Origin of the sequence: Ditibartonella apis, from assembly GCF_001952075.1 — a bacterium.
GTDB classification, from domain to species: domain Bacteria; phylum Pseudomonadota; class Alphaproteobacteria; order Rhizobiales; family Rhizobiaceae; genus Bartonella; species Bartonella apis.
In genome coordinates, this window is record NZ_LXYU01000001.1 from 346,030 (window position 1) to 461,372 (window position 115,343).

Annotated in this window: 105 protein-coding genes (1 of these 105 running past the window's edge); 53 read left to right on the forward strand and 52 right to left on the reverse strand. The window is 45.6% G+C overall.

Annotation, left to right across the window (positions count from 1 at the left end; genetic code table 11):
* Nucleotides 1-53 carry the 5' portion of an ImuA family protein gene (locus tag PEB0122_RS01475; RefSeq protein WP_075915308.1) on the reverse strand. 769 nt of this gene lie to the left of the window's left edge, so only the first 53 of its 822 coding nucleotides appear in the window; its start codon is at nucleotides 51-53; its stop codon lies off the left edge, out of view.
* 247 nt (nucleotides 54-300) lie between these two features.
* On the opposite strand from PEB0122_RS01475, the gene PEB0122_RS01480 reads away from it, so the two are divergent.
* From PEB0122_RS01480 to PEB0122_RS01495, 4 genes are all read left to right on the forward strand, one after another.
* The gene (locus PEB0122_RS01480; protein ID WP_075869595.1) at nucleotides 301-690 is read left to right on the forward strand and encodes a YkvA family protein; all 390 of its coding nucleotides are present in this window, start codon (nucleotides 301-303) and stop codon (nucleotides 688-690) included.
* Between the two features lie 182 nt (nucleotides 691-872).
* Complete coding sequence (locus PEB0122_RS01485; RefSeq protein WP_075869594.1) at nucleotides 873-1,370, forward strand: invasion associated locus B family protein; 498 nt, start codon at nucleotides 873-875, stop codon at nucleotides 1,368-1,370.
* Between the two features lie 151 nt (nucleotides 1,371-1,521).
* Nucleotides 1,522-2,751, forward strand: a complete 1,230-nt coding sequence (rlmN, locus tag PEB0122_RS01490; RefSeq protein ID WP_075869593.1) for a dual-specificity RNA methyltransferase RlmN — start codon at nucleotides 1,522-1,524, stop codon at nucleotides 2,749-2,751.
* Between the two features lie 26 nt (nucleotides 2,752-2,777).
* A complete protein-coding gene (locus tag PEB0122_RS01495) occupies nucleotides 2,778-3,209 on the forward strand; it encodes a hypothetical protein (RefSeq protein ID WP_075869592.1) in 432 nt (143 codons plus the stop codon).
* Nucleotides 3,210-3,574: 365 nt separating this feature from the next.
* Here PEB0122_RS01495 and PEB0122_RS01500 read toward each other — a convergent pair whose 3' ends face one another.
* From PEB0122_RS01500 to lptC, 7 genes are all read right to left on the reverse strand, one after another.
* Nucleotides 3,575-4,075, reverse strand: coding sequence for a hypothetical protein (locus tag PEB0122_RS01500; protein ID WP_075869591.1), 501 nt, complete (start codon nucleotides 4,073-4,075; stop codon nucleotides 3,575-3,577).
* 170 nt (nucleotides 4,076-4,245) lie between these two features.
* On the reverse strand, nucleotides 4,246-4,713 hold the full coding sequence (ptsN, locus tag PEB0122_RS01505; RefSeq protein ID WP_075869930.1) for a PTS IIA-like nitrogen regulatory protein PtsN: 468 nt from the start codon (nucleotides 4,711-4,713) through the stop codon (nucleotides 4,246-4,248).
* A 127-nt stretch (nucleotides 4,714-4,840) separates the two neighbouring features.
* Nucleotides 4,841-5,425 (reverse strand): ribosome hibernation-promoting factor, HPF/YfiA family, encoded by a 585-nt coding sequence (hpf, locus tag PEB0122_RS01510; protein WP_075915310.1) that lies wholly within the window; start codon nucleotides 5,423-5,425, stop codon nucleotides 4,841-4,843.
* Nucleotides 5,426-5,579: 154 nt separating this feature from the next.
* On the reverse strand, nucleotides 5,580-7,142 hold the full coding sequence (gene rpoN, locus PEB0122_RS01515; RefSeq protein WP_075915311.1) for an RNA polymerase factor sigma-54: 1,563 nt from the start codon (nucleotides 7,140-7,142) through the stop codon (nucleotides 5,580-5,582).
* A gap of 819 nt (nucleotides 7,143-7,961) precedes the next feature.
* Nucleotides 7,962-8,744: an LPS export ABC transporter ATP-binding protein gene (gene lptB / locus PEB0122_RS01520; protein WP_143238510.1), complete on the reverse strand. Its 783-nt coding sequence runs from the start codon at nucleotides 8,742-8,744 to the stop codon at nucleotides 7,962-7,964.
* Between the two features lie 28 nt (nucleotides 8,745-8,772).
* The gene (locus PEB0122_RS01525; protein WP_075915312.1) at nucleotides 8,773-9,432 is read right to left on the reverse strand and encodes an LptA/OstA family protein; all 660 of its coding nucleotides are present in this window, start codon (nucleotides 9,430-9,432) and stop codon (nucleotides 8,773-8,775) included.
* 60 nt (nucleotides 9,433-9,492) lie between these two features.
* The gene (lptC, locus tag PEB0122_RS01530) at nucleotides 9,493-10,140 is read right to left on the reverse strand and encodes an LPS export ABC transporter periplasmic protein LptC (RefSeq protein ID WP_075869586.1); all 648 of its coding nucleotides are present in this window, start codon (nucleotides 10,138-10,140) and stop codon (nucleotides 9,493-9,495) included.
* 426 nt (nucleotides 10,141-10,566) lie between these two features.
* Here lptC and PEB0122_RS01535 point away from each other — a divergent pair, with 426 nt between their 5' ends.
* The 6 genes from PEB0122_RS01535 to PEB0122_RS01560 all read left to right on the forward strand — a co-directional run bounded on the left by PEB0122_RS01535 (nucleotide 10,567) and on the right by PEB0122_RS01560 (nucleotide 15,521).
* Entirely contained in the window at nucleotides 10,567-10,848 is a 282-nt protein-coding gene (locus tag PEB0122_RS01535; protein WP_075869929.1) for an integration host factor subunit beta, read from the forward strand.
* A 28-nt stretch (nucleotides 10,849-10,876) separates the two neighbouring features.
* Nucleotides 10,877-11,188: a lipopolysaccharide assembly protein LapA domain-containing protein gene (locus tag PEB0122_RS01540; RefSeq protein WP_225867775.1), complete on the forward strand. Its 312-nt coding sequence runs from the start codon at nucleotides 10,877-10,879 to the stop codon at nucleotides 11,186-11,188.
* 650 nt (nucleotides 11,189-11,838) lie between these two features.
* Nucleotides 11,839-12,768 carry an RsmD family RNA methyltransferase gene (locus PEB0122_RS01545; RefSeq protein WP_075915671.1) on the forward strand — a complete coding sequence of 310 codons (930 nt, stop codon included), beginning with the start codon at nucleotides 11,839-11,841 and terminating at the stop codon, nucleotides 12,766-12,768.
* A 1-nt stretch (nucleotide 12,769) separates the two neighbouring features.
* On the forward strand, nucleotides 12,770-13,621 hold the full coding sequence (locus PEB0122_RS01550; protein WP_075915313.1) for a TrmH family RNA methyltransferase: 852 nt from the start codon (nucleotides 12,770-12,772) through the stop codon (nucleotides 13,619-13,621).
* A complete protein-coding gene (lspA, locus tag PEB0122_RS01555) occupies nucleotides 13,618-14,106 on the forward strand; it encodes a signal peptidase II (RefSeq protein WP_075915314.1) in 489 nt (162 codons plus the stop codon). Before PEB0122_RS01550 ends, lspA begins: the two co-directional genes overlap by 4 nt.
* A gap of 671 nt (nucleotides 14,107-14,777) precedes the next feature.
* Nucleotides 14,778-15,521, forward strand: coding sequence for a hypothetical protein (locus PEB0122_RS01560; RefSeq protein WP_075915315.1), 744 nt, complete (start codon nucleotides 14,778-14,780; stop codon nucleotides 15,519-15,521).
* Nucleotides 15,522-15,780: 259 nt separating this feature from the next.
* Here PEB0122_RS01560 and PEB0122_RS01565 read toward each other — a convergent pair whose 3' ends face one another.
* Both PEB0122_RS01565 and PEB0122_RS01570 read right to left on the reverse strand, forming a co-directional pair.
* Nucleotides 15,781-16,605, reverse strand: a complete 825-nt coding sequence (locus PEB0122_RS01565) for a transporter substrate-binding domain-containing protein (protein ID WP_225867776.1) — start codon at nucleotides 16,603-16,605, stop codon at nucleotides 15,781-15,783.
* Nucleotides 16,606-16,689: 84 nt separating this feature from the next.
* Nucleotides 16,690-17,571 carry a LysR family transcriptional regulator gene (locus tag PEB0122_RS01570; protein WP_083650165.1) on the reverse strand — a complete coding sequence of 294 codons (882 nt, stop codon included), beginning with the start codon at nucleotides 17,569-17,571 and terminating at the stop codon, nucleotides 16,690-16,692.
* 103 nt (nucleotides 17,572-17,674) lie between these two features.
* Here PEB0122_RS01570 and PEB0122_RS01575 point away from each other — a divergent pair, with 103 nt between their 5' ends.
* Nucleotides 17,675-18,691, forward strand: a complete 1,017-nt coding sequence (locus tag PEB0122_RS01575; RefSeq protein WP_075915316.1) for a YeiH family protein — start codon at nucleotides 17,675-17,677, stop codon at nucleotides 18,689-18,691.
* Between the two features lie 94 nt (nucleotides 18,692-18,785).
* On the opposite strand, the gene hslU is transcribed toward PEB0122_RS01575, so the two are convergent.
* Both hslU and hslV read right to left on the reverse strand, forming a co-directional pair.
* Complete coding sequence (gene hslU, locus PEB0122_RS01580; RefSeq protein WP_075915317.1) at nucleotides 18,786-20,096, reverse strand: ATP-dependent protease ATPase subunit HslU; 1,311 nt, start codon at nucleotides 20,094-20,096, stop codon at nucleotides 18,786-18,788.
* Nucleotides 20,097-20,175: 79 nt separating this feature from the next.
* Complete coding sequence (gene hslV, locus PEB0122_RS01585; RefSeq protein ID WP_075869579.1) at nucleotides 20,176-20,733, reverse strand: ATP-dependent protease subunit HslV; 558 nt, start codon at nucleotides 20,731-20,733, stop codon at nucleotides 20,176-20,178.
* Nucleotides 20,734-20,997: 264 nt separating this feature from the next.
* Between hslV and PEB0122_RS01590 the strand changes: the two genes are divergently transcribed.
* The 12 genes from PEB0122_RS01590 to PEB0122_RS01645 all read left to right on the forward strand — a co-directional run bounded on the left by PEB0122_RS01590 (nucleotide 20,998) and on the right by PEB0122_RS01645 (nucleotide 31,983).
* Nucleotides 20,998-21,987 carry an asparaginase gene (locus PEB0122_RS01590; RefSeq protein WP_143238795.1) on the forward strand — a complete coding sequence of 330 codons (990 nt, stop codon included), beginning with the start codon at nucleotides 20,998-21,000 and terminating at the stop codon, nucleotides 21,985-21,987.
* Nucleotides 21,988-22,205: 218 nt separating this feature from the next.
* The gene (hisB, locus tag PEB0122_RS01595) at nucleotides 22,206-22,802 is read left to right on the forward strand and encodes an imidazoleglycerol-phosphate dehydratase HisB (protein ID WP_075869577.1); all 597 of its coding nucleotides are present in this window, start codon (nucleotides 22,206-22,208) and stop codon (nucleotides 22,800-22,802) included.
* A gap of 4 nt (nucleotides 22,803-22,806) precedes the next feature.
* Complete coding sequence (gene hisH / locus PEB0122_RS01600) at nucleotides 22,807-23,457, forward strand: imidazole glycerol phosphate synthase subunit HisH (RefSeq protein WP_075913705.1); 651 nt, start codon at nucleotides 22,807-22,809, stop codon at nucleotides 23,455-23,457.
* Entirely contained in the window at nucleotides 23,454-24,212 is a 759-nt protein-coding gene (gene hisA / locus PEB0122_RS01605) for a 1-(5-phosphoribosyl)-5-[(5-phosphoribosylamino)methylideneamino]imidazole-4-carboxamide isomerase (RefSeq protein WP_075915679.1), read from the forward strand. Before hisH ends, hisA begins: the two co-directional genes overlap by 4 nt.
* The gene (hisF, locus tag PEB0122_RS01610; protein WP_075915319.1) at nucleotides 24,209-25,003 is read left to right on the forward strand and encodes an imidazole glycerol phosphate synthase subunit HisF; all 795 of its coding nucleotides are present in this window, start codon (nucleotides 24,209-24,211) and stop codon (nucleotides 25,001-25,003) included. The genes hisA and hisF overlap by 4 nt, the downstream gene beginning before the upstream one ends.
* Complete coding sequence (locus tag PEB0122_RS01615) at nucleotides 25,000-25,323, forward strand: phosphoribosyl-ATP diphosphatase (protein ID WP_075869574.1); 324 nt, start codon at nucleotides 25,000-25,002, stop codon at nucleotides 25,321-25,323. The genes hisF and PEB0122_RS01615 overlap by 4 nt, the downstream gene beginning before the upstream one ends.
* Nucleotides 25,316-26,311 carry a type I pantothenate kinase gene (gene coaA, locus PEB0122_RS01620; protein ID WP_075913707.1) on the forward strand — a complete coding sequence of 332 codons (996 nt, stop codon included), beginning with the start codon at nucleotides 25,316-25,318 and terminating at the stop codon, nucleotides 26,309-26,311. Before PEB0122_RS01615 ends, coaA begins: the two co-directional genes overlap by 8 nt.
* Nucleotides 26,312-26,318: 7 nt before the next feature.
* Nucleotides 26,319-27,710, forward strand: a complete 1,392-nt coding sequence (locus PEB0122_RS01625) for a leucyl aminopeptidase family protein (protein WP_075915320.1) — start codon at nucleotides 26,319-26,321, stop codon at nucleotides 27,708-27,710.
* On the forward strand, nucleotides 27,710-28,564 hold the full coding sequence (locus PEB0122_RS01630; protein ID WP_075915321.1) for a C40 family peptidase: 855 nt from the start codon (nucleotides 27,710-27,712) through the stop codon (nucleotides 28,562-28,564). The genes PEB0122_RS01625 and PEB0122_RS01630 overlap by 1 nt, the downstream gene beginning before the upstream one ends.
* A 14-nt stretch (nucleotides 28,565-28,578) precedes the next feature.
* Nucleotides 28,579-29,478 (forward strand): LysR family transcriptional regulator, encoded by a 900-nt coding sequence (locus PEB0122_RS01635; RefSeq protein ID WP_075869570.1) that lies wholly within the window; start codon nucleotides 28,579-28,581, stop codon nucleotides 29,476-29,478.
* A 90-nt stretch (nucleotides 29,479-29,568) separates the two neighbouring features.
* A complete protein-coding gene (locus tag PEB0122_RS01640) occupies nucleotides 29,569-31,020 on the forward strand; it encodes an MFS transporter (protein WP_198935980.1) in 1,452 nt (483 codons plus the stop codon).
* Between the two features lie 3 nt (nucleotides 31,021-31,023).
* Nucleotides 31,024-31,983, forward strand: a complete 960-nt coding sequence (locus tag PEB0122_RS01645) for a M14 family metallopeptidase (RefSeq protein ID WP_075915322.1) — start codon at nucleotides 31,024-31,026, stop codon at nucleotides 31,981-31,983.
* Nucleotides 31,984-32,040: 57 nt separating this feature from the next.
* On the opposite strand, the gene PEB0122_RS01650 is transcribed toward PEB0122_RS01645, so the two are convergent.
* Together PEB0122_RS01650 and PEB0122_RS01655 are read right to left on the reverse strand one after the other, a co-directional pair.
* Nucleotides 32,041-33,054: a zinc-binding alcohol dehydrogenase family protein gene (locus PEB0122_RS01650; protein ID WP_075915323.1), complete on the reverse strand. Its 1,014-nt coding sequence runs from the start codon at nucleotides 33,052-33,054 to the stop codon at nucleotides 32,041-32,043.
* Nucleotides 33,055-33,250: 196 nt separating this feature from the next.
* Complete coding sequence (locus PEB0122_RS01655; RefSeq protein ID WP_075869567.1) at nucleotides 33,251-35,074, reverse strand: ABC transporter ATP-binding protein; 1,824 nt, start codon at nucleotides 35,072-35,074, stop codon at nucleotides 33,251-33,253.
* Between the two features lie 308 nt (nucleotides 35,075-35,382).
* On the opposite strand from PEB0122_RS01655, the gene PEB0122_RS01660 reads away from it, so the two are divergent.
* Nucleotides 35,383-37,071, forward strand: coding sequence for a rhamnan synthesis F family protein (locus tag PEB0122_RS01660; RefSeq protein WP_143238780.1), 1,689 nt, complete (start codon nucleotides 35,383-35,385; stop codon nucleotides 37,069-37,071).
* A 106-nt stretch (nucleotides 37,072-37,177) separates the two neighbouring features.
* On the opposite strand, the gene PEB0122_RS01665 is transcribed toward PEB0122_RS01660, so the two are convergent.
* From PEB0122_RS01665 to infC, 3 genes are all read right to left on the reverse strand, one after another.
* Nucleotides 37,178-38,143 (reverse strand): hypothetical protein, encoded by a 966-nt coding sequence (locus PEB0122_RS01665; protein ID WP_075915325.1) that lies wholly within the window; start codon nucleotides 38,141-38,143, stop codon nucleotides 37,178-37,180.
* 111 nt (nucleotides 38,144-38,254) lie between these two features.
* A complete protein-coding gene (locus PEB0122_RS01670) occupies nucleotides 38,255-39,706 on the reverse strand; it encodes an amino acid permease (protein ID WP_075915326.1) in 1,452 nt (483 codons plus the stop codon).
* Between the two features lie 218 nt (nucleotides 39,707-39,924).
* The gene (infC, locus tag PEB0122_RS01675; protein WP_075869563.1) at nucleotides 39,925-40,461 is read right to left on the reverse strand and encodes a translation initiation factor IF-3; all 537 of its coding nucleotides are present in this window, start codon (nucleotides 40,459-40,461) and stop codon (nucleotides 39,925-39,927) included.
* 295 nt (nucleotides 40,462-40,756) lie between these two features.
* Here infC and PEB0122_RS01680 point away from each other — a divergent pair, with 295 nt between their 5' ends.
* Nucleotides 40,757-41,530 carry an alpha/beta hydrolase gene (locus tag PEB0122_RS01680; RefSeq protein WP_075915327.1) on the forward strand — a complete coding sequence of 258 codons (774 nt, stop codon included), beginning with the start codon at nucleotides 40,757-40,759 and terminating at the stop codon, nucleotides 41,528-41,530.
* 317 nt (nucleotides 41,531-41,847) lie between these two features.
* On the forward strand, nucleotides 41,848-42,534 hold the full coding sequence (locus tag PEB0122_RS01685; protein WP_225867777.1) for a M48 family metallopeptidase: 687 nt from the start codon (nucleotides 41,848-41,850) through the stop codon (nucleotides 42,532-42,534).
* 173 nt (nucleotides 42,535-42,707) lie between these two features.
* On the opposite strand, the gene tenA is transcribed toward PEB0122_RS01685, so the two are convergent.
* The 7 genes from tenA to PEB0122_RS01720 all read right to left on the reverse strand — a co-directional run bounded on the left by tenA (nucleotide 42,708) and on the right by PEB0122_RS01720 (nucleotide 50,034).
* Nucleotides 42,708-43,385, reverse strand: a complete 678-nt coding sequence (gene tenA / locus PEB0122_RS01690) for a thiaminase II (RefSeq protein ID WP_075915329.1) — start codon at nucleotides 43,383-43,385, stop codon at nucleotides 42,708-42,710.
* Entirely contained in the window at nucleotides 43,382-43,780 is a 399-nt protein-coding gene (locus PEB0122_RS01695; RefSeq protein WP_075915330.1) for an MliC family protein, read from the reverse strand. Before PEB0122_RS01695 ends, tenA begins: the two co-directional genes overlap by 4 nt.
* A gap of 171 nt (nucleotides 43,781-43,951) precedes the next feature.
* Entirely contained in the window at nucleotides 43,952-44,662 is a 711-nt protein-coding gene (locus PEB0122_RS01700) for a L,D-transpeptidase (protein ID WP_075869558.1), read from the reverse strand.
* Nucleotides 44,663-44,778: 116 nt separating this feature from the next.
* Nucleotides 44,779-45,948, reverse strand: a complete 1,170-nt coding sequence (locus tag PEB0122_RS01705; protein WP_075915331.1) for a M20 aminoacylase family protein — start codon at nucleotides 45,946-45,948, stop codon at nucleotides 44,779-44,781.
* 343 nt (nucleotides 45,949-46,291) lie between these two features.
* On the reverse strand, nucleotides 46,292-47,455 hold the full coding sequence (locus PEB0122_RS01710; protein ID WP_075915332.1) for a M20 aminoacylase family protein: 1,164 nt from the start codon (nucleotides 47,453-47,455) through the stop codon (nucleotides 46,292-46,294).
* Nucleotides 47,456-47,524: 69 nt separating this feature from the next.
* On the reverse strand, nucleotides 47,525-48,709 hold the full coding sequence (locus tag PEB0122_RS01715; protein WP_075913722.1) for a M20 aminoacylase family protein: 1,185 nt from the start codon (nucleotides 48,707-48,709) through the stop codon (nucleotides 47,525-47,527).
* Between the two features lie 20 nt (nucleotides 48,710-48,729).
* Complete coding sequence (locus PEB0122_RS01720; RefSeq protein WP_075915333.1) at nucleotides 48,730-50,034, reverse strand: MFS transporter; 1,305 nt, start codon at nucleotides 50,032-50,034, stop codon at nucleotides 48,730-48,732.
* 172 nt (nucleotides 50,035-50,206) lie between these two features.
* Between PEB0122_RS01720 and dapE the strand changes: the two genes are divergently transcribed.
* Complete coding sequence (gene dapE / locus PEB0122_RS01725) at nucleotides 50,207-51,382, forward strand: succinyl-diaminopimelate desuccinylase (RefSeq protein WP_075869553.1); 1,176 nt, start codon at nucleotides 50,207-50,209, stop codon at nucleotides 51,380-51,382.
* A gap of 235 nt (nucleotides 51,383-51,617) precedes the next feature.
* Here the strand turns inward: dapE and dnaJ are convergent, their stop codons facing one another.
* Entirely contained in the window at nucleotides 51,618-52,778 is a 1,161-nt protein-coding gene (gene dnaJ / locus PEB0122_RS01730; RefSeq protein ID WP_075869552.1) for a molecular chaperone DnaJ, read from the reverse strand.
* Nucleotides 52,779-52,980: 202 nt separating this feature from the next.
* Nucleotides 52,981-54,903, reverse strand: coding sequence for a molecular chaperone DnaK (gene dnaK, locus PEB0122_RS01735; RefSeq protein WP_075869551.1), 1,923 nt, complete (start codon nucleotides 54,901-54,903; stop codon nucleotides 52,981-52,983).
* A 548-nt stretch (nucleotides 54,904-55,451) separates the two neighbouring features.
* On the opposite strand from dnaK, the gene PEB0122_RS01740 reads away from it, so the two are divergent.
* Nucleotides 55,452-55,757 carry a hypothetical protein gene (locus PEB0122_RS01740; RefSeq protein WP_075869923.1) on the forward strand — a complete coding sequence of 102 codons (306 nt, stop codon included), beginning with the start codon at nucleotides 55,452-55,454 and terminating at the stop codon, nucleotides 55,755-55,757.
* A gap of 485 nt (nucleotides 55,758-56,242) precedes the next feature.
* Here PEB0122_RS01740 and PEB0122_RS01745 read toward each other — a convergent pair whose 3' ends face one another.
* On the reverse strand, nucleotides 56,243-57,091 hold the full coding sequence (locus PEB0122_RS01745) for an LOG family protein (protein WP_075913725.1): 849 nt from the start codon (nucleotides 57,089-57,091) through the stop codon (nucleotides 56,243-56,245).
* A gap of 98 nt (nucleotides 57,092-57,189) precedes the next feature.
* Here PEB0122_RS01745 and dapD point away from each other — a divergent pair, with 98 nt between their 5' ends.
* Entirely contained in the window at nucleotides 57,190-58,038 is an 849-nt protein-coding gene (gene dapD / locus PEB0122_RS01750) for a 2,3,4,5-tetrahydropyridine-2,6-dicarboxylate N-succinyltransferase (RefSeq protein ID WP_075915334.1), read from the forward strand.
* A gap of 924 nt (nucleotides 58,039-58,962) precedes the next feature.
* Here the strand turns inward: dapD and lepA are convergent.
* The 4 genes from lepA to argB all read right to left on the reverse strand — a co-directional run bounded on the left by lepA (nucleotide 58,963) and on the right by argB (nucleotide 63,555).
* Nucleotides 58,963-60,768: a translation elongation factor 4 gene (gene lepA / locus PEB0122_RS01755; protein ID WP_075869548.1), complete on the reverse strand. Its 1,806-nt coding sequence runs from the start codon at nucleotides 60,766-60,768 to the stop codon at nucleotides 58,963-58,965.
* A gap of 301 nt (nucleotides 60,769-61,069) precedes the next feature.
* Nucleotides 61,070-61,966, reverse strand: a complete 897-nt coding sequence (locus tag PEB0122_RS01760; RefSeq protein WP_075915335.1) for a DMT family transporter — start codon at nucleotides 61,964-61,966, stop codon at nucleotides 61,070-61,072.
* Nucleotides 61,967-62,653, reverse strand: a complete 687-nt coding sequence (locus PEB0122_RS01765; protein ID WP_143238488.1) for a pyrimidine 5'-nucleotidase — start codon at nucleotides 62,651-62,653, stop codon at nucleotides 61,967-61,969. It lies immediately after the preceding gene.
* The gene (gene argB / locus PEB0122_RS01770) at nucleotides 62,650-63,555 is read right to left on the reverse strand and encodes an acetylglutamate kinase (RefSeq protein WP_075869546.1); all 906 of its coding nucleotides are present in this window, start codon (nucleotides 63,553-63,555) and stop codon (nucleotides 62,650-62,652) included. Before argB ends, PEB0122_RS01765 begins: the two co-directional genes overlap by 4 nt.
* A 200-nt stretch (nucleotides 63,556-63,755) precedes the next feature.
* Here argB and PEB0122_RS01775 point away from each other — a divergent pair, with 200 nt between their 5' ends.
* On the forward strand, nucleotides 63,756-65,669 hold the full coding sequence (locus PEB0122_RS01775) for an AMP-binding protein (protein WP_404801498.1): 1,914 nt from the start codon (nucleotides 63,756-63,758) through the stop codon (nucleotides 65,667-65,669).
* A gap of 387 nt (nucleotides 65,670-66,056) precedes the next feature.
* Here PEB0122_RS01775 and PEB0122_RS01780 read toward each other — a convergent pair whose 3' ends face one another.
* A complete protein-coding gene (locus PEB0122_RS01780; RefSeq protein WP_075915337.1) occupies nucleotides 66,057-66,947 on the reverse strand; it encodes a LysR family transcriptional regulator in 891 nt (296 codons plus the stop codon).
* A gap of 132 nt (nucleotides 66,948-67,079) precedes the next feature.
* On the opposite strand from PEB0122_RS01780, the gene PEB0122_RS01785 reads away from it, so the two are divergent.
* On the forward strand, nucleotides 67,080-68,069 hold the full coding sequence (locus PEB0122_RS01785; RefSeq protein WP_075915338.1) for an aldo/keto reductase: 990 nt from the start codon (nucleotides 67,080-67,082) through the stop codon (nucleotides 68,067-68,069).
* Between the two features lie 547 nt (nucleotides 68,070-68,616).
* Here PEB0122_RS01785 and PEB0122_RS01790 read toward each other — a convergent pair.
* The gene (locus PEB0122_RS01790) at nucleotides 68,617-70,035 is read right to left on the reverse strand and encodes a helix-turn-helix domain-containing protein (RefSeq protein ID WP_075869541.1); all 1,419 of its coding nucleotides are present in this window, start codon (nucleotides 70,033-70,035) and stop codon (nucleotides 68,617-68,619) included.
* A gap of 280 nt (nucleotides 70,036-70,315) precedes the next feature.
* Between PEB0122_RS01790 and PEB0122_RS01795 the strand changes: the two genes are divergently transcribed.
* Genes PEB0122_RS01795 through mce form a run of 4 tightly spaced genes read left to right on the forward strand, consistent with a single transcriptional unit; the run spans nucleotide 70,316 to nucleotide 76,455 of the window.
* Nucleotides 70,316-71,848 (forward strand): acyl-CoA carboxylase subunit beta, encoded by a 1,533-nt coding sequence (locus PEB0122_RS01795; protein ID WP_075915339.1) that lies wholly within the window; start codon nucleotides 70,316-70,318, stop codon nucleotides 71,846-71,848.
* Nucleotides 71,849-71,856: 8 nt separating this feature from the next.
* Nucleotides 71,857-73,863: an acetyl-CoA carboxylase biotin carboxylase subunit gene (locus PEB0122_RS01800; RefSeq protein ID WP_075915340.1), complete on the forward strand. Its 2,007-nt coding sequence runs from the start codon at nucleotides 71,857-71,859 to the stop codon at nucleotides 73,861-73,863.
* Nucleotides 73,864-73,865: 2 nt separating this feature from the next.
* On the forward strand, nucleotides 73,866-76,004 hold the full coding sequence (gene scpA, locus PEB0122_RS01805; RefSeq protein ID WP_075915341.1) for a methylmalonyl-CoA mutase: 2,139 nt from the start codon (nucleotides 73,866-73,868) through the stop codon (nucleotides 76,002-76,004).
* Nucleotides 76,005-76,047: 43 nt separating this feature from the next.
* On the forward strand, nucleotides 76,048-76,455 hold the full coding sequence (gene mce / locus PEB0122_RS01810; protein WP_075869537.1) for a methylmalonyl-CoA epimerase: 408 nt from the start codon (nucleotides 76,048-76,050) through the stop codon (nucleotides 76,453-76,455).
* 119 nt (nucleotides 76,456-76,574) lie between these two features.
* Here mce and hemW read toward each other — a convergent pair whose 3' ends face one another.
* The 3 genes from hemW to rph are packed head-to-tail and all read right to left on the reverse strand — an operon-like array spanning nucleotide 76,575 to nucleotide 79,112.
* Complete coding sequence (gene hemW, locus PEB0122_RS01815; RefSeq protein WP_075915342.1) at nucleotides 76,575-77,735, reverse strand: radical SAM family heme chaperone HemW; 1,161 nt, start codon at nucleotides 77,733-77,735, stop codon at nucleotides 76,575-76,577.
* Nucleotides 77,735-78,379, reverse strand: coding sequence for an RdgB/HAM1 family non-canonical purine NTP pyrophosphatase (gene rdgB, locus PEB0122_RS01820; protein ID WP_075915343.1), 645 nt, complete (start codon nucleotides 78,377-78,379; stop codon nucleotides 77,735-77,737). The genes hemW and rdgB overlap by 1 nt, the downstream gene beginning before the upstream one ends.
* Before the next feature lie 13 nt (nucleotides 78,380-78,392).
* Nucleotides 78,393-79,112, reverse strand: a complete 720-nt coding sequence (gene rph / locus PEB0122_RS01825; protein WP_075915344.1) for a ribonuclease PH — start codon at nucleotides 79,110-79,112, stop codon at nucleotides 78,393-78,395.
* A 107-nt stretch (nucleotides 79,113-79,219) separates the two neighbouring features.
* Between rph and hrcA the strand changes: the two genes are divergently transcribed.
* The 6 genes from hrcA (at nucleotide 79,220) to grpE (ending at nucleotide 85,246) form a co-directional block, all read left to right on the forward strand.
* Nucleotides 79,220-80,290: a heat-inducible transcriptional repressor HrcA gene (gene hrcA, locus PEB0122_RS01830; RefSeq protein ID WP_075913971.1), complete on the forward strand. Its 1,071-nt coding sequence runs from the start codon at nucleotides 79,220-79,222 to the stop codon at nucleotides 80,288-80,290.
* A 162-nt stretch (nucleotides 80,291-80,452) separates the two neighbouring features.
* Nucleotides 80,453-81,523, forward strand: a complete 1,071-nt coding sequence (locus tag PEB0122_RS01835; RefSeq protein ID WP_075915345.1) for an ABC transporter substrate-binding protein — start codon at nucleotides 80,453-80,455, stop codon at nucleotides 81,521-81,523.
* A gap of 47 nt (nucleotides 81,524-81,570) precedes the next feature.
* Nucleotides 81,571-82,356, forward strand: coding sequence for an ABC transporter ATP-binding protein (locus tag PEB0122_RS01840; protein WP_075869532.1), 786 nt, complete (start codon nucleotides 81,571-81,573; stop codon nucleotides 82,354-82,356).
* A 65-nt stretch (nucleotides 82,357-82,421) separates the two neighbouring features.
* Nucleotides 82,422-83,189 (forward strand): ABC transporter permease, encoded by a 768-nt coding sequence (locus PEB0122_RS01845; protein ID WP_075869531.1) that lies wholly within the window; start codon nucleotides 82,422-82,424, stop codon nucleotides 83,187-83,189.
* Between the two features lie 255 nt (nucleotides 83,190-83,444).
* The gene (gene hemC / locus PEB0122_RS01850; protein WP_075915346.1) at nucleotides 83,445-84,398 is read left to right on the forward strand and encodes a hydroxymethylbilane synthase; all 954 of its coding nucleotides are present in this window, start codon (nucleotides 83,445-83,447) and stop codon (nucleotides 84,396-84,398) included.
* A 152-nt stretch (nucleotides 84,399-84,550) separates the two neighbouring features.
* The gene (grpE, locus tag PEB0122_RS01855) at nucleotides 84,551-85,246 is read left to right on the forward strand and encodes a nucleotide exchange factor GrpE (RefSeq protein ID WP_075869529.1); all 696 of its coding nucleotides are present in this window, start codon (nucleotides 84,551-84,553) and stop codon (nucleotides 85,244-85,246) included.
* A gap of 534 nt (nucleotides 85,247-85,780) precedes the next feature.
* Here grpE and PEB0122_RS01865 read toward each other — a convergent pair.
* The 3 genes from PEB0122_RS01865 to PEB0122_RS01875 all read right to left on the reverse strand — a co-directional run bounded on the left by PEB0122_RS01865 (nucleotide 85,781) and on the right by PEB0122_RS01875 (nucleotide 90,029).
* A complete protein-coding gene (locus tag PEB0122_RS01865) occupies nucleotides 85,781-87,148 on the reverse strand; it encodes a serine hydrolase (protein WP_075915348.1) in 1,368 nt (455 codons plus the stop codon).
* A 1,181-nt stretch (nucleotides 87,149-88,329) separates the two neighbouring features.
* Nucleotides 88,330-89,445 carry a 3-dehydroquinate synthase gene (gene aroB, locus PEB0122_RS01870; protein WP_075915349.1) on the reverse strand — a complete coding sequence of 372 codons (1,116 nt, stop codon included), beginning with the start codon at nucleotides 89,443-89,445 and terminating at the stop codon, nucleotides 88,330-88,332.
* A 14-nt stretch (nucleotides 89,446-89,459) separates the two neighbouring features.
* A complete protein-coding gene (locus PEB0122_RS01875; protein ID WP_225867789.1) occupies nucleotides 89,460-90,029 on the reverse strand; it encodes a shikimate kinase in 570 nt (189 codons plus the stop codon).
* A 134-nt stretch (nucleotides 90,030-90,163) separates the two neighbouring features.
* Between PEB0122_RS01875 and PEB0122_RS01880 the strand changes: the two genes are divergently transcribed.
* The 3 genes from PEB0122_RS01880 (at nucleotide 90,164) to PEB0122_RS01890 (ending at nucleotide 92,586) form a co-directional block, all read left to right on the forward strand.
* Complete coding sequence (locus PEB0122_RS01880) at nucleotides 90,164-90,589, forward strand: hypothetical protein (RefSeq protein WP_075915350.1); 426 nt, start codon at nucleotides 90,164-90,166, stop codon at nucleotides 90,587-90,589.
* Nucleotides 90,586-91,524 (forward strand): site-specific tyrosine recombinase XerD, encoded by a 939-nt coding sequence (locus PEB0122_RS01885; RefSeq protein WP_075915351.1) that lies wholly within the window; start codon nucleotides 90,586-90,588, stop codon nucleotides 91,522-91,524. Before PEB0122_RS01880 ends, PEB0122_RS01885 begins: the two co-directional genes overlap by 4 nt.
* 99 nt (nucleotides 91,525-91,623) lie before the next feature.
* Nucleotides 91,624-92,586 carry an acetyl-CoA carboxylase carboxyltransferase subunit alpha gene (locus PEB0122_RS01890; protein ID WP_075869523.1) on the forward strand — a complete coding sequence of 321 codons (963 nt, stop codon included), beginning with the start codon at nucleotides 91,624-91,626 and terminating at the stop codon, nucleotides 92,584-92,586.
* 643 nt (nucleotides 92,587-93,229) lie between these two features.
* On the opposite strand, the gene PEB0122_RS01895 is transcribed toward PEB0122_RS01890, so the two are convergent.
* On the reverse strand, nucleotides 93,230-93,829 hold the full coding sequence (locus tag PEB0122_RS01895) for a L,D-transpeptidase family protein (protein ID WP_075915352.1): 600 nt from the start codon (nucleotides 93,827-93,829) through the stop codon (nucleotides 93,230-93,232).
* 73 nt (nucleotides 93,830-93,902) lie between these two features.
* Here PEB0122_RS01895 and PEB0122_RS01900 point away from each other — a divergent pair, with 73 nt between their 5' ends.
* Both PEB0122_RS01900 and PEB0122_RS01905 read left to right on the forward strand, forming a co-directional pair.
* A complete protein-coding gene (locus PEB0122_RS01900; protein ID WP_075869521.1) occupies nucleotides 93,903-94,586 on the forward strand; it encodes a response regulator transcription factor in 684 nt (227 codons plus the stop codon).
* A gap of 110 nt (nucleotides 94,587-94,696) precedes the next feature.
* Nucleotides 94,697-95,149, forward strand: a complete 453-nt coding sequence (locus tag PEB0122_RS01905; protein ID WP_075869520.1) for a Crp/Fnr family transcriptional regulator — start codon at nucleotides 94,697-94,699, stop codon at nucleotides 95,147-95,149.
* A gap of 307 nt (nucleotides 95,150-95,456) precedes the next feature.
* Here the strand turns inward: PEB0122_RS01905 and PEB0122_RS01910 are convergent, their stop codons facing one another.
* A complete protein-coding gene (locus PEB0122_RS01910) occupies nucleotides 95,457-96,221 on the reverse strand; it encodes a class I SAM-dependent methyltransferase (protein WP_075869519.1) in 765 nt (254 codons plus the stop codon).
* A gap of 34 nt (nucleotides 96,222-96,255) precedes the next feature.
* Nucleotides 96,256-96,612 (reverse strand): hypothetical protein, encoded by a 357-nt coding sequence (locus PEB0122_RS01915; RefSeq protein ID WP_225867778.1) that lies wholly within the window; start codon nucleotides 96,610-96,612, stop codon nucleotides 96,256-96,258.
* Between the two features lie 241 nt (nucleotides 96,613-96,853).
* On the opposite strand from PEB0122_RS01915, the gene PEB0122_RS01920 reads away from it, so the two are divergent.
* The gene (locus PEB0122_RS01920; RefSeq protein ID WP_075915353.1) at nucleotides 96,854-97,810 is read left to right on the forward strand and encodes an aldo/keto reductase; all 957 of its coding nucleotides are present in this window, start codon (nucleotides 96,854-96,856) and stop codon (nucleotides 97,808-97,810) included.
* 251 nt (nucleotides 97,811-98,061) lie between these two features.
* Entirely contained in the window at nucleotides 98,062-99,033 is a 972-nt protein-coding gene (cysK, locus tag PEB0122_RS01925) for a cysteine synthase A (RefSeq protein ID WP_075915354.1), read from the forward strand.
* A gap of 326 nt (nucleotides 99,034-99,359) precedes the next feature.
* Here the strand turns inward: cysK and copM are convergent, their stop codons facing one another.
* From copM to argH, 5 genes are all read right to left on the reverse strand, one after another.
* On the reverse strand, nucleotides 99,360-99,743 hold the full coding sequence (gene copM / locus PEB0122_RS01935) for a CopM family metallochaperone (RefSeq protein ID WP_083639752.1): 384 nt from the start codon (nucleotides 99,741-99,743) through the stop codon (nucleotides 99,360-99,362).
* 577 nt (nucleotides 99,744-100,320) lie between these two features.
* Nucleotides 100,321-102,762 carry a TIGR02302 family protein gene (locus tag PEB0122_RS01940; protein ID WP_225867779.1) on the reverse strand — a complete coding sequence of 814 codons (2,442 nt, stop codon included), beginning with the start codon at nucleotides 102,760-102,762 and terminating at the stop codon, nucleotides 100,321-100,323.
* Nucleotides 102,763-102,878: 116 nt separating this feature from the next.
* Nucleotides 102,879-104,153, reverse strand: coding sequence for a diaminopimelate decarboxylase (gene lysA / locus PEB0122_RS01945; protein WP_075869514.1), 1,275 nt, complete (start codon nucleotides 104,151-104,153; stop codon nucleotides 102,879-102,881).
* Nucleotides 104,154-104,342, reverse strand: coding sequence for an LPS translocon maturation chaperone LptM (lptM, locus tag PEB0122_RS01950; protein ID WP_075869513.1), 189 nt, complete (start codon nucleotides 104,340-104,342; stop codon nucleotides 104,154-104,156).
* Nucleotides 104,343-104,456: 114 nt separating this feature from the next.
* Nucleotides 104,457-105,857 (reverse strand): argininosuccinate lyase, encoded by a 1,401-nt coding sequence (argH, locus tag PEB0122_RS01955; protein ID WP_075869512.1) that lies wholly within the window; start codon nucleotides 105,855-105,857, stop codon nucleotides 104,457-104,459.
* A gap of 31 nt (nucleotides 105,858-105,888) precedes the next feature.
* Here argH and PEB0122_RS01960 point away from each other — a divergent pair, with 31 nt between their 5' ends.
* Nucleotides 105,889-106,593 carry a TlpA disulfide reductase family protein gene (locus tag PEB0122_RS01960; RefSeq protein ID WP_075869511.1) on the forward strand — a complete coding sequence of 235 codons (705 nt, stop codon included), beginning with the start codon at nucleotides 105,889-105,891 and terminating at the stop codon, nucleotides 106,591-106,593.
* Between the two features lie 71 nt (nucleotides 106,594-106,664).
* Here the strand turns inward: PEB0122_RS01960 and PEB0122_RS01965 are convergent, their stop codons facing one another.
* Together PEB0122_RS01965 and PEB0122_RS01970 are read right to left on the reverse strand one after the other, a co-directional pair.
* On the reverse strand, nucleotides 106,665-107,162 hold the full coding sequence (locus tag PEB0122_RS01965; protein ID WP_075869510.1) for a YaiI/YqxD family protein: 498 nt from the start codon (nucleotides 107,160-107,162) through the stop codon (nucleotides 106,665-106,667).
* Nucleotides 107,128-108,075: a YihY/virulence factor BrkB family protein gene (locus PEB0122_RS01970; protein WP_075869918.1), complete on the reverse strand. Its 948-nt coding sequence runs from the start codon at nucleotides 108,073-108,075 to the stop codon at nucleotides 107,128-107,130. The genes PEB0122_RS01965 and PEB0122_RS01970 overlap by 35 nt, the downstream gene beginning before the upstream one ends.
* Before the next feature lie 222 nt (nucleotides 108,076-108,297).
* Here PEB0122_RS01970 and PEB0122_RS01975 point away from each other — a divergent pair, with 222 nt between their 5' ends.
* Both PEB0122_RS01975 and PEB0122_RS01980 read left to right on the forward strand, forming a co-directional pair.
* Nucleotides 108,298-108,858, forward strand: coding sequence for a cob(I)yrinic acid a,c-diamide adenosyltransferase (locus PEB0122_RS01975; protein WP_075869509.1), 561 nt, complete (start codon nucleotides 108,298-108,300; stop codon nucleotides 108,856-108,858).
* Between the two features lie 15 nt (nucleotides 108,859-108,873).
* A complete protein-coding gene (locus PEB0122_RS01980) occupies nucleotides 108,874-109,746 on the forward strand; it encodes a 3-hydroxybutyryl-CoA dehydrogenase (RefSeq protein WP_075915356.1) in 873 nt (290 codons plus the stop codon).
* A gap of 477 nt (nucleotides 109,747-110,223) precedes the next feature.
* Here PEB0122_RS01980 and PEB0122_RS01985 read toward each other — a convergent pair whose 3' ends face one another.
* Nucleotides 110,224-111,231 (reverse strand): 2-hydroxyacid dehydrogenase, encoded by a 1,008-nt coding sequence (locus tag PEB0122_RS01985; RefSeq protein WP_075915357.1) that lies wholly within the window; start codon nucleotides 111,229-111,231, stop codon nucleotides 110,224-110,226.
* A gap of 191 nt (nucleotides 111,232-111,422) precedes the next feature.
* On the opposite strand from PEB0122_RS01985, the gene PEB0122_RS01990 reads away from it, so the two are divergent.
* Nucleotides 111,423-111,971 (forward strand): SH3 domain-containing protein, encoded by a 549-nt coding sequence (locus tag PEB0122_RS01990; RefSeq protein ID WP_075869506.1) that lies wholly within the window; start codon nucleotides 111,423-111,425, stop codon nucleotides 111,969-111,971.
* A gap of 276 nt (nucleotides 111,972-112,247) precedes the next feature.
* Here the strand turns inward: PEB0122_RS01990 and PEB0122_RS01995 are convergent, their stop codons facing one another.
* Both PEB0122_RS01995 and PEB0122_RS02000 read right to left on the reverse strand, forming a co-directional pair.
* Nucleotides 112,248-112,934: a fumarylacetoacetate hydrolase family protein gene (locus tag PEB0122_RS01995; protein ID WP_075869505.1), complete on the reverse strand. Its 687-nt coding sequence runs from the start codon at nucleotides 112,932-112,934 to the stop codon at nucleotides 112,248-112,250.
* A gap of 162 nt (nucleotides 112,935-113,096) precedes the next feature.
* Entirely contained in the window at nucleotides 113,097-113,738 is a 642-nt protein-coding gene (locus tag PEB0122_RS02000) for a LysE family translocator (protein ID WP_075869504.1), read from the reverse strand.
* 184 nt (nucleotides 113,739-113,922) lie between these two features.
* On the opposite strand from PEB0122_RS02000, the gene PEB0122_RS02005 reads away from it, so the two are divergent.
* Nucleotides 113,923-115,143, forward strand: coding sequence for an argininosuccinate synthase (locus PEB0122_RS02005; protein ID WP_075869503.1), 1,221 nt, complete (start codon nucleotides 113,923-113,925; stop codon nucleotides 115,141-115,143).
* The last annotated feature ends 200 nt before the right edge of the window (nucleotides 115,144-115,343 follow it).

The window sequence follows — 115,343 nt, forward strand, 5'->3', positions numbered from 1 at the left end:
GTTTTTCCTTCCATGCGGGCAACAAGGCGACGTAACTGGGTTATATCCGGCATAAAAGACTCGCAACAATGTTCTTGTTTTGTTCTATTATGGAATCGAACATAAATCAGAGTCAAGTGGGAGATTTTGCAAAAGAAACTGCCCGCTTCAATTTTGGAATATCCTTTGAAAAGTCTATTTCGAGATGCCTCATGCAAAGGATTCCTGAAACCGGAAACTTGTAAAATTATACGCACTTCCTACTTCTATCATTGTTAATGAAGCGTGCTTTAAGAACATTTTTCCTGATGGGATTTTAAGATGGATAAAACGACAATCGACAAAATTTTGAAGCCCGAATCAGAAAAGACACAAAAGAGTCGTGCGGCAAAAGTACGTGCGGCTTTCTGGAAAACAGTTCGCAAAGCAGCTGGCCACATTCCTTTTATGGAAGATGTCGTTGCCAGTTATTATTGCGCATTCGACCCTAAAACACCGACACGTGTACGCGGCATTCTTCTTGCAGCACTCGCTTATTTCGTGATGCCTTTCGATCTCATTCCCGATATGTTGGCCGTTATCGGTTTCACGGATGATATCGCTGTTTTAACAATCGCGATTTCGGCAGTGCGTGCCCACATCACCGACGCGCATTATCAGGCAGCCCGCAAAGCATTGGAAAAAACCCCGATTGAAACACCCGAAAAATAGTTTTTTTGGGAGAAATTGTAATTTTTGAACAAAACTTCACCTTTTGGTAACCATAAACTAGTCAAAATTGCATGTAACAACTTTCGGTATATTGTGAGAATGATATGCCGGTTTTTAAAAAATCGCCGGTTTGAAGCCACATGGCTTTGCCAATCGAAAATAAAAAGTGAGCTGAGTATACGATGTTTGGAAAAACTTTTGTTGCTGCGTCTGTCATGATTATGGCTGTTGCCGGAATTGCTTCGGCACAAACTCCGACACGCATCAACCAATTTGATGCATGGGGCGCCTATTCCTATAAATCCGGAAACAACACAGTATGTTACGTGCTTTCCGCGCCAATCACTGCGGAACCCAAATCGGTCAACCATGGCGACAACTATTTCCTCGTCAGCAAACGCGCAGGCAATCCTGTTACTTATGAGCCGCAATTCATGGCAGGCTATGCCCTGAAGGACAAAGTCACTGTTTCCGTCGACGGCAAGAATTTTGAATTTTTCACCAAGGATTCATCTGCCTGGGCGGCTTCACCGGCCACAGAAAGCCAGCTCGTTGCAGCCATGAAAAACGGTTCCAACCTTTCTGTCAAAGCTGTTTCCCAGCGTGGAACAAATACAAGTTACACCTATTCCCTGAAAGGAATTACCGCAGCTCTCAATGCTGCACAGAAATGCAAATAACACAAATTTTATAGTTTTCACCAGTTTCAGGCACTGCATCATGAGATTGTCATGGCGCAGTGCTTGTTTTATGGCGCATAAGTGTGGTGACGTTGGCTTGCTTTTATGCTAAATCCGCCAAGACAGAACTTTATTCAGAGCTTTGGAAAGTATGAGCGTATCCTACGATCTTAGACCTATTGGCGCGACTTCGCTTTTGCGCCCTGCCAAAATGGATGAAACAAAAGCATCCCTTATTGGCTTGTCGCGCGCTGAAATGGCAAGCGCATTACAGGAGATAGGCGTACCGGAACGTCAGACACGCATGCGCGTGAGCCAGCTTTGGCATTGGCTATATGTACGCGGTGTTTCCAATTTTGATGACATGTTCAATATTTCCAAAGACATGCGTGAAAAAATGAAAAAGCATTTTTCCATTGCCCGTCCGGAAATTGTCGAAGAACAGATTTCCCGCGACGGCACGCGTAAATGGCTGTTGCGCTTTCCCGCCCGTGGTGCCGGAAAACCCGTTGAAGTCGAAATGGTTTACATTCCCGAAGAGGGCCGCGGCACTTTGTGCATGTCCTCGCAAGTGGGATGCACTCTCACATGTTCATTCTGTCATACGGGCACTCAAAAACTGGTTCGTAACCTCACAGCCGAAGAAATTCTTGGCCAATTGCTGATAGCCCGCGACCGGCTCGGCGATTTTCCGGATAAGGACACACCGGACGGTGCCATTGTACCGGCAGAGGGGCGCAAAATTACCAACATCGTCATGATGGGAATGGGAGAACCACTTTATAATTTCGAGGCCGTGAAAAAGGCACTGCTTATTGCTTCGGATGGTGAAGGGCTATCGCTTTCAAAACGTCGCATCACATTGTCGACATCCGGTGTCGTACCGGGAATTTTCAAAACCGGTGAAGAAATCGGCGTGATGCTTGCTATATCGCTTCACGCAGTTCGCGACGAATTGCGCGATATACTGGTTCCTATCAATAAAAAATATCCGTTGGCCGAATTGCTTGATGCCTGTCGTGCTTATCCGGGACTATCAAACGCAAAACGGATAACTTTTGAATATGTCATGCTCAAGGATGTCAATGACAGCCTTGATGATGCCAGAGGTCTGATCAAACTTCTGAAAGGCATACCGGCAAAAATCAACCTTATCCCTTTCAATCCCTGGCCGGGAAGCAATTACCAGTGCTCCGATTGGGAACAAATCGAACGGTTTGCCGATTTGATTAATCAGGCCGGTTATGCTTCACCGATAAGGACACCGCGCGGGCGCGATATTCTTGCCGCTTGCGGGCAACTTAAATCACAATCGGAACGTTTAAGAAAATCGGAACGGTTAAAACTTGAAGCCATGATGATTGCCGGACATGGCGACTGAAAATGGTGGCTCGAATAGGAAGTGACATGAAAAGTATTACAGCATTTCACATTACATGGATTTTAGTCGGCTGTATCTTTGCCGAAGCTGCATTCATGATTGTACAAATCGGCTTGACGGTTCTTTTACTCGAGCATGATATAACGTTGCACGATCTGTTATCGCCAAACAATCCTCTCTACGCAGTTCCGCCCCATTTCCTCATTGTGGGTGTTGTCTTCATTTTGGCAATTATCTATGGCGAACACCGCCATTTCTACAAAATGCACTATTATTTATTGTCAGCCCTCGTAGCCGCCATTCTTTATTTCATCTCTCTATGGCTGAGCGGAATGGCACTTTCATTTGGTGAAACTGTCATCAATCTTATAGCTTCTCTGGTTTCTGGCGGTGTTTACTGGTGTATCACACCGCGTCGCTATAATCGCCGCTCATTGGCAAGCCTCAAAAACAACTAGGCTTCGCGACTACGCCGTTCGACCGGGCTTGCAAAACATGCAAACCCGGTTTTTTTAGGCTGAATTTTACTCGTTTATATCGCCGGTTTTTATTTTATCGATTAGCAAATCTTTTTTTAAAGCGCACCCGATATACTTTTCCAAGCTTGAACTATTTTAAGCCTAAAGATCACTCGACATGATGCTTTGTCATGCCCCTATGTTCCAGTCTACAAAGCTGATAAAAGCTATTTCCCATTCTTGTAGAATTGAATCATATCTGGTCGTATCGCCGTTTCAGAATGCCGTTTTCTATCGTCTCTTTTGAGCCCTGTTATTTGGAGCTAGCCAAAAACCGTAAGACCTGCCAAAAGCCTTAAACCGGTTCATGAAAATTGGTATCCGCGAGCCACCAGACGCTGATGGCGTTCGGCCAGCCGGTCTTTCATCTTTCCATCTTTCACCATCTGGCGCAGTTTTTCAATGCGTTTACGACGTAATTTTGGCGAACCGCGACGCACCATTGGCCAAAGAATCCAAGGCAAAGCAAAGATATGAAACATTGCAAGAACAATAATCGTTGCGACTTTCGACGCCATAAGATAGTGCCCGCGCGCGCGCAAAATATAATAGGGAATGCTGGCACAGATGCCCACAATAACTGCCCACAAAACCGGTATGATAATGGCCAGAAGAAATACACCAAATTTTCCGAGATCAATAAAAAATGTCAAATTCCATGCATGAATAATCCAGTTCGAGATCCCGAGCAGACCAACCAGCAATGCACCATAGATGAAAATAACAAACATAATGAGGAAGGTAAGCGGTGCGGCTATACCCGGCTCGCGAAACCGATCATCATTCTGATGAGCCAAAGAGGTCATTATTTTATCCTGCTATTGAAAAACGCCGAACAACTGAATGAAAATCCGACGACAGAAAGCCTATCAGCCGTATCCCCGCCGGTCAACTCAAGATAACCGGCGAAAACCGGTTGAAGTGACAGGAATAGAATACCCGCATTTCAACTTCATGCGGGCACAAGCGGAATAGATTAAGCAGCGTTCGAAGCCGCTGGATGCTGCGTGAGAAAAGTATGGATGGCTGCCGCATCATGGGTGTTGCGCAATTTTTGAACCATATCATTGTCGCGCAAAACGCGGGCAATTCGCGATAGAGCTTTCAAATGGTCGGCACCGGCGCTTTCAGGTGCCAGCAGCAGAAAAACCAGATCGACCGGTTCGTCATCAAGCGCTTCAAAATCAACCGGCGTTTCAAGACGGGCAAAAACCCCGATAATATGATCAACATTGGCTAGTTTGCCGTGAGGGATAGCTATACCGTTTCCCACACCGGTCGAACCAAGTTTTTCTCGCTGAAGAATCGTATCTAGTACTGTGCGCTCGTCAAGACCGGTCAAAGACGCGACCTTTTCCGCCATGATTTGCAAAACCTGCTTTTTCGAGTTTGCTTTGAGGGCGGGAATAACTGCGTCCGGTGCTATCAAATCACTGAGATCCATGTGGTTTCCTTTTTTCCATCCCCAATTCTTTCCCGAGCCTGAGGGCCAAGTCCGGAGCATTAAAGGGCGTGGAGCATTCCCCTTAGCATCAAACTTTATAAAAGTCGAAAAAAAGGGGATGCCTCATTCAAGCTTTATTGGTAATGGATGACGGGTCAATCCAACCGATATTTCCATCAGCCCGCCGGTAAACAATATTGATTTTACCATCAGCAGCATTGCGGAATACCAGAACCGGATTATCCATCAAATCAAGTTCTACAACTGCATTGGCGACAGACATATCGCGCAAAGCCATCGACGTTTCGGCAACGATCGTCGGTGCGTAGTCTTCCGGCAAGCCTTCATCTTCATCCGGCACCGGTTCCATAATATGATAAGCATATTCGGCAAAAGTCGCATTGTCATTTTGCTTGTTGCTGCGTGATTTCAAACGCCGTTTATAACGACGAAGGCGCGTTTCCAATCGTTCTGCTGCGGCATCAAAAGCACCTTGCGGATCCTGTGCCTGACCGGTTGTCTGCAACACGGCACCGGAGCTTAGATGCAATACGCATTCCGCCGAAAAACGCGAACCGGATTTGACAACGGTAACATGTCCGGTCACACCACCGGCAAAATATTTTGAAATCGCATCGTTGATCCGGTCCTCAATCCGCGTACGGAAAGCGTCACCGATATCCATGTGCTTTCCCGAAATGCGCAAGCTCATTATAAACCTCGTTCATAATTCGTGATTTTTGCAGTTTAACGACATCTTCAAGAGGAAGCAACTCAAAGCACGCCCTTTTCTCGAAATGACGGAAAAACCACGTTTTCAAAGGGGGCTTCTATTCAGTTATCAACAATAAGTCAATTGACTTAAATCAATCTATAGTTGTTGCAAGTTTTGCTTTCTTTTCTCTGCGTCGTGTCACTGATGAGGAAATATTCATTACTTCTCTATATTTTGCCACTGTACGACGTGCAATATCTATATTTTCTTTTTTGAGCAATTGAACCAGTGTATCATCGGAGAGAATGTCATCTGCATTTTCGCCATCAATCAGGTCACGGATACGTTGCTTGACCGCATCTGCCGCATATTGCTCGCCGCCATTTGTTGATTGCAATGCCGCCGAAAAGAAACTGCGCATTTCAAAAATACCACGAGGCGTTGCGATATATTTATTTGCGGTTACGCGACTTATGGTTGATTCATGCATGTGAACCGCTTCGGCAACCATCGCAAGTGTCAGGGGTTTGAGAGCTGCAATGCCACGACGCAAAAATTCTTGCTGGTGGCGAACAATTTCTGCGCTTACCGTGATAAGCGTACGTTCCCGCTGATCAAGCGCCTTGATCAGCCAATTTGCATTTTGAACACAATCGCTAATAAAACTGCGACCGATATCGCCTTTACCTATTTTGACTGCATAATCCCGATCAATCACAAGCTTCGGCATTAAAGCGCGGTTAAGCTCGACAACAAATTCGCCATTCCGATCCACAGAAACAATCACATCGGGCGCAACAGGAACCGCCATTGATGTGCTATAGGCCGTTCCCGGTTTGGGATCGAGACTGCGAATTTCTTTCAAGATATCAACAACCTCACTTTCATCAAGACCGGAAAGCCTTGAAAGCATTGTAAAATCACGTTTTGCCAAAAGCGGAAGATTTTCAAGAATAACGCTGATTGCCGGATCAAGGCGGTTTTTTCGTTCAAGCTGCAATGAAAGGCATTCACAAAGCGAGGTCGCAAATATTCCCGGGGGATCGAATTGTTGAAGGTGTTTCAGAACTTTTAAAACCAGTGCTTCAGGCACTGAAAATTCTTCCGCCACTTTTTGGACAGAACCGGCAAAATATCCCGCTTCATCAAGATCACAAGCGAGATAACAGGCAATATCGTGTTCATTTTTATGTTTGAAGGCAAAGGCAATCTGCTCGCTAACGAAATCCTGTAGATTTGTTTTATCTGCAATCGTTTCAACAAAGTTGACATCTCCAATTGCCAAAGCTTTTGTCGCCGGTTTGTCCCAATTGTCCATGCCTATAAAGTCGGATGAATAGTCTCTTCCCGAACTTCTATCAGTCGTTTGGTTATGCAAAGAAACAGCCTCATCGGCGCCGTCAAACATGTTGGAAAGCGTTTCGGAATCAAATGTTTCAAATGTATCCTGATCGTTGGCGGCTTTTTCTTCCGGAATTTGTTCACTTAAATCGAATTTTCCAGTCTCTTGTCCGCTTTCGGCATGGAGATCCGTGTCTCCCTCACAATCGTCTGCATCCGATCGTTCAAGTAACGGATTTTTTTCCAGCGCCTCTTCAATAAATTGCTCGAGTTCACCTGCAGTCATCTGGAGAAGTTTGATTGATTGCATCAGCTGGGGCGTCATCACCAGAGATTGTGATTGACGTAGCTTGAATGACGGTGATAGCGCCATAACCTTACTTCCTCCCCGATGGACCCCTCGCGAAACGGCCAATGAACATCACACACAACCAACCGAAGTTTGAAACTTCGACGTGATATTTTAAAAAAATCTATTCCCTACCGAAACTGGTATGATCCTTGCTTGTCAATAAAAAAATGATAAAAAATCGAAAGCTTCAATCCTTGCTTTCATTTTCAACAATTTTTGTATCTTACCGGTTATCGAATTTAGTTGTCGTCTGCAATAAATGCCTCGACATTATTCCGTATGAACACGTTTTTGTTAAAAGCTGCTTGATACATGAATTGTAATAAAAACGCTCAAGCGCAGTAAATCACCCTTTCAACCCTCATTGTCCCCTTTCTCACTTGTTGCGACACGCAGGGAAAAACGCCAAAAAGAACAAAAATATATTTATACTGGAAAATATTTTAAGAATTTTATATATAATTAAATTAATACAAATTTTGTTTAATAAACTTTATTATTTTATATAATAAAAATTATTTATTTTATATTTTTGTTATAATTTTAATTAAAATTTTAAAACCATAAATATATTCTATATATTTTGATGCAATTTATATTCGACACTCGCGTCTGTATCTTTCAAGCGTGCTAACTATGAAGCACTGTTATTCGATACTACCAACATCGGAAATAAGTTATCAAAACCCCATTCATGATGAATAAAAACATGGACAAGCCGCGCCCACTAAGGCTGTTAATTATCCGACGTTGTTTAGAAAACACGAAGATCAAGCAACAGAAGATGCCTTGATACGTCCGGCGCCGACATCTCGCCTATTTCACATAAATATTGAAAAATCAGAGAGAAAACTGATCGCCGAGATAAAGTCTGCGGACATCCGCATTGGTAACAATATCGTCCGGTTGGCCGTGGGTTAAAACCTGACCATCGTGGATGATATAGGCACGGTCAACAAGCCCCAATGTTTCACGCACATTGTGGTCGGTCACAAGAACACCAATGCCGCGGCTTTTAAGGTGCCGCACCAATTGTTGGATGTCGGCAATCGCAATCGGGTCAATACCGGCAAAAGGTTCATCAAGCAGCATGAAGTTCGGGCGAGAAGCGAGTGCACGGGCAATTTCCAGACGCCGTCTTTCACCACCGGAAAGAGCGAGAGAAGGACTCTTGCGCAAATGCGCAATCTTGAACTCATCAAGAAGCGCATCAAGTTCTTCGGCACGCTTTTTGCGGTCTTTTTCGACGACTTCCAAAACCGCCTTGATATTGTCTTCCACCGAAAGCCCGCGGAAAATGGAAGCTTCCTGAGGCAGATAGCCAATGCCCAAACGTGAACGCCGGTACATCGGCATGTCGGTCACATCAAAACCATCAATTTCAATGCTGCCGCCATCAACTTCGACAAGTCCTGTGACCATATAGAAACATGTTGTCTTACCCGCTCCATTGGGGCCAAGAATGCCGACAATTTCTCCGGCACGCACGCCAAAAGAAACACCTTTGACAACTTTGCGCCCCCGATAGGTTTTTGTCAGATCGCGAGCAACGAGTGTCCCTTTGAGGCGTTCTTTGAGGCTTTTACCCGAACCATCTTCATAGGCTATTTCTTCAAAAGCCATTTGCGAATCACTTTGTGACATAAAACGCTCATTTTCCGTTTTGTTCGTTGCGATTCATAATGATCGATACCCGACCATTTTGACCCGCGGATTTACAGCTTTCGAGAAAAGCTTTGCCTGTATCCATGTGGGCAGTCAATTTACAACCGGTCGCCACATTATCACCATCTGCCAAAATGACGCGTTTTCCTGTCAGAACCATCAATTTCGATTTGCCGTCAAAAACACCTTCATCACCGGTCGCAACCTGTGTTGCCGTTTTGATATAGACTTTGCCGGATGCTTCCATTTTTTCAACACCCGTCGAACCGAGACCACCGGCACCGGCTGCTGCTGTTTTGGTGGCAGCATCCCCTTTTGCCTGATCGGATGAAGTGTTGCTTGATGCATCGGACTTGTCTTTATTGGCGTCTTCAGGTGCCTTGGCGTAATGGACTATCAATTTCGATGTCCGCAAAATCCGGTCGCCCTGAACAACCGAAACGTTACCAGTAAAAATTGCAACGCCGTCTTTGTCACGCATTTCGAGATTATCAGCGTTGAGCTCCACCGGCTCTTTTCCGCCGGAAAGATTGACACCGAAATTCGTCTGTTGAGCCAATGAAGGCGTTTGCCCGAGGCTCATGAAAGCCAATCCTGTTGCCATCACTGCACCAAGGTTAGAAAAATACTGCTTTAAAGGCTTCATTTTACAATCCTCAAATAAACGCGACACTGCTCATTTCAAAAGGCAGGGGTCTTTCGTTCCTTATTGCGCATTTGCGTTGTCAATGACAAGACTGACACCACGATTAAAAAACAACACTTGTCCATTATCACGTATTTGTAAACCGTTTGCCTTCAAATGTTGCCCGCCACGACGAATATCAACCGGTTGATCTGTGCTCAACTGGCTGGTTGACAAGTTGACATCGGCAGCTTCGAGTTTTGCCACCATTCCATCATTTGTTTTAACCTCAAAGGGTTTGTCGAATTGCAGTCGCCCGTTGACATTATCATAAAATGCGCCCACCGCATTGACCGCCGCTTCCCCGCGCTGCCCCAAGGGAAGAGTTGCGGCAATCTGTTGTAATTCGATCATACCGGGGTGATGTGGGTCCTGAATGGCTTTATTGGCTTTCAAAGAATAGGGCTTATTGGCCGATGTGTAACCTTCAAGCTTCGGATCAGTCATCGTCAATTGTCCGCCACTGCCCTGATCGCCATTCAGAACGACAAGATCACTCGTGCTTGGTGTAGCAAAAAACGTAAACCAGGAAAAAATCAGCGCGATAACAATGGCTGCCACCGGCAGCAGAAACTTCAATATATGGACGCGCACTGAATGACGACGTGCAGCATCAAAAACAGCATCAGATTTATAGCTCGGTGAAAATATTTCTGAACTGTCGTCCATTCTACCCCTAACAATCTTTCGAGTTTGATAAAAACAATCGCCTAGACGAAGTTCCCATATACCAGTTCAATATTTAGAGCAATTGTACCCGCCATTCAACTTTTCATTAAACGACCTTATTATTATATAGACCGACAACAAAACGTTTAAATCTGAACAAAACAGGCAAAAACGCTTTTTTTTCAACGGTTTTTAACGGTCTTGAATAATTTTTTGATCAAACAGCGTTGACGAAATGCAATAGACAGACAATAAACTATCACAGCAATTGAATATTATAGTGAATGGCAAAGGACAACTGGCAGAATTTTTGAAACGGAATTCGAAATGCCTGTCAGACATGGGATTATAAAATCAACGAATCGTTATGAGCCTTGATTTTGTAACGGGTCATTGTCACCAAGCCGATCAAAATTGGAGGCTGTTTTGATTAAATCGGAACTTGTGCAAATTATCGCTAACCGTAACCCTCATCTTTTCCAAAGGGATATTGAAAATATTGTCAGCGCTGTATTTGATGAAATATCCACGGCTCTGGCTGAGGGAAATCGCGTAGAATTGCGCGGATTCGGGGCTTTTTCGGTTAAAAACCGGCCTGCGCGCTCCGGTCGCAATCCCCGCACAGGAGAAACGGTTTCGGTTGAAGAAAAATGGGTTCCGTTTTTTAAAACAGGTAAAGAATTGCGTGACCGCTTGAACAACGAGTGAAATCATGAATCTGAAACAGATTGTTAGTTTGATAATACTGATCCCGGTTGGCATCATCCTGATTGCTTTTATCATCGCCAATCGGGCGAGCGTTGCTTTAAGCCTCAATCCTTTTGACACAACGGACACCAGTCTTGTTTATCACGCTCCGTTGTTTGTCTGGCTTTTTCTTGCACTTGCAATCGGTATTATTATCGGCGGAATAACAGTTTGGTTTACCCAACATCGCTTCCGCAAAGCCCTGAAAGACACGCAAACCGAACTGCAAGGGCTTAAAATGGATATGTCTAAGAAACCGGATTTGACGAAAACAGATCTTACAGTCGTTGACCATTCCTGAATATTAAGCCCCGTCGGGCAAAGTAGAATTTTTTCATTCATCTGCTTTTTGTATTCAACAATTTTTTTAAAATTGTAACCAGCGCCCTTGAACAGAATGACCAGGATTATAAGCGTTTGGCTTATCAATAATTTTATGCAAATATTTTATTGTTTTTTGCTCGTTTTTTTGGGTGATCGTTATCGATTGTTTTCGAATATTTGCGACAATAAAAACGGGACTATCAGTTTACGGTCCAATTCTCACTAAACCGCATAAGCAAAATGAAGAGCGATTATTTTGCCGGAATCTTTATTCGTTTTGATAGTGGAATGCGTTGTTCATTAGCCAAAACCGGTTTTGGAGCGTGCAAGAAAAATATACCTTTTTGAAAAAGATGTTTTATAAGCAAAGAACATCCTGAAATTTATGGAAAACGCCCGATTGTGAAAGCACAACACCCAAAAGAAAAGAAGCGCGGATCTAAAATATCACGCAACAGTGCTCCCTATAGTCTTAAAAAGGCCCTCGAAACAGGAGATAAGCCTGAAAGACGGAAAGCTTTGCGCGCCAATCATTCAGGAAAATTTCATAAAGCCCACACACCGGACGCCGCTGTGCAATCAGCTAAAGAGGTGCAACGCGAAGACAAGGGTGGAAACACAGTAGAAGTGAAAAACCGCTTTTTACCTCGCCCGTCGGGGAAAAGACCCGAAGAAAAATTGCCGGTCATTCTCGAAACAACTGCAAGCGAGAATTACGCTTTGATTGACAGCGGTAATGGCTTGAAACTCGAGCGTTACGGAAATTTGCGCATTATTCGTCCCGAAGGACAAGCTTTATGGCAACCCGCGTTAAGTGAAAAAGATTGGCAGGATGTTGATGCGATTTTTACCGGAAATACCGATGAAGAAGGGATGGGGCGCTGGAATTTTCCAAAACAGCCACTTGGCGAAACGTGGCCACTTTCATGGGATGGAATGTCATTTCTTGGCCGCTTTACCTCATTTCGCCATGTCGGGGTTTTTCCCGAGCAGGATGCCCATTGGCGTTTTATGGAAGAACTTATTAAAAAAGCAAACCGTCCGGTTAAGCTATTGAACCTTTTCGGCTATACCGGTCTTGCCTCGCTTATTGCGGCAAGAGCGGGCGCCGAGGTCACCCATGTCGACGCATCCAAAAAAGCTATTTTATGGGCCAAAGAAAATCAGGAAGTTGCACAGTTAACAGATCGCCCCATTCGCTGGATTTGTGATGATGCAATGAAATTTGTCGAACGTGAAGGGCGTCGCGGCAAACATTACGATATTATTTTACTTGATCCGCCGGCTTACGGACGCGGGCCCCATGGCGAGGTGTGGCAACTTTTCGATCATTTGCCCGAAATGGTCAAAGGATGCCGCGCTATTTTATCCGATAATCCGATTGCCGTGATATTGACTGCCTATTCAATTCGCGCTTCATTTTTTGCAATCCATGAATTAATGCGTGATGAATTTACCGGCCTTGGCGGACTTATCGAATCGGGTGAACTTATTTTGCGTGAAGAAAAGGCAAAAAGGGCGCTTTCGACTTCTCTTTTTAGCCGCTGGATTTTTTAAAATGACAACACAAAGACAACACGGTCAGGTTAAAGAAATTACCTCGCTCGCCAATCCGATCATCAAGGATATGAAATCCTTGTCACTTAAAAAAAACCGCGATCGTGAGGGCGTTTTTATGGCCGAAGGGTTGAAGCTCATCATTGATGCTCTCGATCTCGGCTGGACAATACGCACACTTTTGTTTTCCAAGGCGGGTCTCGGCAACCTGCTCATTGAAAAAACGGCAGCCCGCACGAAAGCCGCTGGTGGTCTTATCATCGAAGCAAACCAGAAAGTTATGGAATCCGTAACACGGCGAGACAATCCGCAAATGGTGGTTGGTGTTTTCGAACAACGCTGGCGTGACATGTCTACCTTCAACGCCAAGGGAGAGGATGTCTATGTTGCACTCGACCGCATTCGTGACCCCGGCAATCTCGGAACCATTATCCGCACAGCCGATGCAGTCGGGGCGAAGGGGCTGATACTCGTTGGCGATACAACCGACCCCTATTCGCTTGAAACAGTACGCGCAACTATGGGATCGATTTTTGCCCTTCCGCTTTTTAAAATGAGTGCTGACGAGTTTTTAAAATGGCGCTTGAGCTTTCATGGTCAAATCATCGGGACACACTTAAAAGGTTCCGTTGATTACCGCACAATCGACTATAAAAAGGGACCTATCATTCTTTTTATGGGCAACGAGCAACAAGGCCTTCCGGATAATCTTGCCGATAGTTGCGATCAACTTGCCCGTATTCCGCAAGCGGGACGCGCCGATTCACTCAATCTAGCTGTGGCAACCGGTGTCATGCTTTATGAAATCCGCCGTCATAACCTGACACTTGACCCGCGCGAGGCCCGTTCATGAAGGCAAAATCCCTCATCACACTTATAGTGGGGCTTATCATCACAGTTGGTCTTGACCAATTGATCAAATATTGGGTGGTCAATACGCTCGCTGTCGGGGAAGAAATCGACCTTTTGCCGTTTCTTTCACTTTATCATGCCCGCAATCCGGGAATTGCTTTTTCAATGTTGTCATCAGTCTCCGATTGGGGGCTTATCGCATTGACATTTTGCATCATCTGCTTCGTTATCTGGTTATGGAAAAACGCCGGTCCTGAAAAATCACTGTCGCGATTTGGCTTTCTGCTGGTGATCGGTGGAGCCATCGGCAATCTCATTGACCGCATACGTTTTCACTATGTCATCGATTACATTTCTTTCCATATCGACGATGTTTTCTCGTTTGCCATTTTTAACCTTGCTGACAGTTTCATAACGGTCGGCGCTGTCCTGATCGTACTGGATGAATTGCTGCACTGGAAAAGGGAAAAGCGAAAAGCAAACTAGAATAACCGCAAGCGGCTTGAAACATCCCCATTTATCGGCTCAAAAATTTAGAACGCCCGTCAGCATCTTTTCATCCATATTGTCTAAAGCTGAAAAATATTTTTGATTGCGCATTTATCAAAATCATCCGCTCTCTTGTTTCAACTTCAACGAATAATTCTATATCGAGTCGATATTATCAGCGTCTTTAATCTGCCGAGACTTCCGCCAAAACAAAAATAATTCGAAACGGATGCGCGCACTTTTTTCCAAAGCTTGTTGAAAAACGTCCTTTTCAATAAACCCGTCTTTTTTCAAATTAATCAGCTCCGTCTTTTCCAAAAATGGTTACGACAAAGCTGTTTCGATTGTCATCAGCCTTTACCCATTAACGGTTAAAAGGATAAAAATCATATCCATTTTTGATACATCCGCCCTCTAACATCTGCCTTTGCCATTTTTTTGACAGAAATAAAATTGCGGTTCTTAACCGGCTAAGCCGTTTCAAGCTCTTATAAACACAGAAAAAAGTCTATATTTACCAATTATTAATCCTATTTCAGGGCGATTGTGAATTGTCTTGAAAAAATCACTTTCCCGTCATTGTCATGCACCAAGAAAGTTCTAAATCGACAACAGAACATGATGTTGATTGATTTTAAATCAACAGCGCTTCAATAAGGAGCATTGAAATGACAGCTTGTGCAAGGACAGTTCTGAAAACACCGGATAATAAAAGTTGCGATATGAGCGATTCTCTCTTACTTGCAACATTCAGTTCTTTGGAAGCCCGTCTGCGGAAAGTCTCTGGTGACCTTGAACAAACGGTTCCGGCATCAGCCCAAAAAAATGTAACGGATGATCGCGACGAATGGGTGATGACTGTCAATGATAAAGCACACCCGCAAAATCCTGTTGCAAGTTGCCACATGACACTTACAAATGTTCTAGGTGCCAATCAAAATCTTGACGGGACGAGTCTCGGTGACAGTTTCGAACTCGAAGGCGACCAGACTGCGCCGGTGATTTTGACAATCGCTCCTTTTGAATGCTTTGACAAATCGAAGGCACATCGTGCTCAAGGCCTTTTATGGCAGGCGATTTCGCACTTCTGCCAGCTCCAGAATGTCGATTATGTCATTGGAAGTCTGGCATTCGACAGCCGCTATCCCGCTGCACATGCTCTGGAACTTTCCTATCTCTATCATTTTTGCCGGTCACAATCCGGACTTCATTTGCGTGCTGCCCATGGTGTGACCATGGATATTATGCCGGAAGAGGCAATCAAGCCCGATGAAGCATTTTCTTCGCTTCCGCCCATGCTGCGCTATTGCTTGCGTGTTGGAGCAAAAGTTGCCGATAATGCTGTGGTTGACCGTGCAAGCAACGAAACACGCGTATTTTTATTATTCCCAGCCAAAAAAATTGTGGGCTGAAACAATACCTATAAAAGGCAGAAATGTATTTTGCCCATAAACAAAAGTTCAAGAAACGGAGGCCGTAAAATGCTTCCGTTTTTTGACATTTTAGAGCTATTTAATATTCATCCGCTTGTAGCAACTGAAACCGCCTAACGAACTTACTTGATTTATTGACAGATTTTTTAAAAACGCGCCAAATGATATGAACCCGTTTGGCAAAACAATGGGGCATTGTTTTTGGCGGTTTCACTAATTCCATTCCGGTGCGTTAAAATTAGTGGCTATGTTTGGTTGGAGCATGTTTTTTATCATGATGTTTTACATCATCCGCCTTCAGCCAATGGGCGGAAATTGCATTATATTCGCCATTTTTCTGCATCAAATGCAACCATTGATCGACATAAAGTTTCCAACTGATATCGCCCTTCGGAAGCATGTAGCCCTTCTCGAAAAACTCCAAAGGCTTTTCCGGATTGACGGCGCATAATGTCGGATAGTGACGTTTTTGGTAAAGAGCTTCGGATGCATCAGTAATCATGACATCGGCTTTTTTATCAACAAGATTTTTAAAAATCGTCGTATTGTCATGAAAAAGCTCGAGTTTTGCATTCGGCATATATTTTCTGACAAACGCCTCATTGGTTCCGCCAGCGGGTTCGATCACACGAACATTCTTTTGGTTAAGTGCACTTAACGTATTATATTTTTTAGCGTCTTCACAACGTACAAACGGAATTTTGCCATCCACTCCAAGTGGTTCCGACATATAAACCTGTTGTTGGCGGGCAAGCGAAATGGAAATCCCGCCCATTGCAATATCGCATTTGTCATCAAGGAAATCCGCCATCAGCGTTTTCCAGCTTGTTTGCACAAATTCTACCTCGGCACCAAGCGATTTGGCCAGAGAATGCGCCATGGAAATGTCGATGCCTTCATAGGTACCATCGGTTTTCAAAAAGCTATAAGGTTTATAGTCACCAGTGGTGCAAACACGTAATGTTTTAATGTCAAGGACATCATTGAGTTTCGACGCATCGGCGTGTGTCAGCGTTAAAGCCGAACACCCCCAAACAAGCATCATAAGAATTTTCTTCATCATCGGTCCCATCCGGCAGTTCATTATTCGTCTGACTGTTTTCTTTCCCACATTGTTTTAACCTTATTGCTTGTCGGTTTAACCAAATCAGCCATCAAGCAAATCAATAAAAGCACCAACCGCTTTGGTTTTGAAGCGTTGCGGATTGAGTAACAGTAAAAAATCACGCTTTACGGATAAAAAATTCAACCTTTCAACAAGTCCTGCGGCAAGCAGAGCCGAAACTGCACGTCTTGAAATGGCCGTTAGAGCATTTAATGCCGCTACTGCCGACAGCACCGCTTCATTCGAGGGGAAAGTCTGCATCACTTCAAGATCTGCCAGTTCATAACCTTGGTTTGCAAGTGCCTGCTCGAAAATGGCCCGTGTTCCCGACCCCTTTTCACGCAAAATCCACGGAAAAGCTGAAATATCTTTAAACTTCACTGACGGTTTATTCGTAAGAGGATGGTTTTTTGCGGCAATAATGAACAATTCGTCATCAGCCACTTTTTGACGATGAAGGCTTTCATTTTTTATGGTTCCTTCGGCAAAACCGATATCTGTTATGCCTGATAGAACAGCATTTTCGACCTGTTCGGTATTACCGATCGACATTTTAACCGTTATCGCCGGATATAAATTGCGAAATTTTGCAATGACCGGTGGCAAAAAATAATTTGCGATTGTCTGGCTCGCATAGAGACCGAGCGCGCCCCGTTTAAGCCCGCTAAATTCACGCAAAGTTGTTTCGGCAAGTTTGACTTGCGCCAATGTGTGGCGGCAATCTTCCACAAAGACAGAACCCGCATCACTCAACTGGATACGCCGTCCAATGCGATTGAAAAGACGCACCTGATAATGTTCTTCAATCATATGGATGGCACTGGAAACGGCAGAAGGTGTCAACAAAAGGGCTTTCGCCGCTTCGGTCAAATGTTCGCGTTCGGCGACAGCCAGAAATATCCGCATCTGTTCAAATGTAATCATTGCCGTGCCATTGTTCGATCAAATCGAACAATTCATAACATATTTGAAAATTGATTACATGATTAAACAGCGCTAGCAGATTTTAAAAAAAGGATATTTCAATATGGCTAGCCGAGTTCAGGCAATTTTTTTTCGTTTTGCACCGGGCATCATATTATGCGCGGTTATTTCGGCTGTTGCCATTATTCTGGAAAAGCTTGAAAAACTCATCTTTGGCGAGGCCTGGCTTGAAAGTCTGGTTCTTGCCATACTGATTGGCGCCATCATCCGGACAGTCAAAGGCATTCCATCCCAATATGCGGAAGGAGTCGGATTTTCAGCAAAAATTCTTCTTGAATGCGCGGTTCTACTATTGGGTGCAAGTATCAGTGTGAGCGCGGTCGTCGCTGCCGGTTTCGGATTGCTTGTCGGCATTATCGTCATTGTGGCCTGTGTGATTGCCATAACCTATGCAATTGGCAGGTTTTTGGGCCTTGGCCCCCGTCTCGCCTTGCTTGTGGCCTGTGGCAATTCGATTTGCGGAAATTCTGCCATTGCGGCTGTTGCACCTGTCATCAAGGCAGAAGGCTCGGACGTGGCTTCGTCAATCGCTTTTACAGCCGCGCTCGGTATTGTTGTTATTCTGGTCTTGCCACTTGCTGTCCCCTTAGCGGGCTTAAGCTTTACACAATATGGCGTTCTTGCCGGTATGACTGTTTATGCTGTGCCGCAAGTTTTGGCTGCCGCAGCACCTGTATCACTTATCAGTGTCCAGACAGCCACGCTTGTCAAACTTGTTCGTGTGTTGATGCTTGGGCCGGTGATATTCGTGATTGGCCTCATTTACGGCCTCGGTGCCAACACAAAACTCAAATTCAGCAAAATGGTGCCATGGTTCATTATCGGCTTTGTCATTCTTTTGCTTGCCAATTCCTGCGCTATCGTTCCCCAATTGGCACTCGACGCCATGGCTTTTGTGGCAAAAATCCTGACCGTTATTTCAATGGCCGCTTTAGGATTGGGTGTTGATATAAAGGCTTTGAAAAAATCCGGACCACGAGTTGTCCTGACAGCTTTCATATCCATCATCATTCTGGCGACTGCAAGCCTGACAATGATCTCGCTCCTTCAATTGTCATAAATGGCCGGTAGTGCATTAGACGACGATATATCCAAAATAAAACAGCCCCGAAGGGCTGTTTTAATAGATTATATGCAATCTCTTTGTTTTGAAATTACAGAATAAACCGCGACAAATCGGCATTGGCGGCAAGGTCACCCACTGCTTTTTTGACATAAGCAGCATCAACCTTGAAGGTTGTTCCCGATTTATCCGGTGCTGTGAAGGAAATTTCGTCAAGAACGCGTTCCATCACTGTTTGGAGGCGGCGGGCACCGATATTCTCTACAGTAGAGTTCAAATCTACTGCTATATCGGCGAGAGCATCAATGGCATCATCGGTAATTTCCAGTGTCACATTTTCGGTCGCCATCAAAGCAATATATTGCTTGATCAGGCTGACTTCCGTTTCGGTAAGGATGCGGCGGAAATCTTCCCGTGTGAGCGCATTAAGTTCGACCCTGATTGGCAAACGTCCCTGAAGCTCAGGCAAGAGATCAGAAGGTTTCGAAACGTGAAACGCACCAGACGCGATAAACAGAATATGATCGGTTTTGATTTGACCATATTTGGTAGCAACGGTTGTTCCTTCAATCAAAGGTAACAGATCGCGCTGCACACCTTCACGCGAAACACCGGCACCAAGGCCGCCTTCACGGGCTGCGATCTTGTCGATCTCGTCGATAAAGACAATGCCGTCATTTTCAGTGGAACGAAGCGCTTCCTGAATGATCTGATCCTGATCGAGAAGTTTGTCGGACTCGTCTTCGATCAATGGTTTGAATGCATTTTTGACTGTGGTTTTCCGCGTCTTGGTGCGTCCACCCATCTTACCGAAAATATCGGACAAATTCATAATGCCCATTTGCGCGCCCGGCATACCGGGAATGTCAAATGTAGGGGCACTATTCGGGCTGTTATCGGCAACCTCTATTTCAATTTCGTTGTCATCAAGCTCGCCCTCACGCAATTTTTTGCGGAAACTGTCGCGGGTTGCAGGACTTGCGGTTTTGCCGACCAGCGCATCCAGAACACGTTCTTCTGCGTTGATATGGGCTTTTGCTTTCACCGCTTCACGTTTTTTTTCACGGACAAGATTGATGGCCACTTCAACAAGGTCACGAATAATCTGTTCGACATCACGGCCGACATAGCCGACCTCTGTAAACTTGGTGGCTTCAACCTTGACAAAAGGTGAACCTGCAAGTTTTGCAAGGCGGCGGGCAATTTCGGTTTTGCCAACGCCGGTCGGCCCGATCATCAGAATATTTTTCGGCATTACTTCTTCGCGCATTTCGCCTTGAAGCTGTTGACGACGCCACCGGTTGCGCAATGCTATAGCAACAGCACGCTTGGCATCTTTTTGTCCGATAATAAAGCGATCAAGCTCGGAAACTATTTCGCGGGGGGAAAATACAGAACTCATCTAAAAGTGCTCTCTCTTTCGCACTTCCTGTCAAGTTTAACGCTCAACCGACAAGAAGCGACATGGAAATATTCAATCATTATTCGGCATCAAGCGTTTCAACAATAAAGTTGCTATTGGTGTAAACGCAAATATCGGAAGCAATCTTCATGGCTTTGCGGGCAATTGTTTCGGCATCCATATCGGTGTCAATAAGTGCACGCGCTGCCGAAAGAGCAAAATTACCACCCGAACCGATCGCCATAATGCCGTCTTCAGGTTCAAGCACATCACCAAGGCCTGTCAAAGCCAGCGTCACATTTTTATCGGCCACCAGCATCATCGCTTCCAATTTACGCAAATAACGATCGGTGCGCCAATCCTTGGCAAGTTCGACACAGGCACGCATCAATTGGTCAGGATATTGTTCAAGCTTGGTTTCAAGCCGTTCAAGCAGGGTAAATGCATCGGCTGTTGCACCGGCAAAACCGGCAATAACCGATCCATTCTTGCCGATACGGCGGACTTTTCTTGCATTACCCTTCATGATTGTCTGCCCTAATGTCACCTGTCCATCGCCGGCAATGACAACCTTATTGCCTTTACGAACTGTAATGATGGTCGTGCCATACATTGTATCGGGCTTATGTTCTGTCACAAGTAAACTCCTTTTATCCACACGCTCCATCCTCGTTAAAAGCAATGAAAAGCGGCTATATAGAGTGCATATTTAGGAACTCGCACATTAAAACTCAACCATATTGACGAAGACATTTTAAAAACCTTCCCGATTTTTAAAAAAACATTCATTTTGGCAAAAGTCCGCTCGATTATAACTTGTCATCAAAGCGCATTGTTGACTTGATCAAATGCTGCTAAAGCTTGGCGAATTCAAACTCTCAAGGGAAAACATAAAATGCCATTGCCGACAGTTGCTATTGGTGCATTGGGTGGCACAATTGCCATGGTCGCCGGAACATCTGGCGGTGTGGAGCCGGAACTTTCGGCTGAACAGCTTGCAAAATCAGTTCCCGGCATTTCCGAACTTGCCACAATACATGCCAAAACATTGGCAAAACTGCCAAGCGGTTCCCTTTCCTTCAGAGTGTTATTTGATGCTCTTGATTGGGCAATTAACCAGATTGATGAAGGTGCAAAAGCTGTCATTCTGACACAAGGAACCGATACGCTTGAAGAATCAGCGTTTCTTCTTTCACTTTATTGGCAAAAGCCGCAGCCGCTCATTATAACAGGTGCTATGCGCGCACCTATGGCAGCCGGCGCCGACGGACCAGCAAATCTTTTATCTTCTTTACTCGTGGCAATAGATGAACAAAGCATCGGTCGCAGTGTCATGGTGGTGATGAATGACGAAATCCATTCCCCGTATTTTGTAAGAAAAAGTCATTCTCTCAAAGTTGAAACTTTCAAATCAGGTTTAATCGGCCCGCTTGGTGCGGTTGTCGAGGCAAAACCGGTTTTCTTCCGCTCTACCGATAGGTTACCAAAACCGTTAAGCCAACCGAAAACGCTTGATAAAAAAGTTGCTCTCGTCGAAGCCTGCCTTTCTTCGGGAAGTGACCATCTTGAACTCGTATTTTCAAGCGGCATTTATCAGGGCGTTGTGATTGCCGGTTTCGGATCAGGCCATGTAAGCTTCGAGGAAGCCGATATTATCAAAAATTATGCCCATAAACTTCCGGTTATTATGGCAACACGGGCCTATAGCGGTCCAACGAGTGAGAAAACCTATGGCTATAAAGGATCTGAAATCGATCTGATGAGAGGCGGCGTGCTGATGGGCGGTTGGCTTTCGCCCTTAAAAGCGCGGCTTTTATTATGGGCTCTTCTTTCAGCCGGTCATGATAAAGAGGAAATTGAAAAAGAATGGAAACACTGGCAAATCGGCTAGATGATAAAAAACTGCTTAAAGTCACAAAACCGATTGATTGATGAAAAAGACGTGAAAGCAATTGGATATTTTGCACGAATGATTTAACATTGCTACTTCAAAAGTGACGCTGGCAAAGCTTATAAATAATACTGCTTCATTAAGTCTTGTACTCATCGTCAGGTTTTGAAAATGACAACAAGTGGAGCATCTTTCAAGCTTCTTGGAACGGGAACAAAATGACGCGCTCAGCAACGATAAAACGCAAAACCAACGAGACAGATATTTCGGTTTCGGTCAATCTTGACGGGACAGGAACATTCGAGATCGATACCGGAGTAGGTTTTTTCAATCATATGTTGGAACAACTTTCCCGCCATTCATTGATCGATATGAAAATCAAGGCTGTCGGCGACACCTATATTGACGATCATCACACCGTTGAAGATTGCGGAATTGCGTTGGGCGAAGCCGTCAAACAGGCTTTGGGGGAACGGCGCGGCATTCGCCGTTATGCTTCGCTTGATCTTGCGATGGATGAAACCTGCACGAGAGCGGCCATTGATGTATCCGGACGCCCGTATCTCATTTTCAAGGTTGAATTTCCGACACAAAAAATCGGTTCGTTCGATACCGAATTGGTCAGAGAGTTTTTTCAGGCTTTTTCCCAGCATGCCGGAATTACGCTTCACATTGTCAATCATTACGGTTTGAATAGCCACCATATAGCCGAGACCGCATTCAAATCGGTAGCACGCGTTTTACGTGCTGCAATCGAGGAAGACCCGCGCCAGAAAAACGCTGTGCCCTCGACCAAGGGCACTTTGAAAGGCTAATAAAATGCAGGTCGCAATTATCGACTACGGCTCCGGCAATTTACGCTCGGCCACAAAAGCTTTCGAGCGTGCAAGCCATGACCATGGCATAAACGCGGATATTATCCTCACCAATCGGGCAGAAGATGTTATAAAAGCCGACCGCGTGGTTTTGCCAGGCGTCGGTGCCTATGCGGATTGTCGGGCAGGACTGGATGCCGTTCAGGGAATGGTTGAAGCTTTGAATGAACGGGTGCTCAAAGGTGGTTATCCCTTTATGGGGATTTGCGTCGGTATGCAGCTCATGGCTTCGCGCGGAATGGAAAAAACAGTCACCAACGGGCTTAACTGGATTAAAGGTGACGTTACTTTGATAAAGCCTCAAGACGATGCTTTGAAAGTGCCTCAGATCGGCTGGAACACTCTCGAATTGAAACGGAGCCATCCGCTATTTTCCGGCATCCGCACGGGTGAACACGGGCTTCACGCCTATTTTGTCCATTCCTATCAACTTAATTGTCAAAATCCTGATGAATTATTGGCGGTAACCGATTATGGAGGGCCGGTCACAGCAGCAGTTATCCGCGACAATATGTTCGGGACACAATTTCATCCGGAGAAAAGCCAGCGTCTCGGCCTTCAACTCATTGCCAATTTTCTGGAATGGAAACCATGATTCTTTACCCTGCAATCGATCTCAAAGACGGGTTTTGCGTTCGTTTAAAACTCGGCGATATGAATAAGGCAACTGTTTATAGTGCCGATCCTGCCGCACAAGCCCACCACTTCCAGTCGGAAGGTTTCAAATGGCTTCACGTTGTTGATCTCAACGGTGCATTTGAAGGCGTCACAGTCAACGGTTCGGCCGTTGATGCGATATTGCGCGCAACGACAAACCCAGTCCAGCTTGGTGGTGGTATCAGAACCCTTACCCATATCGAAAACTGGCTGGAAAAGGGTCTCGCCCGCGTAATTCTTGGCACTGTTGCCGTCAGAAATCCGCAACTGGTTCGCGAGGCTTGCAAACTTTTTCCGGGAAAAATTGCTGTCGGCATTGATGCCCGCGGTGGCAAAGTCGCCGTGGAAGGGTGGGCTGAAGAGTCCGAACTTTCCACCCTTGAACTGGCAAAGCGTTTTGAAGGTGCGGGCGTTGCCGCCATTATCTATACCGATATTGATCGCGATGGGATCCTCACCGGTATCAACTGGAATTCGACCCTTGATCTTGCCCGTTCTGTTTCAATTCCGGTTATTGCTTCCGGCGGTCTTGCATCAATGGAGGATATCAAACGGCTTTGTTCACCCGATGCTTCCATATTGAATGGTGCCATTTCCGGACGTGCTCTTTATGATGGGCATATTGATGCAAAAGAAGCATTGGCATTGATTGACGAGGCAAATAAAAATGCCGGAAAGAGTGGGCAATCATGACGCTCAAAGCGCGTATTATTCCTTGTCTTGATGTCAAAGACGGACGTGTGGTCAAAGGGATCAACTTTGTTGATCTCGTTGATGCCGGTGATCCGGTTGAAGTCGCAAAAGCCTATGACAGCGCCGGTGCCGATGAATTGTGTTTTCTTGATATTACAGCAAGCAGCGACAATCGCGAAACATTGTTCGATGTTGTCGCCCGCACGGCTGACCAATGTTTCATGCCTGTCACTGTTGGCGGAGGTGTGCGCACTGTCAATGACATTCGCAAACTTCTGCTTGCCGGTGCCGACAAGGTGTCGATAAACACCGCCGCTGTTAAAAACCCCGATTTTGTAGCCGAAGCGGCCGATAAATTCGGCAACCAATGTATTGTAGTTGCCATTGATGCCAAAGAAGTCGCAAACGATGGCAAAAACCGGCATTGGGAAATTTATACGCACGGAGGGAGGCGCCCGACCGGCATTGATGCAATCGAATTTGCCCGTCTTGTTGAAAAAAAAGGTGCCGGTGAAATTCTGCTTACCTCTATGGATCGTGACGGGACAAAAGAAGGCTATGACATTACTTTGACCCGCACCCTTGCCGATGCAGTGGACGTTCCCGTTATCGCGTCGGGTGGGGTCGGAACACTCGACCATCTTGTGGCCGGTATTCGTGACGGACATGCAACGGCAGTGCTTGCCGCATCGATTTTCCATTTCGGAACCTATAGCATCGGCGAAGCAAAACACTATATGGCAAAAGCCGGCATTCCTGTACGCATGGATGAATTTGGAGAAGGTGAATGACTGATTTTAGCTTGCATAGCCTTGAAAATACCATTGCCAAACGGGCAGTGGTTGACGATGGCAGTTCCTATACGGCAAGCCTCGTAAAAAAGGGAATGGGGCGTGCTGCCAAAAAAATGGGGGAGGAAGCTGTTGAAACTGTTATCGCCTCTCTTGATGAAGACGACAAACATTTCATCAGCGAGAGTGCCGACCTTATCTATCATTTGCTGGTTATGTGGCATATCCGCGGAATAAAGCTTGATGACGTCATCAAAGAGCTTGAAAGACGCACCGCACAATCGGGACTTGAGGAAAAGGCGTCCAGAAAGAATGGGTAACGCGTTGAAGCCTGCCAGTCAGTCCGGCGACCTTGGTGACTTCGTTTTCGGAAGATATTCACCCTACAGTGTTTTCACTGCTTACGAATGGTCTGTCTTTCGTGCCGATACGCCGTTGACCCTGACATTTGACGAGGTCAAACGGTTACGCTCTATCGGCGATCCGATCGACCTTCAGGAAGTTCAACGTATTTATCTTTCTCTATCCCGTTTGCTTTCGACCCATGTCGAAGCAATCCAGACTTTATTCCAGAAAAGAAAGCGGTTTTTGCGCACACAAAACACTGCAAAAACACCTTTTATTATCGGGATTGCCGGTTCGGTTGCAGTTGGTAAATCAACCACCGCGCGCATCCTGCAAGAGCTCCTTAAACGCTGGCCATCAAGCCCCAAGGTAGATTTGATAACAACCGACGGTTTTCTCTATCCCAATGCAGTCCTGAAGGCTGAAAACAGGATGGACAGAAAGGGGTTTCCCGATTCTTATGATGTCGGCAAACTTTTGCGCTTTCTTTCTGCTATCAAAGCAGGTATGGGCGATGTTGTAGCGCCACTTTATTCCCACGCAGCCTATGATGTTTTGCCAAATGAGCAAATTGTTGTCGACCGGCCGGATATTCTCATTGTCGAAGGTATTAACGTGCTTCAGGTCAGAGATTTACCGCGTGACGGAAAAGCTGTGCCTTTTGTTTCCGATTTTTTCGATTTTTCTATCTATATCGATGCAAAAACCGAAATCATCCGTCATTGGTATATGGAGCGGTTTCGCCGTTTCAGACTCACAGCATTCCAGAAGCCCGATTCATATTTCCATCGTTATGCAAAAATGACGGAAAATGAAGCCATGGCCGTTGCCGAAACGCTTTGGAACACAATCAATTTGAAAAATCTTGAAGAAAATATTCTGCCAACAAGACCACGCGCCGATCTTATTTTGCGCAAGGGCAGCGATCATCTGGTGGAATATGTTGCGCTTAGAAAATTATAGGTGAATTATGTCGCGAATATTGGCTCCGATAACGTCTTGTCCGATTGAATTTACAACAGAACAATCCGAACACAGCCACCCGATCATTCTGGTTGCCGAAAATGATGAATCCTTTGCTTCCGAAGACCCCGTTGCAGCCTCGTGGGCAAAAGCCAACCACTTCACCGGAAAAAGCGGTGACATATTGGTGGTTCCTGATAATGACGGGACGGCTTCCAGAGCCTACCTTGGAGCGGGCGACGGCAGCGATGCCTTTATAACCGGAAATTTGTTTAAACAATTGCCGGAAGGTGAATGGTATTTTGCCAATTTGCCGGAAAACCCGCTTAATCTTTTTCTGGGACTTGGGTTAGGAAGCTATAAATTCAGCAGATATCTTCAAACCGAAGGCCACAAAAAACTAAAATTCACCCTTCCGGAAAATATTGACCGCAGTGAACTCAAACGCCTTGTTGAAACAACATTTTTTGTACGCGATCTCATCAATACACCTACCAATGACATGCAGCCCGACACGATCGAGGAGGCAATACGCCAATTGGGAAGAACTTACGGTGCGAATGTTACAAGTATCTGGGGGGATGATCTTCTCAAACAGAATTTCCCGATGGTTCATGCTGTCGGCCGTGCCGGCTCGGTAGCCCCGCGCATTATCGATCTTCGCTGGGGAGAAGTGAACCGCCCGAAAGTGACTTTGGTGGGAAAAGGGGTTGCTTTCGATAGTGGCGGCCTTGATATAAAATCCGCAAACGGCATGTTATTGATGAAAAAAGATATGGGGGGAGCTGCCAATGTTATGGGGCTTGCCAGACTCATCATGGATGCAAAACTCCCTGTCCAGTTACGACTTATCGTTCCCGCTGTTGAAAATTCGATTTCGGGAAATGCCTTTCGCCCCGGTGATGTTTTAAAAAGCAGAAAAGGCTTGACCGTCGAAATCGGCAATACCGATGCAGAAGGGCGGCTTATTCTGGCTGATGCACTTGCCTTTGGCGACGAAGACAAGCCTGATTATCTTTTCGACATGGCAACCTTGACAGGTGCAGCACGTGTTGCATTAGGACCGGACGTTCCGCCATTTTATTGCAATAACGGGGATCTCGGCCGGGAAATTTCGACACTTTCGCTCAATATTCAGGATCCGTTGTGGCAATTGCCGCTCTGGAAACCCTATCAGAAAAAACTTTCCTCCCGCATTGCCGATCTCAATAATGTAACAACCGACGGATTTGCCGGCTCTATTACGGCTGCTTTATTTTTGCAAAAATTCGTCGATCAGGCGGTAAACTGGGCGCATTTTGATATTTATGGCTGGACACCTGCCGAAAAACCGGCATTTCCGATTGGTGGCGAAGCTCAAGGAATTCGTACGCTTTACACATTTCTGAAAGGCCTTTGATGGATAAACTTGATCCGCGTCTTCATGCTTATCGCCCTGACCTTGCCGACGAATGTTTGCGTGGCAAAGTCGAAGCGCGACAATTTGTGGCCGGCTCTTTGAAGCGCATTGTTGCGCCTGTTGCTGCTCTTTACAAAGTTCCGGACGCGCTGTCAGAGCGGCAAAGCGAATGTCTTTTCGGCGAGGATGTAAAAGTATTTGACGAAAAAAACGGGTTTTGCTGGGTTCAAGCTCAACAGGATGGCTATGTCGGCTACATCGAGCAATCAAAAATCGGATCTGCCGCAAATCACCCCACCCATCGGGTGAACGTGCCACGCACCTTCCAATATCGGGATGCGGATTTGCGCAGCCCCATGATAAGTCCTTTATCCATGGGAAGCCGCATCACTGTAGTTCAAGAAGCTGAAACACGCGGTACCCGTTATGCCAAGCTTGATAATGGAAGCTTCGTTGTTGCCAGTCATATTATGCCTGTCACCACTGTGGCAGATGATTATGTGACCATAGCAGAGTCCTTTATGAACACCCCATATCTGTGGGGCGGGAAAAGTGGTTTGGGAATTGATTGTTCAGGCCTCGTACAACTTGCTATGATGATGACGGGACGAACAGTCTTGCGCGATACCGATATGCAGCAAGCGACAATCGGAAAAATGATTGCACCAGAAGAAGGACTGCAACGTGGTGATCTCGTTTTCTGGAAAGGACATGTTGCCATTATGGTTGATTTTCGCACGCTTATTCATGCCAATGGCGCATCAATGAGCGTGAAAACAGAACCACTTGATGAAGCGATTGCACGCATTGCACGAAATCACGCGCAACCGACCTGCTATCGCCGTCCGGATTAAAGGAAGAAATTATCATGTTAGTGGTGTGGCTCAAAGATTTTCTGGAACTCGCCCGCACCCGTAGTTTCACCAAAGCCGCCGAAAATCGCCATGTTACCCATCCGGCTTTCGGAAGACGCATAAAACTTCTGGAAGAATGGGCCGGAGTTCCGCTCGTCGAGCGGAAAAAGCCGGTCGAGCTGACACCTGACGGCGTCATAGTGCTTGAAGCCGCAACCGATATATTGGAGACAATCCGGTTGCTCCATGGCAGGCTTGATGCCCGCAAGGACGATGCGCAACCGGATTTGAGAATAGCAACCGGTGTCGCATTATCGGTAACGTTCTTTCCCCAATGGTACAAGGAGATGAACGAAAAAGTCGGTACTTTCAGAACACGTGTCATCGCGGGAAGTAACGAAAGTGCCATCCAGTCGCTCGCAAATAATGAAGCAGACCTTCTATTGGCTTATTCCAGCTATCATACGAGGCTACGCATCAATCCGGCAAAATTCAACTGGCTGACGATTGCTCATGAAACACTTGTTCCCATTAGTGCCCCTGACAAAGAAGGAAAACCTGTTTTTACAGGAATGACTGAACAGTCCGATCCGTTTTTAGCGTTTTTACCGACAACCGCATTGAAAACAATTATCACCCGTCATCTCGCAAGCCTCGACGACAAGCCGAATTTACATGTTGTTCATGAAACCGACTCTTTCAGCTCGATTGTAGAACTGGTTGCAGCCGGATTGGGGATGGCCTGGCTACCCTATCAACTCTGTAAGCCCGCAATAGAAAGCGGGCGCATTGTGGAAATTGATAATCCCAAATGGCTTATGCCGGTTGACATCGCTCTTTATCGCAAAAAATTTTCGAGCCATCCGATCGTTGACAAGATATGGGCTTATTACGTCGGCAAAAGTTTAAAATAAGCACATACTTGTGCAAAATAAGCACGGGTATTTTGACCCCGCTCTAGTTTAGAATTTACCTAAATCGATTGATTGACATCGATCACATGAATGGATCACTACAATAACAATTCGATCAATCGTATAAAAGTGGTTTCAAAAAATTCGGACAAGTTGAATTTCAAAAACCCGAAAATGACAGAGGGAAAAATGGGGCAAGCCAAAAGCAAAGGAAAACGGTCAATCCGGCAAAGCATAAAAGAACATTGGCGTGAATTTGCTGCCGCAAGTGCCGGTAATGCGTTAGAATTTTATGACATCCTGATTTACGGTTATTTCGCGATTACCATCGGTCATTTGTTTTTTCCGAACAAAGATAGCGCCGTTTCGTTACTGATTGCTGTTGGCACTTTCGGCATATCATTCATTACCAGACCTTTAGGTTCCGTCGTCTTGGGAAGCTATGCCGACAAAGCCGGCCGTAAAGCATCAATGACACTTTCTATCTCGTTGATGGTTGTCGGCACGGCCATGATCACTTTTTGTCCGACCTATGAAACCATCGGGATCTGGGCGCCGCTCATCATCATTATAGCACGCATGTTACAAGGCTTTTCGACCGGAGGGGAATTCGGCTCTTCTGTTGCTTTTCTCGTTGAACACGCAGGCATCGACAAACGCGGATTTTTTGCAAGCTTCCAGATGTCGACACAAGGATTGGCAACCGTTTTTGCAGCCGGATTCAGTGCGCTGCTCTTTGCTCTTCTTACGCCTGAACAACTTAACGCATGGGGTTGGCGGCTCGCCTTTGCATTCGGATTGTTTATCGGCCCGATCGGCTTATACATACGCCGTAGTGTGGCAGAAACAGCCGATTTCGAGAGTGTAAAAACCTCTCGCCCGAAAAATACACCGCTGCACGACCTATTTAAATATAATTGGCGCGATATCCTGTTGTGTATCGGACTTATCGCAGCGGCAACGGCATTCAATTATGTTCATAAAATCTACATGCCGACCTATGCGATCAAGCAACTCCATTTACCGGAAACATTTTCCTTCATCGGTGCAATGATTACCGGCGTTATGTTGTTGATTGTCTCGCCAATGGTGGGTGCCATTTCCGACCGGTTCGGACGTATCCGGATTGTTGGCATATCGCTTATATTTCTCGGCATCACATCATGGCCGTTATTCTATATCCTCAATGCTATGCCGGTGCCTGCCGTGTTGTTTGCCGTACAAGCTTTTGTAGGTTTTCTCCTGGCCTGTAGTCTGGCAGCAATGCCTGCGCTTATTGCCGAAATATTCCCTACCAATGTACGCAGTACAGGTCTTGCCATCAGTTATAATCTGGCTGTTACGATCTTTGGCGGTTTTGCCCCTCTCATTGCAACATGGCTCATTCAAACGACACACAACAACATGTCTCCAAGTTTTTATGTCATGTTTACGGTTCTTCTAAGCCTGATATCGATATCTTTTCTTGCACATCGTCATCAGATTGCCGAGCCAAAAGAAAATTCTCAATCCAAAGCTTTGAAACAAGGAATTCAAGAATAGACTATGATGAATAACCTCAAACAATATCCGATCGAATTGTCCTTTCCGGACTTATCAAAATGGAAGCAGGGTAATTGTGGCGTCGACTACGTTTATCAGTTCAAGTCGGAGAATCCCGGCAAACACGTTATGATTATGTCGCTTATTCATGGCAATGAAATTAGCGGTGCTTTGGTTGTCGACAGGCTTTTGCGAGACAAGTTAAAGCCCGAACGCGGAACTCTCACTTTGGGGTTTGCCAATGTTGCAGCCTATGAAGCGTTCTCACCCGATGCACCTGATGCAACCCGCTTTCTAGAAGAAGATATGAACCGTGTTTGGGACGAGAAAGCCCTTGACGGTCCCCGCGACAGTCAGGAATTGCGCCGCGCACGTGCTTTACGCCCTATCGTTGATCAGGTTGATCTTCTTCTTGATCTCCATTCCATGCATGAATCCGATCCGGCAATTATGATGGGTGGCTATCTTAAAAAAGGTGAAGATCTCGCCCGCAAAATTGGCGTACCCGAGTATATTGTCATGGATAAAGGCCATAAAGCCGGAAGGCGGCTGCGCGATTATGGCGATTTTGGCAATCCGGAAAGCCCGAAAGCAGCTATTTTGTTCGAGTCAGGCCAGCATTTTGAAAAACATGCCTATCCGGCTGCGCTTGATGTTGCTGCCCGCTTTTTGATCGTTGCCGGCGTTGTCGACCGGAAAACAGTTGAAGATTACCTCCTGCCCACAACCGTTCAAAAACAGAAAGTGGTCGATATTACCGAGGCTGTTACAATCAAAACAGACAAATTCCGTTTTGCCGATGATTTCAAAGGTATGCAGCTGATAAAGAAGGCCGGTACAATTATCGCCTATGATGGTGATGAAGAGATAAAGACACCTTATGACAACTGTATTCTTGTTCAACCATCAATGCGCCATGCCCGCAAAGGCAATACAGCAGTGCGCTTAGGACATCTGCTTTAGTCCGAATAAAAATCCGAATACATAAAATGAATGGCGGCAATTTTGCCGCCATTTGATTTAGAAACCTTCAACGACAAGTTTACCGACCGAACGTTGGGTTTCGATCAGGCGGTGCGCTTCACGTAAATTGGCAGCATTGATGGGCGACAACACTTTGGACAATGTTGGTACCAGCTTTTTCTCGTCGATCAATTGCGCAACATGACGCAAAATCTCTCCCTGTCGGGCAATATTATCTGTCGTGAACATAGAACGTGTAAACATCGATTCCCAATGAACCGAAATGCTTTTCATTTTCAATGGATTGATGTTGAACGTCTTTGGGCCGTCAATTAATCCCAGCCGCCCTTCGGGTGCAAGAATATCGACGTATTGCGGCAAATAACCGTCAGAATTTGCTGTCGAGAAGATAAACGCCGGATGAGGAAAACCGATTTTTTCAAGCTGTGGTGCAAAATCTCTCGTGTGGTCGATAACGTGATGAGCTCCCATTTTCAGCGCCCATTCCTGTGACTGTGGACGGGAAGCGGTTGCAATAATTTCCACATCGGAGAGGTGGCGTGCCAATTGAATGGCTATAGAGCCGACACCACCGGCACCGGCAATCATCAATAGTGCATTTTTGCCCTTATGAACCGGCTTTAAAATATCAATCCGGTCAAACAACATCTCGTAAGCAGTAAGCGATGTAAGCGGCATGGCGGCGGCTGTTTTGAAATCAAGACTCTTCGGCTTAATCGCAACCAGACGGCTATCTATCGCTTGAAACTCACTGTTTGAACCTTGCCGGTTAATGGCACCGGCATAGTAAACTTCATCCCCCTCGTGGAAACCGGTAACATTTTTACCTAGTTTTTGCACAATGCCCGCGGCATCAAACCCCAGAATTCGTGGGCTATCCCCAAAAGGTTTTCCGCTTTGCCGTGTTTTCACATCAATCGGATTGACCGAAACAGCTTTTACTGCAACCAACAGGTCGTCGTCGCCGATTTCCGGCATATCAAGATTAAAATCCTGCAATGACCGATCGTCACTAATCGGCAAATTCTCATAATATCCGACGGCTTTCATAATGGCTTTCCTTTGGTGAGAAACATTTAAAACATCTATAAAATGACATAGATAGGAGGCAATCACCTCCTAAACTACCAATTTAGAGTGTTTTTGAAAGAAAGCCAATTGAACCGGACAAATCGGTTATTGCATTATTTTGCATCTGCCAGAGATAGCCCATGCAAAATGTAACCGGAATTACAAAGAACCCGAATTATTTGGCAATTTTTTTCTGATCTTTCGACGATGCTTCAATATGATCAACATCGTCAAAATCGGGGTCCTTAAATTGTAAATCGTGGAGATGCTTATAAAGGCCACCTTCAATCTGCAACAATTGATGTTGGGTTCCTTGTTCGACAATCTTGCCATTTTTCATAACAACGATTTTATCAGCGCGCGAAATTGTCGAAAGCCTATGTGCAATGACGATCGTCGTGCGGTTGGTTGTCAACCGTGCCAAAGCTTCTTTGATCAAGGATTCGGATTCTGAATCAAGAGCACTGGTTGCTTCATCCAAGATCAGAATTTCACTATTGCGCAACATGGCGCGTGCAATAGCAATGCGCTGTTTTTGACCGCCTGAAAGATTGCCACCATTATCACCGACATCGGTATCGTAGCCATTCGGCAGTTCCATAATAAAATCATGCGCATTGGCAAGCTTGGCAACCTGTTCGATTTCTTCTTCGGTTGCCCCTTCGCGCCCGAGCCCGATATTATAGCGGACAGAGCCTTGAAAAAGGAAGGTATCTTGCCCGACATAAGACATCAATTCGCGTAATGATTTGAAGCTCACATCACGGATATCTTGACCATCAATCAGAATACGTCCTTCTTGCGGATCATAAAGACGCATGATCAGATTGATCATTGTCGATTTACCTGAACCGGAAGGCCCGACCAAGGCAGTCATTTTTCCCGCCGGAATATCAAGATTGATATCATGCAGAACCATGTGATCCTTCACATAGGAAAAGCCGACATGTTCAAGCCGGACATCACCCTTCGAGCGGTCAAGATCAACAGGATTTTCTTTTTCCATAAGAGTGAGCGGATGATCAAGAATTTCGAACATCATACGCACACCGATCATGCCTGATTCAATTTTGACACGCACATTGGCAACCCGTTTTGCGGGTTCATAAGCCAGAAGGAGCGCAACAATAAATGACATCAGCTCGCCTTGAACGCCAACTCTTTGGGTTGCCATGTAACCGGAAAAACAAATAACCACGGCTATAGCAACACCGGCAAGCGTTTCCATAATCGGATTAGTTGCCGATTCGAGCATCGCAATACCATTCGAGCGCATTTCCACATCGGTAATAGCCTTTTCCATGCGCCGCTTCATCAACTCTTCCAATGAAAAGGCCTTAATGACGCGAATGCCGATTGTGGTTTCCTGCATAACTTTAATAATTTCGGCAATAGAAGAAAGTTCTTTTTCCATCAGTCCCCGAACGCGTTTGAGAACCTGACGAACACCGATAAAAGCAAGCGGTCCGACAGCCAAGGCAACAATACTCAGCAGAAAGTTCTGATAAAGCATAACTGCAAGAAGACTGACAACCGAAAAAAGATCACGCACAAATGTGGTTACAATCGTATCAATAATGCTGCGAGCGGCATTTGCGTTTTGTGTAACACGCACAAGCAAATCGGAGGAAGAATTATTCTGATAGAATGCAACACCTTGCTGCATCAGTCGCGAATAAATACGGCGCTGTTGTTCAGCAACAATACTATTGCCTGCTTTACTTAAAAAATAGGTCTGGGCAAAAGTGGAAAACCCCTTCAGAATAAAAATTCCCGCAACCGCCGCGGAAACCATTGCAATAATTTTAAAGTCCTTGGCTTCTATGATGTGATTAACTACATCACGCATAATCCACGCGCTAGCGCCGGTCGTAGCAGAAATCACAAGCATTGCGATAATCGCACAGACATACCAGAATGCATGTTTGCGGAAATTATCATGAAGCAAACGCATAATGAGTTTTTTATCAAATGATGATATCTGCTTTTTTTTTGCCATAAACAGCTGAACCTTTTTAAATGACTACCTTTCGTGAATGATAAATCGTTCCTTCACCAACAGCCACTATCACTATCCACGTTCCTATCCTGTTAAATAACTAGATGCAAGAAGTCCGTCCATTTTCAAATATATTATGTAGCCGATTAGCCGACTGTGCTTATATATGAGTGTAATTTTATGTCATCCGGATAAACAGGTTATCCCAAAAACAAACAGGCAAATGCAAACTGTCTTTACCGAAGAGTAAGACTATTCAACAACGCAAAATTTTTGTACATATTTCTGGCAGGTTGGGAAATTTTGAAGTGTCTTTTTATCAAAAAACAATAAACGTTTTTTTGCCAAAAACTGTCAGAAAAATCGTCGATCTAATTAATAGACCGGCGAGTTACCGGCGTTTTGATAAACAGCTTCCTACAGTTACCATCATATATGGTTCTTCAAATTCTACCATTGTTAGCCTGATTGATTATGTAAACGGATTAGCAGGCTGTTATAACCTCGTCCTTTTCTTACCCGAAGGATATACGGGCTTACCAGTTGAAGAACGGAAAAAATGTTGGCAGATTTACTACTATAATCCAGAAGATTTGCTTAAGCGTGTAAAACAGAAATTTGCGTGGTTTTTTCGATCTGTCCCTGACATGCATTTTGTCTTGGTCGACGCCTGTATCGGCCGCTTTCTGATGCGCTATCTGTGGCGTAAAAAAATAGCCAGTATATTGCTTGTTAACAAAAATTATCCTCTCAAAGGAAAGCCTTTAAATAGAGTACTCGCTTACGCAACGAGAGTTATTTACGATTCCTATAATACTTTTATGAAAACTCTCACTAACGAGCTCTGGGCATTTCCTGACAGTATAGACTATCTTTCTTTCGAAAAAGATGAGCGCCCACGAGAAGCCGAGGCTTATGTTCGGGAGATCATCGATATCTGCGAGAGGGCCAATAAGCAACTCGCTCAGGAAGACGAAGATGCGCATTTTTTAAGTAAATCGCCGGAGTTTGATATTCCGTATTGGACCGGAAAAAACAAACATGTCTTAAACCGCTTTCGTTATGCTCGGCGTTATATCCGTGATTATAAAAGCGGCGCCAATGCAGCTCGTCCCAAACCCGGCTTTCATCCGGGAATTTACGCGGAAAATCACGATCTTGGTATAACTCGAATTGATCCATTCGTAGATTATCTAAAGTCGGGTAAACCTCAAGGGCACTGGAATTGGCAAGTACTTACATCGCCAGACATTGTTCATTCTTTCATCGGCAGACAGAAAATTGCATTGCACATACATGCATTTTACCCGGATATGCTGGGGGAAATCTTTCAAAGATTGAAGAGTAATACAATACGTCCGGATATATTTATCAGTGTCAAAAGTGACAGAGATAAATCGGTTATTGAACCGATGCTTAAAGGATATGGTGACAGAATCGAGATCAAGCTTGTTCCTAACCGCGGAAGAGATATCGGTCCACTGTTAACGGAATTCGGACACAAGTTTGTAGAAGACTATGATATCATCGGTCATATCCACACAAAAAAGAGTTTGCACAAAACCAACCGCGAGATGGTCGCTGCGTGGAATAATTTCCTTTTAACAAATCTTTTAGGCGATGGGAAAAAGATACGGATGGCCGATGCCATCCTGAACTATATGCAATCAAATAAAAAAACCGCTCTTATTTTTCCTGATGACAAATATGCCGTTGGCTGGGCCCGCAATTATCAAGCCGCGGTTGATATAGCTCACCGTATAGGGTTAGTGAAATTGCCCAAATATGTTGTATTTCCAACAGGTTCAATGTTTTGGGTTAAAGCAGCTGTGCTAAAGCCATTTGTCGATCTCAACCTCACATGGGAAGACTATCCTGATGAGCCCCTGCCAACCGATGGTACGCATTTACATGCAATTGAACGGATGTTGACGTTAAGCTGCTATCAACAAGGCCTTGATATAGCTACAACCTATCTACCAGACACAATGCGATGAGCCTATTTAAGAAAAGATTGGTTCCAGACAATCCTTTTTTCAAAGGATGAACCGGAACCATATTTTTGTTACGACAAACGACGGAATTTAACGACTTTTGAAAGCCTTACTTTTTTTCGTCATTTCTCAGTTTTATGCTCTCGGCAGTTTTTTCAATCTCGTCACTATAGGCAGCCAATGTACCTTTTTCACCGGTTGCATGCATAAAAATCGGATGACCGTCATTACCAACCGCAGCATAGATAACGAGATCAACAGGATCACCCTTCATAAGGGCAGTTGCCTGTAAACGAAGTCCCGAATGGCCGGCAAATTTTGTCGTCGAGGTCTTGCGATGCTCGACATTTTTGACGGTATTCTGGATAGACTGGAGATAAGTATCAACAACCTTATCAAGGGGTGCATTCGGGGCAGTCTCGAGACCTTTTGTGACGATAATATCGGGCCGTTCGACATCTTCTTTTGTATAAGCCGGAATTGTGAGCATTGCCGAACTGTTCATGATCGATCCGACAAATTCGAATGGCGGTTGAGCGCCAAAGGTAAAGGGCAAAGCACTTAATTGATCAGTTTCGTCATTATGGCTGGCAAGTGAAACAGAATTGAAAATCTTCATGGCATCATCAGCCGAAAATTCTTCGGTTTCCGGTGCTTGCACCGTTATGACATAAGATGCATTCGACGTGAAAAGCATTGATGACCATTTGTCGAAAACATCATTTGCAGCCGCCTGCTTGCCCTTATAGACAATTAAATCATACCCATCGCGCGATTTTGTTTTGAGCTGCGTTGCTATGTCATAGTGCTGAGCACCCATTGCAGCTGTAAATTTGCTCTGATCGTTGAACAGCTCTTTCATCCTGTTACTTGCCGGAGGCATGGTCGCAACAAGAATGGAAGCCCCGGTTTTTTTGTCGACAAAGCCGCTAAAATCGGTTGTCAGAGTAAAGCTGTCAGGAACGCTGATATATACCGCTGTTCCGGGAACTTTCTGGTATACCGCAGCTCGAGTAGCTATCGGTGCCACGCATAAAGCAATAACAGCAGAGATGAGTCGTATTGATTTATACACTGTTCGGACCTCCAGTATTCTAAACCACCCAATGCATCAACGAGTTGAACCGCATATCTAATATAATACCTAGAACGATTATAAGATAGAAATGTTCAACAAAAAACACCCTCATGATGGATCAGTCACGGAAATGTGACGGGCTATGTTACTCTTTCTGTATCCGTAACAAAAATAGAACACGATTCCAATGAGGTTCCACAAGAGAAAATAGAACTGGGTTTTCGAAGGCAGGCTGAAAAACAGATAAATACACCCGATTGCACTCACCGGCCCGACAATCCATACGAAAGGTGTTTTGAATTTTCTGGGAATATCTGCCGCAGTTTTACGCAAGACAACAAGACAAATACCGACAGAGGTAAAGGCGACCAACGTTCCGGCATTGGCCAATGCCGCGATTTCATCAAGACGAAAAAGCCCGGCAATGGCAGCAATGATTATCGCTGTGAAAATTGTTGTCGTAACCGGCGTACCGGTTTTTGCACTGACGCGAGAAAGGAAACCCGGCAAGGTACCATCACGCCCCATAACAAAAAATATGCGCGTCTGACCGTAAAAGAATGCTAATAAAACAGTTGGCAAGGCCACGACAGCAGCAATACCGATGATGCCGGCAATACTATTGGAATTGAGACTACGCAAAATATGTGCAAGTGGCTCCTCGCTATGGGAAAATGCCGTGTAATGAAGTGCTCCCACTGCGCCGAGACCGACGAGAACATAAATAATGATACAGACAATCAGCGAACCGACAATGCCGATAGACAGATCACGACGTGGTTGCTTGGTTTCTTCAGCAGCCGTTGCAATTGTATCAAAACCATAGAAGGCGAAAAATATAATAGCGGCCGCAGCCATCACACCGCGTTCGACGCCATCAGGTGACATGACTTTGGAAAAGCCATTCGGCATGAAAGGATGAAGATTTTCAATATTGAAATGCGGCAGCGTAACAATAATGAAAAGCACAAGAGCTGCTATCTTGATAAGAACAAGGAACAAATTCAACGTTGCACTTGCTTTGGTGCCAATAATCAACATTCCGGCAATAACGAAAACAATAAAAACTGCAGGAAGATTGACAAGCCCATGAAGTTGGGTTGCGGGATCAACAGAATTATAACCGGCTGTCAGCCAGAACGGCAGATGAATGCCGATGCCGTGCAAAAAACCTGTTGCATAGGCCGACCAGCCGACAGCAACAGTACTTACAACCAGCGAATATTCGAGAATAAGACTCCATCCGACAATCCAGGCAATCAGCTCTCCTAACGCAGCATAGGAATAAGTATAGGCACCTCCGGCAAGCGGAATAAGGGTAGCAAGTTCGGCATAGGCAAATGCGGCACATGCACAAATAACACCTGCAATCACAAAGGATAACAGCACTGCCGGCCCTGCTCTATCGGCGCCAATGCCGATCAAAGTATAAATGCCGGTACCGACGATCCCTCCAACTCCCAAGGCAACAAGATGATGCCAACTTAATGTTGGAATGAGCTTACGCTCGTTATCCGAAGTTTGTTGAACAACCGGTTTACGTCTAAGCCATTCTGACACTCTATCTACTCCCTACTCCTACCGCCTTACAATGCTCTCAACAGATTGGAAGCATGTATCCCTTCACGGTATAAAACGCGAAACTCCAACTTTTTTGTTCTATAAATATAAAAATAAAATGCGATGTTTTTACTATTTCATTTATTGGCTAACAATTGCAACAAAAAAAGGTAATAAAAAAGCACCGTTTATAACGGTGCTTTTCAAATTCCATCGCTTTATTTGGGTGCGATGACCATCATCATCTGTCGCCCTTCAAGCTTAGGCTCGGCTTCCACTTTCGAAATACCGGACGTATCTACTTTTAAACGTTCAAGAAGTTGCATACCCAATTCCTGGTGGGCCATTTCACGGCCACGGAACCGAAGGGTAATCTTGACCTTGTCGCCACCTTCAAGAAATTTTGCGATCGCCTTCATCTTTACCCCGTAATCGTGAGTATCGATGTTCGGCCGCATCTTGATTTCTTTAATTTCCACGGTCTTCTGCTTTTTACGAGCTTCAGACGCTTTTTTCTGGTTCTGATATTTCAGTTTGCCAAGATCGATGATTTTACAAACCGGAGGTTCTGCATTGGGAACAATCTCTACAAGATCAAGACCAGCCTCTTCAGCCATTGCCAAAGCATCGTGCGTTGAAATAATCCCGTGATTATGCCCTTCATGATCAATAAGCTGTATACGAGGAATGCGAATATCCTGATTGGAACGCGGCCCATCTTTTGGGGTTGGCGTTGATTTAAACGGTCGGCGAATGGTCGGTTCTCCCTATAATAGTTTCAATTCTTCAGCCTTGACATAAGCTATCCGTTAAAAATAGGCGGGGTGACTTGATAGAACAAAGTTTCCTCGCCGGATATATGTTTTATATCCGGATAAACTTATATCTTCTCTGTCATATACAAATTGACGTTTGAAAACAACCGAAATGCTAGGCTTTTAACGAATATTGCCGTGAAAGAGCTATTAAGGGTTTAAGTTCGCAAATTTCCGGTTAGAATAAAACTGTTCGAAATAAATCCGGGCTTTCAAACTTTGCAGGGAGTTTTTTATGGAAAATGGTGATCTTGAATTTCTGACTGTAGGCCATCAAAAACTCGCTATTCGCGCTTTGAAGGGGAGTAAACATCCCGGCTTGATGTGGTTGCCCGGTTACCGTTCACATATGATGGGTGGCAAAGCTCTTGCATTGAACGAATTTGCAAAAAGCAACGATTATCCTTTTTTACGTTTTGATTATTCGGGAACTGGCGAATCAGAAGGTGATTTCCATCAGGGTAGTATTTCCAAATGGTTGGAAGAAAGCCTGATACTTTTTGAAAAATTTTGCCAAGGACCGCAAATTATTGCCGGCTCGTCAATGGGTGGTTGGATCGCGCTTCGCATGGCACAAATTCTTGCCAAAAAAAACATCCCGCTTGCCGGTTTGTTACTTTTGGCACCTGCACCGGATTTTACGCGCGATCTTGTTCGCCCTCAAATGACAGATGAACAGAAAAAGGAACTTGATAAACAGGGCTTTTTTGAAGTTCCTTACGAAAAAGATATGGATCCCGTACCTTTTACAAAAATTTTCCTTGATGACGGGGATAAAAATCTGGTTATGGAAGGGCTCATTGATATCAACTGTCCCGTTCACATCATACAGGGAATGGCCGATAATGAAGTTCCCTATCAACACACCCTCGAACTTGTCGAACATCTTCCCTTCAATAATGTCACGCTGACGTTGGTTAAAGACGGCGAACATCATCTTTCCAGACCCGAAGATATGGCTATAATTCTGGATGGTTTGAAGATGTTGATAGAAAATCACGACCACTGAAAACAATGTTTTGATGATCAAACGGAAAATCCGGCCGGTTTTCTAATCGGCAAAATCCCGTTAACAACGGAAAAGCAAATTGGCGAGAATTGCCGTGAAAATTGTTTGTCTTCAAAATTAACAAATTGAATGCAAAACAAAAATTCGCCGAATGTTTTTGGAGCGAATTTAAAGCAAATCTTTCCGTGATATTTTTACCTATCTCTTCAAAAAATGCTTTTTGTTATTAAATAAAGGCCATGTTTTTTCCCAAGCCTCGCACTCACTATTTTGAACCAGAAAAATTACAGCTGACGCTGCAATTGTCGGATCGTGCCTTGCCGCTTACGATTGTAACAAGTGCGCGAGCAAAAAGGCTGACATTGCGGATAGAGGCCGGTGGAAAAGGCGTGCGTGCAACTATCCCGCCAAGAACATCTGAAGAAGAGGTCTTAAACTTCGTCGAGCGTTATAAAGGTTGGATAGAAAACCGCATTTCCCGTTTGCCTCCTCCACAGGAGGCCCCGATGTTGAGAGCTGGTGCCGCCATACCTATCCTCGGTTATCCTTATGAAATTATTCATCAAGAAGGGCGCGGCAATGTCACTATTATTCAGAATGATAATGGCAAGGGCGGGAAAATCATTGTTTATGGTGATAGCCGGCATTTGCCGCGACACATCAGTGAAGCACTGAAGAAACAGGCAGCCCGCATTATCGGCCCGCTTGTCGAAAAACATAGTCAAACGGTCGGTCGCAAACCGGTTTCCATTCGCTATAAAGATACCAGAAGCCGCTGGGGGTCTTGCTCGGCCGACGGTCATTTGTCGTTTTCATGGCGCATTGTCATGGCACCCTTGGGTGTCATTGATTATCTCGTTGCTCACGAGACTTCCCATCTTATAGAGATGAACCATGGCCCCAAATTCTGGGCGTTGTGCGAGAAACTGTGCCCTCGCACAAAAGAATATAAGGCATGGCTCAAGCGCAATGGACAGGCACTTCATGCGATCGACTTCAAATAATTGATTGAAAAAACGCGATCATTGTTGCGGCCTTAAAAAAATCACCGTCTTCGCGGAAAGACGATCCTGAATAGATTGAGATTGACGAAATACGCTGTTGATGTCGCCTGCAAAATAACGTTGAAAAGCCGAGGATTCATTAAAACACCAGCACCTTGGGGAATGCAGAAAGGTTAGGCATCAAGCCCCATTTGCCAAAATTCGGTTTCAAGGCGGGTTGCCGTGTTGAAAATTTTTCTCAAGCGCTCAAACCGCACTTTACTGTCTTCTGCCGTGGCAAGTTTGTTAAAACTTTCAAGAAAAGACCGGACACCATTCAGATAGTCTTCGCTCTTATAATTATTGATCCATTCCGAATAGGGATTGCCTTTGAACACTGTTTTATCAGAGTTGACGAGATTAAGACCGATTTCGGCGTAGCCTGCAACACAAGGTATCAAGGCTGTCATTAAATCAAGTCTATCGCCCGAATATCCGACATCCAGAACAAAACGGGTATAGGCAATGGTTTGAATTGCTTCTTCTGCCCGGCTCATCTCCTGTTCCGATAGTCCCCACTTTTTTGCATAGGCGACATGAAGCGGCATTTCCTCTGCAATGGCTTTGAGCCCGTCAAGCGCCTCTCTGACATCGGAAATATTTGTAGATTTTGCTGCAAGAAGCGCATAGCCGCGAGAAAAATGAACAAGAAACAGATAGTCTTGCGTTAAAAACTTCCTGAAACATTTTTCAGGCAGCGTTCCTGCAGCCAATTGGTTGACAAAAGGATGACAAGTATAAGCCTGCCATAATGCGCCCGCGTTTTTTCTCAATTGTCCAAAAGAACCTTGTTCGAAATCGGGGTTTTTCATTCATCCTCCTCTATATCTGACTGACAGGACTGTAATACGACTTTATCTGTTTTTGACTGCTCGTTGTCTTTATAGGTCCCGTTGTCTTTATAGGTAAGGACTGCCTCATTACCTTTTATATGAAGGCGATAATTATCTTGTTCATCAACGGCAATAAAAAGTTTTCCTGGAAAAAGCTTATCCGGATTTTTAGGCTCCTCACGCATTCCGACCAATTTTCCATCAATGGCAACAACTGCATAATCGCGTTCTTTGTCTTTGATAAAGACAACCTGTAACGACACACCGCGCTCGCAAATATAGGTCTCATTATGTACGGACGGGTCTTGTGCATTGGCCGCAATAAAAGGGAATGCCAAAAACAAAGCAACCGTCACGAAAATCGTCTTCAACATTTTTCAGGACCTTTTAAACAGGATAATTTTTTGGAACTTTATGTGAGACCATCCGTTATGAAGGCACCAGGAACGAACCTGGTACCCCTGGGTGCCCGATAGAGTTGCCCCCGCTTGTCTAGGTCGGGCACCCGTTCTTCTCATTATACGCCTCCTCCCATATAATGAGCACTAACCTACTACAATCGGTGTTCCGACAGGAACCCGGTTGTAGAGGTCTATGATATCCTGGTTCATTAATCTGATACAACCTGAAGACATTGATTGTCCGATGGACCACCATTCCGGCGAGCCGTGGATTCTATAGCCGGTATCACGACCATTCTGATAGATATAAAGAGCACGCGCACCAAGCGGATTTGTCGGCCCCGGTTCCATGCCGTTACGATATTCGACAAGCTCGGGTTTTCTTCCGATCATTTCGGCAGGTGGTGTCCAGCGTGGCCATTCACGCTTGAATTGGACATTGGCACGCCCCGACCATTGGAAACCGGCAGCACCAATGCCTACGCCATAACGCAGAGCATCGCCATCCGGCTGGATAAAATAGAGGAAATGATCTTTCAGGCTAACAACAATGGTTCCAGGTGGTTCGCCAGTCGGATTTGGTACAATCTGCCGTAAAAATTGTTTCGGAACCTTGTCATAAGGTATGGCGCTGAGCGTATAAGGGCCTTCGTGAACGGCCGCGTACATAACATCAGGTGATGTAAAGCCTTTATCAATTCCGATCGGCGGGCGAGGAATTGAACCGGTGGTCATATTATTATAACCACTCCCCAAAATTCCGCTGCTGGTGCAGCCACTCAAAACCCCGATAAATGCTGTTCCGCTTCCAACAAGGAAAGTGCGACGAGACAAAGAGGGGCAAGATTTTTTCATAAAGTGCGTGAACTCATCTTCAAAAAGTTGCAATTCCGAACGGATTCAATTTCCGATAATTCCGTTCAATCGATATTCAACTTTTTCGATAATGCATAAGGATGGTTTCCGATTGGTTAATGCTGTTTTAAAACTGCTTCCACAAGTGCACACCAGAAAATTGCTCCGTCTAAAAGATTGCGATCGTCGAAATTATAGTGTGGACTATGTAGACTTGCACTGTCGCCATTACCGAGAAAGAAAAATGCTCCCGGACAGGCTTGCAGCATAAAGGCGAAATCCTCGCTTACAGTGGTTGGTATCTCGTTTTGGACGATTTTATCAGCTCCCAATCTCTGTTTTGCAATATAGAGAGCAAAATCGCTATATTCAGCATGATTGACCAACGCCGGAACCAGCCGGTCATATTGTACATAAGCGCGCGCCCCGAAACTTTGCGCCTGCGCTTCAACGATTTTTTTGATCCGGTCTTCAACAAGATTTTGAATATCTGCTGAAAAACTACGCACCGTTAATGAAATTGTCACACTATCCGGAATGATATTGAATGCTTCACCGCCATGTATCGAGCCGGTTGATATAATCGCCGAATGAAGTGGCGGAACATTCCGCGCGACGATAGTTTGTAATGCTATGACGATCGAAGACGCAACAATAATAGGGTCGATTGCAGTTTCAGGGCGGGCTCCATGACCACCTTTTCCATGAACAACAATTGTTACGGCATCGACAGAAGCCATCATGGCACTTTTGGTAAATTGTATTTTACCTTGGTCCAATCCCGGCCAATTATGCAGTCCATAAACAGCATCACAAGGAAATCGTTCAAACAATCCGTCTTTAATCATAGCCTTTGCTCCGGCACCAATTTCTTCAGCCGGTTGAAAAATAAGATGCACTGTTCCGTCGAAATTCCTTGTAACGGCCAAAGCACGTGCAGCTGTAAGAAGTGTTGTTGTATGGCCATCATGGCCACATGCATGCATCACTCCTTGATTTTTACTGGCATATTCCAGATCTGTTTCTTCTTTTATCGGCAAAGCGTCCATATCGGCACGAATACCGATAGACTTTTTTCCATTGCCATTTTTCAATGATGCGACAATACCGTTTCCACCGACGTGACGTGTGACTTTATAACCGTATTGTTCGAGAAGTTCGCCTACACGAGCCGATGTTACGGTTTCCTTTCCCGACAATTCCGGATTTTTATGCATAGCATGCCGGAATGCTGTCATTTCCGGCAAATAGGAGAGAATCAAATTTTCAATTGATTTGTCAGCCATCTTTCCTGTCCCCGTTGATAGTCTTACCTATTATGGATTTTGCAAAAGATGATTATCAAGAAATGACCAACCAAGTTTTCTTTTTGCCGCGCTATTTTTTTCTTCTTAACCGAAGTTTCCGGCTATGTTGCTGTTAAAAAAAATCCGGTCGATTGCGATTGCAGTTAAAACACGTCAAAAATAATTTTTTTGAATAAAAAACCCGCCTGTTTTTGAAATACGCCGATCGGCTTTTTTTAAACAGACGGGTAAATAATGTTGATAAGCTGGTTTTTGCGGCTGGATGCAATGAATAATCATTGAATATCCGACCGGAAAAAAGGCAACTTAAGATCTAAATTCTTCAAGCTTTGGCAAGATATTTCTCAACCAGTGCACCCCAGAAACTTGCACCGACAGCAATGCCATCATCATTGAAATTGTAATGTGGCGTATGCAGACCCGAGCTATCACCATTACCCATAATAATGTATGCGCCCGGTACTTTTTGCAGCATATAGGAAAAATCCTCGCTCGGGGTCAACGGCTCGGCATTCTCGACAACATTTTCGTCGCCGACAACGTCTCTTGCAACGCCTAAAGCAAAGTCGATTGCATCCGCATCATTTACTGTAACGGGATAACCACGCTCGTAATTGATAATGGCTTCTGCACCATAGCTTTCAGCCTGTGATTTGGCGATTTTACAAATCCGTTCCTGTAGAAGGTCACGCACTTTTGCCGAGAAACAACGGATCGTCAGATCCATCTTTACTTCATCAGGAATAATATTGGAAACGCTGCCGCCCTGAATCTTGCCAACCGTAACAAGTGCTGCCTCAAGCGGGGGAACGTTACGGGAAACAACTGTCTGCAAGGCCATAACGATAGAAGAGGCTGCAACAATCGGATCAATTGTGGTTTCCGGCCGTGCACCATGACCACCTTTACCGTGCACTGTAATATAAGCAGTATCGACTGAAGCCATCATCGGCCCCTTGGTAAAGCGCAATGTTCCGGCAGGAAAGCCCGGCCAGTTATGAAGCCCATAAATACGGTCACAGGGGAATTTTTCAAACAGACCGTCTTCAATCATGGCTTTACCGCCACCATAATTTTCTTCAGCCGGCTGGAAAATAACGCGAACTGTGCCATCAAAATTCTTTGTCTCGGCGAGATAACGGGCTGCTGTCAGCAGGGTTGTTGTGTGTCCGTCATGTCCGCAGGCGTGCATGACACCTTCGTTCTTACTGGAATATTCAAGATTTGTTTCTTCCGAAATCGGCAACGCATCCATATCGGCACGGATACCGATGATTTTTTTGCCGTTTCCGACCTTCAATGTTCCTACAATACCGGTTTTTCCGATTCCGCGAGTGACTTCGAAACCCCACTTTTTCAAAAGTGCGGCGACTTTATCACCCGTCTGATGTTCGTGATAGCCAAGCTCCGGATTCTGATGGATCGAATGGCGTAATTCGATCATTTCATCGATCGTTTTATTAATATGTTCGCGAATATGATTCATTATCTTTTCTTTCTAGCACGCGTTTTCTGAATGAGCCTTGTGCAAATTTTCGTCCGGCTCAAGTCGGAATTAACGCAAGTATGTTTCCACCAACTTGACCCAATAACAACCACCCAACGGGATCAAATCGTCGTTAAAATTATAATTCGGACTATGAAGAGACGCACTTTCACCATTGCCGATCAAAAGATAGGCTCCGCGCTTTGCCTGAAGCATAAAGGCGAAATCCTCGCTGACAGAAGGAGGGGTCAATTGCGCATCAACCTTTTCTTTTCCGAAAGTATTACGCGCAACGCCAACGGCAAAATCGGTTTCTTCCTTATGATTGAAAAGCATCGGGTAAAGCCGATGATAATTTACCTCTGCCGTGGCGCCGAAGCTTTCTGCCTGTGATTTTACCAGTTTTTCTATGCGGTTTTCCAACAAATCGCGCACATCCGCGCTGAAGCAGCGTACGGTGAGCTCCATTTCGGCTGTGTCCGGAATGACATTATTGGCAAAGCCGGCATGAAAGCTTCCCACCGTTATGATAGCAGCTTCAAGCGGTGGCACATTACGTGAAACGATTGTTTGCAATGCTGTAACAATGGCAGCACCTGCTGCAATCGGGTCAACAGCCTTTTGTGGAACAGCTCCATGCCCCCCCTTGCCAATAACGCGGATTGATACATTATCGCTTGCAGGCATAAACGGACCACTATTAACCGCAATTTTTCCTGCAGGAAGATCCGGCCAATTGTGCATTGCATAAACAGCATCACACGGAAATTTTTCAAACAAACCATCGTCGATCATGGCCTGCGCACCGGCAAATCCTTCTTCGGCAGGTTGAAAAATCACATTGACCGTGCCGTTGAAATTTTTAGTCTCTGCAAGATACCGTGCAGCCGTCAACAACATGGTTGTGTGCCCATCATGGCCACAAGCATGCATTTTTCCTTCGTTCGTACTCGAATATTCAAGATTGGTCAGTTCATGGATAGGAAGAGCATCAAAATCAGCCCGCAAGCCGATCGAATTTTTACCATTTCCTACCTTCAACCGTCCGACGACACCGGTTTTTCCGATGCCCGTTTGAACTTCATAGCCCCATTTTTTTAACAGCTTTGCAACAATATCTGCCGTGCGGTGTTCCTCGTAAGCGAGCTCCGGATGGGAATGAAGGTCGTGTCTCAAGGCCACCATTTCCGGCAAATATTTGGAAATTGCACCGAAAAGCTTTTCGCTTTCCGGTGAAACTTTTTCACTCTTCATTATAAGTCTCCTGATAGCGCCTAAATATTATAACGCTTCTCATCGAAGAGGGCCAATGCGATAGCTCCGATAACCAGAGAAGTCCCGAGATACCAGAACGGCGCCATGTTATTGCTATTCGAATACTTCAACAGAAGCGTCACGATCATTTGCGCTGTGCCACCGAAGATCGAAACCGAAAAAGCATAGATAACCGCAGTTGCTGTTGCACGGATTTTTTGCTCGAACGCCTCCATAACCATCAAAACAGAAAATGTTAAAATAAGTCCGAGGCACCCGACCGCTATAGTGTGGAAAACAAGAAATATGCCGATATGCGAAACAAAGCGGAAAGCAAAATATGACGAAATAAACGCAACCGCGAGAATGATAATGCCGCCGACTTTGCGTCTTTCGAGCTTGTCGCACAAGAAACCGGAAGCAAAAGTGGTTATGAGCACAATAACGCTTGCGTAACTCGATATCAGAAATGCGGTAGAACTGTTGATGTCGGTTACCGTTTTCAGATAATTCGGCATATAGAAAACCAGAATATACATCAAAGCGGTGACGGGAAGGATGAAGAAAATCCCTAAAATTGTCTGTTTCCCGTGCTGCGTTATAAGCTCTTTAAACGGGTGGGTTGTTTTGTTTTCGACAACCGGTGCTTTGAATGTTTCACAAATATGCGCCCGGATATAAAGGCCCACCGGTATAATAACCAATGCAAAGATGAATGGAACACGCCAGCCCCAGCTGTGCATTTGTTCGGGCGTTAGAAAGCCCATCAAACCTGCTGCAAAGAGCGAACCGGTCAAAGAACTCAACCCCTGTCCGAAAAACTGCCAGCTCACAAAAAATCCGCGTTGGTTACGATCGGCTGATTCCATCAACAATGTTGTGGCGGCACCGATTTCTCCACCTGCCGAAAAGCCTTGCAACAAACGACCGAGAACAATGAGGATAGGTGCTACAACTCCGATTGATGTATAAGGCGGAGCAAATCCGATGATAGCGCTGCCACATGCCATGAGAATAATCGTAAGCAACATGGCCGCTTTGCGCCCATGCCGGTCAGCATAAGACCCGATCACAATCGAACCGAGTGGACGCATCACAAAACCGACACCAAAAACCGAAACCGAAATTAACAGCGAGATAAGTGGATCACCCGAGTTGAAGAAAACATTACCGATAATTGCAGCAAAGAAACTGTAAACGGTAAAATCGAAAATCTCGAGAAAGTTTCCGATACCTGCTGCAACAATCAATTTTGTTTTGTTGCCAACAGGATTTAGGGCAATATCGCCCCCGCCATTATCAGGCGTATCGATTAATCCGGCCATAACTGCTATCCCTTGATTTTTCCCCTATTGAATGTTTTTTATTCGCCCAAAGAAATTCGGGCATATAATTTCTTTAGCATCCTATTGAAAATATTAACAATATATTTTCTTAATTATTATCATATCGGTTAATAACTATTGCCGATAAGTTTTCAAACAAAGGACAATCGCTGTGCTGTCACTCAAAGATCCGGTCGCTTTAACGCAGGCACTCATCAGATGTGCATCGGTAACACCACAAGAAAACGGAGTTCTTGAAACCGTCCAATTGTGGCTCGAAGCTATGGGATTTACTGTAGAAAGACCGGTTTTCACAGATAAAGACACACCTGATGTTGAAAACCTTTATGCCAGAATCGGCAAAGGAGGAAAAAACCTTGCTTTTGCCGGACATACAGATGTTGTACCGACAGGCGAACCCCGATTATGGCGTCACCCGCCATTTTCCGGCATCATTGAAGAGGGTAAAGTTTTCGGACGGGGCGCTGTGGATATGAAAGGCGGGGTTGCAAGCTTTATCGCAGCACTCGCACGCTATCTCGAAAGCAATAAACTTGAAGACAGTATCAGCCTTATTATCACCAATGATGAGGAAGGTCCCGGAATCAACGGCACAATCAAACTTCTGAACTGGGCAAAAACAAAAGGTGAAAAATGGGATGCGGCAATCGTCGGAGAACCGACGAATCCCGACCGTTTGGGCGATATGATAAAAATTGGGCGACGTGGTTCACTTTCCGGTATCATTACCGTCACCGGGCATCAAGGCCATGTTGCCTACCCTGAACGAGCAGCCAATCCACTCGATCTTGTTGTAAAATTATGCGAAGCGCTTAAAAATCCGGTTATAGACACGGGAAGCGAAAATTTCGAACCGAGCAATCTCGAAATAACAACCATTGACACGGGAAATCCGGCGACCAACGTCATTCCGCAACAAACTATTATCCGCTTCAATGTGCGTTACAACGATAATTGGACCGCCGAAACCTTGAAACAGGAAATAAAAAAGCGGCTTAACTCGGTAAAAATTGAAAAAACAGGAAAATTTGTTCCGACATTCAAAATCGATTGGGTTATAAGCCCCGGTGGCGTTTTCTTAACAAAGAATGATGAGCTCGTCGGGTGCTTGAGCAAAGCGATCAAATCGGTTACCGGACGCACGCCTGAATTATCAACCTCCGGCGGCACATCGGATGCCCGTTTTATAAAAGATTATTGTCCCGTCGTTGAATTCGGGCTCGTAGGGAAAACCATGCATATGGTCGATGAATGTGTAGCAACCGATGATCTTGAAGCACTGACAAAAATTTACGAAAATTTCTTGAAAGCGTTTTTCCAATCCTGAAAAATTAGCCAAATTTCCGGATAAACGACAGACAAAACAGACACCGGTTGAAAAACCGCTTTTCAAAGTAGCTTCCTGCTTTTCAAAATTGCGTTGAAATTAGCGAGCTTGGCTTCTTACATACATGTCCTATCGGCTCGTTTAAAATGGTCGATCGCTTGAAGAGCCTTCCAACCGAACAATAATGCCCTTTAACAGCTCTCAAGACAACACAAGTCGAGCCGACCTTACCAATCTAGCTTTTCGGTGTGGTATTATTGTTGCCAATACCTTCAAAGAACTCTTTCATACGGGCAAAAAATCCATGTGACTGCGGCGAGTTTTCATCGACCGAAAGTTTTTCGAATTCTTCGAGAAGTTCACGTTGCCTTTTGCTCAGCTTTTGTGGCGTTTCGATTGCAACCTGAATATAAAGATCGCCCGTTGCCTGTTGGCGCAAAACAGGCATTCCTTTACCCTTCAGCCGGAACTGACGTCCATTTTGCGTGCCTTCCGGCACTTTGACGCGTGTTTTCAATCCATCAAGAGTTGAAACTTCAAAATCTCCGCCAAGAGCAGCAGTTGTCATCGAAATAGGAACACGACAATAGAGATCGGCACCATCACGCTGGAAGAATTCATGCGGTTTGATAGATAGGAAAATATAAAGATCACCAGCCGGTCCACCATGACTTCCCGCATCACCTTCTCCTGCCAGACGGATGCGTGTGCCATCTTCAATGCCGGCGGGAATATTGACCGTCAATGTGCGCTCTTCTTCAATGCGTCCCTGTCCATGACATTTCGGGCACGGATCCTTGATGGTTTCGCCGCGCCCCTGACATGTCGGGCAGGTTCTTTCAATCGAGAAGAATCCTTGGGCACTGCGAACCCTTCCGGTTCCACCACAGGTTGCACAGGGTTGCGGTTTCGAGCCTTTCTTGGCACCGGTTCCCGAACAAAGATCACAGGTGATCGAACCCGGCACCCTGATTTGCGCAGTTTTACCATGGTAAGCCTCTTCCAGAGTGACTTCCATATTGTAACTCAAATCGGCACCGCGCTCTCGTCCGTCGGCACGCTTGCGCCGTGCGCCACCCATCATTTCTCCGAAAAAATCCTCGAAAATATCGGAAAAACCGCCCGCAGCAAAACCACCGCGTCCGAATGGATTTCCGCCACCGGCACCGCCATTTTCAAAAGCAGCATGACCAAAACGATCATAAGCCGCACGCTTTTGCGGATCCTTTAAAACTTCATAGGCTTCGCCTATTTCTTTGAATTTTTGTTCCGCCTCTTTATCACCGGGATTTCTGTCCGGATGATATCGCATGGCAAGTTTCCGAAATGCAGATTTGAGCGTTTTTTCATCGCATTCTCGTGAAACGCCCAATGTTTCATAATAATCAACTTTCATCGCTTATTCCTGCAGTTCCTCTGCCATTTATTGACGAGACGACATTTGCCATATTCAAAATTCGCTCGAACGATTGTCGCCGGTTTTAAAAAACCGTTGTCATTTTGGCTTTTATTACGAGCATATTGGCTGTTTTATAACAAAGCCCGCCCTTTTGATAAAAGGTCGGGCTTTTTTCAATTTTACAAGGACATAAGATCAATTATTTCTTGTTCTTCTTATCGTTGTCGTCGACTTCTTCAAAATCGGCATCAACAACATCGTCGTCCTTATGTTCTTCTTTTGCAGCATCATGGGCTGCATCGGCTTCAGCTTGCGCCTTTGAAGCGGCATACATCGCTTCACCAAGTTTCATGCTGACTTCAGACAATTTCTTGGTTTTTTCAGGAAGACTATCAACATCATCCGACTCGATAGCTTTCTTGACATCCGCGATTGCAGCTTCAATTGCCGACTTGTCTTCAGCCGAGACTTTATCACCATAGTCGGCAAGCGATTTCTCGGTCGTATGAACCAAAGCTTCCGCCTGATTCTTCGCCTCGACACCTTCACGCCGCTTCTTGTCATCGGCAGCATGGGCTTCAGCATCCTTGACCATCTTGTCGATATCGGCATCACTCAAGCCGCCAGAAGCCTGAATGCGGATCTGGTGTTCTTTACCGGTGCCTTTATCTTTTGCCGAAACACTGACAATGCCGTTGGCATCAATATCGAATGTAACTTCGATCTGCGGAACGCCACGTGGTGCCGGCGGAATGCCTACAAGGTCAAACTGGGCAAGCAACTTGTTATCAGCTGCCATCTCGCGTTCACCCTGGAAGACACGAATCGTCACAGCATTCTGATTATCTTCGGCAGTCGAGAAGGTCTGCGATTTCTTGGTCGGAATCGTTGTATTGCGTTCGATCAGGCGTGTGAAGACACCGCCCAATGTCTCGATACCCAAAGAAAGCGGTGTAACATCAAGCAACAGAACGTCCTTGACATCACCCTGCAAAACACCGCCCTGAATGGCAGCACCCATTGCAACAACTTCATCCGGGTTAACGCCTTTATGCGGATCCTTGCCAAAGAAAGTTTTTACAATTTCCTGAATCTTCGGCATACGGGTCATACCACCAACGAGCACGACTTCGTCAATATCGCCAGCGCTCAAACCGGCATCCTTTAATGCAGCCTTACATGGATTAATCGTCCGTTGAACCAGATCATCAACCAATGACTCGAATTTTGCGCGGGTCAACTTCATGGTCAAGTGTTTAGGACCAGTTGCATCAGCAGTGATGAACGGCAAGTTGATTTCCGTTTGCTGCGAAGATGAAAGCTCGATCTTGGCTTTTTCAGAAGCTTCTTTCAAACGTTGCAAAGCAAGTTTGTCTTTTCTCAGATCAATGCCGTTTTCTTTTTCGAATTCTTCGGCAAGATAAGTGACAAGACGCATATCAAAGTCTTCACCGCCAAGGAATGTATCACCATTGGTCGATTTAACTTCAAAAACGCCATCGCCGATTTCGAGAACAGAAATATCGAACGTACCACCGCCCAAGTCATAAACGGCAATTGTCTTACCGTCTTTCTTGTCAAGGCCATAAGCCAAAGCAGCTGCCGTAGGCTCGTTAATGATACGCAAAACATCAAGACCGGCAATTTTACCGGCATCTTTGGTTGCCTGACGCTGGGCATCATTAAAATAGGCAGGAACTGTAATAACTGCCTGCTCGACTTTTTCGCCCAAATAGGATTCTGCCGTTTCCTTCATTTTCTGCAAGACCATTGCAGAAACCTGGGAAGGTGAATATTTCTTGCCTTCTACTTCAACCCAGGCGTCACCATTTTCCCCTTTTACAATTTTATAAGGAACAAGCTCTTTGTCCTTGGTAACCATCGGGTCGTCGAAACGACGGCCAATCAAACGCTTGACCGCAAAAATAGTGCCTTCAGGGTTGGTTACAGCCTGACGTTTGGCCGGCTGTCCAACAAGACGCTCGCCACCCTCTGCAAACGCTACAATAGAAGGTGTTGTGCGAGCACCTTCCGAATTTTCAATAACTTTTGCGTTTTTGCCGTCCATGACAGCCACGCAAGAGTTTGTCGTACCTAAATCAATACCGATTACTTTTGCCATATATCTACTCTCCATCCAGCAAGCTGTCGGGACCTCTACCGAGCATTCCCCAGACAGCTCCTTATCATATGAAAAGCTCGTAATGGCCACTCAAAAATCGGCAACCATAACGAACCTCGTTGACGCGTATATAAGGGCACCCCAATAGACGTGCAAGAGATGTTGGCAAGATTCATATGATAAAGCGTTTTTTTGATATTTTTTGATGGCTTCGGAGCTTTTTTGGCAGCCAAACTGCGAGATTATCCGTCTTTTATGTCACTTGAAGGTCATTTTTAACAAACAAAGCTTGTCTGGTATAAATCCGGCTCTAAAATTCCGACACAAATTCGAACGTATATGTGTGTAAAAAACGAAGTACGACATTTGCAAATAAAACCCGATTATGTTTCTATACGAGTGTTACAAAGTAAATGCGCTCGTATAGCTTTGTAACTTGAATAAAGCACTGTCAGGGCCATTTCTTTATTGATAATTTAACGATAAGAGTAGAACCAAAGCGGTGTGATGACATGAAGCATCAACGCTTCAAAACAGGAGAAATGAAAATGAAAAAGATTCTTGCAGTCTCTTTGGCTGGCCTTTTGGCAGCAGGATCGATGGTATTGGCAGCTGAAGCCCGCAATGCTTCAGGTGACGGTTCAGTTGAAGATAGCTATGTAGAAGGCCAAAAGGAAAAGGCGCCGGAAGCTGACGTTCATCATGATCATGGTGGCAAAGCTGGCCGTCATTTTGGTGACGGTTCACGCGAAGACAGCTACGTACCGGGTGAAAAGAAAGATACACCTATGGACAAAACTGTCATTCAGGACGATGAAAAAGGTGAATCCGACGACGGCACACCGAGAAAATAATCCGATTTTATGCGATAAAGCGAGGCGGGCTTTGACCCGCCTTTTTTATTTTTTAAATGCGTTGCGACTTTTCAATTTTTAAACCGTTCTTCCGGCTGAAAAACGTCCTTAAACGCGAAGAAATAATCTTCTCATTTTCTTTTTTCGGTTAAAAATTAAAAGACATGAAATCCGAAACAGCTTTTCCTGACCAAGAGGCTTGAGGAAAACGGTGATTGCCGCGACCGGTTTGCGACTTATGAAGAATAATCAAACTGCTGATGCCCGAACTTTCAAACTAAGAAGTAAGAAAACTCAGAACCGATCGCCCTTCAATTTCAAAAGAAATGTCCCGCATCTTTTCCCGAAAACAGAAGTAACAAAATCTACTCGCGCATTTTAAAAGCTAAACTATCCCGACGACAATTTTCTTCTACACCGACCGAAAAGCCCCAAGGAAAAAATTGCTTTCAGGATGATGCATCGGACTTTCGGATTTTTATAGCTTACTGTTTATCCAGCTCATAAAATTCACGAATAATCGCCCAACCTTCTTCGGCACTTTCAACATAATTGACGAGTTTCGCATCATCAGGTGAAATCGTCCCTTGTTCGGCAAGATAATCAAGATTGAGAACATTTCTCCAGAATTCACGGCCGAACATCAATATCGGTACACGTTTCATACGACCTGTCTGGATGAGTGTCAGAGATTCGAAAAATTCATCCAACGTACCAAAGCCGCCGGGAAATATTGCGATAACCTTTGCGCGCATAAGAAAATGCATCTTGCGCATCGCAAAATAATGGAAATCAAAACAAAGATTGGGCGTCACATAAGGATTAGGTGCCTGTTCATGAGGCAATACGATATTAAGCCCGATACTGGGAGCACCGACATCGGCCGCACCGCGGTTACCCGCTTCCATTACGCCCGGACCACCACCAGTTATGATGACAAATTCATGATGGTTGGAAGAAGCAGAATATTGCGAACAAAGTCGGGCAAATTTGCGTGCTTCGTCATAATAACGGGAGGCTTGTTCAAGATTTTTCTTCTGTTTCGAATTTTTTGCCGCACGCGCTTCTTTACCCGGTTCGGGAATACGGGCGCCACCAAATAGAACGACAGTCGATTTGATGCCATGCTCGACAAAACTGAATTCGGGCTTCATCAGTTCCAGACCGATTCGTACAGCACGTAACTCGCGCCGCATCATGAAATCTTCATCTACATAAGCAAGGCGATAGGCAGGTGAACGCGTTTGGGCGGTATCGGGAACTTCATGAACTTTGCGGGCATCCTCTTTCGAGTGCGGAAAAGGTGTCCAACCGTTTTTTTCGCCATTAGCCATTCAGGATCTTCCTTTTCATTGACCACAATTGTTTCTTGCATTAGGCCGGAGAGAATAAATGCTGATGCTTTCGACTTACTTAACGGAGACCTAATGCCATGACCAATCTGTCCCAACTGGAATCCATCATTGAAAAGGCGTTTGATGAACGCGAAAAAGTGAATATTTTGACAAAAGGGGAAATACGCGAGGGAGTTGACCATGTACTCGACCTTCTCGACAAGGGAGAACTTCGTGTCGCCGAACGTGAAAATAATGGCAATTGGAAAGTTCACCAATGGTTGAAAAAGGCTGTGCTTTTGTCGTTCCGGCTTAATGCTATGGGACTTATTTCCGGCGGACCCGATCAATCAAATTGGTGGGACAAAGTGCCATCCAAATTCGACGGCTGGAACGCGGATAACTTCGAAAAAGCAGGCTTTCGTGCGGTACCGAATGCGATTGTGCGCCGTTCGGCCTATATTGCACCAAGTGTTGTTTTGATGCCGTCATTCGTCAATATCGGTGCTTATGTGGATGAAGGCACAATGGTCGATACATGGGCTACTGTCGGCTCATGTGCACAGGTTGGTAAACACGTTCACCTTTCCGGCGGCGCAGGCATCGGCGGTGTGCTTGAACCATTACAGGCCGGCCCGACAATTATCGAGGATAATTGTTTTATCGGCGCACGTTCCGAAGTCGTGGAAGGATGCATTGTCCGCGAAGGGGCTGTGCTTGGCATGGGTGTTTTCATTGGCAAATCAACAAAAATTGTCGACCGCGCAACCGGCGAAATTTCCTATGGCGAAGTACCGCCTTATTCGGTCGTTGTTGCAGGAACCATGCCCGGAAGACCGTTTCCGAATGGCGAACCCGGTCCTAATCTTTATTGCGCAGTCATTGTCAAACGGGTTGACGAAAGGACGCGCTCAAAAACATCGGTCAACGAACTTTTGCGCGACTGAAAGCGACTAAAAGTGCTGCCAAGCAAGCTAAAGCCCCCGTCTTTTCAAATGCATTGATAATGCCAAACCGAGAAAGGATGGGGAGAACCGATATCCGGCAAAATTCAACACATTCATAACCATTCGGGCACCTCTATTGCCCGAATGCACAATCCATCTCAATCAATAATTGTCCGAAACAATAATTAAATGCAAAAACAGGTGAAGAGCCGGCTCGCGTCCTCACCCGTTTTTACATTGAAAGAGTGCAGCAGAGTATGCGGGGGTGTAACTCTGCTGCGCCGGGTCATGGTCATAAGAAAGACCAAAACCCAACTGGTTATCAGCCCCTTAAGGTCTGAAAATCAAAACCTTGTGTGAAATTTTATGTGGCAAACTATTAATCGGCTTATTACCGGCCGTCAACTCCCAAAAGTGGATAATTATGTGAAATATTTTTAATCCAGCACTTTATGATTGAAACGGCCGATGCGACACAAAACAGAGATTGCATAGTTCGACATCCGGTCAAAATTAAAAAGCCGAAAACCAAGAAAATTGATAATCAAATCAATGATTTTTCAAAATACGAATCAACGTAGAATTGAATCGTCAGATCGTAAACGCACCTCTATCACCGCGTTTAAAGGATAAGATACATCAAACGCACGACTGATCGCAATTTCAAAAACCGGAACTTTAAAATCCTCATTCCGGCTAATCTTATCACTTGCAGATGGACGTGAAAATGAAGGTTTAGCGAGGAATCTTATTCCTGTTGATTGCAGCAACAAAAACGCCAATTACAAGAAGTTATACGCTACTTTTCGATGTTTTCAGTGACCTTTGGTTACGCGCATTTTCTATTTGTCTCACAAAGACCATATAGAATTCTTGTTGTTTTCACATACAACTTCCACATATGATCATCGTAATACTAGGTGATCAATCGGTCATCTTCAAAGCCTGAATGAATGCTTCTTGAGGTATTTCCACCTTACCGAATTGGCGCATGCGCTTCTTGCCTTCTTTTTGTTTTTCAAGAAGTTTACGCTTACGGCTCACGTCGCCACCATAACATTTGGCCGTAACGTCTTTACGCAATGCACGGATATTTTCACGCGCAATAATCTTGCCGCCAATAGCTGCCTGAATGGGAATCTGGAACATGTGTTGAGGAATAAGTTCTTTCAATTTTTCACACATTGAACGGCCGCGTTTCTCGGCTCCGGACCGGTGCACGAGAATAGAAAGTGCGTCAACCGGTTCACCATTGACCAGAATACTCATTTTGACGAGATCACCTTCCCGATAATCGGTTACGTGATAATCAAAAGAGGCGTAGCCTTTGGAAATCGACTTCAAACGATCATAGAAATCGAATACGACCTCGTTGAGCGGCAGATCATAGGTAACCATCGCGCGTGTACCGACATAGGACAGGTCTACCTGAACCCCGCGACGATCCTGACAGAGTTTTAAAATTGAACCGAGATATTCATCCGGCGACATAATTGTGGCGCGTATCCACGGCTCTTCAATGGAAGCAATTTTAACAACATCAGGCATATCGGCCGGATTATGCAACTCTTTCACCGACCCGTCGGTCATATTGATGCGATAGACGACAGAAGGAGCCGTGGCAATAAGATCGAGGTTAAACTCGCGTTCAAGCCGTTCTTCAATAATTTCGAGGTGCAAAAGCCCTAAAAAACCGCACCGGAAACCGAAGCCAAGAGCAGCGGAAGTTTCCATTTCATAAGAAAAACTGGCATCATTCAAACGAAGCTTGCCCATTGCCGCACGAAGATCGGCAAAATCATCCGCATCAACCGGAAAAAGTCCGCAGAAAACCACCGGTTGCGCGGGCTTGAACCCCGGCAAAGCATGGTCACAAGGACGATGATCTTCCGTAATTGTATCGCCAACGCGGGTATCCGCCACTTCCTTGATAGAAGCGGTAATGAAGCCTAATTCACCCGGCCCCAAGTCTTCAATCGTTGCCATTTTGGGAGTGAAAACACCCACCCGCTCGACCGGATATTTTGCGCCGGTGCCCATCATGCGGATTGTCTGGCCTTTTTTCAAAACCCCGTCGATCACGCGCACAAGAACAATCACACCGAGATAGGCATCATACCAGCTATCGACCAGCATTGCTTTAAGCGGCTTGTTGAGATCACCTTCACGGGGGGCTGGCAGTTTATGGACAATAGCCTCGAGAACCTTGTCGACGCCCATGCCGGTTTTTGCGGAAATCTCTATTGCATCGCTTGCATCAATGCCGATCACTTCCTCAATTTGTTCTTTGACACGTTCAGGCTCGGCCGCAGGCAGATCAACCTTGTTGAGAACAACAACGATTTCGTGATTGTTGTCGATTGCCTGATAGACATTGGCCAGAGTTTGCGCTTCCACACCTTGCGACGCGTCGACAACAAGAAGTGACCCTTCACAGGCAGCAAGAGAACGCGAAACCTCATAGGCAAAGTCGACATGGCCCGGTGTGTCGATCAGATTCAAAATGTAGGTTTCACCATTTTTTGCCTTATAATGGAGCCGCACCGTTTGTGCTTTGATGGTGATGCCACGTTCGCGCTCGATATCCATCGAATCGAGCACTTGTTCTTTCATTTCCCGCTGGGCAAGACCACCCGTCATCTGGATGAGCCGGTCAGCCAGAGTTGATTTTCCGTGGTCAATATGGGCCACGATGGAGAAATTCCGAATATGGTCGCGATCTACTGTCATGAAAAGCGATTTAGCAAGGAACGCAAAGAAACGCAAAGCCGAAATGAATGTTGGATAGCAAGTTTGCAGAAATCTTCTTCATTCCACAGACGAGCGCATAAACATTGCCCGATTTTTACCTGAAATTCCGATTATTTTTTTCGTTTTGAGAAAACTTCTTTAAACAACGACACAAACCGGAAATAGTGCAGTTTCCGGTTTTTTATAAAAAGTCATGACTTTTCGAGTGAGCCGCTTTCATTAAATCGTCTACGTCTATTTTCTTAAAAAGGAATTTTTTGTTTTTCCGGCAAGCTTTTTATCATTCTTGCGCCATTGCCCGCCTTTTCGGCTTCAATTCTGAAACGAGAATGCCCACAATGATGCAAAATGCCCCGAGAATTGCAAGATGTGGCAGGCGTTCGCCGGCAATCCAGCCGACGAGGCCTGCCCATACCGGTTCACCGGTATAGATGATTGTTGCGCGCGTTGGTGAAACCGATCGTTGCGCCCAATTCATTGTAAGCTGGATGAGAGCACTCATTGCAGCCAAACCCAATCCTGCCGACGCCCACCCCCAAGAAAATGCCGGAACGGTTTCGCCGTTAAACGGCATTGCAGCAAAGGAAAGGAAGCCGGCGACAAAAAGCTGAACAACAGTAACACGCCGGCTATCAACCCGACCGGCAAAAAAGCTGATAAAGACAATTTCCGAGGCAATTGCAAAAGCCGATAAAAGTGTGAGAATTTCGCCCTTTGAAAAATCTATTGCATGAATTCCTTGCCCTGAAACCAGAAGTAAACCGATAAACGCAAAGCTTATACCGATAAAACTCGTCAAACGTGGTTTTTTACGTAAAACTATCCACTGCAAGAGCGGTACAAGTGGAACATAAACAGCCGTAATAAAAGCCGATTGGCTGCTTGCAATCGTCTTCAATCCAGCAGTTTGTAAACTATAGCCGAAAAATATCGGAACGCCGATGACTGCACCGGCGAAAATATCATGAATTCCAAGATTTTTGAGACTTTTCCGAAAAATAACGCCCGCAAAAATACCGGCAAGAATGAAGCGGAACCCGACAAAGAAGAATGGTCCGGATGAACGCATCGCCAGATGCACGATAAGAAAGGTTGTACCCCATAGAAAAGTTATGCCGATCAAAGCGAATTCTTGTCTCGTCAGGACAAAGAACGCTTTTTCTTTCTCTTCTTCCATTCAGCCTGCCCCGTTCAGGCGCGCTACAAGATTATGGAGAAAACTTTCAAGTTCCGGTGCTTCAATATCAACGAAAGCCGGAATTTCTTTATCCTCTTTGTGACCAACCAGAATTGTCGTCATGCCGAGTTCTTTACACGTTGAAAGATTGGCAAGATTGTCTTCAAACATTGCCGTTTTTTCCGGATCGATTGAAAAATGCCCCAAAAACCGGTCATAAGCCTGCCGATATGGCTTGGGAAGAAAATCGGTAAATGTGACATCATAAATGCCATCGAAACATCCGGTTAATCCGCGGTGGGCGAGAACACGCTCTGCATGAGCACGGTCACCATTTGTGAAAATGAATTTGCGGCCGGGCAAGCTTTTAATATCTTCGGCAAGCTGCGGATCTTTTTTTAATGGCGAATAATCGATATTGTGAACATCTTGCAGATAATCTTTAACATCGACGAAATATTCTTCGATCAAACCACGTAAAGCGCCGCCGTAATTTTTGCGGAAATATTGCCGAAAACGGTTGACCTCTTCATCATCGTCAAGTTCGAGCTGTTTTTTGACATAGGCGCTGATACGTTTGTCAATCTGCGCCCAAAGCCCGCTTTCTCTCGGATAAAGTGTATCATCAAGATCGAATACCCAAACATTGACGGCTTCGAACCTGGACAAAATTTCTTCGTTCATCATGGCACAATCAACGTACCTGCACCGTGTTCAGTGAAAAGTTCAAGCAACACCGAATGGGCAGTTTTACCATTCAGAATGACAACGCCTTCGACACCGCGATTGATTGCCTGAATACAAGTTTCGACCTTGGGTATCATACCACCGGATATAGTCCCGTCTTGAATAAGGTCTTCACATTGCTTGACTGTCAGCTCTTTATAGAGTTTGCCGGCGTTATCAAGGACACCGGGCACATCTGTCAAAAATAGCAAGCGTTTGGCTTTAAGAGCACCGGCAATAGCACCGGCAAAAACATCGGCATTGATGTTATAGGTATTGCCGTCCCTTCCCGGTGCAACGGGCGCAATGACCGGTATCATTTCCGACCGGGCAAGCAAATCAAGAAGTGTACGGTCAACCTCGACCGGTTCGCCAACATATCCCAAGTCGAGAATGCGCTCGATATTGGAATCGGGATCGATAATCTTTTTCCGGGCTTTTTCGGCAAAAACCATATTGCCATCCTTGCCGCAAAGACCGATTGCCCATTCGCCTTCGGCATTGATCATTGCAACAATTTCCTTGTTGATCGAACCGGCCAGAACCATTTCGACAACCTCGACAGTTTTTGAATCTGTTACACGAAGTCCGCCTTCGAACTTCGATTCAATCCCCATTTTCGAAAGAAGCTTTGCAATTTGCGGCCCACCGCCATGAACGACAATCGGATTGATGCCGGATTGTTTGAGAAGGGCAATATCGCGCGCAAAGGCATGTCCGAGTTCAGGATCTCCCATGGCATGGCCGCCATATTTCACCACAACCGTTTTGTTCTCATATTTTTGCATATAGGGCAAAGCTGCAGAAAGCAGCGCAGCCTGTCTTTCGGCAACTTCGGCAGCATTGGTTGTCGGTTCATCCATTAAAATTGCCCTCCTCGGAAGTACTGCAGGATCGATACTGCCTTTTAATAACAGGAAATCTTATTGCCTAAAACTGTTAATACACAAGATAAAGTTATCGCGATCCGAGATATTTTTCTATTGATACAATTTAGCACTAGACAAGAATTTTTTACCCGCTAGATTTCGCGGCGGAGGAATTTGCAAACTGGGAGGGTTGCATAATGTCGTCTTACAAACAGATTTATGATAAGTGTTTAAAGCATCCTGAAGAATTCTGGGGTGAAGCTGCCCGTCTGATCGACTGGTTTGAACCGTATGACAAGGTGTTTGATAAAAATGCCGGAGTTTATGGGCGCTGGTTTACGGGCGGAAAAACGAACGCTTGCTACAATGCTGTTGACCGGCACGTGAAAGCGGGACGTGGCGCTCAAGTGGCCATCTATTATGATAGTCCGGTAAGCAACGGTAAAAGAGCGATTACCTATCAGGAACTTTATGAAGAAGTGCAGGCTCTTGCCGCCTTTATGCAGGATATCGGCATAAAAAAAGGTGACCGCGTTCTCATTTATATGCCAATGATTCCGCAGGTTTTTACTTCGGTTTTTGCCTGTGCACGCATTGGAGCCGTGCATTCAATCGTTTTTGGAGGATTTTCTGCAAAGGAACTTGCCATCCGCATTGATGATTGCAAGCCGAAACTTATCATTGCCGCCTCTTGCGGTATCGAGCCGAACCGCATTGTTCCTTATCAGGCTATGGTCAATCAGGCTATAAAAATTGCAAAGCATGAGGTGGAACATTGTATTGTCCATGAAAGGCCGATTACCCAAAAAGCCCCCGAGGGGCTTTTTACTTTAAAAGAGGGGCGTGATTTTGATTACGCCAAAATACTCAAGGAAAATATCGGGCGCAAAGTCCCGTGTGCCGAGCTTTCGGCAACCGACCCGCTTTATATCCTTTATACATCCGGCACCACCGGAAAACCTAAAGGGGTCATGCGCGATATAGGCGGTTATATTGTAGCACTGGCATGGACAATGGGGGCTGTATTCAATGTCAAAGCCGGTGAAGTTATGTTTACCGCTTCCGATGTCGGCTGGGTGGTAGGGCATTCCTATATCCTTTACGCGCCACTCATCGTCGGGGCAACAACTGTACTTTTCGAAGGAAAACCGATCGGCACACCGGATCCGGGGACATTTTGGCGTATATGTGAAGACTATAATGTACGCTCGTTTTTTTCTGCTCCGACCGCGTTTCGTTCAATAAAACGCGAAGACCCCGACGGGAATTATGCAAAACCTTATAAATTATCCAATTTGCAAGCCATGTTTGTAGCCGGAGAACGCGCAGATCCCGATACATTACAATGGGTAACCAATCTTTTTCACGTACCGGTCATCGACAATTGGTGGCAAACGGAAACCGGTTGGCCGATTGCAGCCAATCCGCTTGGATTGGGCCTTTTGCCTATCAAACCCGGTTCACCGGCCTGCCCGATGCCGGGCTATGTCATCGACGTTCTTGATGATGACGGCAACAAGGTCACACCGGGTACATTCGGCAATCTGGCATTTCGTCTTCCTCTTCCGCCCGGTTGCTTGCCAACTTTATGGAATTCCGACGAACAATTCAAAAAAACCTATCTTGAACGGTTCCCCGGTTATTATAATTCTTCGGATGCAGGCTATATCGATGAAGATGGTTATGTGTTTGTCATGAGCCGCACCGATGATATTATCAATGTCGCCGGTCACAGACTTTCTACCGGCGGTATGGAAGAAGCACTGGCAGGACATCAGGATATTGCAGAATGTGCGGTTATCGGCATTAAAGACAATCTGAAGGGGCAAGTTCCTTGCGGTTTTATTGTCCTCAAACATAATGTCGAACGGGAAGACGCCATCATTGAAAAGGAATGCATTGCCCGCATCCGCGAGATTATCGGACCGGTTGCAGCATTCAAACTCGTTATGACAGTACGCAAATTGCCGAAAACCCGTTCGGGTAAAATCCTGCGCGCTGTCATACGGCAAATTGTCGATGGTGAAAAATGGTCAACGCCGAGCACAATTGAAGATCCTTCAACACTTGTGGAGATTCAGGAGATGGTAAAAACCCGCCATTTTTGAAGGATAGGTGAATTCAACGACTTGACCGGAATAACAAGCGGGAAGGTAGCCAAAACGGCTAACTTCCCGTTTTATATGAAAATATACGTCCGTTTTTAAAAAGAATTCAATGCGAGAATTTGTATTGTTTTTTTGAATAACATAACCTGCGATGATCGATGCTGATGGTCGAATTGCAGTTTTGAATGGCTGATCGTCACAAAAAATATCTTGGGATATAAACAAAGAATATGCATGAACAAACAGGAGTGCCACTTGGGCGCTACCTTGATAGACATCATGTTCAAACCGAAACCGTTACCGATGTTTTTTGTCGCTGTTGCATATTTTCAAAATATCAAATCCGGTGTCCAAGTTTTGCTCGATCCGGCTTTTTGACATGCCGGATCAACGATTATGCGCAATAAAAAAATCGATAAAAGCACGCAGTGCCGCCCGCATTTTTTGTTGCGGGTAATAGATATAAAATCCTGGAAAAGACGGCGTCCAATCTTCCATCACTTTGATAAGCTTACCTCCCTTGATTGCGTCCTTCACGTAATTTTCGAAAACATAGGCAAGTCCGGCATGCTGAAGCACTGCATCAATCACCAATTGATGGTTGTTGAGAATAAGTTGTTCAGGTGGTGTAACGGTGAATTTTTTCCGCCCCTTTTCAAATTCCCAAACATAAGTCCGCTTTTCGTTAAACCGATATAAAATCGCTTTATGGTTTTTCAACTCGGTAGGATGACGGGGAGCCGGATGCGTTTCGAAATATTTTGGCGTTGCCACCAGAACGCTTCGCAAATCTCCACCTATTTTTGCCGCTATCATATCCTTTTCGACTTGTTCATGGATACGTATACCAGCGTCATAACCCGATTTGACAATATCAACAAAACGATTGTCGATGACGAGATCAAGGGTGATATCGGGATAAGCTTCGCTGAACGCCCCCAAATAAGGCGCGATAACAAACTTGGCTGCCGAATAGCCGGTATTTATGCGCAACAAACCCGAAATCTTGTTATGGGTTGCTTTGGCGGCATTAAAGCCATCCTCGATCACCCTGAGGGCAGAAGCCGTTTCATGCATGAGAACTTTGCCGGCTTCGCTCAAACCAAGACTGCGCGTCGTACGGTTAAAAAGTTGGACACCCAGACTTTCTTCCAGTTTTCCGACGGCATAAGATACTGCTGACGGCGCAATATTCAGCCTTTTCGCCGCTGTCCGGAAACTGCCTTCTTCCACCACTGTCTCGAAAATGAGCAAATGGGAGAGTTGTTGCCTATCCATAAATTCCCTGCCCCTTTATTGTTCTAATTTTTAGATCATAATTAGCGAATTAAATAGTATAAACAAACAATAAATATTCCTCTAGAGTGTTGAAAAATAGGCAAACAGACAAAAATAAAGAGGAATTGAAGCATGAAGAAACGCAAACTCGGTGTATTGAGTGTCTCGGAAATCGGGCTCGGATGCATGGGCTTTACACATGCTTATGGCGGCGATGATGAGCAATCGGCGATCAAAACATTGCACCGCGCAGTCGAGCTGGGTGTGACCCTTTTTGATACGGCAGAAATGTATGGCCCTTTCAATAATGAAATTCTCGTCGGCAAAGCATTAAAACCTTTTCGCGATAAAGTGGTCATTGCCACAAAATTCGGTTTTAAACTCGAAAAGCAACCTGATGGCCACATTGATGCCACCGGCGTTGACGGCCGTCCGGAACATGTGCGTGAAGTTGCTGAAGCCTCTCTCAAACGTTTGGGCATTGATGTGATTGATCTTTTCTATCAGCATCGGGTTGACCCAAATGTTCCGATTGAAGAAACAGTCGGTGCTATGGCCGATCTCGTTAAAGAAGGCAAAGTGCGTGCGCTTGGCCTTTCGGAAGCAAACAGCGAAACAATAAGACGCGCTTACAAGGTTCATCCGATCAGTGCACTCCAAAGTGAATACTCGCTCTGGACGCGTGATCCCGAAAAAGAAATTTTGGCAACATGCCGCGAGCTTGGAATCGGCTTTGTCCCGTATAGTCCTTTAGGACGCGGTTTCTTTGCCAGCGGTTTTACAACCAAAGGTTTGGGCGCTAACGATTTTCGCCGCCTGCTACCACGTTTTCAGGAAGGTGCTTTCGAAAAAAATCGGCAAATCATTACCGAAATGGAAAAAATGGCAAAAGAGAAAAATGCCACCGTTGCCCAGCTAGCACTGGCATGGGTTCTAAGCCGTGGTGATTTTATCGTACCGATACCAGGGGCAAGAAAAATCCGCCATTTGGAAGACAATGTTGCAGCCACCGAAATTCATCTTACAAAAGACGATTGCAAGCGGCTGGAAAATATTGTCAGCCCGGAAAAAGTTGCCGGAAAACGTTATGATGACAGCCGGTTGAAATTGGTTGATAAATAACTGTTATCCGATTTTGAAAAGCCGGTTGATCGGGCTTTTTAACCCTTTGTCATTAGACGATTGAATAAAAATGATCGAGGGTGTGAATGACCATGCAAATTATGGGATTCACACTCTCGCTTTATAAATTTGAAGACCGGCTTCATCGGTCCACTATGCTGTTCATAAAAAATGTAAATAAGCAGCACCCGTTTCCACGTGTTTTAAAAACGGGAAAAGCCAAGTCTGGTGCTAAAAAAGAAATATCTTGAGCATAATATAAGCTAACAATACGAGGGGAGATATATCTCTCCCTTTATAATCTTTTCATTGATCAAGGTTATTGCCGCAACCGTCATTCATATTGATCAAAAAGTGAACGAACGCTTGGCTTATTTAGCGTGCATTTCTAATGATGGACGACCTCGAAAACTTCATTTAAGCCGTCCGGATTTTTAATATTTTCAAAACAATTTTTCTGGAACGACCAACGCTATCAAAAAAGGTTCAGTCGTTCCTGCATTTATGAGCTGAACCTTTCCAGAGCATCATTAATTGGCAAACAGGTTTAACCGATTTGCTCCAATGTATAAGGTAATACATCGCGCTGATTATAATTGACCGACAGTTTATGCTTGAGAGGTGGAGCTGCCCGACTTGGACATGCCGTGCGTGAACAGATCCGGCATGAAATACCTATCGGCTCATAGGCGGCGTTATTCTCGAGATTGAGACCATCAGCATAAACAAATTGTGAAGCATTCGATATTTCGCAACCGAAAGCCAGCGCATAATGGGGATGTGGACTGTGATAACCACCATTCCTTTTCACCACCTGAACGGCCAGACAAAGATAACGCACACCATCCGGTGTTTCGGCAAGTTGCCGTATGATATTTCCGGGAGTTTCAAAGGCCTGATGGGCGTTCCAGACGGGACAAGCCGCACCATAACGGCCGAATTGCAATTTCACGGCGCTATGCCGTTTGGTTATATTGCCTGCGCGGTCAATGCGGGCAAAGAAAATCGGTACCCCTTTTTCACCCGGGCGCTGCAAAGTCGAAAGCCGGTGACAAACCTGCTCCAATGACACGCTGAAACGGGCAGCAAGCAATTCGATATCATGACGCAACAGATTGGCGGTACGCAGAAAAGGTTTATAGGGCAAAACCAGTGCACCGGCGAAATAGTTGTAAAGTCCGATACGGCAAATCTGATTGGCTTCTTCCGATTTGAAAGAAGCTTTTTTGATAATCTCGTCGCAAAGTGGGTCGGCTTCAAACTGTGCAAGTTGGACTGCCAGCTGGAAAGTGCGTTGTTGCGGAGCAACATAAGGATTTAACGTCAATACACGGCTCTTGGGGTCAAACTGGCGAACCATGCCATTGTCATCCGTGCCCCAGCGTACAAGAACCTGATGGCGTTCTTCAAGTCGTTGGATAATGGCGGAATGATTGTCACTCTCACCGATACCTATCTCGGCGGCGAGTCGTTCGGCACTACGGTCGAGATCATCGATATAGTTATCGACAAAATGGAAAAAGTCTCGCACCTCTTCATAAGGTAAAACTTCCGTGAGGCCGCTTGCCTGCAACCGGCCATCGGTACTTGCTAATTGTTCAGAAGCCAGCCGATAGGCCTGATGACAAGTAATAAGTGCACGCGCAAGACCCGGCGCATTTTGTGTAATAAGCCGTAATTCCTGCATGCCTGCCCGATTATTTTTAAATAACGGATCGCTCAGAGTTTCACTCAAAGCAGAGAGCAAACGGTCATCCTCTCCGGAAGAAAGACTGGAAATATCAATGTGGAATTTTTCAGCCAAAGATAGGAGAACAGCAGCCGAGACGGGCCGCTGGTTATTTTCGATCTGATTGAGATAAGAGGTAGAAATGCCGATACGCTCGGCAAAATGGGCTTGCGTCAATTGCTGGTCTTCACGCAATTTGCGCACTTTCCGCCCGATATAGAGTTTTCCGATAGCCATTTTTTCACAATTTCGCAATTTACAATTTGCATTTTTATAACTTATGCATTCGCACACGATCAAGCTTTATTATTTTTTTGACTGTGATAGCTTCGAATCGTGGAGGAAAAAGGCTTTGCCTTTATTGATCGGATACATGTGGGAGGAAAAGAAAAGGCTGCGGTTGGAGAAAACGCGCCTTTTCTTTTTTTTGAACCGATATCTGTTCCTCGCACAATAGCATCATCCAGAAATGTAAGAGGATGCGTTTTAGCGGTTCTTGAAGACCGAGGGAGGAACAATGCTTGCAACTTTGCAACAATTGGAAGAACGGCGCCAGAGTGCCCGTCTTGGCGGTGGGGAGCGCCGCATAGACGCTCAACATAAAAAAGGCAAACTCACAGCGCGCGAACGCATAGAAGTTCTTCTCGATGCCGGTTCCTTTGAAGAATACGACATGTTCGTCAACCACCGTTGTACCGACTTCGGCATGGACGAACAAAAATACGCCGGCGACGGCGTGGTCACCGGCTGGGGAACAATCAACGGCCGACAGGTTTACGTTTTTTCTCAGGATTTTACCGTTCTCGGCGGTTCGCTCTCTGAAACGCATGCACAAAAAATTTGCAAAATCATGGATATGGCTGCGCGCAATGGTGCGCCGGTTATCGGCCTTAATGATTCCGGTGGTGCACGCATTCAGGAAGGTGTTGCCTCGCTTGCAGGTTACGCCGAAGTTTTCCGTCGCAATGTCGAAGCTTCAGGTGTGATACCACAAATTTCCGTTATCATGGGACCTTGTGCCGGTGGAGCCGTCTATTCACCGGCAATGACCGATTTTATTTTTATGGTTCGTGACTCATCCTATATGTTTGTCACCGGACCCGATGTGGTAAAAACCGTCACCAATGAAATTGTCACTGCCGAAGAATTGGGTGGAGCAACAACCCACACCAAAAAGTCTTCCGTTGCTGACGGGGCTTTTGAAAATGATATTGAAGCACTGGAAAATATCCGGTTGCTTTTCGACTATTTGCCGTTAAACAGCAAAGAAAAGCCGCCTGTGCGGCCTTTTTACGATGATACCGAACGGCTTGATATGAAGCTTGATACGCTCATTCCCGATTCATCCACAAAGCCCTACGACATGAAAGAGCTTATTTTAAGTGTTGCCGATGAGGGCTCGTTTTTCGAGATCAAAGAGAATTTTGCAAAAAATCTCATAACCGGTTTTATCCGTATTGAAGGACGCACGATCGGTGTTGTTGCAAACCAGCCAATGGTGCTTGCAGGGTGTCTTGATATTGACACTGCCCGCAAAGGTGCACGCTTTGTACGCTTTTGTGATGCTTTCAATATTCCGATCCTGACACTTGTCGATGTTCCCGGATTCCTGCCCGGTACTTCGCAGGAATATAACGGCGTTATTATTCACGGCTCGAAATTGCTCTTTGCCTATAGCGAGGCAACCGTTCCGATGGTAACGGTCATTACCCGGAAAGCCTATGGCGGTGCCTATGATGTGATGGCATCAAAACACATTGGCGCGGATGTCAACTATGCCTGGCCAACGGCGGAAATTGCTGTCATGGGAGCAAAAGGGGCCACTGAAATTCTCCACCGGTCACATCTTGATGACAAAGAGGAGATTGCCCGCCTGACGCAAGAATATGAAAAACGTTTTGCCAATCCTTTTATTGCTGCCGAGCGCGGTTTTATTGACGAAGTGATCATGCCTCATTCCACCCGAAAAAGAGTGGCGCGGGCATTTGCTGCCCTTCGCAATAAAAAGGTCGAAAATCGTGATCGCAAACATGACACTATCCCGCTTTGAGGCTTCAAATGATTAAAAAAATCCTGATTGCCAATCGTGGCGAAATCGCTTGTCGCGTCATTCGTACAGCAAAACAGATGGGCATCAAAACGGTTGCTGTCTATTCGGATGCCGATGCCAATGCTCTTCATGTCCGCCAAGCCGATGAAGCTATCCATATTGGCGCCTCGCCTTCATCCCAATCCTATCTCGACATCGAAAAAATCATTGCTGCAGTCAAACAAAGCAATGCCGATGCAGTTCATCCGGGCTATGGCTTTTTGTCGGAAAATCCTGTTTTTGCCGATCGTCTGGAACAGGAAGGGATTATATTGATCGGGCCACCGGCAGATGCCATGCGCGCTATGGGGGACAAGATTACTTCCAAAAAATTGGCAGCGGAAGCCGGTGTTTCGACTGTTCCCGGACACATGGGGCTCATTGATGATACCGATCATGCGGTAAAAATCGCGCGTGAAATCGGCTATCCGGTCATGATTAAAGCCTCTGCCGGTGGCGGTGGCAAAGGCATGCGCATTGCATGGAATGACGAAGAAGCAAGAGAAGGATTTCAAGCGTCGAAGAATGAAGCCAAATCATCCTTCGGAGACGACCGCATTTTTATCGAAAAATTTGTGAGTGAACCGCGCCATATCGAAATCCAGATCATGGGCGACAAGCATGGCGACATTATCTATCTCAATGAAAGAGAATGTTCCATCCAGCGGCGCAACCAGAAGGTGATTGAAGAAGCTCCCTCACCTTTTCTTGACGAAAAAACCCGCAAAGCCATGGGAGAACAAGCAGTTGCGCTCGCCCGTGCCGTCAATTATCACTCCGCCGGTACGGTGGAATTTATTGTTGATGGCAAACGGAATTTCTATTTTCTGGAAATGAACACCCGCTTGCAGGTTGAACATCCGGTTACCGAAATGATTACCGGACTTGATCTTGTCGAACTGATGATCCGTATTGCTGACGGTGAAGCTTTGCCGCTTTCCCAAAATGATGTTAAACGGAATGGCTGGGCGTTGGAATGCCGGCTCTATGCCGAAGATCCCTATCGGAATTTCCTCCCCTCTACCGGAAGACTGACCCGTTATAATCCACCTATTGCAACCGGTGACAATGATGAAACGAGAATTCGTAACGATGGCGGCGTTTATGAAGGGGGAGAAATCTCGATCTATTATGACCCGATGATTTCGAAACTCGTTACATGGGGAAAAAATCGCCAAACGGCAATTCAAACCATGCAAGAAGCGCTCGACAGTTTCGAACTTGAAGGCATCGGAAACAATTTGCCATTTCTTTCGGCTGTCATGCGGCAAAAACGCTTTCAGGAAGGCAAATTAACCACCGCCTATATTGCGGAAGAATTTCCGGATGGCTTTCATGGCGTCTTGCCAACGCCGGATGAAGCGCGTTCCTTTGCAGCTATTGCCGCGTTTATCAATTGGAAATTGCAAGAACGGGCAGCCATGATTTCCGGCACGCTCGACAACCACCGGCGTATTGTAAAAAATGAATGGGTCGTGTCGATCTTCGACCAGTCTTTTCCCTTGGTTATTGAGGTTGATAAAGCCGGAGCCAAATTGGAATTTGCCGATGGAGAACAAATTACCCTTGAAAGCCATTGGCTACCTGGCATGACTATTTGCCAATTTTCTGTTTCGGACCTGTCGAACATGGTTGTGAAGGTCGATGTCAAAGGAACAGCCATAAGGTTGCGCCATGGTGGCATTGACGCAATTGCCCATGTCAGGGAACCCAATATTGCTGCCCTTGCAGCACTCATGCCAAAAAAATTGCCCCCCGATACATCCAAAATGTTGTTATGCCCGATGCCCGGCGTCATTACCGCGGTTTTTGTCAAAAAAGGCGATGAAGTCGAAATCGGCCAACCTCTTGCGATCGTCGAAGCGATGAAAATGGAAAATATGCTGAGGTCTGAAAAGAAAAGCAAAATCAGCGAAATTTCGGTGAAAGTCGGACAAAGTCTCGGTGTTGACGAAACCATCATGGAGTTCGAATAGACATGGCCGGAAAAGGAGATATAAGCGAGTGGAAAAAACTTGCCGAAAAGGAGCTTAAGGCTTCTCCCGACACACTTGTCTGGCATACAGCCGAGGGCATTGATGTCAAACCACTTTATACTAAAGACGATCTCGCTCACGACGATCTTTTGGACACATTACCGGGGCTAGACCCGTTCTTGCGTGGCCCGAGAGCGACAATGTATACCGGAAGGCCGTGGACAATCCGCCAATATGCCGGTTTCTCCACCGCCGAAGAATCGAATATCTTTTATAAAAAAGCCCTTGCGAGCGGGCAAAAAGGCCTTTCGGTCGCTTTTGATCTTGCCACTCACCGCGGATATGACTCCGATCATCCGCGTGTTGTGGGAGACGTAGGAAAAGCCGGTGTTGCGATTGATTCAGTCGAAGATATGAAAATTCTCTTTGACGGTATTCCGCTTGATAAAATGTCTGTTTCGATGACGATGAATGGCGCTGTCATACCCATTCTTGCGAATTTTATTGTTGCTGGCGAAGAACAGGGCGTTGCAAGACGCGATCTTTCAGGAACAATCCAGAACGATATCCTCAAAGAATTTATGGTACGCAATACCTATATCTATCCGCCCGAAGCATCTATGCGCATCATTGCCGATATTATCGAATATACCGCCAATGAAATGCCCCGCTTCAATTCAATTTCCATTTCCGGCTATCATATGCAGGAAGCGGGAGCCACACTTGTACAGGAACTGGCCTTCACACTTGCAGACGGGCGGGAATATGTGCGTGCAGCCCTTAAAAAAGGGCTTGATGTTGACCAATTTGCCGGCCGACTTTCATTTTTCTTTGCCATCGGCATGAATTTTTTCATGGAAGCGGCAAAATTACGTGCAGCACGTTTTTTATGGTCGCGCATTATGCACGAATTTTCACCTAAAAAAGCATCTTCCCTGATGCTGCGCACGCATTGTCAGACGTCCGGTGTTTCCTTGCAGGAACAGGACCCGTATAACAATATTGTGCGCACCGCTTACGAAGCATTGGCGGCTGTTTTGGGTGGAACACAATCGCTTCATACCAATTCTTTTGACGAGGCGATTGCATTGCCCACCGAATTTTCGGCACGCATTGCCCGCAATACGCAGCTGATTTTGCAAAATGAAATGGGCCTTACCAAGGTCGTCGACCCGCTCGCCGGCTCCTATTATGTCGAAACGCTCACCAAAGAACTCGTCGACAAAGCATCCGCTCTTATTGACAAGATAGAAGCCATGGGCGGCATGACCAAAGCAGTGATTGACGGCTTGCCGAAACGCCTCATCGAAGAAGCGGCAACTGCCCGTCAGGCGGCGGTTGACAAGGGGGAAGAGATTATCGTCGGGGTTAATAAATTCCGCTCCGATGAAGAAAAGAAAATCGATATTCTTGAAATTGACAATACAAAGGTCCGCGCCCAACAAATTGCCCGACTGGAAAAGATCAAACAAACCCGCAATAGCCGGAAAGTCACTGACACATTGAAGAATCTGGAAAATATTGCCAGAAGCAGAAACGGCAACCTGCTTGAAGCCGCGGTGGAAGCCGCAAGGGCGCGCGCAACTGTCGGTGAAATATCGGACACAATGCGTAAAGTTTTCGGTGACCATTCGGCCAAGCCCGTTGTGGTCAAAAACATCTATGGAAAAGCATTCTCGAACGAGCCTGAATATAAAACATTAAAACAGCGCTTGAGCGATATCACCGATACAACAGACCAACGCCCGCGCATCATGATTGCCAAACTCGGACAGGATGGTCACGATCGCGGAGCAAAAGTCATTGCTTCGGCATTCGGCGATATGGGATTCGAAATCATTGCCGGACCACTTTTCCAGACACCGGAAGAAGCAGCCGAAATGGCTATTGAAAACAAGGTTCAACTCATCGGTGTTTCTTCGCTGGCAGCCGGTCATAAAACCCTGTTGCCTCAGCTTGTCAAAGCATTGCAAAACCACAATTCCAATATTATCGTGGTTTGTGGCGGCGTTGTCCCCCGACAGGATTACGAATTTTTGAAAGAAAACGGAGTTGCTGCTGTTTTTGGTCCCGGAACCAATGTGGTTGAAGCGGCCAGCAAAATCCTTGATCTTTTACAAGGGAAATTACGTAATATCTGATGAGACCAATTTATATTTCTTCGCTCAATAGGGAGTTTTTCCAGTGTACCACTTTGGCCGACTGAACCATGTCGCAATCGCCGTACCGGATATTGAACAGGCTGCCGAACTTTATCGTTCCGTGAACAATGATGTTTCTCCTGTTCAGGACCTGCCTGAACATGGCGTCAGAATTGTTTTCGTCAAACTGCCCAACACAAAACTCGAACTGATGAGCCCACTGGGAAATAATTCACCTATCGCAAAATTTCTTGAAAAAAACCCGAAAGGTGGCCTCCACCACATCTGTTTTGAAGTTGATGATATTCTAAAAATGCGCGACCAGCTTGTTGCCGAAGGAATTAGAATCCTCGGCGACGGAAATCCTAAAACTGGCGCACATGGGAAACCCGTTCTATTCATCCATCCGAAAGACTTTGATGGAACATTGGTAGAGCTTGAAGAGGTTTAAGGCCAAAAACGCTTCCAAAACTTCTCATTATCAATTCAAAAGCAATTTTTATAGAATTGATCTTTTCTATTTTGCTTTAAATAGAAACCGATCGAATCCCGAAAACCGGATAAAATTTCTCACGCGAGTTCGCTGATAATATAGTTTAAAATCACGCGGCCTTTTCTGGTTGCACGGATACGGCTATTGCCCACCATTTCTACAAGACCTTGTTGTTGAAGATCGGCAACTTTGCTCTGGTTCAATCCGTGATTTGCCAGTTTCTCGTAGCGGGCAAGATCAAGCCCCTCGGTAAGCCGCATCCCCATGAGCAGCATTTCTTCTGCCTGCTCACTTTTTGTCAAATGTTCTTCTTCCGCAATGCCGTGGCCCTGTTTTTCAACGAGTTCCAACCAGCGTTCGGGGATTTTTTCGGTGATCGTTACCAATCGCCTATCCGGAAAATCAACATTTGAAACGGGAAGAAACCTGCCATGTGCTCCCGGACCAATGCCGACATATTGCTGGTAGCGCCAGTAAATGAGATTATGTTGTGACTGCGCATTGGCGGACGCATGATTGGATATTTCATAAGCCGGAAGCCCGTGACTTTCGGTTATCTCCTGTGTGAGATCATAAAGATCGGCACTCAAATCCGCCTCCGGCAATTTGAGCTTTCCGGCTTTATAGAGCCTGTCAAACCCCGTCCCTTCTTCAATGGTCAATTGATAAAGCGAAAGATGGTCGGCTGCGAGATCAATTGCTTGTTCCAGCTCATGTTTCCATGATTTCAATGTCTGGTTCGGGCGCGCATAAATAAGGTCAAAGGAAAGCCGCGGGAAAATCTCACGTGCAAGACCAATAGCAAAACGTGCCTGTTCAACATTATGAATGCGCCCCAAGCGCTTCAATTCTTCGTCGTTTAATGATTGAACGCCCAAAGAAAGCCGGTTGACACCGGCTGAACGATAGCCATGAAAACGCCCGGCCTCGACGCTCGAAGGATTGGCCTCCATTGTAATTTCGGCATTGTCCACAATCGGCCAATAGCGATCAATGCTTTTCAAGAGTGATTCGACTGTTTTTGGCGACATTAGTGATGGCGTACCACCGCCGATAAAAACAGTCGTTGCCTTATGGGCTCCTGTCCATTCACGCACCGTTGCCATTTCTCTTGCAAAAGCTTTGGCAAAACGGTCTTCATCCACGCCTTTCAACCGGACATAGGAATTGAAGTCGCAATAAGGACATTTGGCGGCACAAAACGGCCAATGGACGTAAATACCGAATGGCGCGTCCATCAGTTTTCCAGTAACGCTTCGGCAAATTGTTTAAAAGCCCGTGCGCGGTGGGACAAAGCATGTTTGTCGCCCGGCTTCCAACCATGTTTTTCCTCTGCCGTCATTTCGCCGAATGTTTTGTCATAGCCTTCCGGCTGGAAAATAGGATCAAAACCGAAACCCTTTTTGCCACGCGGAGGCCAGACCAAAGTCCCTTCGATTTCACCACGAAAATATTCCGCATGACCATCCGGCCAGGCAAGGCAAAGCACCGAGACAAAACGGCCATGCCGTTTATCTGGCGTTGTTGCACCTTTCTTTTCCAATGCATCTTCAACTTTTTTCATCGCTTTGTCGAAATCACGGTGCCCATCAGGTTGAATAGCCCAATCGGCAGTATAAACGCCGGGTGCCTTGTTAAGAGCATCGGCCTCAAGTCCTGAATCGTCCGACAATGCCGGCAGGCCTGTCGATTTGGCAGCAAAAAAAGCCTTGATATAGGCGTTTTCTTCAAATTTCGTGCCGGTCTCTTCCGGTTCTTCCAATCCCAATTCGCCCGCCGATGTGGTTTCAAACCCGAACGGGCCAATAAGATCGGCTATTTCCCTGAGTTTGCCGGAATTATGGGTTGCAACAACCAGTTTTTTCCCTTCAAGCTTTCTCATCGATAATCACCTTTCAGGAAGCTATCACTTTCTTCTGCAATTCAATCAAATCATGAATGCCACCTTTAGCGAGTGACATCAAAGTTGAAAATTGCTCTTCACTGAACGGATCACCTTCTGCTGTTCCCTGTATTTCAACAATTCCGCCTTTGCCGGTCATCACGAAATTGGCATCGGTTTCGGCGTTGGAATCTTCTGCATAATCAAGATCAAGCACCGGCATTCCCTGATAAATGCCGCAAGAAATTGCCGCAACATGGTCTTTCAGCACTTTATTGCGCAAGACCATCTGGCGCGTTTCCATAAAGCCCAGACAATCATAAAGGGCAACCCATGCTCCGGTAATCGATGCCGTGCGGGTTCCGCCATCGGCCTGAATAACATCACAATCAATCGTAATCTGCATTTCTCCCAAGGCTTTCAAATCAACAACCGCGCGCAGTGAACGCCCGATCAAACGCTGGATTTCCATAGTGCGCCCACCCTGTTTGCCGGAAGCAGCCTCGCGGCGCATTCTTTCACCGGTTGAACGGGGCAACATGCCATATTCGGCTGTAACCCATCCTTTACCAGAATTGCGCATCCAGTTGGGGACACGTTCTTCAAGGCTTGCGGTACATAAAACATGGGTATCACCGAACTTGACCAAACATGACCCTTCGGCATGTTTGTTCACATGACGTTCAAATGAAACGGCGCGCATCTCGTTGCTGGCACGATTGGACGGACGCATAAATTTTCCTTTCCGTGAAGTATTGTTTCAAGCATCTTTAGACCATTTGACCCATCTTTGGCAAAACTTATATAGAAGGAAAGAAATTCTATCGTTGAAGGAATATGATGAAACACGCCGCCATTCCGGATGAATTAAAAAGTCTCGACGAAAGATCCCGCGATATATTCAGGCGTATTGTCGAAACCTATCTGAACGAAGGAGACCCTGTCGGGTCGGCCAATCTGTCACGACAATTGCCACAAAGCCTCTCGCCGGCAACCATCCGCACAATTATGAGCGATCTCGAGCATTTAGGGCTTATCTACTCGCCCCATATTTCTGCCGGTCGTATGCCGACGCAATCGGGTTTGAGATTTTTTGTGGATGCTTTTATCGAAGTTGGCGACCTTCCGGCAGATGAACGCAAAGCCATAGAAACACAGGTTGAAGAAGCAGGGCATAGCCAATCGGTTGAACAATTTTTGACTGGTGCGAGCCAGATCCTCTCCGGTCTGTCGCGCGGTGCCGGACTGGTTTTGTCGACAAAAAATGAAGGAACACTCAAACATATCGAATTTGTGCGTCTTGATTCATCGCGCGCCATGGCAGTTCTCGTAACCCAAAATGGTGACGTAGAGAATCGTATTGTCAATTTACCCGAAGGGGTAACATTGTCACAATTGAGCGAGGCAACAAATTTTCTCAACGCACATATTCAGGGACGCACCTTAAGCGAAGCCAAAGCAGAAATCTCGAGGCAGAGAGAAGAGACCAAGGCCGCTCTTGATGAATTGTCGCAACATCTCGTCGATCAGGGGCTTGCCGTTTGGGGAGGCGAAGATCAGGGCCGTAAAACCCAGCTTATTGTGCGCGGGCGCGGCAACCTTCTGGAAGATGTGAAAGCTGCCGAAGATATTGAACGTTTGCGCCATCTTTTCGACGATCTTGAAACACGTGAAAGCATGATGCAGCTTCTTGACCTTGCCGAGGAAGGTTCAGGCGTTCGTATTTTTATTGGTTCGGAAAACAAATTGTTTTCGTTATCGGGCTCGTCGCTCATCGTTGCGCCTTATTGCGATTCAAACCAGCATGTTCTTGGCGCTCTCGGCGTTATCGGCCCGACCCGCTTGAACTATGCCCGCATTGTTCCGATGGTCGACTATACTGCCCAGCTTGTCTCGCGACTTCTCAAATAGATGTATTCGGGTAAATGTTTTAAAACTTCAGCTTCTATTGCACTTATCGGTTAGAGATGGGATACTTTCCGGATAGGCCCTGTCATTGTCCGCCCTTTCCGCAAGCCGCATCTGTTTTATCGGCTGCATTTGTTTTACGGAAAGTACAAAGGAGAGCATCCCATGAAAGCAGTTTTCATTCATGCCGTTGTACTACTCAATGCGTTTTTATTTTTCGCTATATCCGGATTGGCCGAACCTGTGCATTTTGTCCTGGCGCTCGCCCGCAGTACAACAACGCCGGCGGAAGAGACATTTACCTATGCCATACCCAAACAACTCAGTTATTTTTTAGAAGAAAATATCAATCCGACATTGCTTTATACTGATGGCTCCACGGCAGCGCTCCAAGCTGTTGCATCCGGTTCTGCCGATATTGCCTATGCATCTTCTGCCAATATTGCCGCCGCTGTCGACAAAGGTGTGCCACTCAAGGCATTTGCCGGAATAACGGTCAGATGGCCTTATTTTATCGGTGTCCCGAAAGGCTCAACTATCAAATCCATTGCCGATCTTAAAGGAAAACGGGTGGGCGTAATCAGTCTGGCTTCGGCTTCTTATGCCGATTTACGGGCGAATTTGAAAATTGCCGGCTTGAAAGAAAGTGACATTACAATTGTCCCCGTTGGTGCAGGTGCGCGGGCGGCAGCCGCGCTCAATGCGAGGGATATCGACGCAGTCGACAGCTATTCCGACAGTTTTACCGTTATGCGGCAAAACGGTGTTGAATTCGATCTTCTGCAACGTCCTGAAGAAATGAACCGCCTTTTCAGTGTTACTATGGTCACAAGCCAGAAGATATTCGATGACAAGCCGCATGAACTTTCGGCTTTTGCACGCGCTGCCTATAAAGGCATGATCTATACCAAACTTTATCCCGATAGCGCCTTGAAACTTGCTTTTAAAGAATTCCCCGAACTGGGAGGTTCTGATAATCCGACCGGACAGGATGCCAAAAATACTGCCGAAGCTATGGCCATAGCACTTGCCGATTCGGTACCGGCTGACAAACCGGATCCGGCAAATTGGGGAAAATGGCTTGATATTCCTGATGAACGCTGGCAAGCAGTTTTGTCTTTTGCGCATCAAACAGGTTCAACCGAACGCCTGCTTACTGTAAAGGATGTCTGGAACAATTCCTTGATGCCGGAAATTTATAATTTCGATATCAAGACAATTGTTAAAAAGGACTAACCCGTTTAAAGCGAAGGCTGTCGTTCTGAAGGATTGAGAAAACGTCTATGCCGTCTATCAAAAAGCCCCTTATCACCATCAAGGGATTGCACAAGAGCTATATAAGCAAAAAAGACGGCACGATTGATGCGTTGAAGAATGTCAATCTGGAAATTGCCGAAGGCGCTTTTATTGCACTTGTCGGGCCATCCGGCTGCGGCAAAACAACGTTACTCAAAATCCTCGCCGGTCTTGTGGACAATTTTGTCGGTGATGTGATGCTTAACGGCGTTGCCGTTACCCGTCCTTCGCCGGAAGTGGGATTTGTTTTTCAGGATCCTACGCTGCTCCCTTGGCGCACAATCCTGCAAAACATCCTGTTGCCGGTCGAATTGATGCATCTCGACAAAAGAGAGTACCATGACCGTGCTTTGATGTTGATGGAAACGGTGGGACTTAAAGGATTTGAAAACAAATTGCCAACCGAGCTTTCAGGCGGAATGCGCCAACGTGCCGGTATTTGCCGTGCCCTCATTCGAGACCCGAAAGTTCTGCTTATGGATGAGCCATTCGGGGCGCTTGATGCAATGACCCGCGAAGTTTTAAATGGCGAATTGCAAAATATCTGGCTTGAAAGCAAAAAAACTGTGCTTTTTGTTACCCATTCCATTCCGGAAGCGGTATTTCTTGCCGATAAAGTGGTGGTGATGAGCCCGCGCCCCGGTCATATTGAGGAAATTGTCGACGTCAAATTGCCCCGTCCGCGTGAACTTCAGGAATTGACAGATAAAAAAGTCGGAAAAATTTTAGGTCAAATAAGACAGCATTTTGAAAATTTTAGTATGAATTGTTGAACTGCTGTTGCATATCCATCAAATCCTGTGATTGAGAAATCGGCAAAACCGCAGAAAGGCTGGCAATGTTCAAAAATGAAAAAACACTTCAAGCATTGCTTGTTGTCGTTGTTTTTATTCTTGTTGTCGGCTTCTGGGAAACTTCGGTCCGGCTATGGGAGGTTCCTACCTATCTTTTGCCGCCCCCCAGCCTCATCTTCTACCAGCTTGTCCGGCTGATAAAGTCGACTCTTTTCTGGGATAATCTTGGTGTTACCATGGCTGAAGTTTTGCTCGGCTATATTTGCGGCATAGTGCTTGCGGCAATTCTTGGCGTTGCCATTTCGCAGGTTCGCGTTTTCCAGCTTGCGTTTTTGCCCTATATTATCGCCTTCCAGACGATACCGACCGTTGCTCTCGCCCCGATTTTTCTGCAATGGTTCGGCTATGGCATTGCATCAAAGATTGTTATGGCCGCACTTATTTCGTTTTTCCCGATGCTTATCAACGTGATCGCCGGTTTACAATCGGCCGGACGGGAAGAAATCCAGATGCTCAAGGCTTTCGGAGCCAACGAAATACAGATTTTGCTGAAAGTAAAATTGCCGGCTTCCCTGCCGTTTGTTTTTGCAGGTCTCGGCCTTGGCATTATCTTTGCCCTGATTGGTGCTATTGTTGCCGAGTTTGTCGGTGCGCAAAAGGGTTTGGGCAAAATGCTTATGCAATTTAACGAGCAATTCAACATTGCCGGACAATTTGCCATTCTGGTCATTCTGGCGCTTATTGGCGTTATCATGCATTTGATAGTCGGTTTTGCAAAACACAGAATCATTTTCTGGGGTGGACAAAGATAATCCGGAAATTCCACATTAGCCCTGCAACATATCACTTCAAAAAAACGTTATAATTGCCGCGCGAGAAAGAGAATTATTTGTTCCTTTTCCTGACATTTTAAGGAAAAATTGCCTTAAAATTTGAAAATGACACCCCGAAGCACAATTTAAGTGAAGAGAACTTTCTTTTATGCGCAAGTTGAGTTAGATACTCTTAGAAACGCTCTAAAGAGCGTCGAGTTTGATTATTGGAATTGACGGAATAGGCTTAGAGTTATGCGGATAAGGCTTGGAACACGGAAAAGTGCGTTAGCGCGCGTGCAAGCGGAAAGTGTGGCTAAGCTTTTGCGGGAGCTTGACCCTACATTAACAGTCGAAACGGTATTGCTTGGCTGTGTGGGAGACAAAGATAAGCACACAAGTTTTCAGGATATAGGCAATGTAGGGGTTTTCACAAAGAGTGGCGAAGAAGCTCTGTTGAACCGTGAAGTCGATGTCGTTGTCCATTCATTGAAAGATTTGCCGACCGTTCAGCCGGAAGGACTTGTTCTTGCCTCTGTGCCAAAACGTGAGGATCCGCGTGATGTTCTCTGCGGCTTAAAATTTGACGATATTCGCAGCAACCATCACAAAATCGGCACCGGTTCCATTCGTCGTGCCGCCCAGCTCAGGTCATTTTTTCCGGATATCGAAATTGTGCCGGTTCGTGGCAATGTACCGCCGAGATTGCGTCGCGCCGTTGATAAAAACGGCATTGATGCAACAATTCTTGCTGCTGCGGGATTGAAGCGGCTTGGTCTTTTTGAAGACAGCATGGAATGCCTCAATCCGCAAATGTTCCCTTATGCCGTTGCCCAAGGGGCTCTTGGTATAGAATGTCGTCAAGGCGACAGGGATATTTTGCGGCTTCTCAAAGCAATCGAATGCAAGAAATCGCGTGCAGAAACCGATGCCGAACGGTCATTGATGAAATATCTTGAGGCCGGATGTAACTTGCCTGTCGGCGTTTGCTCGACATGGAAAAATACGATGCTTTACATGAAAGCTACGGTAACCGGTGTCGACGGTTTGAAACAGGTTGTCGATTACGCAACGACATGTACTTACGGCGTGGAAGAAATGGGCAAGGTTCTGGCGGAACGGTTGCTTGATAAGGGTGCCGGCGAGCTGCTTCGTGCCTGCACGGCAAATAGCGACAAAAAAAAGGTTGAAAGCCTGCTCAAAGCTTAAATCCCTAAAAAATTCCACCCTATTGTCAATTAACGGTTAAAAGCAGGGGGCTTAAGGGTATTTGCGCCTTCCTTTTGCTGTTTGCCTCTTGATTTTTCTCGCTAAAATTTCGATATCGAATTTAACAACTATTATCGAGAAGTAGGAATCCTATGTCTGAGGAAAAAAAGAAGTCTGGTGAAAACGATATCAATAACCGCGACATAAAGAATCCGGCTGATAGAGATGCATTGAAGCGCGCAGCCGATGATTTCCTGAAACAACGGAAAGACGAAGCAAAAGCGGAAGTCGAAGATGATCAGGTTGCCGATGAAGGTGCTGATCCGGTTGCAGCTATGCAAGCCGAAAACGACGAATTGAAAGATCAGGTTTTACGCCTTGCTGCCGAAATGGAGAATTTACGCCGCCGCACAGCTCGTGATGTTGCCGATGCGAGAGCTTATTCCGTCGCCAATTTTGCACGTGATATGCTTCAGGTTTCGGATAATCTTAACCGTGCTTTGCAGGCGATCCCCGACGGTGCACGCGAGAAAGACGCCGGATTGAATGCTTTGGCAGAGGGCGTCGAAATGACAGAACGTGCCATGATGGCTGCTCTGGAGCGCAATGGCGTCAAAAAAATAGAGCCGGAAGGGCAAAAATTCGACCCGAATTTTCATCAGGCTATGTTTGAAATTCCGAATACCGATGTTCCAAGCAATACGGTTCAACAGGTTGTTCAGGCGGGTTATGTCATTGGTGACCGTGTATTACGTCCAGCAATGGTTGGTGTTTCCAAAGGTGGCCCCAAAGAAACAGCTGTTAAAAACGATTCGAACGACACTCACGATGAAAAGAAAGCCGATTAAAAGAAGGGTTTCATTCCAACCACAGGTCGGATTGTCTGCTATCTTATTCGTAATATTCTTTACAGGCGGGGATTTTCTCCGCCTTTTCATTTTGATATTTTTTCAAAGAACTCTTAATCAGAAACCGGATGACATGTTCCTGTCGTTACCTATTATCGGGCTCAAGAAATCTGGCCGGCAGAGCAATACCTGATCAAACGGTAATTATTTTGATGAATAACAATCACTCAGCAAGTGGATGACATTGGTAACGAAAAACCAACGTGATTGATATTGATAGCAAGTGATAATGTTCGTTTTAAAATCCTGACATGAATGGCGAGCGTTAAATCAGCCAAAAAGCATGCACTTTCCTGTTCTTTTCAGGCCCTTATTCAAGTTTTAAGCGCTGCCTGAATGCGTTCTTAATCTCAAAAACTTCAAAGTCCGAAAATACATAACCCCCGCAGCAACGACATTAAGCACGTTCTGGCTATAAACGCACGTTTTGTTCTTCAAAGCTTTTGCTTTGCTCAAAAAAGTTTGACCACGGTTTTAGTTTGCAACAACGAAACAGGAATAAGCTTGAGCGGTTATTTTACCACAGGCTGCATTTGCTTCGCTTTCACTTCTGAACGAACCAAACCGGACGCGATAAACTTGTTTGCCGTCCACATTTGCCGGCTCGACATGACCGAGTGATGCCACTTTCGAATCAGTCAAAGATTTTTTTACTGTCTTCAAAAAGCCTTCAGCTGAACTTTTATCGGGCAATGCAGCCACCTGCACAATGTAATTTGCCTGAATTTCGTTTTTTAAAATTTCGGTCACAGTCTTTTTGCCATCATCGGCATAAGCCATTGTTGTCGGCGCGGTTTCCATCTTGACCGTTTTTTTAACCGGAATGGAGATTGTCGAACGCGTTTCAACTGTTGTTTTCGCTGTCTCCGCGGTGCGATTGCCACGCTGTGAAACCGAGGCTGTTACAATCTCTGCATTTTTCGCGTCAGATTGCGCAATTTTCGGCTGCGGTTGCCCCCGCCAAGCCGATTGGGCGACATTCCATTGTGCGAAAATACGCTTTTTCGTCGTGCGACTTGCGCTATTCATATAAGCATTGGCAAGCAAAACAACGACATCATCACGCTGACGACCGGATGTGCCACCAAGCACAACAATAACCAGTTTTTTCCCGTCCTTGGCAATGCTCGTGGTAATTGTAAAACCCGCAAGCCCTGTAAATCCGGTCTTCAACCCGTCTGCGCCGTCGATTCTATCAAGTACTCTGTTATGGCCTTTATAGACCTGACCACGGTAAGTGAATTCGCGTTGACTGAAAAGGTGATAATATTGCGGAAAATGATCGCGCATGGCAATTGACATCAAGGCAATATCACGAGCTGTCGAAACATGGCCTTGCGCAGGCAAGCCATTCGGGTTTCTGAAAGTGGTATTGCGCATACCGAGGCTTCTTGCCTTGAGTGTCATAACCCGTGCAAAATTCTCTTCGCTGCCACCAAGATACTCGGCCACAACAACAGCTGCATCATTGGCTGAAAGAACAATCATCGCATTGACTGCATCGCGTACAGAAAGTCTGGAACCGGCAGGCATACCAAGTTTCATACGCGGCCGGCTTGCGGCATGTTTGGATACCGGCATTTCCGTGTTCCAACTCAATCTGCCACTCTGGATTGCATCAAAAACGAGATAAAGAGTCATCACTTTGGTGATAGATGCAGGGGGACGAATCTCGTCGGCTCTGTTTGCAAACAGCACGTTACCGGTGTTGGCATCGACCACAATTGCCGGAAGTTCCACTGAATTCGATTTGGCCTGAACTGGTGCAAGAGCAAAAAACAGGATGCTTGCAACCGCAATAAACACCGCGATCGAAAACCGTAAAATTCTAAAAAGATGCATCAGTCTACCCTGCCTGAACCTAAGCAATATGAAATAACAAACGCAAAGAACCTAGCTCTTTATATCATGCGGCATAAGAACGTTTACGTTAAGACCCGGTCCTGTAACAACGTTAATTTTTAGTAAATAACGCCGGTGAGTCGTATTTCATAAATTTTGTTATACAGGATTCAAGATGATAATCAACCTATCGATTTTGACACTCATAGGAAATTCCATATAAACAGCATTCATTACTCTATATTTTATATTAATTTTAAATATAGAATTCTTCTATATATATTTTAATTTATGGTTTTTAACCATTAAAAATTTATATATTATTTTTAAATTACTTCATCACTCATATGCTTCATTGTAACAAAACTTGAAGACACGCAGGATAAAAGCTGTCCTTTTATCAAACACAATGCTGCCACAGCTTTATAATTTTTCGTTTTTTTGCTAATCCTGTCAGCCGATAGTTCAAGGCTTAAAAGAAGAACCTACTCATGGGTAAATGACCTGCCGAACTTCATTTGTTGATATATTTTTTTAGAGTTTTGCATTTCCAAAAATACTTCCCCCAAAATAATCGGGTTAGCAGAAATATGAAAAACGATGCCTCAATCCTGTAAATGCAAAAAACTGCAAGCTTGCTGCAAAATGACGACACCGTTCTTCCAAATCAGCATCAACAGCGGTCGCGGGTAAAACAAACTCCCGATCATCTTTCGGATTGACCGGCGAAGGAATTGAAAACAAAATTCCCGAATATAAAAGCCTCTCAATTCACAGTTGAACAGGTTTATTAACGGCTGGAATAAACGTTCCCTTTTCGAAGAAAAACACGATGGTGTCCGCGGTGGGATTCGAACCCACGACCCCAGGATTCATACCACTTCGACTTTCATCGCCGGTCAAAAAATTTTCGACCGTTTGTGGTCTGGACTGTCCCTTCACCATCGGCAAAAACCATAAGGTGCTGCCCGTCCAGTCTCTACACCTTCCCTTTGTGAGGGCTTGGCTCGGGATTGGCAATGGCCTGAGCCATAAAGCGTTCCCCGACTTTGAGCAGATCCGCTTCAAAAGTTTCCTTGAGAGGCGCCCAATTTTATTTCAGGAATCCTGTGCTCTATCCTGCTGAGCTACGCAGACTTCATCGTAGTTGAAGCATTAAACAATATAGCCGCCACGATCAATCATTTTTCGCCAAGTTTCTGTTTAAGAAACGTCAACACTTTTTCCGGCGGCACATTTTTTGCAATGAATGACAGGCCCAATCCGCGTGTGAGAATAAAAGTCAGGCTGCCATGCTCGACTTTCTTGTCTTGCGAGATAATTTTCATCAATGTTTCGGCATCGGGTACGCCACCCGGCACATCCTGCAAAGCCACAGGAAGACCAACACTATTCAAATGGGTTTCAACACGCGTTGCAACATCGGCCGGACAAAGTCCCAGAAAGTTTGAAAACTGGTGTGCGAGAACCATGCCGATCGACACGCCCTCCCCATGCACAAGCCGGTTCGAATCATAATTTGTGACTGTTTCGAGTGCATGGCCGAAAGTGTGCCCCAAATTCAATAGAGCACGCTCACCTGTCTCACGTTCATCATGAGCAACCACATCGGCTTTGGAACGACAGGAACGGGCTATTGCCTCAACCCGTTCATGCCCGCCAAGAAAAATTTGCTTCCAGTTTTTTTCTAACCATTCAAAAAAGTCGGGCTGATTGATCAATCCGTATTTGGCTACCTCGGCATAGCCGGCTCTGAATTCACGTTCGGGAAGCGTATCAAGAATTTCTGTGTCGGCAATCACCAGTTTTGGTTGATAAAACACTCCAATCAGATTTTTCCCCTGTCGGGTATCAATGCCGGTCTTTCCCCCGACCGACGAATCAACCTGCGCAAGGAGCGACGTAGGAATCTGGATAAGATTCATGCCTCGACGAACTATTCCGGCTGCAAATCCCGCGAGATCGCCAACCACACCACCGCCAAATGCAATGACAAAATCGCCACGTTCCATTCTGTTATCAAGAATGTTACTTGTCACAGCTTCCAAAGTTTCAAAACACTTCGATTTTTCGCCAGCCTTGACAACAATTGGAACCACATCAATGCCACTATCGCGCAAACTTTGTGTCAGCATACCGAGGTGCAATGCCGCAACATTTTCATCAGTTACGACAACGACACGTTTTCCCGGAAAACGTCGTGCAATTTCTTTGCCTGCCGAAACAACCAGACCGGAGCCTATCAGAATATCATAACTGCGTTTGCCCAATGTGACTTCGACTGTCTGATTTTGCATTTTTAAGCTGTCCTTTATTGTTGTTTTCCGGGTTTTGAAAGATAGCCGTCGACAGAACGCACAACAGAGCGTGCCACCACGTCGCGACGCGTTTTCCGGCTGCTTACCCGAATATCTGCCAAAGCATAGACCGGATAACGATCGGCCATAAGTTTTTCCATAAAGGCACGTGGATCAGGCCTTTGCAATAACGGCCGATTCTGGCGATGGGAAACCCGCTCCATCAATACATCAAGCTCGGCGTGAAGCCAGATAGAAATGCCCTTTTCGGCAATTGCTTTACGCGTTTCCTCGTTCATATAGGCGCCACCGCCCGTGGCAAGCACCATCGGGCCGTCTTTCAACAAGCGCAAAATAACCCGTCGTTCAAGGTCACGAAAAGCCGGTTCACCATAAGATTCGAATAATTCCGGTATCGTCATACGAGCCGCTTGCTCGATCTCGTAATCTGCATCATGAAAGGGAAGTTCCAACATCGTGGCAACGCGTTTGCCGATTGTAGATTTGCCTGCCCCCATAAGACCGACAAGAACAAGCGAACGCCCGTCCAGATGCGAGATCAGACGATGCGCAGTTTTTGCCATGGGGCCATTTTTTGAAAATCTGCTTTTCATGGTTTCGTTTCGACATTTATCGCAGAATAAGTCAATCCCTGTTAATCTTTATAAGGCATGATAGTCTTTAAAACTTTTTCAATTTTGGATAATTTTCTGCTGCTATGCCGACTCTTACCCGTTTATTGCTTGCCTTGATCGTTTTGGTTGTGCTGGTTTACAGTGCAATGGTCACACTCGTCTATCTCGTTAAACCGGTTACAACCGATATCACGATCGAAATCCAGCCGGAAAATCTGCATCTGCGTGACCGGTCTGCTACTTTGGAAAATGCGACCCCGCAACAACCGGCAAATGGTGAATCAAGCGAAACAAAAACACCTGCCGGTCAATCACCCGCCATGAATGACCGGAAAGTTGATCAGCTGAACACATCAATGCCTGTAAAAAATAACCCTGATTTAAAAGAATCCGATAAATCCGGAGATGAGCAGTCAGCCGTTAGACAAGAAGACAATAAAACAAAAAGTTCTGCCACTTACTCGCCTTCAAAAACCTCGCCTTCGAAAACAAAGAAGGATGACAAATGAATCTTGCGGCAACAATTGACAATTTCCTTGAAATGATGAGTGCCGAACGTGGCGCTTCAAAAAATACTCTTGAAGCCTATCGACGTGATCTCTTTTGGGCGAATGAACAACTCGCCGCTTTCAAAACAAACCTGCTTGAAACAGGCAGAGATCAACTTGTTAAAATTTTGGCATCCATGCAAAATGACGGCTTTGCAGCAACTTCACAAGCAAGGCGTTTGTCGACTATACGCCAGTTTTTCCAATTCCTTTATGCAGAAGGTCTCCGTGATGACGACCCTTCGGGTAATATCGACACCCCGAAAAAACGGGCGAATTTGCCAAAGATTATCAGCGAGAAACAGGTTGATAAGCTGCTTGATCTTGCTGAAACATATGCCAAACGTGCAGATGCATCACCGGCTGAACATAAAAGAGCGATGCGTCTTCACACCATTGTTGAACTGCTTTATGCCACAGGTTTACGCATTAGCGAGCTTGTAAGTTTGTCTGCCCGTGTTGTTCGTGGCGGACCGGAATTTTTACTGGTGCGTGGCAAAGGCGCAAAAGAAAGAATAGTTCCGCTTTCCGAAAAAGCCGGACAAGCAGTCAAGGAATGGTTGGAACTACGTGACAAAACGTCCGACAGTAATAGCCCTTATCTTTTCCCTGCCCATGCCGGTCAGGGCTATATCGCCCGACAGCTTGTTGCGCGCGAATTGAAAGCTCTTGCTGTTGAAGCCGGAATCAGCGCCCATAACATTTCGCCGCACGTTATAAGACACGCTTTTGCCAGCCACTTGTTGCAACATGGTGCAGATTTACGCGTTGTACAACAATTGCTCGGCCATTCCGATATATCAACAACACAAATCTATACCCATGTTCTTGAAGAAAAGCTGCAAAGTCTCGTAAATGAGCATCATCCGCTTGCCGAGCGGTCTCATGCAGAGTAAAGAAAAAAGTTATGTGCTTTGTAAGAAACCGTAAAAGCTTGCAATAAACTTGAAAATGGTACGATAAAAAGCCGAAGAGTACGACAAAAGTTGGAGCCTATGTACAATTACCTTGATTTCGAAAAGCCGGTTGCCGATCTGGAAGGGCAAATCTTCGAACTGAAAAAAATTGCCCAGGAAAAGGGCAGTGTTGACATGGGCGACGAAATCCCGCGTCTGGAAGAGCGCGCGCAAACAGCCTTGCGCGATCTTTATAAAAAACTGACACCTTGGCAAAAAGCCCAGGTTGCACGCCATCCTGACAGGCCACATTTCCTTGATTATTCAGCCGAACTTTTTACCGACGTGACACCGCTAGCCGGTGACCGCAAATATGGCGAAGATGAAGCAATCCAGGCAGGCTTTGCCCGTTTTAACGGTCAGGCAATTGCCTATCTCGGTCAGGAAAAGGGTTACGACACCCAATCGCGCTTGCGCTATAATTTCGGTTCGGCCCGCCCCGAGGGATACCGCAAAGCCGTACGTATTATGGAATTGGCCGACCGCTTTTCGCTTCCCGTTATCACGCTTGTCGATACTGCTGGTGCCTATCCCGGGGTAAGTGCTGAAGAACGTGGGCAAGCCGAAGCCATTGCCCAGTCAACGGCAGAAACCTTGCGTCTGAAAGTACCGGTTGTCTCGGTCATTATCGGCGAAGGTGGTTCGGGTGGCGCTATAGCCATTGCTGCTGCCAATAAGGTTTATATGCTTGAACACGCCATCTATTCGGTTATTTCTCCTGAAGGAGCCGCCTCGATTTTGTGGCGCGATGCTACCCGCGCAAAAGATGCCGCAACGGCTATGCATATTACTGCACAGGATCTTTATAAGCTGAAGATCATTGACGGTATTATTCCCGAACCGCTCGGTGGCGCCCATCGCAATAAAAAAGAAGCGATTGATGCAACCGGCCAGGTGATCGAAGCGGCCTTAAAAGGTATGGCCGGAAAAGATGGTGATACCTTGAAAAGAGAACGCTGGGATAAATATCTCGAAATCGGGCGTTCACTGTCGCAAAAATAGCGATCAGAAATTTGTAAACTTTGCTCTATTAATGGCGATAGAAAAACAAACATTGCGATCATTGCAATGATGTTCATGTAAAAATCTATGTTTCACGTGAAAACATGGATTTTTATATTTTCATTTTCCAATATTCGAAACCCTGTTTCCATAAGCTCGGAAAAGCCGACCGATAATTTTGAAATTTTGGCGATGAATATTCACTGCTATCCATCTTCATCGTCTGTCCAAGTTTAAAAGCCTCAAACTCCGAACCGCTTGCGATTTTGACGGTTCATGTCCGATAGATAAATAAAAATCTGATGGCACCTCTTCAAACGGGAAAAAGTCATAGCCCTACTCAACTCTCCACAATCCTTAGATAATCACGCCAAATTTATAAGCCCAAGAATATTTCTCGACACACGCAATTCATTAGGACAACAAACAGAATGGCAAAACGGAAATCATATTTGTTGTTTTTAAAGAGAGATGTAGCTTTTGCCAAAAGGTGCGTTTTCGACCCATGGAATTAACGAGGCGAGAGACGAAAGAAAGTCACAGCCTTTCGCTATTCCTATTCAGATTCGAGATTGGAATTTGGTGATTTTCCTTAATAAATCACGCAATTTTCTCGCCGACTCATTTTCATTGAATTGTCTTTTTATCGAGTGACAAGTGCGGGTTGCGACCTTGTAATAGACCCTAGGGTTATCAATTTGGTTTCGCGTGAAATAAAGGGTAAAATCCGTTCCATTGTACGTCTGGAAACGGCAATACAGCCTTCAGTCGGCGAAAAATCCGGCCGTGCAAGATGAAAAAAAATAGCACTGCCGCAGTTTTGAATCCTGCGACGGATATTCCAATCCGGTATCAATACGATGTCGTAAAGGCCATCACGGCGACACAGCCTTTCAGCACTATTTTTGTAAGGTAGTCTCACTGGACGATTATAATTTGTGTCCCATGACTGATCACACCAACCATCAGATGGTTTAACATGGTGGAGCTTCAGCAAATGATGTGGTAAGTTAGGAAAGTTATTTTTTTTAAACCCTCCGAGAATCGGCATGACAGCAATGGGTGTTGCACCGTCTCCTTCCCTTTTTCGGGTGGTCAAACCGTTTCTACCCAACGCGCAGGGGAAACGATATTGACCGATTGCCAATATCCCTTGCGTTGTGACACCGCATTTCTTGCGCACAAAAATAAACGGAACAATTTTTGGTGTTTTTAACGGATTTCTGATTAAAGGCACTTGCATGATGTTCAGTTTTTCGTGATTGTGACTGCAATTATTACATAACGCTTGATAGCGTTTTTTATAAGGACAGAAAATGACCGATCGCACCCTTTTGATTGTAGATGATGACGAGGATCTGCGCTCTATTCTGGTAGAGCAACTACAAATGCACGAAGAATTCAACGTTCTTCAGGAAAGTACGGCTGCAAAAGGTCTTGAAACCGCAAGAAACGGGAATGTCGACCTTATTATTATGGATATCGGTCTGCCTGATCTTGATGGGCGCGAAGCTGTAAAGAAATTGCGTCAGGAAGGATTCCGCGCACCTATTATTATGCTTACAGGCCATGATACCGATTCGGATACAATTCTCGGTCTTGAAGCCGGAGCCAACGACTACGTAACGAAGCCGTTCCGATTTGCTGTTCTTCTTGCCCGTATTCGTGCCCAATTGCGTCAACACGAGCAAAGTGAAGATGCAACGTTCCAGGTGGGGCCTTACACGTTCAAACCCGGGCAGAAATTGCTAATAGATGATAAAGGAAGCAAAATCCGCCTGACCGAGAAAGAAGCGGCTATTATTAAATTTCTATATCGCGCAGGCGATAGTGTTGTCAGCCGTGATACGCTTCTGGAAGAAGTGTGGGGCTATAATTCGGGTGTAACAACGCACACGCTTGAAACCCATGTTTATCGCCTCCGCCAAAAAATTGAAAAAGATCCTGCCAATGCGCAGATATTGATAACTGATAGTGGCGGATATAGATTGAATCCTTGAGTTTTAAGCGAATCCGGATTGACCTGATTTGCGAAAACAGATGCGGATGAAACCTTAAAAATGAATTGTCCTTTCGGATAAGGACAGTTCGATAAAACAGGGAGTTTTCGTTGGCTATAACCGACGACATTGCTTTGCTGAAGAAATTCGATTTTTTCAGTAAGATGACAACAGAACAGCTGCGTTTGTTGATTTTTGGTGCCGAGCGCAAAGAATTTGCGGCTGGCGAAATAATCTTCAAAGAAGGAGATCCCGCTGAAAGCGCTTATGTAGTGCTATCGGGAACAGTCAACCTCTACCGGCAAAATCATCCCGACCAGCCGATTGATATCGTCAATAAAAATGCACTTCTCAACGAGCTTGCTTTAATTACTGAAGTCAGTCGTCCATTTACAGCCATTGTGCAAACCCATTCGACTGCATTGAAAATCGATCGGTCTGTCTTTTTGCGTTTGATAAACGAGTTTCCTGAAATAACACAGAATATTTATGACTATGTAAGCGAACGTATTCGTGAACTTGCAAGCAATATCAATCATTTGCAAGATGTCCAGCAGGATTGAAGCGGTTTTTTCAATACCCCTTGGCGCCTCGAAATCGATAAAATTATGAATCCGCTGAAAGCAGTTTCTCAAAGAGATTGATTGTGCAGTGAAGTTTTAACACGTCTTCCTTGGCACATTCCTCGGCATGGTCGAAATACCGATCGGTAAACAAACCTCATAACCAAAATTTTTAATAAAATACCGGCCGTTTACAAAGAAAATAGCAAAGGTGCGACTTTCAAAACTTGGCTGCTACCAAGCCAGAACTTGCGCCATCAAAGTTTCGATACCCGATTGGCACCGTTTTTCTTGAACGATTGACGTTTCAATGCTGGTTGTTCCTGACTATATCCGCAGGTTGAAACGATTTACGATTGGTGATTTGTGGAGATAATGCCGGTATAAACACACGACGGGATTGGCGACGATGTATCAGCAACCCTTGGAACAGGCGTTTTTGTGCTTCGCAAATAATAATGCCGCCAAAATAAGGGAAAAAGTTGCGCGCCAAAGGTTCATAGATTGCAGAAAAACCGCGTGCCAGTGCGCCACCGGATGGTGAAAAATAGAGTGCCTCACCGATATTGACCACGCTGAAATTGGTTTCATGCAATAACTGTAATAATTGTTGGCGACTATAAGGTTGGCCACTGCCAAAAGGCGTGTGGTCGTTGCGCGCCCAAAGACCGCGGCGATTGGGTATGACAATGAGAATCCGGCCATTCGGTGCCAGAACACGCCACATCTCGCTCAACATTTCACGCGCGTTTTCAGCAAATTCCAGAGAATGGATAAGAATAATCCTGTCGACTGCCGAATCCGGTAATGGCAAATCCTCTTCAAATACCAATGCTGTGGCAACTTTGTCTGCCGAAGGCCATACGCAGGCTCCCTGATGGGCCGGCATGAAAGCAAAGCATCTTTCAGCGCGGCCGCGTAAATATTCCAGATAGGGGGTTACATAGCCAAGCCCCAATACGCGTTCGCCCGCAACGTCAATAGTCTTGAAGTTGAGCTTGTTTGTAATGGTTGAAAAAACTTTTTCACCAAGTGGTGTTTGATAGAAGGATCTGAATGTCAGTATATCCAAATAAGGTCCTTACTCCGCTTATTGTATGGTCCACCTATTGTAACTCGACAGGTGCTGCGACAGATGACTGTGGCTGAACCGGCTGGTTTTGAACTTGAGGCTGCGACGGCTGTGCCTGCTGCACATTTCTGTCCCAACAACCGAGATTTTTCCCACGCAGATTATGAGCATCAATGTCAACGAGAGCACGCTGGTCGTCTTTCATCATATAGTAACGCGTTCTGGTTTTCACATTGATTTTTTGCCAACCGGCACATTCTGTCGGTAACTCGACTTTTTGTGTAGTAATTTTTTCCGTCCATGCTGTCGCTTGGGTTGCACATCCCGTAAGCATCAGGAAACATGGCAGAAATAATGTTTTTGCTGATATAAAACGATTCAAACTGCCCATGAATTTTAATCCGATCATTCGATGTTCACGTCATTCTCCGGAAAATGACAATAACAAACTCTGCCCCGATAACAAAAACAATCGTTAATTTAAGGTTAAAATCTGACAAAAGCATGAAAACATCAAAAACCCGTGAAACGCTTTTCAGTAACTCACAAACGTGACTACTCTTAAGGAACGAGTTTTCGCAAACGTACCGTCTACGTTTCGATATAACAGACAACCATTGAAAGGACGTCTCATGAAACATCGCGCTTTAGGAAATACAGGTTTCAACATCGTGCCACTCGTCTTTGGCGGCAACGTCTTCGGTTGGACACTCAATGAGAAACAGTCTTTTACCATGCTTGATGCAATTGCCGAAAGCGGACTTAATGCCATTGATACAGCCGACGCCTATTCGACCTGGGTTGAAGGAAATAAGGGGGGTGAGTCCGAAACCATTATCGGCAACTGGTTGAAACAAAATCCGTCAAAGCGGGATAAATTCTATATTTTTACCAAAGTTGGTTCGGATATGGGGGAACCAGGGCACAAAGGTCTTTCTGCCCGCTGGATTGAACAGGCGGTTGAAGATTCTCTTCGCCGTTTACACGTCGATTTTATAGATCTTTATCAATCGCATTGGTTTGACCCCGAAACCCCTTTTGAAGAAACACTGGAAGCCTATAGCAAATTGTTGAAAGCGGGAAAAATTCGCGCCATCGGTTGTTCCAATATAACGGCAGAACAGCTCGAACAAGCAATGACGGCGGCAAAAAATAACAATCTTCCAAGCTATCAGACTTTGCAACCCGAATATAACCTTTATGACCGGCAGTCCTTTGAAGGACCGCTTGCCGATACAGCGCAGAAATACGGTATGGGCGTTATAACCTATTACAGTCTGGCATCCGGTTTTCTTTCAGGAAAATATCGCTCGAAAGAAGACCTTGCGGGTCATAAGCGTGGTTCGCGTGTAGAAAAATATATGAACCCTCGCGGAATGCGGATTTTGGAAGCCCTTGATACAATTAGTGAAAAGCATAATGTGACACAGGCTGAAATTGCCCTTGCATGGCTTATAGCTAAACCGGCTGTTACTGCCCCTATTGCCAGTGCAACAAAGATTGACCAACTTTATAGCCTCGTCAAAGCGACCATGATCAATCTGAGCAAGAACGATATCGATACGCTCGATCAGGCAAGCAGTTATTAGAATTATCACTTCAAGAGCTGGAAAGAAGAGGAATTTTCATTGAAAAATGGACGACGCCCTTCTTTCCGACTTTATAAATTATTCCATAATAATCATTATTATTAGAATGTTTTTTTAATTCCTACCTATGAATGACATATTTTAGCTATATCATTCTATGATTTGGCTCTATCCTGATAATAAGCAAGCGGGAGCGGGAAAAACCGTTCTGCTTGAAAAAATTTCACGACAATCATTCAGGGAGACCGGTCATGGCGGATAAACATTCAGGGAAAAAAGGACGTGGCATCGTTTATAATTCTGTATTGGAGACGATCGGAAACACGCCACTTGTCCGCATCGACCATTTTGCCAAAAATAAAGGCGTAAAAGCCAACCTTTTGGCAAAACTTGAATTCTTCAATCCATTGGCAAGTGTCAAAGATCGTATCGGACTTGCTATGATCGAGGCACTTGAAAAACAGGGAAAAGCCCATCCCGGCAAAACTGTTCTAATCGAACCGACATCCGGCAATACCGGTATTGCACTTGCTTTTGTTGCAGCTGCCAAAGGTTACAAGCTGATTTTGACAATGCCGGAAACCATGTCAATCGAGCGACGCAAATTGTTGAAGTTTCTTGGTGCCGAACTGGTATTGACGGAAGGCGCTAAGGGAATGAAAGGTGCCATTGCCAAAGCCGAAGAGCTGGCTGCCGGAAATCCGGACGCTATTATTCCCCAACAGTTTGAAAATCCGGCGAATCCGGAAATCCACCGCCAGACAACAGCTGAAGAAATCTGGAATGATACTGATGGTAATGTCGACTTTCTGGTTGCCGGTTTTGGTACGGGCGGCACTATTACCGGAATTGGTGAAGTGATAAAAAAACGTAAACCCGATTTTAAAATCGTTGCGGTAGAGCCGAAAGATTCGCCGGTTTTATCGGGTGGACAACCCGGTCCACACAAAATCCAAGGTATCGGAGCGGGTTTCATACCGAAAATACTCAATACAAAAATCATCGACGAGATTGTAACTGTTTCAAATGACGATGCATTCAAGAATTCGCGGGATCTTGCCCATCTGGAAGGAATTCCGGTTGGCATTTCTGCCGGCGCTGCATTGACAGCTGCTGTCGAGGTTGGCAAGCGTCCGGAAAACAAAGGGAAAAACATCGTCATTATCATTCCCGATTTTGCTGAAAGATATTTGTCTACCCAGCTCTTTGACGGCCTTGATTGAGCCACACCGATCAAGCCTCAAGTGCAGCATTCAAGTTTAAACTTATTGGTAACGATCGGCCGGATAAAAATAATCCGGGCGAGATGTTACGACAGAATGGAAATGTTGGATTGGTTGTTTGCACTTTTCCCGAGCCAAAGGTGATGTGCATCAGCCGTTCGAAAAATGGTCCAATAAAAAAAGAACAATGGCTATACCCATCGAAGTTAGCCTGAACAAGTCGGACTTTTTCCGAAATCGTTACCGAAACCGGTTATTACTGGAGAAGCGACGTATTAAATGCGTCAAACAATATCCTTCTCCAGCTATAACCACGTTCGGGTAATTTATTGCTTATCATTGACCTTAAGCCAATCCTGCATTTGGCTTATTTCTTTCTGTTGGGCCGCAATAATCGTTTCAGCAAGCTTGCGTGCCTCCGGATCTTTTCCGTATTTCAATTCAACTTCTGCCATATCGACGGCACCCTGATGATGGGCAAGCATCATTTTAATAAAATCGACGTCTGCATTGCCGCTCATTTTGATAGACATGTTTTTCATCATGGATTCATTGACTTTATCCAAAGCTGATGAAGATGCTGATAAAGCTTGCGAGGCAGTCGAGGCTGCAGTTTTTGCCATATCTGTCACGTGACTGTTTTCACTTTGAGCTGCTGCATAGCAAATTGAAGCACAAGAGATACATAAGGCCACTACCAATTTCTTCATATTAAAAATCCTCTTGGTTATTTAAATTCTGTCTTTAAACATAGTTTAATTTAACAGATGGGCAAGCTGGATTGCCGATGAAAATATAAAACGACGTTCCGAACGACCTTCATCACAAAAGCAGATGAAGACCGAAAATGTAATGGAACAATTGAATTTTGAGGAATGAATGTTTTAAACATGAAGAAACAAGAATTTTTAAAATTCAGTGAATTGATTGATCTCGTCACGTCTTGAACAAAATTCCGACGTTTATGAATAAGTCTGGATTTTTATTGACTTCAATGCCTGAAAATGTTTTTTAGCTTTTCAAAATAAAATATTTCCGCTTAATTTGTTGGCTAACAGTTTCGCCAACTTTCCGGTTTTTGCGATATATAGTTTCCCAGTTAAAAACCCGTTTTAATACACACAATATGTCAGACTGTCATGCGTTCCGCATGAGGGGCAAAAATACTTTGCTCTCAAAGAAATTCTGCCCCCATGAAACCGCCTGAATTAGAGATAATTGAAACCATTGTAAAACGCCTGATCGCATGGCCTCTCTCTGTCTGAGGAGCCGGCATCAAGAGGTTCGTCAATCAAACTTCAACAAACGTTCAAGATAATCTTTTTCACTTTCAGGCAATGCGGATTGCCCCAATTTTTTCCGGATTTCATCAAGAATGCGACGGGCACGCTGCATATCGCTTTCTTGCGGAATTCCGTTCTTTTCCGACTGATGTCCTGCTGAGCCCAGTTTACGCCCGAGAGGATCTTTTGCAGCTGCGTCGCCATTTTCGTCTTTTTCGCCATTTTTCTTCATGGCCTGCTGCATTTCCTGCATCAGTTCCCCCGCCCCATTGCGCATCGCATCCAAAGCTTGCGACTGTTGATCGGCAGAGCCACCCGCATCCCCCTGCTGAAGCGACTGGCCCGATTTATTCATTTTATTTTCGGCATCTTTCAATCCGTCACCGGATTTCAAGCCTTTATCGGATAAGTCTTTGCCGAATTTTTTCAATTCCTGCTCAAGATCATCTTGCCGTCTTTTTAATCCATCAAGGTCTTTGCGGTATTCTTCGGGTGTTTTTTCCCCGCGCTCACGCTCATCTTCAAGTTTATGGGTGTCATTTAAAGTCTCTTGTTGCCTGCGCATCAAGTCGCCAAGCTTATCAAGCTGCTTTTGCATCTCCTCCATCTGGTTTCCGGCTTCTCCCGAACCGCCGTTCCCGCGATTGACCTGAAGATTATCCATGAGCTGTTCAAGTTCGTTTAAAAGCTGTTCAGCTGCACTGTGGTTTCCCAACTTGGCCATATCCTCAAGCTGTTCGAGTTTTCGGGCAAGTTCATCCGGTGAGAGATTTTGTGCCTTTTCAGAAGGCTTTTGGCCAAGGCCATCGTTTTGTTGCTGTTGGGCAAGTGCGGCAATATAATCATTCATTGCCTGACGCAAGGCGTCAGTCAGACGTTCGATTTCCTCAGGCGAAGCGCCATTTCTTAAAGCATCCCGCAGAGCTGCCGCGGCTGCCTTCAAGTTTTTTTCTGCCTGATTGACGTTGTCTCCCTCGATACCGATTGCTGTTTGCCACATAAAATCGGCAACATTTTTCAAATCTTCATCGGTTTCTGCCAGATGAAGTCGGGTCCAGATGCTACGCAATGCCAGATAATGGGAAAAATTGTTAATCGTATCTTCCGGCCGCAAAGTGAGAGCTGACAACATATCAAGTACATGATCGCGGGAAAGCGTATTAAGTGCCAATATCCGGCGTTGTTCAACCACTGCACGGGCAAGCGGATTGCCGAAATTTCTTTGCGGCAATGTCATCGTACGCGTTTCGCTTCTTCCCTGATGACCGGCGCCATCTTCTGCAACGAGTGTTAACCGCACTTCCGAACCTGCCCACGGATGGGTGCTGACATCCTGCACGGTGCGCGCATCACCTTTGCCGCCGCGCGGAATCATCAATTTGATTTCCGGTGCATCATAAAGTGGGTGACCGGTTTCCTTGATAGCCGATGTAGGCGTTATTTCCACGTAAGCTTTCTCTACCCCGTAATCATCATCAAGCGCATAATCGAGTTCCAGCGAACCATTGAGAATACGTCCCGGTTCCTTGGTAAGCCTGATAGTGGGCGCATGATCGGCAACAACATCAAAATGCCAGTTCTTTTCATAGTGGCGGGTTCTTAATGTCATATCTCCCGATGAAGAAAGAGTGGTCTCGAATGTCTTGCTATTGCTTCTGTGTGTTCCTTCGTCGAGAGCACCGATATTTACCATTTTTCGAGTTTTATTATCGCGCAATTTCAGTGTCGCATCTCCGCCGTCAACCAAACGGATAGTGACCTTGCTTCCTTCCGGAACCTTGGCGTTCAAAAGATTGCCTTCTGTCAGATAGATAGGCGCTTCGCCGGTATAAGGCGGCGGTGTTACCCATGCGTCCATTCGCATTTTCGACAAATTGACAGGTTGGGAAAAATCAAAAAGATCAGCAATCCTTCCGCCTGACGTGCCTGAAGAATAGGCAAACGCTGTTACCGTAAAAAGCACCACCAGCGCCCGCAATGCCAGCGGATCAATCCGCGTAATCCCTGTTTCCGGTGCGCCTGTTTTCAGGTTTTTAAGGGCACTTGCCATACGGCGCTGATGTTCGGCCCAAAGAGCTTTGGCAAAAGCATTATTGGCGTCATTGACCGGCGCATCATAAAGCGTTTCGAGAGGCTGGTTTTTCAGGCCGCTTGCCTGTTCAATCCGGTGGTCGATATCCTTTCGGGAAGGAAAATGAAAACCGGAAATAAAAAACAGCGAACCGATTGCTATAAAAAGCAGTGCCCAAAGTACAATCACATGCGGCCAATAGGAAAGGTAATTGAAAACACCAAACCACGTGAGCGACAACAAAATCAACAATACAAGAACGCATGTAATGATACGTGGCCACACGCGTTCAAATGTCAGAACACACCAGGCAACAGCTCTTGCTTTGGCAAGTGCTGCCAGTCGAAACCGGAAAGTGCGCTCATCGTTCAGCAAGGTTCAAGTTCTTCCCTTCGCATTAATTTGATTTATCATCGCAATAAAACAGCAAAGACAAAACCCTTTGCCAAAAATGTCTCGCCAATTTTAACTGAAAACCGGCGAGCCTGATATCAAGAATTTTCTACCCATTCAGGCACCCGATCAAGCCCGATCATTTCCTCATACGAAATACGCGGGCGAACGATATCAAAACGCTTGTCACACACCAAAACTTCGGGAACCAAAAGTCGTGTATTATAGGTGCTTGCCATAACTGCACCATAAGCTCCTGCACTGCAGACAGCCAGCAAGTCACCGGCTTTTGGTGAGGGAAGAAAGCGACCCAACCCCATGTAATCGCCCGTTTCGCAAACCGGACCAACAATATCGGCCTTCATTGGCACATCATTCTGCCTTGGCTCTTTTACCGGTACAATGTCGTGCCAGGCATCGTATAAAGTCGGGCGGATCAGATCGTTCATTGCCGCATCGACAATAACGAAATTTCTTCCTGCCCCATGTTTTATATAGATGACAGAGGTTACCAGAATACCGGCATTGCCGACGATATTACGCCCCGGCTCCATGATGATCTGGACATTGAGTGAAGCAAAATGTTTTTTGACAATATCTGCATATTCGGCCGGCGAAGGCGGGGGCATATTATCCTTGCGATAGACAATGCCAAGTCCACCACCGACATCGACATGACGGATATCATGCCCCTCATCCCGCAGAACATGGACAAAATCGGCAACAAGTGAAAAAGCATCGTCAAACGGCTGCAACTCGCAAATCTGGCTACCGATATGGACGTCAACTCCATGGACATCGAGACCCGGGAGTTTTGCTGCCCGTTCATAAACCTCACGTGCAACCGCAATAGGAATACCGAACTTGTTTTCCGACTTTCCGGTGGCAATTTTCTGATGTGTCTTGGCGTCGACATTGGGATTGATGCGCAAGGAAACACGTGCTTTTTTCCCCATTGCAACAGCGCGTGCGGATAACTGCTGTAATTCGGGTTCCGATTCGGCATTGAAACAGTGGATATCATGACCAAGGGCAAAATCGATTTCTTCAACGGTTTTCCCGACACCGGAATAGACTATCTTGTCGGCAGGAATACCCGCCTTGAGTGCGCGACGCAGTTCCCCGCCCGACACGACGTCACCACCTGCTCCTTTTTTTGCAAGCAAGTTCAAAACCGCCTGATTGGAATTGGCTTTCAGCGCAAAGGCAACAAGCGCATTGGTGTCGGCAAACGCATGGCGATACTGTTCAAACTGTTGCTGAATGGCTGTAGCCGAATAGCAATAAAAAGGTGTTGCTAATTTTTTCGCTATATCGGCAATCGCTACATCTTCTGCATGTAGAAAGCCGTTACGATATTGGAATGGCTGCAATTAATGCCTCTGTTTAATCAAGCGATCGAGGATAAACGGCTTATCGACCTTGGGTTTTTGAACCATGTTACCGTTTGCATCTTCAACCATTGTGGATGGTGGCGGTTCAAGCGGACCTTTGCGTCCGCAACCGGCCAAGGCCACGCCACAGATTGTGACAATCATCAAACCGGCCAGAGTTTTTTTCATGATCGCGTCTCTTTCCAAAAAGCTTGTCCCATTTAAAAATAGCAAGCGTTACGCTCTTTCCGAACTATTTTAAATCTATTCCCATTCAATCTATTCTTTGTGTAGCGTTCAAATTCAGGCTTTGGCAAGGCGTTTTTTCCAATAGTCGATTTGGCGACGCACTTCTTGCGGAGCGGTACCACCATAACTTTTGCGACTTTGAACAGACTTTTCAACGCTTAAGACATCAAAAACGTCTTCCGTGATATCCGGATAAACAGTCTTCAAATCTTCCAAAGTCAGATCGGAAAGATTACATTTTTTCTTTTCAGCCAAAGCCACTGCGTGACCGGTGATATGGTGGGCTTCACGAAATGGCAGACCCAATTTTCTAACAAGCCAGTCAGCAAGATCGGTTGCAGTCGAATAACCGGAACCGGCAGCTTTTTTCATAACGTCGCGATTGACCTCAAGATCGCCAATCATACCTGCCATTGCGGCGAGCGATAATTCGAGCGACTGGGCAGCATCAAAAACCTGCTCTTTGTCTTCCTGCATATCTTTTGAATAGGCAAGCGGCAAACCTTTCATAATGGTCAATAAAGCAATCAGTGATCCGTTAATCCGTCCGGTCTTTGCACGAACAAGTTCTGCCGCATCCGGATTTTTCTTTTGCGGCATAATGGATGAACCGGTCGAAAAAGAATCAGGCAAATGGATAAAGTTGAATTGTGCCGTTGACCAGATAACAATCTCTTCGGCAAGACGCGAAAGATGGATTGCGCAAATAGCTGTTGCACTTAAAAATTCCAGCGCGAAATCACGATCGGACACACTGTCGATCGAATTTCTTGTTGGCTCCCTGAAACCCAAAGCCTTTGCTGTCATGAAACGATCAGTGGGAAAGCTTGTACCGGCAAGGGCGGCTGCCCCCAAAGGCGATTCGTTCATCCTTTCACGTGCATCATGCATACGCGACAAATCGCGACCGAACATTTCGACATAGGCCATTAAATGGTGACCAAGAGTAATCGGCTGGGCAACCTGCAAATGCGTAAAGCCCGGCATAAGTGTTTCAACTTCCTGATCGGCGCGATCGAGCAATGTTTCAATCAGATGTCTGATTGACTGTATTGTCTTGTCGGTTTCTTCCCTGACCCAGAGCCGAAAATCCAAAGCGACCTGGTCGTTTCTCGAGCGGGCAGTGTGGAGTCTTCCTGCGGCCGGACCAATCAGTTCGGCAAGGCGGGCTTCAATATTCATATGAATATCTTCAAGCTTGCGCGAAAAGACAAATTTGCCGCTCTCGATTTCGGCAAGAATGGTTTTCAAGCCTTTTTCGATCTCGTCATAATCGGCCGCCGATATAATGCCTTGCGCAGCCAACATAGCGGCGTGTGCCGACGAACCTTTAATATCTTCTTTATAAAGTTTTTTATCAAAGCCGATCGAAGCGTTGATCTCTTCCATGATGGCTGCCGGACCCGAGGCAAAACGGCCGCCCCACATCTGGTTGCTTGATCCATTGTTCTTCATATATGTTAGCCCCCATCGAAAGGACGAAAAAATGGTTGCAAGAATTCTCGAAAAAGCAAAATTTTCCGGTAAAATCCGGAAAATAATTGCCACTACTACACTTGGTGCACTGAGCATATACGCGATAATGATGGGGTCTGACAACCAAGTTTACTCTTTTCCTTCGCTGATTTCTGTTGCCCATGCCGACGCGGCATCTTCCTGCACCGTCAAACCTGAAAAAATCGACAAGCTCAAACAAGCGGCAAATGGTTTTTTCAAGAATATGCGTTTTGCAGACGAACCTTATGATGTAGCCAAACTCAACTTCAAGGATGAAGCGGGCAAAGATCATACATTGGCAGAATTTTCCGGCAAAACCCTGCTTGTCAACCTGTGGGCCAGCTGGTGTGTACCCTGCCGCAGCGAAATGCCTGAACTTGCCAATCTCAAACGTTCCCTCGGCAATGACGCATTCGATGTCATGGCTATCAACATTGATAAAACAGCTACCGACGAAAAAGTGAAAGACTTTTTGAAAAGCATCAAAGCAGATAATATTGTTTTCTATCGCGACCAATCCATGGATGTTTTTAACGAAGTGCGCAAACAGGGTCTCGCTATGGGACTTCCCATCACCATGTTGATTGATAAAAATGGATGTTTGCTCGCTTCCTATAACGGTTCGGCACCATGGAGCAATGCCGATTCGAAAAAACTGATGAAAGCTGCAATGGAAGTCGATAAAAAAGACTGATCATCCGCTTTCTATTCTCGAAAATACTTAAAAAAATAATCAGGATATGAAATTGACCGGTTGCAAACCGGTCAAAGCCGTTTTTTGGTAAAATCGGATTCATAGCCTTGACGTTTTTTTCGTTGCACGGCGAGATCGATTGCCCCAAGAAATGCCGAACGGTCACGTCCGGAAAACGGGCGTGGACCGCCTGTTACGACACCGCTTTCCCGCAAATTTTCAAACAAATTGCGGGTAGCCAATGCCGCACCGATTGAGGCTGCATCAAAGAGCCTGCCGGAAGGCGAAATAGCAACCGCCCCCTTTTTGACCACACGATCGGCAAGTGGCACATCATTGGTAACAACAATACTGGCCTCATCGGCTTTTTCTGCAATCCAGTCGTCTGCCTTGTTGAGCCCTTGATCGACAATAACAGCCTCAAGAAAATCCTCGTTCGGTATTCTCATGAAGCTGTTCGAGACAATAAAGGTTTTGATATGATAGCGTTCGGCTACCCGATAGGCTTCAGCTTTGACAGGACAGGCATCGCCATCAAGAAACAACTTTATAATCGTTTTGTCTGTCATCGTTTTGCTGTTTCAGCCCTTCTTCTTTTTCCTTGTTCTGTTCTATTGCGCGCACCAATTGGCCAGGCTGTTGCTGGCGGTTACGATAAAACATAATGGCTGCGTTGATTTCTCCACCGAGAATAAAAATGGCACTTAACATATAGAGGAAAATGATTGCCACCATAATCGAGGCGAGCCCTGCATAAGTGGAAACATAATTGGCAAATGTTGCCAGATATTGTGCAAATAACATCGAGGCTAAAACCCAAACCACCATAGTTACGCCAATGCCGGGCAAAATATCAGCCAATTTCCGTTTTCCGGCAGGAAGCCATTTATGGGCAATCAACAAGCTGACCAAAAGGACTACAACTGCAATGGCATAACGCCAGAAGCGGATTGTGCCAACATATTGTCCGATAACCGGATAATCATGTTGAAGAATATTGATAACAAGTGGCGCCAGCACCAGAAGAACACTGATAACCATCAATCCTATCGTACCGACAATGACAAAAAACAGGCTTTGAAACCGGCAGAAAAACAGGCTGCGCCTATCGACCACGCGATAAGCACGATTAAGCGCGGTTCGCAATGCTTCTACGCCGTTTGAAGCAAAATAGGCAGTTCCGATAACCGAAATGGTCAACAAACCACCGCGCTGAATGGTCATGACATTGACAACTTCCTTGACAATTGGTCCGGCAATTGCATCAGGCAGCATTTTCAAAAGCGCATTGACGCTTTGCTGGGTATAGGCACGTGCCCCGATAAAACTTGCAAGTGATGTTGCAAAAATCAGGAAAGGAAACAGCGCCATCAAACCGGACAAAGCTATATGACTGGCAAAAGCGCTGCCAGAATCACGGAAATAGTGGCTGACAGCGTTATATAAAATGCGCCAACAAAAGCGTAAGGGTCTCGGCTTCAAATCAATGTCTTTCCCGTTAATCAATCTCAATACATGAGGCTGACCGCACAGATTATCTGTATAAAATTATTTTAATTGAGAACGCAATCTAAACAAGCGCTACAACAGCTATTTCAGTGTTTTCCTGTCATTTGATAATGTTACTCAACTTTAATGGAATTTGCCACAAGCCAATCTATCTATATTTTTAAATGAGACAGACGATTTCTCGAGGAGTCCAAAATGGTCAAAATCAATAAAATCTATACGCGTACTGGTGATGATGGAACAACAGGTCTTGTTAATGGCCCGCGGCGCTCGAAAGCCGATTTACGCGTTGATGCTTATGGCTCGATTGATGAAACCAATGCAACAATCGGACTTGCCCGTCTCGAAACAGTCAGCGATCTCGACAAGATGCTTGAAGAAATACAAAATGATCTGTTCGATCTCGGAGCCGATCTTGCAACCCCGCAAGAAAGCGAAAATAAAACAGATTTGCGTGTTCTTTCCACCCAGACGAAACGGCTTGAGGATGAAATCGACAGGTTGAATGAAAAACTCTCGCCCTTGAAATCCTTCGTTTTACCAGGCGGGTCCAAAGCATCCGCCTATCTACATCTGGCCCGCACTGTCGCAAGACGTACCGAACGGACTATTGTTGCATTGAGCGAACAGGAAAATGTCAGCAAAGATGTTCTGGGCTATATCAACCGGCTTTCGGATTTTCTGTTTGTTGCTGCCCGTTATGCTAATGATTGTGGTAAAAATGATGTATTATGGGTGCCGGGAAAGAATCGCTAGAGGAGGAACCAGCGCATGATAAAGACGGTCGCTATCGTCGGAGCAGGGCAAATGGGTGGAGGAATTGTCCAAACTGTTGCGACTGCCGGTTTTAAGGTTCTTCTTTACGATATTTCGGCCGAACAGGTTGAACATGCCATCTCGACGATCAAATCAAATCTTGCCCATCTCGTTAAAGCCGGAAAAATGAGTGAACAACACCGGCTTCAAACAATTGAAAAGCTTTCAACCCGATTGACTATCGACGAGTTGAAAAATGCCGATCTTATCATTGAAGCTGCAAGCGAAGATGAAAATATCAAAAGGGATATTTTTATCAGTCTATGCGAAAATCTTGCGCCTGCAACCATTCTGGCCACCAACACCTCGACCATTTCGATTACCCGTCTTGCTGCAACCACAAACCGGCCGGAAAAATTCATTGGCACGCATTTTATGAATCCGGTACCACAAATGAAGCTTGTTGAAGTGGTGCGCGGCATCGCGACCAGCGAAGAAACCTATTCGACGATTTGCGATTTTGTCACTTCTATCGGCAAAACTTATACCGTTACTGAAGACTTTCCTGCCTTCATCGTCAATCGTGTCTTGGTGCCGATGATTAACGAGGCGATCTACGCTCTTTATGAAGGCGTAGGGGATGTCAATGCAATTGATACTGCTATGAAACTCGGTGCCAATCATCCGATGGGGCCATTGGAACTTGCCGATTTTATTGGACTCGATGTCTGCCTTGCGATTATGCATGTTTTGCATCAGGGATTGTCAGACTCGAAATATCGTCCTTGCCCCTTATTGATAAAATATGTCGAAGCAGGCTGGTTGGGGCGCAAAAGTGGCCGCGGCTTTTACGACTATAGCGGTGAAACACCAGTCCCCACACGTTGAGTTTTCTTGAAAAGCGAGAAGGCATAAAGCGCTATCAAAAATTAAACGCGACAAAATAACGGCTTTGAACGTCAGAAATCTCGCAACTCGTAATGCAAAAGAGACCCTTGCCCCCCTGGAAAAGAGTTAAAGCCGCTCTTTTCCGGTTTCCGGACAAAATTCTTCAATGACCCGTTCATGAAAAACAAAAAGACTCGTCTAAAAAGCCTTTACCAACGGGTTTTCAATCCTGCATTTTTTTGAAAGCAAAAAGATATTCCACTTCGGGAAACTAATGACCGGAAAAGCTGATGACTTTTGAAAGTTAGCTTAACCGCAAAAAACATGGTCACTTTTAAAACCGGCTAGCGACAAAACATAGGTCACTGAACTCAAGCGTTTTCAAGTCATAAAGTTTGGCAAGATGCGTCGAATCGAGTGCCGTAAATTGGCATCCAAACCGCTTTTTTCAAAGGTCAAAGGCTCGCTATAAAAGACTTAGTTACGCAATTTTTCAGGAATAATGCGATCGGGTGGACGATGGTGATCGATAAAAGCTCTGATATTGATGATGACTTTTTCCCCCATATCAATCCGGCTTTCCACCGTCGCCGATGCCATGTGCGGCAGAAGCACCACCTTGCCTTGCCGCGCCAATTTGGCAAGCGACGGACTGAAATTCGGTTCTTTTTCGAAGACATCAAGGCCTGCGCCGGCAAGTTTGCCATTTTCTATCTGGTGGGCGAGGGCATTTTCATCAATAATTTCACCACGAGCCGTGTTAACGACGTAGGCTGTTTCCTGCATCAAAGCAAGGCGTTCGGCTGAAAGGAGATGGTAGGTGTTCTCGGTAAGCGGGCAATTGATTGAAAGAATGTCAATCGTCTTCAACATATCATCAAGATCGGCCCAATAGGTCGCGTCCAGCTGTTCTTCAATTTTTTCGCTAACGCGGGCGCGATTATGATAGTGGATCGAAAGACCGAATGCTTTGGCGCGGCGCGCAACTGCTGTTCCAATGCGACCGAGACCGATAATACCGAGTTTCCTTCCATAGATACGCCGTCCCAACATCCAGTCCGGCGACCAACCCGGCCAGATTCCGCTTTCATTGAGTACATCGGCACCCTCGACAAGACGGCGCGGCACTGCCAATATCAGTGCCATTGCCATATCGGCTGTATCTTCTGTTTGAACATTCGGGGTGTTGGTCACTAGGATGCCACGACCGGTCGCCGCCTTGATGTCGATATTATCGGTACCATTGCCAAAATTGGCAATCATCCTGAGATTATCTCCTGCCTGATCAATAAGGTCCTTGTCGATGATATCGGAAATTGTCGGCACAAGAACATCCGCACGTTTTACCGCATCGACCAGTTCCTGTCGTGACATCGGCCGATCTTGTTTGACAACCTCGGTATTAAAAAGCTCGCACATGCGTCTTTCAACCTGTTCCGGAAGCTTGCGTGTCAAAATGACCAACGGTAATTTTTTCCCCTGCATAGAAAACCTCGAAATATTTCCGCTATTTTTTGCGATTATTGAGACCTCTTTAACCAGCACTATGGCATAGGATCATCAGGCTGTCATGAGTCTGGTCTGCTTATAGCAGAAAAGAATCCAATGAACACAAGAGAAGAGAGGCACACACGGTGGACAGTTTCAGCAAATTCCGTTTTTCGAACCTTGGAAAAATGTTTTGCTTTGCAAGCATTTGTTCGGTTCTGACGGGTTTGTCTTTACTATTTTTTCCCGCTTCCAGCTTTGCAGAAGAAGCGGCTCAGGAAGCTTCCCAAAATGTGGGGCCTAGCGGTTTGCCATTGCCGCGTTTTGTTTCCATCAAACCGGCGCGGGTTAATGTGCGCGTTGGTCCCGGACGTAATTATACGGTTGTGTTCTCTTATCAAAAACAGGGTCTACCCGTAGAAATTACGCAGGAATATGACCAGTGGCGCAAAATTCGCGACTCGGATGGTGATGAAGGTTGGGTCTACCAGTCCCTTTTGTCAGGCCATCGCACAGCAATGATAACACCTTGGCAAAAAGACAAATCCAAGCTTGCCCCCATGCGTCGGGAACCAAGCGAAAATGCACCACTTGCTGCCGAACTCGAACCCGGCGTCATCGCCTCAATTCATAAATGTGACGGTAAATGGTGCGAACTCGATGTCAACCATACACGTGGCTATGTAGCACAGGATCAACTTTGGGGTGCCTATCCCGGCGAGACCGTCAAGAACTGATGCCCCGGCACTTAATTAACAGCTTTTAAATTACTACCGTCGAAATCGTCCGGTTTTTATGTCCATCTATATTCACAATGTTTCGGGAAATCGGTTTAACGTTCACAATTTTTGGAAAAAATTGTCCCGCCTTTTCGGGATACGGCTTTTGAAACATACACACATTTTTTCCTAAAACCGTTTCACACTTTTTGGGATGTAGCTTTTAAGTGCACGCACATCTTGTCCAAAAACCGTTTCACACTTTTTGGGATGTGCGTGTGCATCCCCCCGCCTTCAGCTAACTTTCACCACCAGATCATCCAGCCCGTCAATATGGCCTACCAATTCATCACCTTTTTGCACCGGCCCCACGCCAGCCGGCGTTCCCGTCATGATAATATCACCTGCCTGCAGCACAAATAATTGCGACAAATAAGCAATCATTTCAGGAATTTTCCAGATCATCTCGTTCAAATTGCCCGACTGGCAGCATTTGCCGTTCACCGAAAGGGTAATCGAACCTTCATTCATGTCTTTGGTTTCAGATTTTTCAGTCAAAGGAGAACATGGGGCTGAATGTTCAAAAGCCTTTGCCGTTTCCCATGAACGCCCCGCTTTTTTAAGTTCTGCCTGTAAATCACGTCGCGTCATATCAAGGCCGACAGCAAAACCGAACACGCAATCCTGCGCCTCTTGCGTTGTCAAGTTTTGTCCTCCTTTTTGAAGAGCAACAACAAGCTCTATCTCATGTTCGACATCATGACTTTTCGGGGGGTAGGGGAAAACACCATCAAACACCAGATTATCAGGATTTTTCTGGAAAAAGAACGGTGCTTCCTTTGACGGATCATGCCCCATTTCTATCGCATGATTTGCATAATTACGACCAACGCAATAAATCCTGTGAACCGGAAAAACTTTATTACTCCCTTTAATCGGGATGCCGACAATTGCGGGTGGCGTAAATATGAAATCACTCATTTCTTTGTCCTCTTATTAAAAGAAACTATGCGGAACGGAAAAATCCGGATGACCGGCCTTAATGAAAACTTCAATATAAAGTTTTAAACCGGTTTTCCCGGCTAAAATTTGTTGCAATCGTTAATTTTACAGTCAGTCCTCGACTAATTTTGGAGTCTACATTCACTTGACTTCAGTAACCAGCAGCCGGACTGCAAAAGCTGTGAAAATTCCGGCCATTAAATAATCAAGTATTCTTACAAAATGCGGGTTTTCCTTTAAGGCTTTGGCAAATTTGTCAGCCGCCAATACCATTGAAACGGTGAAAGGAAGGGATATCGGAATGAAAGAAGCTCCGAGAAAAAATATCTTTTCAGGCGCATGCGGGTCGAGCGCATCCACAAATTGCGGTAAAAAGGTCAAATTGAAGAGAAGAACTTTTGGATTTAACAAATTGATCGCAAGACCGGTAAGGTAATTCCGTTTTACACTGAGTTTTTTCTGCTTTTTCCCGTCGACAAAAAAATTCGACCGGTTCAAAAGCGCTTGTAGCGCAAGCCATAAGAGATAGACCGAACCGGCCACTTTGAGGATAAAAAACGCTGTTGGCGAGGCTATTATCAATGCCGAGAGGCCGACAGAGACCGCAAAAACCTGAATTAGAATACCTGTTGTGCAACCGGCAATGCAGGCAAGACCTGCCGCTTTTCCCTGCGATATGGCGCGGCCGACAAAAAGCGCCATATCGGGCCCCGGAATGAGCGTTAAAATGATTGCTGCACCGGCAAATTCCAAAAACACATGGGCGTCTGGCAAGAAAGACATGATAATGATCTCTCGTTAATCATCTTTGTCTTATTGTTTTATCAAACCATTTCAATCTGTTTTTATAAGTTTTATGTAAGAAAAAATTTTTGATTGCTTGCATGGTTGCTATCTCCTGATAAAACAGCTCATATCAATTCAATAGGGTCAATCAATTGGGGCCATTAATTATCGGACAGAAAAAATGGAAAAGTGGAAAGACGTTAAAAAAGTTGTACTGGCCTATTCAGGCGGCCTTGATACTTCAATCATATTGAAATGGCTGCAAACCGAACTCGGTGCTGAAGTCATCACCTTTACGGCCGATCTGGGGCAGGGCGAAGAGCTTGAGCCGGCACGCCGCAAAGCCGAAATGCTTGGTGCCAAACAGATTTTTATGGAAGACCTGCGCGAAGAATTTGTTCGCGATTTCGTCTTTCCGATGTTTCGCGCCAATGCGGTTTATGAAGGTGTCTACCTTCTTGGAACTTCGATTGCCCGCCCGCTCATTTCAAAACATCTGATTGAAATTGCCAAAAAAACCGGTGCCGATGCAATTGCCCATGGCGCGACCGGTAAAGGCAACGATCAGGTTCGTTTCGAACTTTCAGCTTATGCTTTGAACCCCGATATCAAGATCATTGCGCCATGGCGTGACTGGAATTTCAAGAGCCGTACAGAACTTCTGGATTTTGCCCAGAAACACCAGATTCCTGTGACCAAAGATAAACAAGGCGAAGCACCGTTTTCGGTCGACGCGAATTTGCTACACTCTTCTTCAGAAGGCAAAGTATTGGAAGATCCGTCACTTCCTGCTCCCGAATATGTGCATTTGCGTACTGTCTCGCCTGAAACGGCACCCGACAAACCGACCATTATCACCATCGGCTTCAAGAAAGGCGACGCTGTTTCAATCAACGGTAAAGAAATGTCGCCGGCAACATTGCTGACCGAACTCAATAAATATGGTCATGATAATGGAATTGGTCGTGTCGATCTGGTTGAAAACCGCTTTGTCGGCATGAAATCACGCGGCGTCTATGAAACTCCCGGTGGTACAATCCTGCTTGCAGCCCACCGTGCTATTGAATCCATCACGCTTGACCGCGGTGCAGCACATTTAAAAGACGAGCTAATGCCGCGTTATGCCGAGTTGATTTACAACGGTTTCTGGTTCTCTCCCGAACGCAAAATGCTACAGGCAGCAATCGATCTGTCGCAAGAAAATGTTGAAGGGGAAGTCAAGCTGAAACTCTACAAGGGTAATGTCATTATTCAGGGGCGCAAGAGTGACAAATCGCTCTATTCAAGTTCTCTTGTAACTTTCGAGGACGACCACGGTGCCTATGACCAGAAAGATGCTGCCGGATTCATCAAATTGAATGCTTTGCGTCTTCGCACCCTTGCTGCACGCGACCGCAAATAAGCATTTTTATTTATGATTTTACCAAAGCTCCGGAATGAATTTTCCGGAGCTTTTTATTGTCGTTTTGTCGCCTGCATAATTTCAGCCATGATTCATGAAATACGCTTTGAAAAACAACCAACAAGCCAATAATCAAGCAGTTTTCATGAACTTCCGCCCATGTGTAACAAGCCAAAATAAGTGCGGATGGATTGTTTTTT

Coding starts and splice junctions, on each gene's coding strand:
- PEB0122_RS01635 (WP_075869570.1), top strand. CDS start 28,579: ATGTTAGTGGTGTGGCTCAAAGATTTTCTGGAACTCGCCCGCACCCGT.
- lptM (WP_075869513.1), bottom strand. CDS start 104,342: ATGAAAAAAACTCTGGCCGGTTTGATGATTGTCACAATCTGTGGCGTG.
- hisA (WP_075915679.1), top strand. CDS start 23,454: ATGATTCTTTACCCTGCAATCGATCTCAAAGACGGGTTTTGCGTTCGT.
- PEB0122_RS01785 (WP_075915338.1), top strand. CDS start 67,080: ATGAAGAAACGCAAACTCGGTGTATTGAGTGTCTCGGAAATCGGGCTC.
- hrcA (WP_075913971.1), top strand. CDS start 79,220: ATGAAACACGCCGCCATTCCGGATGAATTAAAAAGTCTCGACGAAAGA.
- lptB (WP_143238510.1), bottom strand. CDS start 8,744: ATGGCTTTTGAAGAAATAGCCTATGAAGATGGTTCGGGTAAAAGCCTC.
- PEB0122_RS01835 (WP_075915345.1), top strand. CDS start 80,453: ATGAAAGCAGTTTTCATTCATGCCGTTGTACTACTCAATGCGTTTTTA.
- PEB0122_RS01885 (WP_075915351.1), top strand. CDS start 90,586: ATGAATCTTGCGGCAACAATTGACAATTTCCTTGAAATGATGAGTGCC.
- hemC (WP_075915346.1), top strand. CDS start 83,445: ATGCGGATAAGGCTTGGAACACGGAAAAGTGCGTTAGCGCGCGTGCAA.
- rdgB (WP_075915343.1), bottom strand. CDS start 78,379: ATGAGAAAGCTTGAAGGGAAAAAACTGGTTGTTGCAACCCATAATTCC.
- dnaK (WP_075869551.1), bottom strand. CDS start 54,903: ATGGCAAAAGTAATCGGTATTGATTTAGGTACGACAAACTCTTGCGTG.
- PEB0122_RS01895 (WP_075915352.1), bottom strand. CDS start 93,829: ATGCAAGTGCCTTTAATCAGAAATCCGTTAAAAACACCAAAAATTGTT.
- cysK (WP_075915354.1), top strand. CDS start 98,062: ATGGCGGATAAACATTCAGGGAAAAAAGGACGTGGCATCGTTTATAAT.
- scpA (WP_075915341.1), top strand. CDS start 73,866: ATGGCCGGAAAAGGAGATATAAGCGAGTGGAAAAAACTTGCCGAAAAG.
- PEB0122_RS01565 (WP_225867776.1), bottom strand. CDS start 16,605: ATGATGAAGAAAATTCTTATGATGCTTGTTTGGGGGTGTTCGGCTTTA.
- PEB0122_RS01695 (WP_075915330.1), bottom strand. CDS start 43,780: ATGTTGAAGACGATTTTCGTGACGGTTGCTTTGTTTTTGGCATTCCCT.
- PEB0122_RS01625 (WP_075915320.1), top strand. CDS start 26,319: ATGTCGCGAATATTGGCTCCGATAACGTCTTGTCCGATTGAATTTACA.
- PEB0122_RS01975 (WP_075869509.1), top strand. CDS start 108,298: ATGGTCAAAATCAATAAAATCTATACGCGTACTGGTGATGATGGAACA.
- dnaJ (WP_075869552.1), bottom strand. CDS start 52,778: ATGAAAGTTGATTATTATGAAACATTGGGCGTTTCACGAGAATGCGAT.
- hisH (WP_075913705.1), top strand. CDS start 22,807: ATGCAGGTCGCAATTATCGACTACGGCTCCGGCAATTTACGCTCGGCC.
- PEB0122_RS01965 (WP_075869510.1), bottom strand. CDS start 107,162: ATGACAGACAAAACGATTATAAAGTTGTTTCTTGATGGCGATGCCTGT.
- hpf (WP_075915310.1), bottom strand. CDS start 5,425: ATGAGCTTGCGCATTTCGGGAAAGCACATGGATATCGGTGACGCTTTC.
- PEB0122_RS01705 (WP_075915331.1), bottom strand. CDS start 45,948: ATGGCTGACAAATCAATTGAAAATTTGATTCTCTCCTATTTGCCGGAA.
- rpoN (WP_075915311.1), bottom strand. CDS start 7,142: ATGGCGCTATCACCGTCATTCAAGCTACGTCAATCACAATCTCTGGTG.
- PEB0122_RS01995 (WP_075869505.1), bottom strand. CDS start 112,934: ATGAGTGATTTCATATTTACGCCACCCGCAATTGTCGGCATCCCGATT.
- PEB0122_RS01840 (WP_075869532.1), top strand. CDS start 81,571: ATGCCGTCTATCAAAAAGCCCCTTATCACCATCAAGGGATTGCACAAG.
- lepA (WP_075869548.1), bottom strand. CDS start 60,768: ATGACAGTAGATCGCGACCATATTCGGAATTTCTCCATCGTGGCCCAT.
- PEB0122_RS01745 (WP_075913725.1), bottom strand. CDS start 57,091: ATGGCTAATGGCGAAAAAAACGGTTGGACACCTTTTCCGCACTCGAAA.
- PEB0122_RS01645 (WP_075915322.1), top strand. CDS start 31,024: ATGATGAATAACCTCAAACAATATCCGATCGAATTGTCCTTTCCGGAC.
- PEB0122_RS01865 (WP_075915348.1), bottom strand. CDS start 87,148: ATGCATCTTTTTAGAATTTTACGGTTTTCGATCGCGGTGTTTATTGCG.
- copM (WP_083639752.1), bottom strand. CDS start 99,743: ATGAAGAAATTGGTAGTGGCCTTATGTATCTCTTGTGCTTCAATTTGC.
- PEB0122_RS01990 (WP_075869506.1), top strand. CDS start 111,423: ATGTTTTGCTTTGCAAGCATTTGTTCGGTTCTGACGGGTTTGTCTTTA.
- PEB0122_RS01880 (WP_075915350.1), top strand. CDS start 90,164: ATGCCGACTCTTACCCGTTTATTGCTTGCCTTGATCGTTTTGGTTGTG.
- PEB0122_RS01780 (WP_075915337.1), bottom strand. CDS start 66,947: ATGGATAGGCAACAACTCTCCCATTTGCTCATTTTCGAGACAGTGGTG.
- argH (WP_075869512.1), bottom strand. CDS start 105,857: ATGAAGAACAATGGATCAAGCAACCAGATGTGGGGCGGCCGTTTTGCC.
- PEB0122_RS01800 (WP_075915340.1), top strand. CDS start 71,857: ATGATTAAAAAAATCCTGATTGCCAATCGTGGCGAAATCGCTTGTCGC.
- PEB0122_RS02005 (WP_075869503.1), top strand. CDS start 113,923: ATGGAAAAGTGGAAAGACGTTAAAAAAGTTGTACTGGCCTATTCAGGC.
- rlmN (WP_075869593.1), top strand. CDS start 1,522: ATGAGCGTATCCTACGATCTTAGACCTATTGGCGCGACTTCGCTTTTG.
- PEB0122_RS01900 (WP_075869521.1), top strand. CDS start 93,903: ATGACCGATCGCACCCTTTTGATTGTAGATGATGACGAGGATCTGCGC.
- PEB0122_RS01720 (WP_075915333.1), bottom strand. CDS start 50,034: ATGGCCGGATTAATCGATACGCCTGATAATGGCGGGGGCGATATTGCC.
- PEB0122_RS01960 (WP_075869511.1), top strand. CDS start 105,889: ATGGTTGCAAGAATTCTCGAAAAAGCAAAATTTTCCGGTAAAATCCGG.
- PEB0122_RS01980 (WP_075915356.1), top strand. CDS start 108,874: ATGATAAAGACGGTCGCTATCGTCGGAGCAGGGCAAATGGGTGGAGGA.
- PEB0122_RS01915 (WP_225867778.1), bottom strand. CDS start 96,612: ATGGGCAGTTTGAATCGTTTTATATCAGCAAAAACATTATTTCTGCCA.
- PEB0122_RS01480 (WP_075869595.1), top strand. CDS start 301: ATGGATAAAACGACAATCGACAAAATTTTGAAGCCCGAATCAGAAAAG.
- PEB0122_RS01650 (WP_075915323.1), bottom strand. CDS start 33,054: ATGAAAGCCGTCGGATATTATGAGAATTTGCCGATTAGTGACGATCGG.
- PEB0122_RS01495 (WP_075869592.1), top strand. CDS start 2,778: ATGAAAAGTATTACAGCATTTCACATTACATGGATTTTAGTCGGCTGT.
- hisB (WP_075869577.1), top strand. CDS start 22,206: ATGACGCGCTCAGCAACGATAAAACGCAAAACCAACGAGACAGATATT.
- PEB0122_RS01740 (WP_075869923.1), top strand. CDS start 55,452: ATGAAAAAGATTCTTGCAGTCTCTTTGGCTGGCCTTTTGGCAGCAGGA.
- argB (WP_075869546.1), bottom strand. CDS start 63,555: ATGGATGAACCGACAACCAATGCTGCCGAAGTTGCCGAAAGACAGGCT.
- PEB0122_RS02000 (WP_075869504.1), bottom strand. CDS start 113,738: ATGTCTTTCTTGCCAGACGCCCATGTGTTTTTGGAATTTGCCGGTGCA.
- lspA (WP_075915314.1), top strand. CDS start 13,618: ATGAAGGCAAAATCCCTCATCACACTTATAGTGGGGCTTATCATCACA.
- PEB0122_RS01615 (WP_075869574.1), top strand. CDS start 25,000: ATGACTGATTTTAGCTTGCATAGCCTTGAAAATACCATTGCCAAACGG.
- grpE (WP_075869529.1), top strand. CDS start 84,551: ATGTCTGAGGAAAAAAAGAAGTCTGGTGAAAACGATATCAATAACCGC.
- PEB0122_RS01985 (WP_075915357.1), bottom strand. CDS start 111,231: ATGCAGGGGAAAAAATTACCGTTGGTCATTTTGACACGCAAGCTTCCG.
- aroB (WP_075915349.1), bottom strand. CDS start 89,445: ATGCAAAATCAGACAGTCGAAGTCACATTGGGCAAACGCAGTTATGAT.
- PEB0122_RS01485 (WP_075869594.1), top strand. CDS start 873: ATGTTTGGAAAAACTTTTGTTGCTGCGTCTGTCATGATTATGGCTGTT.
- PEB0122_RS01655 (WP_075869567.1), bottom strand. CDS start 35,074: ATGGCAAAAAAAAAGCAGATATCATCATTTGATAAAAAACTCATTATG.
- PEB0122_RS01525 (WP_075915312.1), bottom strand. CDS start 9,432: ATGAAGCCTTTAAAGCAGTATTTTTCTAACCTTGGTGCAGTGATGGCA.
- PEB0122_RS01890 (WP_075869523.1), top strand. CDS start 91,624: ATGTACAATTACCTTGATTTCGAAAAGCCGGTTGCCGATCTGGAAGGG.
- PEB0122_RS01700 (WP_075869558.1), bottom strand. CDS start 44,662: ATGAAAAAATCTTGCCCCTCTTTGTCTCGTCGCACTTTCCTTGTTGGA.
- rph (WP_075915344.1), bottom strand. CDS start 79,112: ATGCGTCCGTCCAATCGTGCCAGCAACGAGATGCGCGCCGTTTCATTT.
- PEB0122_RS01920 (WP_075915353.1), top strand. CDS start 96,854: ATGAAACATCGCGCTTTAGGAAATACAGGTTTCAACATCGTGCCACTC.
- PEB0122_RS01710 (WP_075915332.1), bottom strand. CDS start 47,455: ATGAATCATATTCGCGAACATATTAATAAAACGATCGATGAAATGATC.
- PEB0122_RS01570 (WP_083650165.1), bottom strand. CDS start 17,571: ATGATTACATTTGAACAGATGCGGATATTTCTGGCTGTCGCCGAACGC.
- PEB0122_RS01630 (WP_075915321.1), top strand. CDS start 27,710: ATGGATAAACTTGATCCGCGTCTTCATGCTTATCGCCCTGACCTTGCC.
- PEB0122_RS01640 (WP_198935980.1), top strand. CDS start 29,569: ATGGATCACTACAATAACAATTCGATCAATCGTATAAAAGTGGTTTCA.
- PEB0122_RS01550 (WP_075915313.1), top strand. CDS start 12,770: ATGACAACACAAAGACAACACGGTCAGGTTAAAGAAATTACCTCGCTC.
- PEB0122_RS01715 (WP_075913722.1), bottom strand. CDS start 48,709: ATGAAGAGTGAAAAAGTTTCACCGGAAAGCGAAAAGCTTTTCGGTGCA.
- PEB0122_RS01845 (WP_075869531.1), top strand. CDS start 82,422: ATGTTCAAAAATGAAAAAACACTTCAAGCATTGCTTGTTGTCGTTGTT.
- PEB0122_RS01760 (WP_075915335.1), bottom strand. CDS start 61,966: ATGGAAGAAGAGAAAGAAAAAGCGTTCTTTGTCCTGACGAGACAAGAA.
- PEB0122_RS01560 (WP_075915315.1), top strand. CDS start 14,778: ATGACAGCTTGTGCAAGGACAGTTCTGAAAACACCGGATAATAAAAGT.
- dapD (WP_075915334.1), top strand. CDS start 57,190: ATGACCAATCTGTCCCAACTGGAATCCATCATTGAAAAGGCGTTTGAT.
- tenA (WP_075915329.1), bottom strand. CDS start 43,385: ATGAAAAACCCCGATTTCGAACAAGGTTCTTTTGGACAATTGAGAAAA.
- PEB0122_RS01500 (WP_075869591.1), bottom strand. CDS start 4,075: ATGACCTCTTTGGCTCATCAGAATGATGATCGGTTTCGCGAGCCGGGT.
- ptsN (WP_075869930.1), bottom strand. CDS start 4,713: ATGGATCTCAGTGATTTGATAGCACCGGACGCAGTTATTCCCGCCCTC.
- lptC (WP_075869586.1), bottom strand. CDS start 10,140: ATGGACGACAGTTCAGAAATATTTTCACCGAGCTATAAATCTGATGCT.
- PEB0122_RS01680 (WP_075915327.1), top strand. CDS start 40,757: ATGGAAAATGGTGATCTTGAATTTCTGACTGTAGGCCATCAAAAACTC.
- hslU (WP_075915317.1), bottom strand. CDS start 20,096: ATGAGTTCTGTATTTTCCCCCCGCGAAATAGTTTCCGAGCTTGATCGC.
- PEB0122_RS01875 (WP_225867789.1), bottom strand. CDS start 90,029: ATGGCAAAAACTGCGCATCGTCTGATCTCGCATCTGGACGGGCGTTCG.
- PEB0122_RS01575 (WP_075915316.1), top strand. CDS start 17,675: ATGGCTAGCCGAGTTCAGGCAATTTTTTTTCGTTTTGCACCGGGCATC.
- PEB0122_RS01765 (WP_143238488.1), bottom strand. CDS start 62,653: ATGATGAACGAAGAAATTTTGTCCAGGTTCGAAGCCGTCAATGTTTGG.
- hemW (WP_075915342.1), bottom strand. CDS start 77,735: ATGGACGCGCCATTCGGTATTTACGTCCATTGGCCGTTTTGTGCCGCC.
- PEB0122_RS01790 (WP_075869541.1), bottom strand. CDS start 70,035: ATGGCTATCGGAAAACTCTATATCGGGCGGAAAGTGCGCAAATTGCGT.
- coaA (WP_075913707.1), top strand. CDS start 25,316: ATGGGTAACGCGTTGAAGCCTGCCAGTCAGTCCGGCGACCTTGGTGAC.
- PEB0122_RS01795 (WP_075915339.1), top strand. CDS start 70,316: ATGCTTGCAACTTTGCAACAATTGGAAGAACGGCGCCAGAGTGCCCGT.
- hisF (WP_075915319.1), top strand. CDS start 24,209: ATGACGCTCAAAGCGCGTATTATTCCTTGTCTTGATGTCAAAGACGGA.